Source organism: Aquimarina aggregata, from assembly GCF_001632745.1.
GTDB classification, from domain to species: domain Bacteria; phylum Bacteroidota; class Bacteroidia; order Flavobacteriales; family Flavobacteriaceae; genus Aquimarina; species Aquimarina aggregata.
In genome coordinates, this window is sequence record NZ_LQRT01000024.1 from 519,043 (window position 1) to 634,385 (window position 115,343).

Annotated in this window: 121 protein-coding genes (2 of these 121 only partly in view); 46 read left to right on the plus strand and 75 right to left on the minus strand. The window is 32.4% G+C overall.

What is annotated here, in order from left to right; translation table 11 throughout:
- The 4 genes in view from AWE51_RS17430 to AWE51_RS17445 are tightly spaced (at most 10 nt apart) and all read right to left on the minus strand, a layout consistent with a single transcriptional unit that may run on beyond the window.
- Nucleotides 1–119, minus strand: partial view of a DUF3098 domain-containing protein gene (locus tag AWE51_RS17430; protein WP_066315928.1) — the 5' portion only. It extends 148 nt beyond the left edge of the window; only the first 119 of its 267 coding nucleotides appear in the window; it begins with the start codon at nucleotides 117–119; the stop codon falls past the left edge of the window.
- Nucleotides 100–507, minus strand: coding sequence for a hypothetical protein (locus tag AWE51_RS17435; protein WP_099098798.1), 408 nt, complete (start codon nucleotides 505–507; stop codon nucleotides 100–102). Before AWE51_RS17435 ends, AWE51_RS17430 begins: the two co-directional genes overlap by 20 nt.
- 3 nt (nucleotides 508–510) lie before the next feature.
- Complete coding sequence (gene lgt / locus AWE51_RS17440) at nucleotides 511–1,338, minus strand: prolipoprotein diacylglyceryl transferase (protein WP_066315930.1); 828 nt, start codon at nucleotides 1,336–1,338, stop codon at nucleotides 511–513.
- 10 nt (nucleotides 1,339–1,348) lie between these two features.
- Nucleotides 1,349–2,227, minus strand: a complete 879-nt coding sequence (locus tag AWE51_RS17445) for a cell division protein FtsX (protein WP_066315935.1) — start codon at nucleotides 2,225–2,227, stop codon at nucleotides 1,349–1,351.
- 108 nt (nucleotides 2,228–2,335) lie between these two features.
- On the opposite strand from AWE51_RS17445, the gene AWE51_RS17450 reads away from it, so the two are divergent.
- Both AWE51_RS17450 and leuS read left to right on the plus strand, forming a co-directional pair.
- Entirely contained in the window at nucleotides 2,336–3,259 is a 924-nt protein-coding gene (locus AWE51_RS17450) for a 2-dehydropantoate 2-reductase (RefSeq protein WP_066315939.1), read from the plus strand.
- 61 nt (nucleotides 3,260–3,320) lie between these two features.
- Nucleotides 3,321–6,149: a leucine--tRNA ligase gene (leuS, locus tag AWE51_RS17455; RefSeq protein WP_066315944.1), complete on the plus strand. Its 2,829-nt coding sequence runs from the start codon at nucleotides 3,321–3,323 to the stop codon at nucleotides 6,147–6,149.
- Between the two features lie 61 nt (nucleotides 6,150–6,210).
- Here the strand turns inward: leuS and AWE51_RS17460 are convergent, their stop codons facing one another.
- Nucleotides 6,211–6,735 carry a hypothetical protein gene (locus AWE51_RS17460; protein ID WP_066315945.1) on the minus strand — a complete coding sequence of 175 codons (525 nt, stop codon included), beginning with the start codon at nucleotides 6,733–6,735 and terminating at the stop codon, nucleotides 6,211–6,213.
- Between the two features lie 593 nt (nucleotides 6,736–7,328).
- Here AWE51_RS17460 and AWE51_RS26185 point away from each other — a divergent pair.
- The 3 genes from AWE51_RS26185 (at nucleotide 7,329) to AWE51_RS17470 (ending at nucleotide 9,640) form a co-directional block, all read left to right on the plus strand.
- Nucleotides 7,329–7,592: a SemiSWEET family sugar transporter gene (locus tag AWE51_RS26185; RefSeq protein WP_082832498.1), complete on the plus strand. Its 264-nt coding sequence runs from the start codon at nucleotides 7,329–7,331 to the stop codon at nucleotides 7,590–7,592.
- 131 nt (nucleotides 7,593–7,723) lie between these two features.
- Complete coding sequence (gene ald / locus AWE51_RS17465) at nucleotides 7,724–8,839, plus strand: alanine dehydrogenase (protein WP_066315946.1); 1,116 nt, start codon at nucleotides 7,724–7,726, stop codon at nucleotides 8,837–8,839.
- 108 nt (nucleotides 8,840–8,947) lie between these two features.
- Entirely contained in the window at nucleotides 8,948–9,640 is a 693-nt protein-coding gene (locus tag AWE51_RS17470) for a zinc metallopeptidase (RefSeq protein WP_066315953.1), read from the plus strand.
- 53 nt (nucleotides 9,641–9,693) lie between these two features.
- On the opposite strand, the gene AWE51_RS17475 is transcribed toward AWE51_RS17470, so the two are convergent.
- A complete protein-coding gene (locus AWE51_RS17475) occupies nucleotides 9,694–10,164 on the minus strand; it encodes an Lrp/AsnC ligand binding domain-containing protein (RefSeq protein ID WP_066315955.1) in 471 nt (156 codons plus the stop codon).
- 171 nt (nucleotides 10,165–10,335) lie between these two features.
- Here AWE51_RS17475 and AWE51_RS17480 point away from each other — a divergent pair, with 171 nt between their 5' ends.
- Nucleotides 10,336–10,917 (plus strand): hypothetical protein, encoded by a 582-nt coding sequence (locus AWE51_RS17480; RefSeq protein WP_066315957.1) that lies wholly within the window; start codon nucleotides 10,336–10,338, stop codon nucleotides 10,915–10,917.
- A gap of 38 nt (nucleotides 10,918–10,955) precedes the next feature.
- Here AWE51_RS17480 and AWE51_RS17485 read toward each other — a convergent pair whose 3' ends face one another.
- On the minus strand, nucleotides 10,956–12,326 hold the full coding sequence (locus AWE51_RS17485) for a saccharopine dehydrogenase family protein (RefSeq protein ID WP_066315960.1): 1,371 nt from the start codon (nucleotides 12,324–12,326) through the stop codon (nucleotides 10,956–10,958).
- 137 nt (nucleotides 12,327–12,463) lie between these two features.
- On the opposite strand from AWE51_RS17485, the gene AWE51_RS17490 reads away from it, so the two are divergent.
- Together AWE51_RS17490 and pckA are read left to right on the plus strand one after the other, a co-directional pair.
- The gene (locus AWE51_RS17490) at nucleotides 12,464–12,862 is read left to right on the plus strand and encodes a DUF423 domain-containing protein (protein ID WP_066315963.1); all 399 of its coding nucleotides are present in this window, start codon (nucleotides 12,464–12,466) and stop codon (nucleotides 12,860–12,862) included.
- 68 nt (nucleotides 12,863–12,930) lie between these two features.
- The gene (gene pckA, locus AWE51_RS17495; protein ID WP_066315965.1) at nucleotides 12,931–14,547 is read left to right on the plus strand and encodes a phosphoenolpyruvate carboxykinase (ATP); all 1,617 of its coding nucleotides are present in this window, start codon (nucleotides 12,931–12,933) and stop codon (nucleotides 14,545–14,547) included.
- A gap of 92 nt (nucleotides 14,548–14,639) precedes the next feature.
- On the opposite strand, the gene AWE51_RS17500 is transcribed toward pckA, so the two are convergent.
- Both AWE51_RS17500 and AWE51_RS27230 read right to left on the minus strand, forming a co-directional pair.
- Nucleotides 14,640–15,386, minus strand: coding sequence for a uroporphyrinogen-III synthase (locus tag AWE51_RS17500; RefSeq protein ID WP_066315966.1), 747 nt, complete (start codon nucleotides 15,384–15,386; stop codon nucleotides 14,640–14,642).
- Nucleotides 15,387–15,417: 31 nt separating this feature from the next.
- On the minus strand, nucleotides 15,418–16,071 hold the full coding sequence (locus AWE51_RS27230; RefSeq protein ID WP_066315968.1) for a DUF4271 domain-containing protein: 654 nt from the start codon (nucleotides 16,069–16,071) through the stop codon (nucleotides 15,418–15,420).
- Between the two features lie 117 nt (nucleotides 16,072–16,188).
- On the opposite strand from AWE51_RS27230, the gene AWE51_RS17510 reads away from it, so the two are divergent.
- From AWE51_RS17510 to AWE51_RS17520, 3 genes are read left to right on the plus strand one after another with little or no spacing between them, the layout of a single operon-like run.
- On the plus strand, nucleotides 16,189–16,920 hold the full coding sequence (locus AWE51_RS17510) for a polyprenol monophosphomannose synthase (protein WP_066315969.1): 732 nt from the start codon (nucleotides 16,189–16,191) through the stop codon (nucleotides 16,918–16,920).
- On the plus strand, nucleotides 16,917–18,263 hold the full coding sequence (locus AWE51_RS17515; protein WP_066315972.1) for a dihydroorotase: 1,347 nt from the start codon (nucleotides 16,917–16,919) through the stop codon (nucleotides 18,261–18,263). Before AWE51_RS17510 ends, AWE51_RS17515 begins: the two co-directional genes overlap by 4 nt.
- Nucleotides 18,260–18,733 (plus strand): DUF4296 domain-containing protein, encoded by a 474-nt coding sequence (locus AWE51_RS17520; protein ID WP_066315974.1) that lies wholly within the window; start codon nucleotides 18,260–18,262, stop codon nucleotides 18,731–18,733. Before AWE51_RS17515 ends, AWE51_RS17520 begins: the two co-directional genes overlap by 4 nt.
- Nucleotides 18,734–18,742: 9 nt before the next feature.
- Here the strand turns inward: AWE51_RS17520 and AWE51_RS17525 are convergent, their stop codons facing one another.
- Nucleotides 18,743–19,753: an NAD-dependent epimerase/dehydratase family protein gene (locus tag AWE51_RS17525; protein ID WP_066315977.1), complete on the minus strand. Its 1,011-nt coding sequence runs from the start codon at nucleotides 19,751–19,753 to the stop codon at nucleotides 18,743–18,745.
- A gap of 110 nt (nucleotides 19,754–19,863) precedes the next feature.
- Here AWE51_RS17525 and tyrS point away from each other — a divergent pair, with 110 nt between their 5' ends.
- Nucleotides 19,864–21,159, plus strand: a complete 1,296-nt coding sequence (tyrS, locus tag AWE51_RS17530) for a tyrosine--tRNA ligase (protein WP_066315980.1) — start codon at nucleotides 19,864–19,866, stop codon at nucleotides 21,157–21,159.
- A gap of 151 nt (nucleotides 21,160–21,310) precedes the next feature.
- Here tyrS and AWE51_RS17535 read toward each other — a convergent pair whose 3' ends face one another.
- The 3 genes from AWE51_RS17535 to AWE51_RS17545 all read right to left on the minus strand — a co-directional run bounded on the left by AWE51_RS17535 (nucleotide 21,311) and on the right by AWE51_RS17545 (nucleotide 23,373).
- The gene (locus AWE51_RS17535; protein ID WP_066315983.1) at nucleotides 21,311–21,760 is read right to left on the minus strand and encodes a YHS domain-containing (seleno)protein; all 450 of its coding nucleotides are present in this window, start codon (nucleotides 21,758–21,760) and stop codon (nucleotides 21,311–21,313) included.
- Nucleotides 21,761–21,944: 184 nt separating this feature from the next.
- On the minus strand, nucleotides 21,945–22,925 hold the full coding sequence (locus AWE51_RS17540; RefSeq protein ID WP_066315985.1) for a LuxE/PaaK family acyltransferase: 981 nt from the start codon (nucleotides 22,923–22,925) through the stop codon (nucleotides 21,945–21,947).
- 100 nt (nucleotides 22,926–23,025) lie between these two features.
- Nucleotides 23,026–23,373, minus strand: coding sequence for a T9SS type A sorting domain-containing protein (locus AWE51_RS17545; protein ID WP_066315987.1), 348 nt, complete (start codon nucleotides 23,371–23,373; stop codon nucleotides 23,026–23,028).
- Nucleotides 23,374–23,666: 293 nt separating this feature from the next.
- Here AWE51_RS17545 and AWE51_RS17550 point away from each other — a divergent pair, with 293 nt between their 5' ends.
- Nucleotides 23,667–25,073 (plus strand): MATE family efflux transporter, encoded by a 1,407-nt coding sequence (locus tag AWE51_RS17550; protein ID WP_066315989.1) that lies wholly within the window; start codon nucleotides 23,667–23,669, stop codon nucleotides 25,071–25,073.
- Nucleotides 25,074–25,159: 86 nt separating this feature from the next.
- On the opposite strand, the gene AWE51_RS17555 is transcribed toward AWE51_RS17550, so the two are convergent.
- From AWE51_RS17555 to AWE51_RS17580, 6 genes are all read right to left on the minus strand, one after another.
- Nucleotides 25,160–26,290 (minus strand): CARDB domain-containing protein, encoded by a 1,131-nt coding sequence (locus AWE51_RS17555; protein ID WP_066315991.1) that lies wholly within the window; start codon nucleotides 26,288–26,290, stop codon nucleotides 25,160–25,162.
- A gap of 181 nt (nucleotides 26,291–26,471) precedes the next feature.
- Complete coding sequence (locus AWE51_RS26295) at nucleotides 26,472–28,694, minus strand: beta strand repeat-containing protein (RefSeq protein WP_066315994.1); 2,223 nt, start codon at nucleotides 28,692–28,694, stop codon at nucleotides 26,472–26,474.
- Nucleotides 28,695–28,779: 85 nt separating this feature from the next.
- The gene (locus AWE51_RS17565) at nucleotides 28,780–31,620 is read right to left on the minus strand and encodes a TonB-dependent receptor (RefSeq protein ID WP_066315996.1); all 2,841 of its coding nucleotides are present in this window, start codon (nucleotides 31,618–31,620) and stop codon (nucleotides 28,780–28,782) included.
- Between the two features lie 776 nt (nucleotides 31,621–32,396).
- Nucleotides 32,397–33,722, minus strand: coding sequence for a hypothetical protein (locus AWE51_RS17570; protein WP_066315998.1), 1,326 nt, complete (start codon nucleotides 33,720–33,722; stop codon nucleotides 32,397–32,399).
- A gap of 37 nt (nucleotides 33,723–33,759) precedes the next feature.
- Entirely contained in the window at nucleotides 33,760–36,567 is a 2,808-nt protein-coding gene (locus AWE51_RS17575; protein ID WP_066316000.1) for a TonB-dependent receptor, read from the minus strand.
- A 377-nt stretch (nucleotides 36,568–36,944) separates the two neighbouring features.
- Nucleotides 36,945–37,304 carry a toxin-antitoxin system YwqK family antitoxin gene (locus tag AWE51_RS17580; RefSeq protein ID WP_066316002.1) on the minus strand — a complete coding sequence of 120 codons (360 nt, stop codon included), beginning with the start codon at nucleotides 37,302–37,304 and terminating at the stop codon, nucleotides 36,945–36,947.
- A 498-nt stretch (nucleotides 37,305–37,802) separates the two neighbouring features.
- On the opposite strand from AWE51_RS17580, the gene AWE51_RS17585 reads away from it, so the two are divergent.
- The 3 genes from AWE51_RS17585 (at nucleotide 37,803) to AWE51_RS17595 (ending at nucleotide 42,116) form a co-directional block, all read left to right on the plus strand.
- Entirely contained in the window at nucleotides 37,803–40,199 is a 2,397-nt protein-coding gene (locus AWE51_RS17585) for an inorganic phosphate transporter (RefSeq protein ID WP_066316005.1), read from the plus strand.
- A gap of 154 nt (nucleotides 40,200–40,353) precedes the next feature.
- On the plus strand, nucleotides 40,354–41,037 hold the full coding sequence (locus tag AWE51_RS17590) for a response regulator transcription factor (RefSeq protein WP_066316007.1): 684 nt from the start codon (nucleotides 40,354–40,356) through the stop codon (nucleotides 41,035–41,037).
- Entirely contained in the window at nucleotides 41,037–42,116 is a 1,080-nt protein-coding gene (locus AWE51_RS17595) for a sensor histidine kinase (protein ID WP_066316010.1), read from the plus strand. The genes AWE51_RS17590 and AWE51_RS17595 overlap by 1 nt, the downstream gene beginning before the upstream one ends.
- Here AWE51_RS17595 and AWE51_RS17600 read toward each other — a convergent pair.
- Nucleotides 42,054–43,109 (minus strand): glycosyltransferase, encoded by a 1,056-nt coding sequence (locus AWE51_RS17600; RefSeq protein ID WP_066316013.1) that lies wholly within the window; start codon nucleotides 43,107–43,109, stop codon nucleotides 42,054–42,056. The genes AWE51_RS17595 and AWE51_RS17600 overlap by 63 nt on opposite strands.
- A 231-nt stretch (nucleotides 43,110–43,340) precedes the next feature.
- Between AWE51_RS17600 and trmB the strand changes: the two genes are divergently transcribed.
- Genes trmB through AWE51_RS17615 form a run of 3 tightly spaced genes read left to right on the plus strand, consistent with a single transcriptional unit; the run spans nucleotide 43,341 to nucleotide 44,988 of the window.
- Nucleotides 43,341–44,015, plus strand: coding sequence for a tRNA (guanosine(46)-N7)-methyltransferase TrmB (gene trmB / locus AWE51_RS17605; RefSeq protein ID WP_066316015.1), 675 nt, complete (start codon nucleotides 43,341–43,343; stop codon nucleotides 44,013–44,015).
- 14 nt (nucleotides 44,016–44,029) lie between these two features.
- Nucleotides 44,030–44,659, plus strand: coding sequence for a LysE family translocator (locus tag AWE51_RS17610; RefSeq protein ID WP_066316017.1), 630 nt, complete (start codon nucleotides 44,030–44,032; stop codon nucleotides 44,657–44,659).
- The gene (locus AWE51_RS17615) at nucleotides 44,650–44,988 is read left to right on the plus strand and encodes an MGMT family protein (protein ID WP_066316018.1); all 339 of its coding nucleotides are present in this window, start codon (nucleotides 44,650–44,652) and stop codon (nucleotides 44,986–44,988) included. Before AWE51_RS17610 ends, AWE51_RS17615 begins: the two co-directional genes overlap by 10 nt.
- A gap of 29 nt (nucleotides 44,989–45,017) precedes the next feature.
- Here the strand turns inward: AWE51_RS17615 and AWE51_RS17620 are convergent, their stop codons facing one another.
- Entirely contained in the window at nucleotides 45,018–45,866 is an 849-nt protein-coding gene (locus tag AWE51_RS17620; RefSeq protein WP_066316024.1) for a hypothetical protein, read from the minus strand.
- Nucleotides 45,867–46,874: 1,008 nt separating this feature from the next.
- On the opposite strand from AWE51_RS17620, the gene AWE51_RS17625 reads away from it, so the two are divergent.
- The gene (locus tag AWE51_RS17625; protein WP_066316027.1) at nucleotides 46,875–48,269 is read left to right on the plus strand and encodes a BspA family leucine-rich repeat surface protein; all 1,395 of its coding nucleotides are present in this window, start codon (nucleotides 46,875–46,877) and stop codon (nucleotides 48,267–48,269) included.
- A gap of 132 nt (nucleotides 48,270–48,401) precedes the next feature.
- Here AWE51_RS17625 and AWE51_RS17630 read toward each other — a convergent pair whose 3' ends face one another.
- From AWE51_RS17630 to AWE51_RS17645, 4 genes are all read right to left on the minus strand, one after another.
- The gene (locus AWE51_RS17630; protein WP_066316033.1) at nucleotides 48,402–48,794 is read right to left on the minus strand and encodes a DUF5367 family protein; all 393 of its coding nucleotides are present in this window, start codon (nucleotides 48,792–48,794) and stop codon (nucleotides 48,402–48,404) included.
- A 347-nt stretch (nucleotides 48,795–49,141) separates the two neighbouring features.
- Nucleotides 49,142–50,860, minus strand: coding sequence for a carbohydrate-binding protein (locus AWE51_RS17635; protein WP_066316035.1), 1,719 nt, complete (start codon nucleotides 50,858–50,860; stop codon nucleotides 49,142–49,144).
- A 311-nt stretch (nucleotides 50,861–51,171) separates the two neighbouring features.
- Complete coding sequence (locus tag AWE51_RS17640; RefSeq protein ID WP_066316037.1) at nucleotides 51,172–52,080, minus strand: NAD(P)/FAD-dependent oxidoreductase; 909 nt, start codon at nucleotides 52,078–52,080, stop codon at nucleotides 51,172–51,174.
- Nucleotides 52,081–52,168: 88 nt separating this feature from the next.
- Nucleotides 52,169–53,263, minus strand: a complete 1,095-nt coding sequence (locus tag AWE51_RS17645) for an alkene reductase (RefSeq protein ID WP_066316039.1) — start codon at nucleotides 53,261–53,263, stop codon at nucleotides 52,169–52,171.
- A gap of 86 nt (nucleotides 53,264–53,349) precedes the next feature.
- Between AWE51_RS17645 and AWE51_RS17650 the strand changes: the two genes are divergently transcribed.
- Nucleotides 53,350–53,727 (plus strand): Fur family transcriptional regulator, encoded by a 378-nt coding sequence (locus tag AWE51_RS17650; protein ID WP_066316042.1) that lies wholly within the window; start codon nucleotides 53,350–53,352, stop codon nucleotides 53,725–53,727.
- A 72-nt stretch (nucleotides 53,728–53,799) separates the two neighbouring features.
- Here AWE51_RS17650 and AWE51_RS17655 read toward each other — a convergent pair whose 3' ends face one another.
- Both AWE51_RS17655 and AWE51_RS17660 read right to left on the minus strand, forming a co-directional pair.
- The gene (locus AWE51_RS17655) at nucleotides 53,800–54,354 is read right to left on the minus strand and encodes a DUF5946 family protein (protein WP_066316043.1); all 555 of its coding nucleotides are present in this window, start codon (nucleotides 54,352–54,354) and stop codon (nucleotides 53,800–53,802) included.
- Nucleotides 54,355–54,648: 294 nt separating this feature from the next.
- On the minus strand, nucleotides 54,649–55,338 hold the full coding sequence (locus tag AWE51_RS17660; RefSeq protein WP_066316044.1) for a hypothetical protein: 690 nt from the start codon (nucleotides 55,336–55,338) through the stop codon (nucleotides 54,649–54,651).
- Between the two features lie 238 nt (nucleotides 55,339–55,576).
- On the opposite strand from AWE51_RS17660, the gene AWE51_RS17665 reads away from it, so the two are divergent.
- Both AWE51_RS17665 and AWE51_RS17670 read left to right on the plus strand, forming a co-directional pair.
- Entirely contained in the window at nucleotides 55,577–56,716 is a 1,140-nt protein-coding gene (locus AWE51_RS17665) for an Mrp/NBP35 family ATP-binding protein (protein WP_066316045.1), read from the plus strand.
- A 3-nt stretch (nucleotides 56,717–56,719) separates the two neighbouring features.
- On the plus strand, nucleotides 56,720–56,959 hold the full coding sequence (locus AWE51_RS17670) for a NifU family protein (RefSeq protein ID WP_066316052.1): 240 nt from the start codon (nucleotides 56,720–56,722) through the stop codon (nucleotides 56,957–56,959).
- 42 nt (nucleotides 56,960–57,001) lie between these two features.
- Here AWE51_RS17670 and AWE51_RS17675 read toward each other — a convergent pair whose 3' ends face one another.
- From AWE51_RS17675 to AWE51_RS17685, 3 genes are all read right to left on the minus strand, one after another.
- Nucleotides 57,002–58,123, minus strand: coding sequence for an acyltransferase family protein (locus AWE51_RS17675; RefSeq protein ID WP_198403844.1), 1,122 nt, complete (start codon nucleotides 58,121–58,123; stop codon nucleotides 57,002–57,004).
- A 97-nt stretch (nucleotides 58,124–58,220) separates the two neighbouring features.
- Nucleotides 58,221–59,408 (minus strand): helix-turn-helix domain-containing protein, encoded by a 1,188-nt coding sequence (locus AWE51_RS17680; RefSeq protein ID WP_066316059.1) that lies wholly within the window; start codon nucleotides 59,406–59,408, stop codon nucleotides 58,221–58,223.
- Between the two features lie 11 nt (nucleotides 59,409–59,419).
- Nucleotides 59,420–60,316 (minus strand): metallophosphoesterase, encoded by an 897-nt coding sequence (locus AWE51_RS17685; RefSeq protein WP_066316065.1) that lies wholly within the window; start codon nucleotides 60,314–60,316, stop codon nucleotides 59,420–59,422.
- Between the two features lie 115 nt (nucleotides 60,317–60,431).
- On the opposite strand from AWE51_RS17685, the gene AWE51_RS17690 reads away from it, so the two are divergent.
- Nucleotides 60,432–61,256: a carboxylesterase family protein gene (locus AWE51_RS17690; protein WP_066316066.1), complete on the plus strand. Its 825-nt coding sequence runs from the start codon at nucleotides 60,432–60,434 to the stop codon at nucleotides 61,254–61,256.
- A 2-nt stretch (nucleotides 61,257–61,258) separates the two neighbouring features.
- Here AWE51_RS17690 and AWE51_RS17695 read toward each other — a convergent pair whose 3' ends face one another.
- Complete coding sequence (locus AWE51_RS17695; RefSeq protein WP_066316068.1) at nucleotides 61,259–61,444, minus strand: hypothetical protein; 186 nt, start codon at nucleotides 61,442–61,444, stop codon at nucleotides 61,259–61,261.
- Nucleotides 61,445–61,561: 117 nt separating this feature from the next.
- The gene (locus AWE51_RS17700) at nucleotides 61,562–61,831 is read right to left on the minus strand and encodes a heavy-metal-associated domain-containing protein (RefSeq protein ID WP_066316071.1); all 270 of its coding nucleotides are present in this window, start codon (nucleotides 61,829–61,831) and stop codon (nucleotides 61,562–61,564) included.
- Between the two features lie 124 nt (nucleotides 61,832–61,955).
- Here AWE51_RS17700 and AWE51_RS17705 point away from each other — a divergent pair, with 124 nt between their 5' ends.
- Nucleotides 61,956–63,047, plus strand: coding sequence for an adenylate/guanylate cyclase domain-containing protein (locus AWE51_RS17705; RefSeq protein WP_066316073.1), 1,092 nt, complete (start codon nucleotides 61,956–61,958; stop codon nucleotides 63,045–63,047).
- A 112-nt stretch (nucleotides 63,048–63,159) separates the two neighbouring features.
- A complete protein-coding gene (hpf, locus tag AWE51_RS17710; protein ID WP_066316075.1) occupies nucleotides 63,160–63,462 on the plus strand; it encodes a ribosome hibernation-promoting factor, HPF/YfiA family in 303 nt (100 codons plus the stop codon).
- Between the two features lie 186 nt (nucleotides 63,463–63,648).
- Here the strand turns inward: hpf and AWE51_RS17715 are convergent, their stop codons facing one another.
- Nucleotides 63,649–63,918 carry an acylphosphatase gene (locus AWE51_RS17715; protein ID WP_066316080.1) on the minus strand — a complete coding sequence of 90 codons (270 nt, stop codon included), beginning with the start codon at nucleotides 63,916–63,918 and terminating at the stop codon, nucleotides 63,649–63,651.
- Between the two features lie 135 nt (nucleotides 63,919–64,053).
- Between AWE51_RS17715 and AWE51_RS17720 the strand changes: the two genes are divergently transcribed.
- Nucleotides 64,054–64,893, plus strand: coding sequence for a universal stress protein (locus AWE51_RS17720; protein WP_066316082.1), 840 nt, complete (start codon nucleotides 64,054–64,056; stop codon nucleotides 64,891–64,893).
- 351 nt (nucleotides 64,894–65,244) lie between these two features.
- On the opposite strand, the gene AWE51_RS17725 is transcribed toward AWE51_RS17720, so the two are convergent.
- The 8 genes from AWE51_RS17725 to AWE51_RS17765 form a co-directional block, all read right to left on the minus strand.
- Entirely contained in the window at nucleotides 65,245–65,751 is a 507-nt protein-coding gene (locus tag AWE51_RS17725; protein WP_066316084.1) for a hypothetical protein, read from the minus strand.
- A gap of 453 nt (nucleotides 65,752–66,204) precedes the next feature.
- On the minus strand, nucleotides 66,205–66,705 hold the full coding sequence (locus tag AWE51_RS17730) for a hypothetical protein (RefSeq protein ID WP_066316086.1): 501 nt from the start codon (nucleotides 66,703–66,705) through the stop codon (nucleotides 66,205–66,207).
- Between the two features lie 280 nt (nucleotides 66,706–66,985).
- Nucleotides 66,986–68,017, minus strand: a complete 1,032-nt coding sequence (locus AWE51_RS17735) for a hypothetical protein (protein ID WP_157766158.1) — start codon at nucleotides 68,015–68,017, stop codon at nucleotides 66,986–66,988.
- Nucleotides 68,018–68,651: 634 nt separating this feature from the next.
- On the minus strand, nucleotides 68,652–69,845 hold the full coding sequence (locus AWE51_RS17745; RefSeq protein WP_066316092.1) for a hypothetical protein: 1,194 nt from the start codon (nucleotides 69,843–69,845) through the stop codon (nucleotides 68,652–68,654).
- Between the two features lie 29 nt (nucleotides 69,846–69,874).
- Complete coding sequence (locus AWE51_RS17750) at nucleotides 69,875–70,486, minus strand: hypothetical protein (RefSeq protein ID WP_066316094.1); 612 nt, start codon at nucleotides 70,484–70,486, stop codon at nucleotides 69,875–69,877.
- A gap of 592 nt (nucleotides 70,487–71,078) precedes the next feature.
- Complete coding sequence (locus tag AWE51_RS26670) at nucleotides 71,079–71,255, minus strand: hypothetical protein (protein WP_157766159.1); 177 nt, start codon at nucleotides 71,253–71,255, stop codon at nucleotides 71,079–71,081.
- A gap of 31 nt (nucleotides 71,256–71,286) precedes the next feature.
- A complete protein-coding gene (locus AWE51_RS17760) occupies nucleotides 71,287–71,484 on the minus strand; it encodes a hypothetical protein (RefSeq protein ID WP_157766160.1) in 198 nt (65 codons plus the stop codon).
- A 129-nt stretch (nucleotides 71,485–71,613) separates the two neighbouring features.
- Nucleotides 71,614–71,892 (minus strand): hypothetical protein, encoded by a 279-nt coding sequence (locus AWE51_RS17765; protein WP_066316113.1) that lies wholly within the window; start codon nucleotides 71,890–71,892, stop codon nucleotides 71,614–71,616.
- A 153-nt stretch (nucleotides 71,893–72,045) separates the two neighbouring features.
- Here AWE51_RS17765 and AWE51_RS17770 point away from each other — a divergent pair, with 153 nt between their 5' ends.
- Nucleotides 72,046–72,477 (plus strand): hypothetical protein, encoded by a 432-nt coding sequence (locus AWE51_RS17770; protein WP_157766161.1) that lies wholly within the window; start codon nucleotides 72,046–72,048, stop codon nucleotides 72,475–72,477.
- Nucleotides 72,478–72,489: 12 nt separating this feature from the next.
- Here AWE51_RS17770 and AWE51_RS17775 read toward each other — a convergent pair whose 3' ends face one another.
- From AWE51_RS17775 to AWE51_RS17825, 12 genes are all read right to left on the minus strand, one after another.
- Nucleotides 72,490–72,702 carry a hypothetical protein gene (locus AWE51_RS17775; protein WP_066316124.1) on the minus strand — a complete coding sequence of 71 codons (213 nt, stop codon included), beginning with the start codon at nucleotides 72,700–72,702 and terminating at the stop codon, nucleotides 72,490–72,492.
- Complete coding sequence (locus AWE51_RS17780; RefSeq protein ID WP_066316125.1) at nucleotides 72,702–73,346, minus strand: hypothetical protein; 645 nt, start codon at nucleotides 73,344–73,346, stop codon at nucleotides 72,702–72,704. The genes AWE51_RS17775 and AWE51_RS17780 overlap by 1 nt, the downstream gene beginning before the upstream one ends.
- Nucleotides 73,276–73,449, minus strand: coding sequence for a hypothetical protein (locus tag AWE51_RS26905; protein WP_198403845.1), 174 nt, complete (start codon nucleotides 73,447–73,449; stop codon nucleotides 73,276–73,278). The genes AWE51_RS17780 and AWE51_RS26905 overlap by 71 nt, the downstream gene beginning before the upstream one ends.
- Before the next feature lie 700 nt (nucleotides 73,450–74,149).
- Nucleotides 74,150–74,602, minus strand: coding sequence for a hypothetical protein (locus tag AWE51_RS17785; protein ID WP_066316127.1), 453 nt, complete (start codon nucleotides 74,600–74,602; stop codon nucleotides 74,150–74,152).
- 469 nt (nucleotides 74,603–75,071) lie between these two features.
- Nucleotides 75,072–77,231, minus strand: coding sequence for an antiviral reverse transcriptase Drt3b (drt3b, locus tag AWE51_RS17790; RefSeq protein WP_066316128.1), 2,160 nt, complete (start codon nucleotides 77,229–77,231; stop codon nucleotides 75,072–75,074).
- Nucleotides 77,231–78,712 (minus strand): antiviral reverse transcriptase Drt3a, encoded by a 1,482-nt coding sequence (drt3a, locus tag AWE51_RS17795; protein ID WP_066316131.1) that lies wholly within the window; start codon nucleotides 78,710–78,712, stop codon nucleotides 77,231–77,233. The genes drt3b and drt3a overlap by 1 nt, the downstream gene beginning before the upstream one ends.
- Nucleotides 78,713–79,053: 341 nt before the next feature.
- A complete protein-coding gene (gene deoC, locus AWE51_RS17800; RefSeq protein ID WP_066316133.1) occupies nucleotides 79,054–79,695 on the minus strand; it encodes a deoxyribose-phosphate aldolase in 642 nt (213 codons plus the stop codon).
- A gap of 1 nt (nucleotide 79,696) precedes the next feature.
- Complete coding sequence (gene trxA, locus AWE51_RS17805) at nucleotides 79,697–79,996, minus strand: thioredoxin (protein WP_066316138.1); 300 nt, start codon at nucleotides 79,994–79,996, stop codon at nucleotides 79,697–79,699.
- Nucleotides 79,997–80,211: 215 nt separating this feature from the next.
- Nucleotides 80,212–81,102 (minus strand): RsiV family protein, encoded by an 891-nt coding sequence (locus AWE51_RS17810; protein ID WP_082832499.1) that lies wholly within the window; start codon nucleotides 81,100–81,102, stop codon nucleotides 80,212–80,214.
- Between the two features lie 40 nt (nucleotides 81,103–81,142).
- Nucleotides 81,143–81,640, minus strand: a complete 498-nt coding sequence (locus AWE51_RS17815; protein ID WP_066316384.1) for a ClbS/DfsB family four-helix bundle protein — start codon at nucleotides 81,638–81,640, stop codon at nucleotides 81,143–81,145.
- Between the two features lie 244 nt (nucleotides 81,641–81,884).
- The gene (locus AWE51_RS17820) at nucleotides 81,885–82,169 is read right to left on the minus strand and encodes a hypothetical protein (protein ID WP_066316149.1); all 285 of its coding nucleotides are present in this window, start codon (nucleotides 82,167–82,169) and stop codon (nucleotides 81,885–81,887) included.
- 63 nt (nucleotides 82,170–82,232) lie between these two features.
- Nucleotides 82,233–82,637 (minus strand): hypothetical protein, encoded by a 405-nt coding sequence (locus AWE51_RS17825; RefSeq protein WP_066316151.1) that lies wholly within the window; start codon nucleotides 82,635–82,637, stop codon nucleotides 82,233–82,235.
- Between the two features lie 284 nt (nucleotides 82,638–82,921).
- Here AWE51_RS17825 and AWE51_RS17830 point away from each other — a divergent pair, with 284 nt between their 5' ends.
- Entirely contained in the window at nucleotides 82,922–83,761 is an 840-nt protein-coding gene (locus AWE51_RS17830; RefSeq protein ID WP_317041838.1) for a universal stress protein, read from the plus strand.
- A 31-nt stretch (nucleotides 83,762–83,792) separates the two neighbouring features.
- Complete coding sequence (hemN, locus tag AWE51_RS17835) at nucleotides 83,793–85,157, plus strand: oxygen-independent coproporphyrinogen III oxidase (RefSeq protein ID WP_066316154.1); 1,365 nt, start codon at nucleotides 83,793–83,795, stop codon at nucleotides 85,155–85,157.
- 8 nt (nucleotides 85,158–85,165) lie between these two features.
- Here hemN and AWE51_RS17840 read toward each other — a convergent pair whose 3' ends face one another.
- From AWE51_RS17840 to ccoS, 7 genes are read right to left on the minus strand one after another with little or no spacing between them, the layout of a single operon-like run.
- Nucleotides 85,166–85,867 (minus strand): sulfite exporter TauE/SafE family protein, encoded by a 702-nt coding sequence (locus AWE51_RS17840; protein ID WP_066316156.1) that lies wholly within the window; start codon nucleotides 85,865–85,867, stop codon nucleotides 85,166–85,168.
- Between the two features lie 2 nt (nucleotides 85,868–85,869).
- The gene (locus AWE51_RS17845) at nucleotides 85,870–86,316 is read right to left on the minus strand and encodes a FixH family protein (RefSeq protein WP_066316159.1); all 447 of its coding nucleotides are present in this window, start codon (nucleotides 86,314–86,316) and stop codon (nucleotides 85,870–85,872) included.
- Between the two features lie 10 nt (nucleotides 86,317–86,326).
- Entirely contained in the window at nucleotides 86,327–87,748 is a 1,422-nt protein-coding gene (gene ccoG, locus AWE51_RS17850) for a cytochrome c oxidase accessory protein CcoG (protein WP_066316161.1), read from the minus strand.
- 30 nt (nucleotides 87,749–87,778) lie between these two features.
- Complete coding sequence (locus tag AWE51_RS17855; protein WP_066316166.1) at nucleotides 87,779–88,732, minus strand: cbb3-type cytochrome c oxidase N-terminal domain-containing protein; 954 nt, start codon at nucleotides 88,730–88,732, stop codon at nucleotides 87,779–87,781.
- A complete protein-coding gene (locus AWE51_RS17860; protein WP_066316167.1) occupies nucleotides 88,729–88,914 on the minus strand; it encodes a cytochrome C oxidase subunit IV in 186 nt (61 codons plus the stop codon). Before AWE51_RS17860 ends, AWE51_RS17855 begins: the two co-directional genes overlap by 4 nt.
- A 5-nt stretch (nucleotides 88,915–88,919) precedes the next feature.
- Nucleotides 88,920–91,121 (minus strand): cytochrome-c oxidase, cbb3-type subunit I, encoded by a 2,202-nt coding sequence (gene ccoN / locus AWE51_RS17865; RefSeq protein ID WP_066316168.1) that lies wholly within the window; start codon nucleotides 91,119–91,121, stop codon nucleotides 88,920–88,922.
- Nucleotide 91,122: 1 nt separating this feature from the next.
- Entirely contained in the window at nucleotides 91,123–91,317 is a 195-nt protein-coding gene (gene ccoS, locus AWE51_RS17870) for a cbb3-type cytochrome oxidase assembly protein CcoS (protein WP_066316171.1), read from the minus strand.
- Nucleotides 91,318–91,445: 128 nt separating this feature from the next.
- Between ccoS and AWE51_RS17875 the strand changes: the two genes are divergently transcribed.
- Nucleotides 91,446–91,655 (plus strand): YgaP family membrane protein, encoded by a 210-nt coding sequence (locus AWE51_RS17875; protein WP_066316174.1) that lies wholly within the window; start codon nucleotides 91,446–91,448, stop codon nucleotides 91,653–91,655.
- Here AWE51_RS17875 and pdxH read toward each other — a convergent pair.
- Together pdxH and AWE51_RS17885 are read right to left on the minus strand one after the other, a co-directional pair.
- The gene (gene pdxH, locus AWE51_RS17880) at nucleotides 91,652–92,257 is read right to left on the minus strand and encodes a pyridoxamine 5'-phosphate oxidase (RefSeq protein ID WP_066316176.1); all 606 of its coding nucleotides are present in this window, start codon (nucleotides 92,255–92,257) and stop codon (nucleotides 91,652–91,654) included. The two genes, AWE51_RS17875 and pdxH, sit on opposite strands and share 4 nt — an antisense overlap.
- On the minus strand, nucleotides 92,257–94,644 hold the full coding sequence (locus AWE51_RS17885; RefSeq protein ID WP_066316178.1) for a heavy metal translocating P-type ATPase: 2,388 nt from the start codon (nucleotides 94,642–94,644) through the stop codon (nucleotides 92,257–92,259). The genes pdxH and AWE51_RS17885 overlap by 1 nt, the downstream gene beginning before the upstream one ends.
- A gap of 140 nt (nucleotides 94,645–94,784) precedes the next feature.
- Between AWE51_RS17885 and AWE51_RS17890 the strand changes: the two genes are divergently transcribed.
- From AWE51_RS17890 to AWE51_RS17950, 13 genes are all read left to right on the plus strand, one after another.
- Complete coding sequence (locus tag AWE51_RS17890; protein WP_066316181.1) at nucleotides 94,785–95,630, plus strand: universal stress protein; 846 nt, start codon at nucleotides 94,785–94,787, stop codon at nucleotides 95,628–95,630.
- Between the two features lie 28 nt (nucleotides 95,631–95,658).
- Nucleotides 95,659–96,510, plus strand: a complete 852-nt coding sequence (locus AWE51_RS17895) for a universal stress protein (RefSeq protein ID WP_066316184.1) — start codon at nucleotides 95,659–95,661, stop codon at nucleotides 96,508–96,510.
- Between the two features lie 23 nt (nucleotides 96,511–96,533).
- A complete protein-coding gene (locus AWE51_RS17900) occupies nucleotides 96,534–97,382 on the plus strand; it encodes a universal stress protein (protein WP_066316192.1) in 849 nt (282 codons plus the stop codon).
- Nucleotides 97,383–97,447: 65 nt separating this feature from the next.
- Nucleotides 97,448–97,924: a universal stress protein gene (locus AWE51_RS17905; protein ID WP_066316193.1), complete on the plus strand. Its 477-nt coding sequence runs from the start codon at nucleotides 97,448–97,450 to the stop codon at nucleotides 97,922–97,924.
- Between the two features lie 102 nt (nucleotides 97,925–98,026).
- Nucleotides 98,027–98,875, plus strand: coding sequence for a universal stress protein (locus AWE51_RS17910; protein ID WP_066316195.1), 849 nt, complete (start codon nucleotides 98,027–98,029; stop codon nucleotides 98,873–98,875).
- Between the two features lie 67 nt (nucleotides 98,876–98,942).
- Nucleotides 98,943–99,794: a universal stress protein gene (locus tag AWE51_RS17915; protein ID WP_066316198.1), complete on the plus strand. Its 852-nt coding sequence runs from the start codon at nucleotides 98,943–98,945 to the stop codon at nucleotides 99,792–99,794.
- Between the two features lie 11 nt (nucleotides 99,795–99,805).
- Nucleotides 99,806–100,225, plus strand: a complete 420-nt coding sequence (locus AWE51_RS17920) for a hypothetical protein (protein WP_066316206.1) — start codon at nucleotides 99,806–99,808, stop codon at nucleotides 100,223–100,225.
- 96 nt (nucleotides 100,226–100,321) lie between these two features.
- Nucleotides 100,322–100,741: a hypothetical protein gene (locus AWE51_RS17925; protein WP_066316208.1), complete on the plus strand. Its 420-nt coding sequence runs from the start codon at nucleotides 100,322–100,324 to the stop codon at nucleotides 100,739–100,741.
- Nucleotides 100,742–100,834: 93 nt separating this feature from the next.
- Complete coding sequence (locus AWE51_RS17930; protein ID WP_066316209.1) at nucleotides 100,835–101,278, plus strand: Hsp20/alpha crystallin family protein; 444 nt, start codon at nucleotides 100,835–100,837, stop codon at nucleotides 101,276–101,278.
- A 97-nt stretch (nucleotides 101,279–101,375) separates the two neighbouring features.
- On the plus strand, nucleotides 101,376–101,819 hold the full coding sequence (locus tag AWE51_RS17935; RefSeq protein ID WP_066316211.1) for a hypothetical protein: 444 nt from the start codon (nucleotides 101,376–101,378) through the stop codon (nucleotides 101,817–101,819).
- A 7-nt stretch (nucleotides 101,820–101,826) separates the two neighbouring features.
- Nucleotides 101,827–102,327 carry a hypothetical protein gene (locus AWE51_RS17940; RefSeq protein WP_066316213.1) on the plus strand — a complete coding sequence of 167 codons (501 nt, stop codon included), beginning with the start codon at nucleotides 101,827–101,829 and terminating at the stop codon, nucleotides 102,325–102,327.
- A 38-nt stretch (nucleotides 102,328–102,365) separates the two neighbouring features.
- Nucleotides 102,366–103,004: a hypothetical protein gene (locus AWE51_RS17945; protein WP_232517405.1), complete on the plus strand. Its 639-nt coding sequence runs from the start codon at nucleotides 102,366–102,368 to the stop codon at nucleotides 103,002–103,004.
- Nucleotides 102,985–103,989 carry an NAD(P)-dependent oxidoreductase gene (locus AWE51_RS17950; protein WP_066316219.1) on the plus strand — a complete coding sequence of 335 codons (1,005 nt, stop codon included), beginning with the start codon at nucleotides 102,985–102,987 and terminating at the stop codon, nucleotides 103,987–103,989. Before AWE51_RS17945 ends, AWE51_RS17950 begins: the two co-directional genes overlap by 20 nt.
- Here AWE51_RS17950 and AWE51_RS17955 read toward each other — a convergent pair.
- The 5 genes from AWE51_RS17955 to AWE51_RS17975 all read right to left on the minus strand — a co-directional run bounded on the left by AWE51_RS17955 (nucleotide 103,978) and on the right by AWE51_RS17975 (nucleotide 108,152).
- Nucleotides 103,978–104,391, minus strand: coding sequence for a DUF6691 family protein (locus AWE51_RS17955; protein WP_066316223.1), 414 nt, complete (start codon nucleotides 104,389–104,391; stop codon nucleotides 103,978–103,980). The two genes, AWE51_RS17950 and AWE51_RS17955, sit on opposite strands and share 12 nt — an antisense overlap.
- Before the next feature lie 4 nt (nucleotides 104,392–104,395).
- A complete protein-coding gene (locus tag AWE51_RS17960; RefSeq protein ID WP_066316226.1) occupies nucleotides 104,396–104,953 on the minus strand; it encodes a YeeE/YedE family protein in 558 nt (185 codons plus the stop codon).
- Nucleotides 104,954–105,063: 110 nt separating this feature from the next.
- Nucleotides 105,064–105,837, minus strand: coding sequence for a patatin-like phospholipase family protein (locus tag AWE51_RS17965; RefSeq protein WP_066316228.1), 774 nt, complete (start codon nucleotides 105,835–105,837; stop codon nucleotides 105,064–105,066).
- 22 nt (nucleotides 105,838–105,859) lie between these two features.
- The gene (cls, locus tag AWE51_RS17970) at nucleotides 105,860–107,281 is read right to left on the minus strand and encodes a cardiolipin synthase (RefSeq protein WP_066316230.1); all 1,422 of its coding nucleotides are present in this window, start codon (nucleotides 107,279–107,281) and stop codon (nucleotides 105,860–105,862) included.
- Between the two features lie 31 nt (nucleotides 107,282–107,312).
- Nucleotides 107,313–108,152, minus strand: a complete 840-nt coding sequence (locus AWE51_RS17975) for a universal stress protein (RefSeq protein ID WP_066316232.1) — start codon at nucleotides 108,150–108,152, stop codon at nucleotides 107,313–107,315.
- Nucleotides 108,153–108,359: 207 nt separating this feature from the next.
- Here AWE51_RS17975 and AWE51_RS17980 point away from each other — a divergent pair, with 207 nt between their 5' ends.
- Both AWE51_RS17980 and AWE51_RS17985 read left to right on the plus strand, forming a co-directional pair.
- Nucleotides 108,360–109,298, plus strand: coding sequence for a hypothetical protein (locus AWE51_RS17980; protein WP_157766162.1), 939 nt, complete (start codon nucleotides 108,360–108,362; stop codon nucleotides 109,296–109,298).
- Nucleotides 109,295–110,254 (plus strand): glycogen-binding domain-containing protein, encoded by a 960-nt coding sequence (locus tag AWE51_RS17985; protein WP_066316236.1) that lies wholly within the window; start codon nucleotides 109,295–109,297, stop codon nucleotides 110,252–110,254. The genes AWE51_RS17980 and AWE51_RS17985 overlap by 4 nt, the downstream gene beginning before the upstream one ends.
- Before the next feature lie 18 nt (nucleotides 110,255–110,272).
- Here AWE51_RS17985 and AWE51_RS17990 read toward each other — a convergent pair whose 3' ends face one another.
- The 8 genes from AWE51_RS17990 to AWE51_RS18025 form a co-directional block, all read right to left on the minus strand.
- Entirely contained in the window at nucleotides 110,273–110,740 is a 468-nt protein-coding gene (locus tag AWE51_RS17990) for an MORN repeat-containing protein (RefSeq protein WP_066316238.1), read from the minus strand.
- 92 nt (nucleotides 110,741–110,832) lie between these two features.
- On the minus strand, nucleotides 110,833–111,885 hold the full coding sequence (gene moaA, locus AWE51_RS17995; RefSeq protein ID WP_082832500.1) for a GTP 3',8-cyclase MoaA: 1,053 nt from the start codon (nucleotides 111,883–111,885) through the stop codon (nucleotides 110,833–110,835).
- On the minus strand, nucleotides 111,878–112,789 hold the full coding sequence (gene moaCB, locus AWE51_RS18000) for a bifunctional molybdenum cofactor biosynthesis protein MoaC/MoaB (RefSeq protein WP_066316242.1): 912 nt from the start codon (nucleotides 112,787–112,789) through the stop codon (nucleotides 111,878–111,880). Before moaCB ends, moaA begins: the two co-directional genes overlap by 8 nt.
- Nucleotides 112,790–112,841: 52 nt before the next feature.
- Nucleotides 112,842–113,285, minus strand: a complete 444-nt coding sequence (locus tag AWE51_RS18005) for a molybdenum cofactor biosynthesis protein MoaE (RefSeq protein WP_066316245.1) — start codon at nucleotides 113,283–113,285, stop codon at nucleotides 112,842–112,844.
- 7 nt (nucleotides 113,286–113,292) lie between these two features.
- On the minus strand, nucleotides 113,293–114,387 hold the full coding sequence (moeB, locus tag AWE51_RS18010) for a molybdopterin-synthase adenylyltransferase MoeB (protein WP_066316247.1): 1,095 nt from the start codon (nucleotides 114,385–114,387) through the stop codon (nucleotides 113,293–113,295).
- A gap of 28 nt (nucleotides 114,388–114,415) precedes the next feature.
- The gene (locus AWE51_RS18015; RefSeq protein ID WP_066316249.1) at nucleotides 114,416–114,652 is read right to left on the minus strand and encodes a MoaD/ThiS family protein; all 237 of its coding nucleotides are present in this window, start codon (nucleotides 114,650–114,652) and stop codon (nucleotides 114,416–114,418) included.
- A complete protein-coding gene (mobA, locus tag AWE51_RS18020; RefSeq protein ID WP_066316251.1) occupies nucleotides 114,636–115,220 on the minus strand; it encodes a molybdenum cofactor guanylyltransferase in 585 nt (194 codons plus the stop codon). The genes AWE51_RS18015 and mobA overlap by 17 nt, the downstream gene beginning before the upstream one ends.
- A gap of 15 nt (nucleotides 115,221–115,235) precedes the next feature.
- Nucleotides 115,236–115,343 carry the 3' portion of a winged helix-turn-helix domain-containing protein gene (locus AWE51_RS18025; protein ID WP_066316257.1) on the minus strand. 228 nt of this gene lie beyond the right edge of the window, so only the last 108 of its 336 coding nucleotides appear in the window; its start codon lies off the right edge, out of view — the gene reads right to left on this strand; the stop codon is at nucleotides 115,236–115,238.

Here is a 115,343-nt window from a genome sequence, read left to right on the forward strand (position 1 = left end):
GCCATAAGGATAAAGCCAAGAGCAATAACAGCTATTCCTATAGCCATTACAATGTAGTTTTTCTTTCCAAAAACATAATCATGTTTATGTTGTACGTTCTTAGTTTTTTGTTTGCTCATGGATATCGTTTTTTATTTCATTATAAATGACCTTACCATCAATAATTAATTTAGAAACATGTCCCATGTTTCCATCGCGGGTAAAGATAGTCCATCTTTTAATAGTATACAAAGTCACACTTTTATTTAAGATAGTATTGTTAAGCTGGTCGATAGTTAAATTTTGTGTTAACCCACGATTGATATAGTAATAATGTTGATCATTTTTTAGAGTGATCGCAATATCAAAACCTGGAGCTTCGGCAATTTGAGTTACTACACCCTGGACTTGCATTACGTCGTCAGGTTGTACATTACGTATGGGTCTAAATGTTTGAATAACAACTGCCATAAATCCTATAAAAATTACCAAAACAATACAAAACCAGATTTTTGCTATTTTTCCCATTTTTTAAACTGTTTCGATTTGGTTTTTTATGCTACTAACTATGATTAATACAATTCCTATGATGATAAATGGAATACTTAATATTTGCCCCATATTTAATAACATACCCTCTTCAAATGCTACTTGATCCTCTTTAAAAATTTCTAAAAATAATCGCGCAGAAAATAAGGTAGTAAGTAAAAGGCCAAATATAAATCCTTTACGTTTTTTTAAGTTTGTTTTTTTGTAGACATACCATAATAATCCAAAAATAATAAGATAAGAAAAGGCTTCGTACAATTGTGTTGGGTGTCTAGGGATCATATCATCTTTCATAAAAATTACTCCGTAGTCTCCTCCTGTTGGTTTGCCATAGATTTCAGAATTCATAAAATTTCCAAAACGTATAAAGGCGGCTGTTATGGGCGTACCTATGGCTACAAGATCTAATATCTTAAGTAAGGAAGCTCTAGTTTTGTAATAGTACAATAGAATAGCCAAAATTACACCAATGGTGCCACCATGGCTTGCTAACCCTGCAAATCCTGTAAAATGCCAGTTGCCATTTGTAATTTGAAAAGGAAGAAAAATTTCTAAAGGATGTTTAGAAAAATAAGCAAAATCATAAAAAAGACAATGCCCGATTCGTGCACCTGCTAATATCCCTATGAATAAATAGGTAGAAAGTTTTTCGAGATTTTCAACAGGAATTTTCTCAAATATATAAACTCTTTTAACAATTAAATATCCTAATACTAGTCCGGTAACAAAAAGTAACCCATAGTATTTTAAAGGAAATGTACCAAATAGCCTTACAATTTCAGGATCAACATTCCATTCTATAACTCCCATAAAAATTGGATTAATAATACAATTCGTCTGTCCTTAAATTTAAGAAACGTTGCGTAGCAAAAAAGGTGCTAATCCAAGTGATAAGTACTCCTAGCCCAAATACTCCTGCAAACAGAATGGTAAGCAAGATTTCATCATCAAGTAGTGCTAGTTCGGGAAAAGTTTTGTTAATGTAATATAGTACAACACCTACACCAATAAGAGCGACTATAGCGCCGATCATACCAAGGCGTACACTTTTCCAAACAAATGGCTTACGAATGAACTTTTTAGTTGCCCCGACCATTTGCATGGTTTTAATAATAAATCTTTTTGAATATACCGATAACCGAATCGAACTATTAATTAAGAGGACGGCAATGAATGTAAAAATACCACTGATAAGCAGTACCCAAAAACTAATTCGTTTAATATTGTCATTTAATAGTGAGATAAGAGGTTTATCATAAATAACCTCGTCGACAAAATTCTTTTTCGTAATAGATGCAGAGATGTCTTCAATTTTTGCAGCATCTACAAAATCTGCCTTTAGAAATACATCTATAGAGTTTTGAAGCGGGTTGTAACCCAAAAAATCCATAAAATTCTCACCTATATCCTTACTATGCTCCTCTGCTGCTTCATCTTTAGAAATAAAAGTAGTAGACTTTGTGTATTCTGCAAGGGCAAGGGTTTTTTCGAGCTGCTTAATTTCTACATCTTTTGCAGAATCTTTCATATATATCGTTAGAGCAATCTTTTCTTTAAAATGATCAGCAACTTTTTTGGTGTTTAAGACTAACAACCCTAATAAACCTAATAAAAATAACACTAACGAAATACTAATAACTACAGAAAAATAAGAAGAAATTAGTCGTCGTTTTTGGTATTTTTCAAAAGAAGAGCTCATAAATAATTCGATTTTGCAGTAAAAATAATAAAGAATAGTTAATTAACTTTGGTTTATAAAGGAATAACGTATACTTGAAAACAATCTTATTTACGAAATAATTTAATTATGCATACAGTAATTATTGGTATAGGAGGTGTTGGAGGATATTTTGGAGGAAAAATTATTGATTCTGGTCAAAAGGTGACTTTGGTAGCAAGAGGAAAACATTTAGAAGCTATTCGCAAAGATGGACTACAAGTCAAAAGTATTGCAGGTGACTTTATAACTCACCCATTTATGGTTACTGATTCGATTGATAAGGTTGAAAAGGCTGATTTGATATTAATTTGCACAAAATCTTGGCAAGTCAAAGAGGCTGGGGCGCTAATCAAACCAATTTTAAAAGAAGATACTGTTGTTATTCCATTACAAAATGGCGCTGATAATGCAGAAAAGTTAGTATCTGTAGTGGATAAGGAACATGTTTTGGGTGGATTATGTAGGATTTATAGTAAAATTGAAAGTCCTGGTGTTATTTCGCATTTTGGACATACACCCGAAGTTGTTTTTGGAGAATTGGATAGGAAAAAAACAGATCGTTTACATAAGGTAAAGGAAATATTTGATAAAGCTGGATTTAAGAATACAATCTCAGAAGATATTGAGGTGGCTATTTGGACCAAATTTATGTTCATTGCTACAGTTAGTGGTTTAGGCGCATTAACTAGAGCATCTATCGGAGAAATGTATGAGGCTTCAGATGTCAAAAAGCTTTTAGAGCAAACAGCGACCGAAATTTATAAGGTTGGTATTGCCAAAGGTGTGGCGTTACCGTCAACCATTGTAGATAGTATTATGAATTTTATTGGTAAACAACCTTTTGATTCAACAGCTTCTACGCAAAGAGATATTTTAGAGGGAAGACCTTCAGAACTTGAAAATTTTAATGGATACATTGTGAATGAAGGGAAAAGACTAGGTGTTTCTACACCGGTAAACACCTTTGTTTATAGCTGTTTAGCGCCAATGGAAATAAAAGCACGTAAATAAAGCTCGAAGGTTTCCAAAACCTTTGGGGTTTTAGTAAATTTGCGGTCTTAAATTTAGATCGATGAGTTACGATTTTAATACTATTGAAGCCAAGTGGCAAAAGTACTGGGCAGAACAGCAAACATTCAAAGCTGAGAATAACAGTTCAAAACCAAAATATTATGTTTTGGATATGTTTCCATACCCATCAGGAGCTGGATTACATGTTGGACATCCATTAGGGTATATTGCTAGTGATATTTATGCCCGCTATAAACGTCACAAAGGATTTAATGTATTACACCCACAGGGGTATGATTCTTTTGGGTTACCTGCAGAGCAATATGCTATACAAACAGGACAACATCCAGCAATTACGACCAAAGAAAATATAGCTCGCTATCGTGAGCAATTAGATAAAATCGGATTCTCTTTTGACTGGAGTCGCGAAGTAAAAACCAGTGATCCTAAATTTTATAAATGGACACAATGGATTTTTATAGAGCTTTTTAACTCTTGGTACGATATTAATGAAGATAAAGCAAGAGCTATAGATGATCTTGAAACCATTTTTGCTGCAGAAGGAAATGCTACGATTAATGCAGTTTGCGATGAAGATATAGTATCGTTTACCGATGCTGAATGGAATACATTTTCTTCAAAAGAAAAACAAGCGGTATTACTAAAATATAGATTAACCTATTTAGCAGAGACCGAAGTAAATTGGTGCCCGCAATTAGGAACCGTATTGGCAAATGATGAGATTGTAAATGGTGTATCAGAACGAGGGGGCTATCCTGTTGTTCGAAAAAAAATGACCCAATGGAGTATGCGTATTTCGGCGTATGCGCAGCGATTATTAGATGGTCTTGCAACGATCGATTGGCCGCAACCACTAAAAGATTCTCAAACCAATTGGATAGGACGTTCTGTAGGAGCAAGTGTGACTTTTAATGTAAAAGATCATAATGCTACCATAGAAGTATTTACAACTCGACCTGACACCATTTTTGGGGCGACTTTTATGACTTTGGCTCCAGAACATGATTTGGTAACTCAAATTACAACTCCTGATCAAAAAAATGAAGTAGACGCTTATATAGAAGCTACTGCTAAACGTAGTGAACGTGAACGTATGGCCGATGTAAAAACCATTAGTGGTGTGTTTACAGGTGCCTATGCAGAACATCCGTTTACTAAGGAACCTGTACCTATTTGGATTGGGGATTATGTATTAGCAGGCTACGGTACAGGAGCTGTTATGGCCGTACCATGTGGGGATCAACGTGATTATGATTTTGCAAACTACTTTGCAGATAAAGCTGGTATGCCAGCAATCGTGAATATTTTTGAAGGCGTAGATATTTCTGAGGAAGCTTTTGCTGATAAAGAAAAAACGATCATCACCAACTCTGATTTTTTAAATGGATTATCTTATAAAAAAGCTGTGAAAACAGCGATTTACGAATTAGAAAAATTAGGTCAGGGTCAAGGTAAAACCAATTATAGATTACGTGACGCAGTATTTAGTCGTCAACGATATTGGGGAGAACCATTTCCTGTATATTATGTAGATGGAATGCCACAAATGATTGATGTAGAGCACTTGCCAATCGAGCTACCAGAAGTTGAAAAATATCTACCTACAGAAACCGGTGAGCCACCATTGGGTAGAGCTACTGTTTGGGCATGGGATACCGAAAACAATAAAGTAGTAGCAAATGATCTTATTAATAATGCTACTGTTTTTCCTTTAGAATTAAATACAATGCCAGGTTGGGCAGGAAGTTCATATTACTTCAATAGATATATGGACCCTCATAATGAGGATGAGGTATTCTCTAATGAAGCTATACAGTATTGGAAAGAAGTTGACCTTTATATTGGCGGTAGCGAACATGCTACAGGTCATTTGTTATATGCACGTTTCTGGCAAAAGTTTTTGTTCGATAGAGGCTATATTCCTGTTGATGAATTTGCGAAAAAATTGATTAACCAGGGTATGATTTTAGGAACTAGTGCATTAGTGTATAGGATTAGTGGAACCAATCAATATGTGTCAAAAGGTCTTAAAGATGAATATGACGTTGAAGAACTTAGAGTTGATGTAAATATGATTAATGCTTCAGATGAATTAGATCCAGAAGTATTGAAGAAATGGCAACCTCAATTTGAGGAAGCTGAATTTATTTTAGAAAATGGAAAGTATATTGTTGGTCGCGAGGTTGAAAAAATGTCAAAGCGATGGTATAATGTAGTAAACCCAGATGGGATCTGTGATCAGTATGGTGCAGATAGTTTGCGACTGTATGAGATGTTTTTGGGACCATTAGAGCAAGCAAAACCATGGAATACTGCTGGAATTACCGGAGTACATGGTTTTTTAAAGAAACTTTGGAAATTATATCATAATAATGAGGAGTTTGCTGTTACAGATGTAGTACCTACAAAAGATGCTTTAAAAACACTGCATAAAACAATCAAAAAAGTAGAAGAAGATATCGAGGCATTTTCGTTTAATACCTCTGTAAGTACCTTTATGATTGCAGTAAACGAATTAACAGCTCAAAAATGTACGTCAAGAGCGATATTAGAGCCCTTGGCTGTTTTAATTTCTCCTTATGCACCCCATATTGCAGAAGAATTATGGCAAAAACTAGGAAACAATGAATCTATAGCAACTGCCACTTTCCCAGTTTTTGATGCTGCACATTTAGTAGAAAGCACAAAAGAGTATCCTATTTCATTTAATGGTAAAATGCGTTTTAAGATAGAATTGCCAATGGATATGAGTAAAGAAGATATAGAAGCCGCTGTTATGGCTCATGAAAAAACGCAACAACAACTAGATGGGCGAACACCTAAAAAAGTGATCGTTGTACCTGGTAAAATTGTAAATGTTGTTGGTTAGTACCTTAATATGTTAAACAAATTAATCCGCTTGTTTATGCGAACAAGCGGATTTTTTTTGATTAAAAGCCAATACCAAAGTGTAATGCGGCGGTGAAAGAAACTTCTTGGTCATTACCAAATCGTACAGGTAAAACTAATTCTGCAAAAACATTGGCTTTTCCCAAAGTGAAACCTCTGTTTAAGAGTGGTGTGAATCCATAACGACCGCTACCAAGCTCAAATGCAAGTCGATTTCCAAAGGTAAGTTTGTTACCTATGCCCCAAAGTAGTCCGGGGTGAACCAATAGCTCACGAACGGCACTAACATTTTCACCTGCACCATTTTCTGCAGAGGCTATAAAAGGAACAAATTCTGCATCAAATGCAAATTTTTCACTTTTTCTAACCGTTATACCTATAGGAAATCCAATGGCATGAGGATCAAATCCATCAATGGTTTCTCCGTCTTGAAAGGTGATTATAGGTTGTACAACTCCAAAGTGTCCGCCAATAGTGTTTTGAGCTTTCACACTAGCAGTAGTTAAACTAATAAATAGTAAGCCTGTAATAAAAAAGATACCAGAAAATTTTTGTTTGTAATTCATAATCATTTGTGTGTAATATTTATAATAAACTTATGTTGGTTCTTAAATGAAGGTATAGTCGATTATCATCAACTATAGAATCTATACGGAGTATTAACTCGTATAAGAGAAATATTAAAAATATATGCAATGTGCATAGTGCTGTTTCTTGTATACAGCTACTTGACTATAAATAAATGTGTCTTAAAATAGTAATAAGTGTGCGATGTTATCTAGGTCATAAAATACCTATGATGTTTTTAATACAACAGCATTAAGATTGTGCGTGCGGTATATTTTATAATAAAATACACATGGTATACTGTTTGTAAGAAAAATAGGGGTAATACACTACTTAAGAACGAGAGGTGTTTTGAAAAAACTGTTAAGCAAATTCAAAATAAGAATAAATGTTACTTTTTAAAAATACCGAAGTGTAGAACGAATTTTTCATGGGATATAGATTTTAAGTTGGTATTTCAAAATAAATAACTTAATACATAAAAAAGTGTTAGCTAGCTAACACTTTTTTATAGTAAATTAACAGTTATTATATCAATGCTTGTCTATAGAAGAAATATTTTTATACCCTATTTTAATATACCTTTATAGTAATGATAGACTCTATAGAAATTCTTGGGTTAGTAGCTGCTGTATTAACCACATCTTCATTTTTGCCTCAGGTGTATAAAACCTGGAAAACGAAATCCACCGAGAGTTTATCAATGACCATGCTATTGATTTTTGTAACTGGCGTACTTTGTTGGTTGGTCTACGGGTTTTTGATAAGTAGTTTGCCCATAGTTTTGGCTAATTTTATTACGGCAATTTCAGGATTTCTATTATTGTACTTTAAATATCGATATAAAAACCGATAGAAAATATACAGTTCTTCTGTTTTTTAACATTTTGTCGTGTAATTCAATAAAATTATTGATTGATCATTTTTTGGATATGTTTTATTGTTTTATTTCATAAAAACATCTATTTTCGACAAAAAATTAAGAATATGATAATTGGTGTTCCTAAGGAGATCAAGAATAACGAGAATAGAGTGGGTGTAACACCTGCTGGAACGATGGAGCTCGTTAAAAATGGTCATACGGTTTTTGTTCAGCAAAATGCTGGTTTACAAAGTGGTTTTAGTGATGAAGAATATGTAAATGCAGGAGGTAAAATATTGCCTACAATTGAAGAGGTATATGAAACTGCTGAAATGATTATTAAGGTAAAAGAACCTATAGAACCTGAATATAAATTGATTAAGAAAGATCAATTGGTATTTACCTATTTTCATTTTGCATCAAGTGAACCGCTTACAAATGCAATGATAGACAGCGGGGCTGTGTGTGTTTCTTATGAAACAGTAGAAGATCCTGATCGAAGTTTACCGTTATTAACGCCAATGAGTGAGGTTGCCGGAAGAATGTCTATACAACAGGGAGCTAAATATTTAGAAAAGCCATTAAAAGGAAGAGGTATTCTTCTTGGTGGTGTGCCAGGAGTAGCCCCAGCCAGAGTATTGATTCTTGGAGGAGGAGTTGTAGGTACACAAGCTGCAAAAATGGCAGCTGGTATGGGAGCAAGTGTAACGATACTTGATATTAGTGTAAAACGTATGCGTTATCTTGATGATGTGATGCCTGCAAATGTAAATACCGAATTCTCTAACGAACATAATATTCGCAAACATATAAAAACGTCGGATTTGATTATTGGTGGAGTATTGATCCCGGGAGCTAAGGCGCCGAAATTGATCACTCGAGATATGCTACAAGAAATGCGTCCGGGGACTGTATTAGTAGATGTGGCGGTAGATCAAGGAGGTTGTTTTGAAACTACAAAACCAACAACGCATCAAGATCCGGTATATATAATTGATGATGTAGTGCACTATTCTGTAGCTAATATGCCAGGAGCAGTGCCATATACATCAACTATGGCATTAACTAATGTCACTTTGCCATATGCAATACAATTGGCAAATAAAGGGTGGAAAACAGCATGTTTAGAAAATGAACCCCTTAAAAAAGGACTAAATGTAGTGCAGGGAGATGTTGTGTATCCCGCAATTTCAGAAGCTTTTGATCTTCCTTTAAAGGATGTGAATGGATATTTAAAGTAAACTCGATTTATTGGCTAACTCAAGTTTATTTAAACAAAGACCTCGCTATTATGGCGAGGTTTTTGTATTTTATATTGTAAATTTAACAAACATTAAAAGTTTATAATTATGATGGGATATTATATTATTGCGGGAATTATATTTTTAGTGAGCTCCTATGTGAGTAATCAACTAAAAAGGAAATTCAAGAAATATTCTAATCTGCATTTACAAAATGGAATGAGTGGTGCAGAGATTGCGACCAAAATGTTGAAAGATAATAGTATTCATGATGTTCAAGTGATTTCAACACCTGGAATGCTTACAGATCACTATAATCCATTAAAAAAGACGGTAAATCTTAGTGAAGGAGTGTATAATCAACGAAATGCCGCTGCCGCTGCTGTAGCTGCTCATGAATGTGGTCATGCTGTACAACATGCTACAGCATATAGTTGGTTAACTATGAGGTCTAAGATAGTTCCTGCTGTTGGGATTTCTAGTAAATTGTCAAATATCGTAATTATGGCAGGTTTAGTTTTATCTGCTTCGGGTATGGTTTTTGGAAATATGGTGTTCCTAATCGGAATATTACTATTTGCTGTAACTACATTTTTTAGTATGATTACCTTGCCAGTAGAGTATGATGCCAGTAACAGAGCATTGGCGTGGTTAGAAAATACAAATATGCTTACAAGTGAAGAACATGCCGGAGCGAAAGATGCTTTAAAATGGGCAGCTCGTACGTATTTAGTTGCTGCTTTAGGTTCATTGGCAACACTGCTATATTTTATTTCGATATTTCTAGGAAGAAGAGATTAAAAAATTGAAAGTAAAGTCAAATCACGAGAGATTGATGATTTCGTGATTTGATTTTATACATTGATTTGTCTATCAATTTGTTGATCAAGAGATATGAAAGTTTCAGTTCTGGAAACACCTTCAATGGCCTGGATATTCTTGTTTAATACATTCATTAAATGCTCATTATCTCGACATAAGATTTTAATAAAAATAGACCAATTTCCGGTAGTATAATGGCATTCTATTACCTCTGGTATTTCTTCTAGTTGTTTTACTGCTTTTGGGTTACTTACTGCTTTATCTAAAAAAACACCAACAAAAGCCATTGTTTTATAACCTAGTACTTTAGGATCGATAACAAATTTAGATCCGGCAATAAGACCAGAAGATTCAAGCTTTCTAAGCCTTTGGTGAATAGCCGCTCCTGAGATGCCAACCTTTCTTGCGATTTTTAAGATAGGAGTTCTTGCATCGCTCATAAGGTTTCTAAGGATTTCTTTATCGATACCATCGATTTTTAAGTTGTTATTTTGTCCTTTCATAGTGCTATAAGTTTCAATTATAAATCAAAAATACGATTAATGCTTTATAGTTGTAATAGTTTTAAAAGTATCTAATTAAGCTTTAACTGTTTTTTTGATAAAATTATCATATCCTATATTTAATCGCGTTTGTATTTATAGTACTTTAGAAACTAAAACAAATATTTCGCAATGCGTACAGGTTTAAAAATACTACTGCTTTTAGGGTTGATATTGTTTGTTTCATGCAGCGATTCTGATGATAATCCTAATCCAATCATTGGTGGTACGACAAATTCTTTATGGATGTTAGGTGATTTTGAATATACTGGTGGAGATGCATCAACAAATATTTCAAGTGTTACTAATACAGGTGTAATTGCAGTTAGCACTTTGGGTCAGGATAATGCAAATGGTAATTATGCCGGATCTTCTTTGAGTGTTACTTACTCATTAAATGGTGGCGGAACTTATACTGTGGTTACTGCCCAAGAATTGGTAACGATATTAGATGCAGATCCAGCTGCCAAACTTGTCGTAATTTCTTGTACGGCAGGAACTCAAAGAGTTGATCCTTTGGCAAGTTCTAAATTTGATTCAGATAGTGCTTCGCGTGATACAGTAATTGTTACTGTTGATAATGAAGGGAAATATCATTTTTCAACACGATCATCAATTATACTAAATAAAACTATAGATATAGGAACAGGAATACCGAATGCTCCAAACGTGATAGATTTTTCTATGGATGACGTATTTGATTTTTTGAAGTAATGTCAAAAATCACTGATAGTTAGGTGAATATAGATATTTTACCCTTTTACGCCATCAGGGTTGTATCCTAAATACTCTTTTTCTTCTTCTTTAAAAATGATTCCATATTCTTCAAGTTCTTTTAGTATAGGGGTGTATACTTCTTCTGCAATGGGAATTTGAACTCCTGGAGTTGTAATTTTCTTGTTTAAAATTCGTAAAGCGGCCATAGCAACCGGTAGGCCTACAGTTCTGGCCATTGCGGTATATGTTTGATCATCTCCTATGCTAACCATTGTTGCATCTATTTGTTTGCGTTCTCCATTGAGTTCATAACCAAATTTATGATACATTACAATCATATCTTTTTCATCCTCTGCAAGTAACCATTCATCCATTAGGATTTTTTGAAGTATTTGTGCAGGCGTAGCATTTGCAATTTGAACTTTTTTATTAGGATTAAATAAATCAAGTTCTAAGAGTTTATCCCACATAATATCATCTTGGTCAATTTTTAGATAATGACGTAGTTTTAATTCTACAGAGTCTGTTGGGGAGTATGCTAAAAAAGAGTTTGTAAAGTCACGATAACTCATATGTTCTGAGTTAGCTATGGTGTAATCATCTGCTGTCATTCCTAATTGAACAAAGGTGTTCCATGCTCTAGAAAAACCAACTCGTCTAATAGTACCACGATACAAAGTTAGAATATCATCTAATCCGTAAATTTTCTGGTATTTTAAAGAGTTGCGATTGGCATATGCTTCAAAACGACCGTATCCTTCAACTTCCAGAAATTCTGTGCGTCTAAATAATTTATGATAAGGAATGTATTTATAAGTGCCTTCTTGCAGGAACTCTGCAGCACCACCTTGACCAGCAACTACAACATTACGAGGGTTCCAAGTGAATTTGTAGTTCCAGAGATTGGTGTCACTTTCTGGGGCCACCAAACCTCCTGTAAAAGATTCAAATAAAATTAATTTCCCACCCTGATTTCTGATGCGATCAATAACTTGCATAGCACTCATATGGTCAATTCCGGGATCAACACCAATCTCATTCATAAAGATTAGTCCTTTTTTGCGAACTTCGGAATCAAGTTCTTGCATCTCTGGGCTTACGTATGAGGCGGTTACCATGGATTTATTGTATGATAAGCAGTCTTTGGCTACTTCGATATGGAATCTCGCAGGCAACATGGATACTATAATATCTGCATTTTTGATTGCTTCTTTTCTAGAATCAGTATCAAAAACATCTAATCTAATAGCTACGGTATTAGGGTGCTTATTCGCTAATTTTTTAGCATTTTCAAGAGAAATGTCCCCAATAGTAATATGAAGATTCTCTAAAACCGATTTGTCTTGGAAATATTTAATTAAAACAGCAGTAGATTTTCCTGCGCCAATAACTAGAATTTTTCTCATAGGTGTTGATATTTTGATAACTTTGATACGAAAGTAGTAAATACTGTAAAAAGTAAGTTCTCTATAGTATTGTATTAATTAGGTTTCTTTAAAATATGTGTTTAAAACACAAAAAATCTTATCAATAATAATCAGTTATGAATAAAACCAAAGTAAATAAAATAATTTTGATTACTGGAGCTACATTGGCTTTAATATCCGTCAGTTTAGGTGCATTTGGAGCACACGGTTTAGAAAAACTGGTAGATTCTGATGGTATTGATTCTTTTACAACGGGGGTGCGTTATCAAATGTATCATGCAATTGCTTGTATCATATTAGGTAATATGACAATTCTTGAAGATGTATCACGAAAGAAGATCTTTTACTTGTTTCTGGGGGGAATCACCCTTTTTTCAGGGTCAATATACCTTTTGGTAATTGATGAGGTTTTAGGATTTTCTTTGTCAAGTATTGGTTTTGTTACACCTTTAGGAGGTTTTTTGTTAATTTTTGGATGGATTTTCTTTATTATTTCACTTGTTAAGATTAAATGATTTTTTATCGCTTAGTGTGATTATTATTTATAATTTTGCACGTACATAACATAACACAACATATTTTTATGGAACCACTGTATCCAATTACGAAAACGTTTTCGTTAAAGCATTACGGTATTGAAAATGCTACAATGCGTTACCAACTATCTCCTGAAGAACTTCAGGATGAAGTAGTGCAAAAAGGTCAAGGACAAATTACATCATCTGGCACCTTGGCGGTGAACACAGGTGAGTTTACGGGTCGTTCGCCTATGGATCGCTTTATTGTTAAAGATCAAGTCACCGAAGATAAGATATGGTGGGGAGATATTAACATTCCTTTTGGTGCAGATGCATTTGATGCGCTTTATGAAAAGGTTACTAAATATCTTTCTGGAAAAGAGATTTTTGTACGAGATAGCTATGCTTGTGCAGATCCAGAGTATAAGTTAAACATAAGAGTGATCAATGAGTATCCTTGGTCTAATATGTTTGCTTATAATATGTTTCTAAGGCCAACTAATGAAGAGTTAAAAGATTTTGAACCGGAATGGACAGTAGTAAATGCTCCTGGTTTTATGGCTGATGCGGCTACAGATGGTACGCGTCAACATAATTTTGCAATTCTGAATTTTACTAAGAAAATTGCTCTTATTGGAGGAACGGGTTATACCGGAGAAATAAAAAAAGGTATTTTCTCTGCCTTAAATTTTATTTTACCCGTATATAAAGAAACGTTGCCAATGCATTGTTCTGCAAATGTTGGAGAAGACGGAGATACAGCCATATTTTTTGGGCTTTCGGGAACTGGAAAAACAACTTTATCCACAGATCCAAATCGCAAGTTAATCGGAGATGATGAACATGGGTGGACAAAAGAAAATACTATATTTAATTTTGAAGGCGGTTGCTATGCAAAGGTAATTGATTTGTCGGCAGAGAAAGAGCCCGAGATTTATAAAGCTATTAAGAAAGGAGCAATTCTTGAAAATGTAATTATAGATGATAAAGGCGAAGTAGATTATGCAAATACTTCAATTACTCAAAATACAAGAGTAAGCTACCCTATACATCATATTGAGAATATTCAAGAACCATCAATAGGTAAAAACCCAAAAAATATATTCTTTTTAACAGCCGATGCTTTTGGTGTTATTCCTCCAATTTCTAAACTTACTCCTAGTCAGGCAGCATATCATTTTATATCAGGATATACGGCTAAAGTGGCTGGAACAGAAGCTGGAGTTGTAGAGCCTACACCTTCTTTTTCTGCTTGTTTTGGAGCACCATTTATGCCATTACATCCAGCAGAATATGCAGAAATGTTAGTTAAGAAAATGAAAGAAACTGGGGTAAATGTATGGTTGGTTAATACGGGTTGGACCGGTGGGCCTTATGGTGTAGGGACACGAATTAAGCTAAAATATACTCGTGCTATGATTCAAGCAGTGCTTAATGGTGATTTAGGGTTGTATTCCTATGATAAATACCATATTCATTCGGTATTTGGAGTTGCGCAACCTAGACAATGTCCTGGTGTTCCGGATAGTGTTTTGAGTCCTAGAGCAACATGGAATGATGATGAGTCCTATTATACAACTGCTTTTAAGCTTACAAACGCTTTTAGAGAAAACTTTAAAAAGTTTGAAGCTTATGCCAATGAAGAAATTAGACGTGGAGGGCCACAACGATATTCTTTCTAAGAATAGCTAGTATAATAAATCTATAATAAAAAAGTCTGGAAATTAATTTCCAGACTTTTTTATTTACGTTATATCAATAATAGTTTGATATATTACTTCTTGTTTGCTTCTTTGATATATTTTTGAAGCGCCATGGTCATAGACGGCGTCTCTGGTGTTGGAGCTTGAATATCTACTGTTAAATCATGCTCTTCGGCTGCCTTGACAGTCGAGTTTCCGAAAACAGCAATTCGAGTGTCGTTTTGCTTAAAATCAGGAAAATTCTCGAATAATGATTGTATCCCAGAAGGACTGAAAAACACTAAAATATCGTAAAATACATCTCTTAAGTCAGATAAATCACTAACTACAGTTTTGTAAAAAACGCCCTGTTTCCAATCCACTTTAAGGTTATCCAAAGTATCAGGGATTAGAGGTTTTAGTTTGTCTGAAGAAGGAAGTAAAAACTTTTCATTCTTGTACTTCTTAATTAACGGAGCAAGTTCTTGGAAAGTACGCTTTCCAACATAAATTTTTCTTTTACGGTAAACTACATATTTTTGAAGATAGTAAGCTACAGCTTCACTTTGACAAAAATATTTTAAAGAATCGGGAACCTTAAATCGCATTTCTTCAGCAATTCTGAAAAAATGATCAACAGAGTTGCGACTGGTAAGAATAATAGCAGTATACTGTGATAAATCCACTTTTTGTAACCTTACTTCTTTGGCATCAACTCCCTCTACATGAATGAAGGGGATAAAGTCAATTTTAACTTTTTCCTTTTCCTCTAAATCAAAATAAGGTGAATTTTCTACTTTAGGCTCAGGTTGAGAGACCAAAATTGTTTTCACTTTCATAAATATTCTTTTCTTACGTTCCTAACTTATCTTATTTAATAAGCTTATATAGTATAAAATAGGGTGCAATTTCAAGTGCGCAAAGATACAAAATAAAATAAAACAAGTGCTTTAAAATTGTATTTTCATTTTTTTTATAAAAAGAGATGAGAACAATTGCATTTATGATAAATAGTAGGGCTAATACTGCGATAAATACATTTCTGGTGGGGAGAAAAGCATAGATAAATATAATGTTTATAGGTAGTAATAATACGCCAATAAAATTGCGATAAGATACCTTATGGAATAAGTATTCATCTACGATAGAATCAATTGAGAAAATTGTGGCAACTATTTTTTCTACTAATAATTTACAAATTACAATTACAGTATAAAGAATTATGATCTTAAAAAATAAGTTAATTTGTATAGGTAAAACTTCAAATTCGAATACTTCAAAACCTGAATATAAAAATAATGAAACAGAGATAATCTGTAAAATAAGTAAGATTGTATTAAAAGGTGAAGATAGAGTACTGGTTTTTTGAGATGATATGATATACTTAGTGCTAGTAAAGAGCGTCATGAAATCGGCAAACTTAAGAGCGTCTAATTTTTTCGCAATAGCAAGTAATGCAAGGCATAAAACTAGTAAGATAGTTAGCCAATTATTCGATGTTATTTCTCTTGTGATAAATTCCATATCCTATTGCGGGATAAAATTACGATCAATTAATGTATAAAAGCAAAAAAACATCTAGTTATTTCATTGTTCAATGGGTCTAATTATTTAGTTATATTTGCGTGAAAAATAGTATCGATGGCAGAGGCTTTAGTCATTATTCCTACCTATAATGAAATTGAAAATGTAGAACGAATTATTAAGAATGTGTTTTCACTTCAGCGTGATTTTCATATTCTTATTGTAGATGATAGTTCTCCTGATTTAACTGCTGCAAAAGTTAAAGAGTTACAGCAAGAATATCCGGATATTCTATTTTTGGTCGAACGAAAAGATAAACTGGGTTTAGGTACTGCTTATATAACTGGATTTAAATGGGGATTAGAAAGGTCTTACAACTATATATTCGAAATGGATGCAGACTTTTCTCATAACCCAAATGATTTGATACGATTGTATAATGCCTGTTCTAAGGGAACTGCCGATGTTGCTATCGGTTCTAGGTATGTTACTGGGGTAAATGTTGTAAACTGGCCGATGAGTAGAGTTTTACTCTCGTGGGGAGCATCAAAATATGTTCGTTTTATCACAGGAATGGATATTCATGACACAACTGCGGGATTTATCTGTTATAAAAGAGAGGTTCTTGAGAAAATAAATTTAGATAAGATAAAATTTGTTGGATATGCTTTTCAGATAGAGATGAAATTTAAAGCATATTTACTAAAATTTAAAATAAAAGAGGTTCCTGTAATTTTTACAGATAGGACTAGGGGTAATTCAAAAATGAGCAAAGGGATTATATCTGAAGCCGTTTTTGGAGTAATAAAAATGAAATTTAATAGCTTGTTTAATCGTTACGAGATATGAAAGTAAACTCAGTACTTATAAAGAATGTACATATAGTAAATGAAGGTCAAATTTTTGCAGGAGATGTCTATATAGAAAATGGAGTCTTTAAAGAAATAGCTGATCAGATAAGTGCAAAATCTTCTGATGTTAAAATTATTGATGCTGAAGGAAAATACTTATTACCTGGAGTAATTGATGATCAAGTACATTTTAGAGAACCTGGATTAACACATAAAGCAACTATAGAAACAGAATCCAGAGCAGCCGTAGCTGGTGGGATAACATCTTTTATTGAAATGCCTAATACGGTACCACAATCTACAACTATTGAAAAGTTAGAAGAGAAATTCGAGATAGCTTCAAAAACAAGTTATGCCAATTACTCTTTTATGTTTGGTGGGACTAATGATAATTTAGAGGAGATATTAAAAGTTGATCCTAAAAAAGTGGCAGCTCTTAAATTGTTTTTAGGATCATCTACAGGAAATATGTTGGTAGATAACCCCGAGATATTAGAAAAAATATTTTCGTCTACAGATTTACTAATTGCTGTGCATTGCGAAGATGAGCAAACAATTAAAGACAACACAGCTCGTTATAAAGAAACGTATGGAGATGATATTCCTATTGAATTTCATCCAGTAATACGTAGTGAAGAAGCTTGCTATTTATCATCGTCAAATGCCGTAGCTTTGGCAAAGAAAACAGGTGCAAGATTGCATGTTTTTCATCTTTCCACAGCAAAAGAACTTGAATTGTTTACAAATAAAATTCCTCTTAAAGATAAAAAGATTACTGCAGAAGTATGTATTCATCATTTATGGTTTTCGGATGCGGATTATGCTACAAAAGGAACTTTAATCAAGTGGAATCCAGCGGTTAAAACAGCTAAAGACAGAGATGCCTTGTTTACTGCTTTGTTAGAAGATAAATTAGATGTGATTGCAACAGATCATGCACCACATACTTCTGAAGAAAAAGATAATGTGTATACCAAAGCACCTTCTGGAGGCCCATTAGTTCAACATGCGCTTCCCGCAATGTTGGAATTTTATCATCAGGATAAGATAAGCTTAGAAAAGATTGTAGAAAAAATGTGTCATAACCCCGCAATCTTATTTCAGATTGAAAATAGAGGATATGTAAAAGAAGGGTATAGTGCAGATGCGGTATTAGTTGATTTGAATGCACCATGGACTGTAAATAAAGAAAATATAGCTTATAAATGTGGTTGGTCTCCTTTTGAAGGAACAACATTTAAATCACGTATCACCCACACTTTTATAAATGGAAATTTGGCATACGAAAATTTCAAGTTTTATGAAGAAAAGCATGGGCAAAGACTAACTTTTGATAGATGATTAAAAAAAGACACATATGCTTTGTGGTGATTCTAGTTGCGCTAGCTTGTCAAAGTATAGATAAAATAGAGCAGCCTAAAATATTACTAGGAGAAGATCAAATGGTTGAGGTTCTTACAGATATTGCTTTTGTAAAAGCAGCAAAAGGCTCTTATAAGAGATTTTTGGAAGAGAATAAAATGAATCCAGAGACTTATATTTTGCAAAAACACAATATTGATAGTATTGTTTTTGAAGAAAATAATATATGGTATTCAGGACAATTGGATACATATGAGAAGATATTTACGCGAGTAAAAGCTAATCTTGAAGAATCAAAGAATAAATATGAAAAGATTAGAAAAGAAGAAGATTCTATAAAAAAGATACAAGACTCTATTAATAAAGTAAAAGATACATTAACTGATAAAAAGGAGCTTCTAAAAGATGATGAAAGTATGCATCAAGAACTAATGCAGCTTGATCACTAGAAGTAGGGTTTAAATTTTGTTCAAAAAATGTTGTGCAGTCTCTTTTACAGCTTTTTCTATTGGAATAAAAGTGTAATCCAACTCTTTTTTAACGGCATCGTTTTTATATATAGGACTAGAAAAAGCACTCTGAATTGATGATTTAAAAATTGAGCGTTTTGTTCTAAAAAGGATATGACTTAGATATTGCAAATAGAATGCGATTTTCATTAAAACAGGAGTAGCTTTTTTAGTAGGTACGGGTTTATTTAACGCATTTGCAATTAATGTAAATGCAGTCTTGAAACCTAAATTTTCTCCAATCACAATATACCTTTTATTAGTACATGCACCATTCATGAGTTGGTACATGATATTCGTAACATCATCTATTGCAACATATCCTGTAGACCCTGAAGTATAGTATTTCATACCCGCATTAATTCTTTTGAATAGATATCCACTACCACCTTCATAAAACCCTGGCCCAATAATAATTCCAGGATTTACGATTACAACATCTAAATGTTCTTGTGCTCCCCGCCAAACTTCCATTTCGGCGCCATACTTTGTAATGGCATATACAGATTTTGAGATTTCAGGATTCCATTCTGATGATTCATCGATAAAAGGAACATTAGGTTCTTCGTCTAAAGTAGCAATAGAACTAACATAACAAAGTTTTTGGATGTTGTTAATTAAGCATAGATTTACTATGTTGGCGGTTCCTTCAATATTAATTTTGCGTAATTTTTTGTAATGTTTAGGATTAAATGTGATCCAAGCGGCACAATGATATACATGAGTAATTTCATGAAAAGCATCACTTAAATCCGGGATGTTCGTAATGTCTGTTTTTACCCAATCTATAGTGTTAAAAAGTGTATCTGCTTGATCTGGTAAGTAATACGAGAATATTTTTTTAGCATGTTCTCTTTTGGTTTCGGATCTATAAAGTGCGCGCACTTTATGTTTTTCTTTTACGATTTTCATCAATAAATGAGTGCCTACCAATCCTGTTGCTCCTGTAACTAAAATCATGAATAAATATTCTAAAGACTAAAATAATCATATTTAGGATTCCTTATATATTCATAGCTAAATATTATCCATATTTTTATCTTTGTCGATCTTAATCGAATTATAGTATAATGACCAAGAATTTTATAGAAGAGCTAAAGTGGCGAGGTATGTTGCATGATGCCATGCCAGGAACTGAAGAATATCTAATGGAACAAATGAGGGCGGCATACGTAGGATTTGACCCTACAGCAGACTCATTGCATATAGGTAATCTTGTACCTATTATGTTGTTGGCGCATTATCAAAGAGCAGGTCATAAGCCTTTTGCTTTAGTGGGCGGAGCTACAGGAATGATAGGTGATCCCTCTGGTAAATCTGCAGAACGTAATTTGTTGGATGAAAAAACACTGCGTCATAACCAAGAAGCGATCAAAGCACAATTAGCAAGGTTCTTAGATTTTGAAAGTAATGAAGCCAATGCAGCTGTATTAGTAAATAACTATGATTGGATGAAAAACTTTTCATTTCTTGAATTTATTAGAGATGTAGGTAAACATATCACTGTAAATTACATGATGGCTAAAGATTCTGTGAAGAATCGAATTTCTTCAGAATCATCAGACGGAATGTCTTTTACAGAATTTACATATCAATTAGTACAGGGGTATGATTTTTTGCATCTTTATAAAGAACATGATTGCACTTTACAAATGGGTGGTAGTGATCAATGGGGTAATATTACTACAGGAACAGAATTGATCAGGAGAATTGGAGGCGGTAAAGGATATGCCTTAACGTGCCCATTAATTACTAAATCTGATGGTTCTAAATTTGGAAAATCCGAAGGGGGTAATGTTTGGTTAGATGCTAAGAGAACCTCTCCGTACAAGTTTTACCAATATTGGTTAAATACCAGTGATGAGGATGCAGAAAAATATATTAAGATTTTCACTTTTTTAACAAAAGAAGAAATAGAATCATTAATACTGGAGCACAAAGAAGCCCCACATCTACGGATTTTACAGAAGAAACTGGCTGATGAGGTTACTGTAATAGTGCATTCTCAAGAGGATCTAGATAATGCAATTAAGGCTTCGGCAATTCTTTTTGGGAAATCAACATCTGCAGACCTTAAGGATTTGGATGAAGCTACATTTTTAGATGTTTTTGATGGTGTACCGCAATCTGAGTTGCCCAGAGAAATTCTAACAGAGGGACTTAATATTATAGGAGCTTTGGCAGAAAAAACGGGATTCTTAAAATCTAATGGTGAGGCTAGAAGAGCTTTGAAAGAAAACTCCATATCTGTAAATAAAGAAAAGGTTACTGATAGTTACGCTATATCTGAAAGTGACTTAATTAATGATCAATTTGTGCTCTTACAAAGAGGAAAGAAAAACTATTTTGTTATTAGAGCAGTATAGTTAGTGCTTTAAACTCAAAACATCTAATTTGGTTTGACAAGAAAACAATAAAAAACAAAGCCTACCAGAATCTCTTCTTAGTAGGCTTTGTCAACTAACCAATCAATTATTGAAAAAAACTTAACATTCAATACAGTTCGATGCAACTGTATTATTTCTTTATTTTAATTCCTTGCCAATTTGCGTCTGCTTTAGCTTGCAATTGTTTAGGATTTTCTGCTGACCATTTTTCTAGGGTATTTACTCCCCACGAGTTGTAAAATAAATACAATTTACTATCTCGTATTTCAAAAGTCTTAGGATTAATATCAACCTTATCATTGTTTACAGCTACTGCATATGCACAATATCCGCCATACTGTGGTATGAATTTATCTGGATTACTTTTGAACTTATTTAAGTTATCTTGAGTAGCAAATGCATATTTTACATTATCATGAGTAGCTGTAATTTTGCTATCTCCTTTGATTGCCTTATTGTTAAAATACTCTGTTACATCATATCCCTCTGCAACAAAACTTTTTTTTGTATTATAATCTATTTGTTGCGCACTTGCTATAATTATAAAAAAGCTAAACAGTAAAGTGAGATAAGTTTTCATTTGTTTGTTTTCAAGTAACTTCCCCAATTCAGTCGAGTTTTTTTTTAATCATTACAACTTTAACATAATTATAAGACTTTGTTTATGAATATTTTTCTGTTAGTGTAGTGTAGGAAGGCACTTTACTCTGCTTTTATGCTTAAAATAATTTTCGAATTATATATGTATACAATAACCGAAAAGTTTAGAGAGCCATTAGGTTGCATCCTCTAATATCGCTATGGTCAAATCGACCTATTATTTCAAAACTATTTTTTTCGTGAAGTTTACCCAAATCTTGAGTTGCAATAAAAGAGCAAGAATCAATATTGGCCAAATCAATAATATTGATTCCTCCTGTTCTGCCTTTTTCTAATATTGTTAATGGGTCTTCTGGATTGCGTATAGATACTCTCATCCATGGTGGCGGATAAAAAAGTCCATCTCCGTATGAATAAGCTTGCGATAGTAGTTCGGTCATGCCATATTCACTATGGATTTTAGAAATACCAAATCCTTTTTTAAGCAATAGATGTAATTCTTCACGTATAAGTTCTTTTCTTCGTCCTTTCATTCCGCCTGTTTCCATTACGATCGTATCTGGAGGCAAACGGAGGCTATATTCTTCGACTAAATCCAATAGCGCAAATGATACACCTAATAGAAGTATTTTTTTGTTTTCGGAGATTAATTGTTTGATAACTCCTACCAATTTTTTAATATCATATAGATAAAATCCACTTAGGGTTTGATTACTGTCTTGTATGAGTTTTTCGGCCATGTATACTAGTGAAGACCCTTCTCTTTCTAGGTAAGAGGGTAGTAATGCTAATATAGTATACTCTTCAATCTCTCCATAGAAGTGTTTAAAGCCTAATCTAAAACTTTGTTCATAAATAGAAAGATTGTTTACATAGTGTTTACTGGTTGTGCTACCAGTAGTTCCGCTACTTGTAAAAATTTTAGCAACGGGAGCAGTTGTACTTACTATTTTTTTCTGTTTAAAGAAATCAATAGGTAGGTACGGGATGTCTTCTAATAAGTGAACTGATGTTTTGGTTATGCCAAGTAAATTACAAAACCTTTGATACGTATTATTGTTGGTGTACTGATGCTTAAAGACTTTTAATGCTGTTTCCTTAAACTCTATGTCATCTTGAATAGAAAAAATGGTTTCAGCTAGCATACGGTGTTATCGATAATTATATGCTACAAAGATATAAAGTCTCTTTAAGATAAATTACTTAAAATGGATCAAAAAAAATGGACTAATGGTGAAATAATAGTTATTCGATGATGAGCTTTCTTGTGGCTTCTCTCTGTCCTTCGGTAATTTTAATTACATATACCCCTTCATTTAAATCACTAATATCTAATTCTTTTCCGATTAGTACTTTAAATACAGCTTGTTTACCGAGAACCGTATAGATTTTAACTGTTTTGGTTAACTGTTTGTCAGAAGTTATATATATAACATCACCAGTTGCAGGATTAGGAAATATACGAAGTCCTGGTATCTTGTCTAGGTTTTTGGAGGCTGGATTTTGAGGTTGGTTAGCCTGTGCTTGGATTCCCGTGGTAAAGGAAAAGCATAGTAAGGCAACGAATATGATTAGTAAGTAGATTTTTTTCATAAAAACTTATTTTGGGGCAATAAAGATACAATTTAAAATTAAAAACTATCTAAGATAGCCCGATACTTTTCTGTTAAATCTTGATTTTAGGGCACTTCGGTAGTAAAACTACGGTTTTTCCATCGAAATATTTTTGTATTTCAAAAATAATGCCGCATCTTTGTTTCATTATGAAGCTGTAAAAAAATTATGTACATTTTTGTACGCATTAGGACCTCATTTATTTAGGAGCTAGAAATATCTTCACTAGTCTTCTGTTTTGTTTTATTTCTAATTATATAATTTTTCATATTATGGCTGAAAGTAAAGTCAATATTTCCCGTTTTATATCATATTTCAAAATTGCAATTTCAGGTAAGGAGCAAGAGTTTACCTCAGGCAGTATTCGCAGAGCAGTTTTTATGTTGTCTGTACCAATGGTTCTTGAGATGATGATGGAGTCTGTATTTTTCTTAGTAGATGCATACTATGTTTCTAGTTTAGGAGCCAATGCTATTGCGACAGTAGGACTAACAGAATCGGTACTTACATTGGTTTATGCAGTAGCCATTGGATTAAGTATGGGAGTTACTGCGATAGTGGCACGTAGAGTTGGTGAAAAGGATATCAATGGAGCGTCGCAAACGGCTATCCAAGCTATTTTTTTAGGAATAGGAATTGCTGCATTGATAAGTTTAATAGGAATATTTTTTCCTAAAGAGATTCTTGGTCTAATGGGAGCAGAACCTGATCTTATTGCAGAAGGTTATGGTTATACACGAGTACTTCTAGGAGGAAATGTAACTATCATGCTCCTATTTTTAATCAATGCTGTTTTTAGAGGAGCAGGAGATGCATCTGTGGCAATGAGAGTTCTTATATTTTCAAATGTCTTAAATATTATTCTAGATCCCATGTTTATTTTTGGGTTTGGACCTATACCTGCCTTTGGGGTAGAAGGTGCTGCAATAGCAACAACTATAGGAAGAGGTAGTGCTGTAATTTTTCAATTACTAATCTTATTTTACGGGTGGAGTAAGATTAAAGTAACTTTTAAAGATATTGTTTTTAGAGCTCAAATTATGATTGATCTTATCAAAGTATCTCTTGGAGGTATTGGGCAGTTTATTATTGGGACCTCGAGTTGGGTTTTCTTAATGAAAATCATGGCTGAATTTGGTAGTGAAGTTTTAGCAGGGTATACAATAGCGATACGCGTGTTAATGTTTACGCTAATGCCTTCTTGGGGGATGAGTAATGCTGCCGCTACTTTAGTAGGGCAAAACTTAGGGGCATCTAAGCCGGATAGAGCAGAGCAATCTGTGTGGAAAACCGGTAAATACAATGCTGTTTTTATGCTATTTGTATCTGTTTTTTATTTACTCTTTGCAGAGATAATTATAAAGATTTTTAGTACCGAAACACTTATCGTAGAATATGGCGCTTTAAGTTTACGAGTTATTGCAGCAGGGTATGTGTTTTATGCATACGGAATGGTAGTTATTCAATCATTTAATGGTGCTGGTGATACTAAAACACCGACTATTATTAATTTCTTTTGTTTCTGGGTATTTCAATTACCGTTTGCTTATCTGGCTGCTCTAGTTTTTGATTGGGGAGCAATTGGAGTGTTTTTATCAATAACTTTTGCCGAAGTGTTAATTGCTGTAATAGGTATTATTTGGTTTAAAAAAGGAAATTGGAAAACGGTTAAGGTGTAATTTTAAGTATTAAAATATATTTTGAATGGTAAAAAAACCGGAAATCAATATTTGATTTCCGGTTATAAAATTACAATAGGTAAGCTTTATTCTTTTACTATTTTATAAGTTTCTATACCGTTCTTAACGATATAAAATCCTTTGGGTAGACTATTAATAAATTTATCTTCCTCATCTTTTGTAGCTACGGTTTTTTGATTTATGAGAGTTCCGTAAATAGTGAATACAGATACTTCATGAGAGTTAAGATTAGATTTATCTAAAATGTTAACTAGTCCTGACCTTGAAGATGATGAATAAACAAACTGTAATTGGTTTATATTGTCATTTTCATTGGATTCATCAACTTTTCCTTTTCCATCGATATCAAAACTTAATGTATATCCATTTCCATTAGATAATGTTGGAGAAGAACCAATGGTATTACTTACAAATACATTAAAGGTTTTTGTAATAGAGTTACTGGCACTGATACTTCCAATATTACTATCTGTAGTAACATTAAATACTCTTGCCCTTGGATCCGGGTATAAAATACTACTTGTGTTAATTAACATGTCTAAGGAGACTGGATTTGCTTGAGTTGAACCAGATACGTTGTTTTCTACTTCAATACTAAAGTCATATCGATTATTCTTTTTTAGTGTTGGAGTATTCGTATTGCCATTGGGAAAGTTAAAAATGAGCGTGTTAGTTGTCGTATTTTTAACTTTAAGACTTTTTAATTTTAAGTTTGGTTTCTTAAGTACAGGACAACCATTGTTAGAAGCTGGACCAGCAACATTAGGGCAATTATCAGAGTCGTTAGGAACACCATCGCCATCATTATCAGGTTGAGATATTGGATATACTAATTTTTTAACTTGATTATTGTATTTAACGACAAGAATGAATTTTTTTCCAGGAATTGTAACACGTCTATCTAAAAAACTATTAAACCAAGTGTTTTTAGTAGTAAAAGATGGAAAATTTAATGGGTTGTCTCTGTCTCTATTCCAATAAATTAGGCCTAAAAGATTTGAGGAAGATTCGCTTTGGAAGTAAACAAATAGATCTAAAGAATGATAGGTACCTTGAACATCAAATTTGAAATCGAACCTGTCACCTTTTTCAATGGTTAAATTTGGGTTGGAAGTTACTTTAAAATTCTTAATGTTAATTTGAGAATTAACAGTAATTGTGATGAATAGTAATACTAAAAAAGTCAATTGTTTCATAATAAAAAGGTTTTAAAAGTTTAGGTTAAAATGTATACCCTTTAATGCCTACCGACTTAAAAATGTTACCCTTTATTCTGTGTAATTAATGATTCCTTAATATGGGTAATATAGGGATAAGATTACAAGAAAAAGGGCTACCATAATGGTAGCCCTTTTAGACACTATATATTCTTTATTTTTAGAAACCAATTGCCCAACCATTAGCCCAGTCAGGAGCAGCAGCTCCATTACCTGCACCAGTATTATCACCTACAGTGATGAACGTTTGGTTAACTCCTGTATAGTTTGTTTGATTAAAAGGAGTAGCAGGACTATCAAATTGCATTGGGTTGATAGAAAGATTATTTGCTTCAAGTCTTACTGCGGCTTGAGCATCAGTATCTTTTACATTTACACCAAGATCCACATTACTTGTAAAGAAGTTCGTGATTGTAAAGTTACCACCACCTTCTTTGAAGAACAGCGCACCTTCAGTAACAGGACCAACAACTGTAATGTTAGAAAGTGTAGTTGTAGTAACAGGCATAGCATCACCATCATCACCATTATTTGATCCTTCAATACCAGCTTTAGCACCTTTAGAAATATACCAGTTAGATCCATTTCCAGCCCATCCATCGGCAAAGTCAATAGAATCATCACCACTACCAATAGATACAAGGTTGTTACCAGTTACAGTTCCACCAAAAAATTCGATACCATCATCACCTCCTTTAAGAGATTGTACGAATTCGAAAGTAGTTCCAGAACCAACACCAAAAAGAGATACCCCATTAAATTCTTTATCGTTAGAGAAAGTAGCACCAGTGTACTCAACTCTTAAGTAACGAATAGATCCCGAGTTATCCGTTGCATTAGTTCCACCATAGATAAGGTCTGCAACTTCAGAAGTTACATTATTTCCTTTATTTGTAGGAGCATCACCGCAAATAACTAATCCACCCCAGTCGCCAGGATTAGGACTAGCAGCACCAGAGGTCATTACAACTGGAGAAGCAGCAGTACCGTTAACAAATATCTGTCCACCTCTGGCTACGGCGATATAAGCAGCCGTTCCACCAGTTGCTTTTATTGTTGTTCCAGCAGGAATAGTTAATGACCCTCCGTCTTTTACAACAAAAGCACTTGTAAGGTTATACTCAACAGTTGCGCTTAATGTAACAGTTCCGTTAACTTCACCAGCTAAGTTCTCAGAGCTTGCAGGACCACTATTGTCAAGACCTACAGTCCATCCAGCTGCCCAAGCAGGAGAAGCAGCACCGTTTCCTGCACCAGTAGCAATACCTTCGGTAAAGAATGTTTGGTTCGTTCCTGTATAGTTAGTAGCATCAAGTCCAGTTGGAGCATTAGCAAACTGAATATCTGTAATTGTTAAATCACCGTTTTCAATTCTAACAGCGGCTTGTGCATCGGTATCTTTAACATTAATACCAAGGTCAACATTACTTGTGTAGAAGTTCGTAATTGTAAAGTTACCACCACCTTCTTTAAAGAAAAGTGCACCTTCGGTAACAGGTCCAACCACTGTAATGTTAGAAAGTGTAGTAGTTGTTACAGGTGTAGCATCACCATCGTCTCCGTTGTTAGATCCTTCGATTCCAGCTTTAGCACCACCAGCAATATACCAGTTTTCACCTGTACCGGCCCATCCGTCTGCAAAATCAATAGAATCATCACCACTATTAGTAGATACTAAATTTTCACCAGCAACGGTTCCTCCAAAAAATTCGATTCCATCATCTCCACCATTATGAGACTGTACAAATTCGAAAGTAGTTCCAGAACCAACACCGAAAAGCGATACCCCATTAAATTCTTTATCGTTTGAGAAAGTAGCACCTGTATATTCAACTCTTAAGTATCGAACAGATCCAGAATTATCTGTTGCATTAGTTCCACCATACGTAAGATCTGCAACTTCAGAAGTTACATTGCTTCCTTTGTTAGTAGGAGCATCACCACAAATAACTAATCCACCCCAATCACCAGGAGCTGGATTAGCAGCGCCGGAAGTCATAACAACGGGAGAAGCAGAAGTTCCGTTTACGAATATTTGAGCACCACGTTCTACAGCAATATAAGCAGCGGTTCCGCCAACAGCTTTAATTACTGTTCCTGCAGGAATTGTTAAAGTAGATCCAGATTTAACAACATAAGCACCTGTAAGTTGGTACTCTATAGTAGCATCTAGAGTTGTGTTTTCAGTTACGTCACCAGTTAATTCACTGTTTGCAGTACAAGGATTACATGAACCACCACAATCTACGCCAGTTTCATTTCCGTTTTGAACACCATCGCTACAAGTTGAAGAACTCCCAGGAGTATCATCATCACCGTTACAAGATACGACAAACGCTCCTGTAGCAAAGGTTAACATTAATGTAAAAAGAATCTTTCTCATTGTTTTCGAAGTTTAATAATTATAAATAAAAATTGTTCGTTTTTAACTAAGGTTTTAAGAGTTTCTATTTTATTATTTGGTTTTATTAAAATTTGTAAGCAAGAGATAATTTTACATCATATCCCTTTTTATAGGATAATATGGTTATCTCTCTTTGTTGAAAATTTAAGTTTAATGTTGGGTCATCATTTGTGTCCCCATCTACTGCTTCTTGAAATCGTTCGATACTTGGATTGAATAAATTTTTGGCAGATAAACCAATTGTAATATTTTCGGTTAATTGAGTCTTTGCTACAAAATCAACTGTAGGAACTCCTTTTTCGATAATATTTCCCTTTCCGAAGTTACCTATCGCAAAAATTCGATCAGAGAAATAGTTCGCAGCTAGTGTTAACTGAATATTTTTGTCTTTTGAAAAATCTTTATAGTAACTTAGGTCGGCATTAGCTACCAAGTCTGAAGCTCCAGAAATACCTGTATCTGTATATGTTGGTATAAAACTTAAGCCAGCTTCATCTAATACTTTTTGCCCGTCTAACTCTTGGTTAGTGATCATGTAAGCTGCATTTATACCTGCAGTCAAACTATTTTTTAAGCTAACATCAACTTGGTCTGCTTCATGTTCAAATAATACTTTTCTAACTTCTAACTCTGCCCCAAAAGCAGTGGCTTGATCTCCTGTGTTGGCCCAAGTAATATCATTGGATGCCGATTGGATTGTGATAGCATTAATAGGGTTTTCTATTAATTTACCAAACACACCTACAGAGATAATTTCGTTAGATTTAGGAAAAGACTCCCATTTTAAATCTATATTGTAATTGGTAGAAAGGTCTAAATTTTCGTTTCCGAAATAATCCTGATTTACCTCTTGAAATAGGAAAGGAGCTCTTTCTTTATATTGAGGAAGTGTATAGGTTTTGCTTGAAGCAAACTTTATATTCTGCTTTTCGTCTATCTCATATTTTAAGGATAGTGCTGGTAAAATCTCAAAAGTATCGAGCTCACTTTCATCTCCTTGTGGTTCTAGTGACGTAGACCAAGCAATGGTTTGATTAATTTGTTCTCCTCTAACTCCTGCGAGTAAAGTGAATTTTTGGGAAAAAGCATATTCAAAGTTTATAAATCCAGAGTTAATCGTTTGATCACCTTCATAAAATTGAGGGTCTAAAGCATTAGGTGTATCTATTGTACCTCTAAAAGTTCTTATTCTGTATAAGCCACTATTTAAATTCTGTTGATTAAAGTAAGCATCAACATCATAAATTTCTGTAGTGGGTTGTGCAATATTATTAAAGACTTGGAAGTTAAACTGTGTTGCTTCAAAATCTACATTTTTAAATCGCGCGCTATATCCTACGGTTACTTTACCATCATACTCGTCTTCTTCATTTTTTTTGAATTTGTATGTTGCCTTTAGGTTTCCAGCAATCTCTTCTTCAAGTAATTCAGAATAGAACCTGTGGTTATCAGATGCGGCAGATACTAAACGAAAAGATCTAGGTCCATCAGGTTGATTAGGAACTTCAGGAACTAAAGTAACTTGTCTTCTGTTTGGTTCAGAACCTTCTAGGAAGTTATATGACCCTCCCCAATTAATCTCAAAGTTTTCACCAATTTCATGGTCACCTAATAATTGATGAGTGATAAGTGTGGTTCTTTGAAACACGGCTCTTTGAATAAATCCACCTCCATTAGGAGCATCATCTTCTACGTCTATGATTCCAAAAAATTCTTTTTGCTGTTCACTAGAGTTGTTTAGAAAAAGCGCATTGTAGCTTATTTTATTTTGGCCATGTTTAATACCAATATTACCCATTAAAGTTGTATTGGTATTATATGCATAATTAAAGAAATCAAAATCACTATTTGCAACCGAATTTACGGTTACTCCACCTCTAGAAATACCTTCTCTATAGCTATAGTTGTTACTAAAAGATCCAACTCCAAAAACACTTAGTTTTGTATCTCCTCCGAATATGTTGTATGAATCTCCTAATTTTAACGAGATATTTGAATTCACAGGTGCAGAAGTCTTTTGTCTATCCCAACTTGTTTCAAAATTATAGTTGCTAAGTGGGAATGCAGGAATGTCGATATCATAAAAACCACTTCTATTTGGACCATCTGTTAAGAAAAAATCATCTGCTCCCGTAGTTTCTGTATTTATACCGCTTGAAAATCCAATTTCTATAAACCCTTTACCTTTGTAATCCTTAGACGAAATATCAATGTTAGCGCCTCCAAAATCTCCAAAATTTTCTGGGTTGTAAGTTTTGTCAATTCCTATTGCCTCTACTATACTTGTGTTAAAAATTCCTAGTTGGATGTTCTTTTTTGACGGATCATTTGATGGTAGTGGTAATCCATTAAGTGTTGTGATATTATATCGATCTCCTAGTCCTCTTACAAATATATTTCCGGAACCTTCTTGTTTTGAAATCCCCGTTACTTTAGTAACAGCAGTTCCTACGTCGCCTACTCCTTTTTTTGCAAGTTCTTGTGCTCCAATAGAAGTTTTAAGTGTTACAGCGGCTTTTTGTTCTAGTAATAAGGCTTCTTCTCGCTCTCGACTTGTTACAACTTTAATTACAACTGCTTCTAATTCAGCAGCAGAAGCTCCTAGGGTTGCATCTACGACTGCTATTTTGTTCGCTTCTACTAAAACATTTGGGACTTCTACAGTTTGATATCCGGTAAACCTAAACTCTAACGTATAAGTACCTACTGGTACATCTGGAATTTCAAATAACCCATCAAAATCTGTTGATGCTCCTTTTGCAGTTCCTTGAACGACTACATTGGCAAATGGTAAGGGTTGATTGTTAGCTTCTTTGTCTAATAATTTTCCAGCAATAGTACCTGTTTCTTGTGCAAAAGTTATCCCTAGACAGCATAGGGCGATAGTTGTAAGTATTTTTCTCATTTTCTAGTTTCAAAATCTGATACAAATAAATACGGTTTTACAGTAATAGGTTTTATGACACTATTATGCTTAGTTTAAGGGATTGTGATGTAGGAAAAAAGACGGAATAAATAAATGAGATAGGATTTTAGTAATCCTTTTATTCTAAATAATATTACTAGATAAAAATGTAAAATATTGATTGTTAGAAGTTTAAATGGGTTTTACTGTTTTTGGTATTTAGAAAAACTTTATGATGCTTATAGGTAGTATTTGGATGCTGAGGAGTTTTTCAAAATATCACAGAATTGTTTCTTTAACGTTAAAATGAGTAAATACATTATACAAGTCTTAACAGTGAGATAAAGTTGAAGATGGAGTGAATGAATTTTTGTAGTATTTTTCTGTTATCTTTTTTATAGAAATAGTTTATTACTATTAACCTTAGTTCGATTGTTAATTGTTTGATTTTAAATGATTATTCTTTTTCTCTGTCACCTCGAGCGTAGTCGAGATGCTGTTTTTAGTCAAGCCTAAGGGTCTAGACTACGCTCGACCAGACAGATATAGATAACAAATGGATCATTGGTAGAGTATAAATCGAACTCAGGTTATTAAATCAATGGATGTCATTTTATAAAAATTTAAACAATCAAATACTTATGAGTTTTTAAATAAAAAACGAGTTAGATCGAACTTTTGTGATAGACTAGAAGTTTATTTGAGATGATAGTAAAACGAAAAAAAGCCTAGTTATATAAACTAGGCTTAAGTTCATTAATTTTATAAATATCGTTTTACAAACGAGTCCAATTAGATGTCCAAGTATCTCCTTCTTGTAATGCGCCTGCATAGTTAGCAGCATCAAAGAAAGTTCCTATCGTAGATGGGTCAAAATTATCGCTTCCGTCTATTGCAGTTGTGTATTCATATGTTCCTCTAAAACCATTGATTTCAAAATCAGTAGGAATTGCGGATCCCATATTATCAAAAGGAGCTTTAGAACCGTCTAAAGTAAAATTACCAAAGGTTGCAAAATCAGCAAGGTCTACAGTAGCACCTCCGTGATCTAAATCAAAAGAGTTTACATTATCGATAATTGAGTTTCTAACGATAACTTCATTATTGTTTAAGTTGATTAGTGTTTGATCATCATCTACTTCAATTCCTTTACCAGGGAAAGCTTTGATAATTGTGTTGTACATGGTTACTTTAGTTCCTGCTCTAAATTCGATTCCTTTGTTTTCACCATCACCATCTTCGGCACCAATTAAAGTAATGTTAGATAGCGTTGGGTTAGAAAAAGGAGCTGCATCTGGAGTAGAAGATAGGTTATCAGCTTCGATACCTTTATCACCAGCGGCAGAAGTTTGTTGTGCAATCCAGAATTGTCCATTTCCGATCCATCCATCTGTCCAATCAAAAGAATCATCTCCAGCACCAGTTACTACGGCGTACTTTAAGTTTACAGTTCCTCCAAAAAATTCAATACCATCATCATTACCATTAAAAGCTTGTATGAACTCTAGTGTAGTTCCGTTTCCGACACCATATAGAGAAAGTCCGTTATACTCGGCATCATCATTAATTTTACCACCAGTATATTCTAAACGAACATAACGTAAAATCCCTGAGTTATCTGCAGGATCTGTACCACCGTATGTTAGGTTAGCTACTTCTGTTGTTGCTGTAGTTCCTCTATTAATAGGGGCTTTACCGGCTAATAATAATCCTCCCCAATCTCCAGGGTTTGGTGTTGATTTATTAGATGTAAATACAATAGGTTGGGCAGCGGTACCTTCGGCTATGATTCGTGCACCTTGTTCTATGGCCATGTATGAGAATACACCACCAACATCACCAGCTATAATTCTAGTACCTGCCTCGATAGTCAATGTTACCCCATCAACTACAGATACACCACCTCTTAATTCATATACTTCATCAGATGTTAATGTACGATCTGCAGTAATTTGGCCTTCAAGGATTACACTTCCATTAGCGTTTCCGCCTCCTCCTTGGTTGATTGTAATATCACCAATATTATCTTCTTGTACAGTACATGCGTTAAATAAAACTGCAGTACCTAATACTATTCCCGTAAGTAAATTTTTAGTTTTCATTAGTATAAATGCTTAATTGTGTTGTTGTTTAATTTTGTTATAATTTAAATGTTATCCCAAGACTAAAATTGATCCCATCATCGAATTTGTAAGTAGTAAATTCTTGATTAAGATCTTCTTGATCTTGGTAGCGCTCTACAGAAGGGTTTAATAAGTTTTTTGCTTTAAAACTTAGTACGATATGATCTCCTATTTCATCTTTAAAATTGAAGTTTAATACACCAAAACCTTTTTCAAAAATATCACCTACGCCGTTTCCTCCAGCAGAGTATACTCGATCTCCAAAAATATTAAAGTCCAGCGCCGATGTAATTTTATGTGTTTTGAATTCTTTGTTGTAGGCAATATCTGCGTTCACTAAGAAAGGAGATGCTCCCTGTAGTTGTCTCTCGATATTTGTAGGTGCTATATTTGATCCATTAAATGTTGTAATTGCCGGATCAATTTTAACTTTAGAATACATAACTGTAGCATTAAAGCCAAAATTCAAGTTATTCCAAGTTGTTTCTTCAACTTTAAAAAGGTTACCCAGATTCTTTCTGTATTCTAATTCTGCTCCAAAAATAACAGCATTGTCAGAATTAATAAACGTATTTACATTGGATGCCGAGGCTACAAATACTTTTTCTATGGGGTTTTCAAGGTATTTCCCAAATACGGTAGCGGCAACTAATTCTCCTGATTGTTCTGGAAAATATTCCCATTTAAGATCAACATTGTAATTATCAGAATTTTTTAGAATTGGGTTACCTAAAGTAGATTCGGTAACATCTTCATCTAGGAAAGGTGCTACTTCTGTAAATTTAGGCAAGGTTACTGTTTTACTAGCTGCAAATCTAAGGTTTGACTGCTCGTTAACCTCATACTTTAAACTAATACTTGGTAGTATAAATGTTTCGTCGATCTTTTGTTGTCTAAAAGGAGAAGTTTCTAAATCTTGTTGTTCTCTATAAAATACGTTTTGTTCAAATAATTCTGTACGAATACCTCCATTAAAAGTTAATTTATCTGTTAATGCATATTGTAAGTTAGCATACCCAGCAAGTGTTAATAGATCTGCTTCGTAAATTCGAGTCGTATTTAGGTTTTCTAAAACTACATATTCACCAGCAAGAAAGTTAGCTTCGTTTAATAATGCGTCAGGATTATTAAAATCTACATTGGTACTTCTAAAATTATTTAGATTGTAGTTTAATTGGTTTGATTCAAAATCTCTGTCTTTTGATCTAGTTGCTATACCAACAGTTAATTTGTTTTTAAAATTATCGTCTTCGTCTTTTGCAAAATTTATATCAAAATCTAATTTTCCTGAATAATCATTTTCATTTAATTCCTGATAAAACCTTTGATTGTTTGCTAAATCTGGACTTGTACGGTTTCCTAAGACAAGGTTACCATTTTGTAGTTCTGTAAATACTAGCTGGCGTCTGTCTGGGATTAATCCTTGCGCTTTGTTGTATGCCATTCCCCAACCTAGTTGATATTTACCTTCTTCAAATTTATGTTCTCCTGTAAGTTGTTGGGTAAATAAGTTGTTTTGCTCGTATGTTCCTCTTCTTAAACGTATACCAACATCGGTATCTTCACTACTTACACCATCTGTAAATTCTCTAAGTTCATCTGAGGTATCGTTAACAAATAAAGTAGTAGCAAGAATTTTGTTGTTACTATTCCATCTATATCCAACACTTCCTAAAAGTGTAGTGTTAGTAAAGTATTCATAACGATCAACATTTTTAAAGTTTCCAAGTCCCGTTATACTTTCTCCTTGAGAGTTAAAAGCTGCTTGGTTACCTCCTAGAGATGTTCTGTGGTTTTGACTAAATGAGCCAGTAAACAAAACATCTAATTTTTTTTCATCACTTATAGCAAAACTTTTTCCACCGGTAACACTTGCTCCTCCATCAGGAGCATTAAATCGTTTTTCAGGATTAAAAGAAGTATCAAAAGGGAAATAATCAATTTCTGTACTATTGTAATTGTAGTTTGGGATATCTAAAAATACAGGTACTCTTCTAGATCCATCATCTAATCCCCAGTCATCATATTTTCCTCCGTTTAGTAAAAAGAAATCATTTGCTACTGCATTCGAGTTTACGCCAGAGCTAAAGCCAAATTCTAAAAAACCTTTACCAGGGCGATCTTTAGTATCTATATTAACACTTGCTCCAGCAAAATCACCGTAAATATCAGGGGAGTAGGTTTTGTAAATCCCTAAATTCTCAACGATATCAGTAGGAAAAATTCCTAAATCAATCAGTTTTAACTTTGGATTTAAAGAGGGAATAGGTAAACCGTTTAAGTAAGCATTATTATAACGATCTCCTAAACCACGTACATATAGTTTATCACTTTGTTTAGAAATACCTGTTGCCTTAGTCAATCCAGTAGCAACATCACTAACTCCTTTTTTAGAAAGTTCTTGTGCACCAATTTTTTGTTGAATAGTAACTGCATTTTTTTGTTCTAATAAAATGGCAGCCTCAGATTCTTTTTTTGTAGTTGTTTTTATAATCACTTCGTCTAATGCAGCTGCACTTGCTCCTATAGAAGCATTTGCGGTTACAGTTTGACCAGCAATTACTACAACTTCTTTATCTAAAGTTTCATATCCTATAAAACTAAATTCTAGAATATATGTACCAGGCTCTAAATTATCAATACTATATAAACCATCAAAATCTGTAGTCGTTCCTTTTGTAGTGTTTTTGATTAACACATTAGCAAAAGGTAACGGTTGATTGTTAGATTCTTTGTCTAACAACGTACCGGTAATTGTACCGGTTTCCTGCGCAAAGAGTATTCCAACAAAAAATAGCGCAAGTAAAGTGAAAATTTTTCTCATTTAATTTGTTCTCAAATTCGGGGCAAAGAACGAGAGAAGGTGTTAAATAAGTGTTATACAAAAATTAACTATGTATGATTATAATGTTAGATAATTGTTACCTAGGCTTGTTTATAAAATGTTTACTTAACATTAAGAATGTATTACGTCTTTTATAAGTGATTGATATAAGATCAATAAAACCTATTACAACGTTTTCTTTGGTATAATTTTTTTGTTACCCAAAGATTAAGTGAAGGGTTAGTGTAAAAAAAAGTTTAAGTAGGTTTTTATAGTAAAAGTTAAACTTAATGCGAGGGTTTGATATTTTTTATGCTTTAAAAGCAAAAAACGCTCCAGAAACCTGAAGCGTTTTTTTATATTTTAAGACAAATATCTTAATTGTCATAATTTACAACAACATTATCTTTGTTTGACCAAGTAGTTACATCTGCTATCTGATTATCGTCGTAATTTACTTCTGATAACTTTTCGGTAGACCAAAAAAACCACTTTCCTGTCTTTACACCATTATTGTATTGACCCATTGCAATTTTCTTTCCAGTAGCATCGTATGATTTCCATTCTCCATGAAGTTTTCCTTCTTTATTATAGAAACCTTGTTGCTTTATGGTTCCATCTGCATGAAAAAAAGTACCTTTAATTTGGTCTCCTTGTTTTTCAAAAGTAGGTTTTACTTCCTGAGCAAATATAGTCGCCGAAAACACCAGTGCTATAAACATTACTAAATTTCTCATATATTATATATTTTAATTGGGGTTCTTAATAATTACATTACAAATGTAACATTAATTTTACTTTTAAACAACAATTGCGTAACATTAAATTAACAATAGATCTATATTTAATTGATAAACAAGTATTTATATTTTGTAAATCTATTGATATAGGTAAGATCAATCTTTACTATTATGGTTGGTTAAGGGATAAAATAGGCTATTCGTTTTTATACAAGCTAGTTTTTTTTGCTAGTGGTTTACTTTTTTTTGAGCCTCGAATATTTGATAAATAGGGTATTTATGGGTGTTTGATGTTTCTTTATGAATTTTCTTTTAGTCGGGGAGTGTAGTAAGAAGGTCTATAAAATCTAAATAGTATGCAGTTATTAGATACGTTTGTATCTAGTCGATAGCTATGTCTAGTAGTATAAAAAAGCTATGAAAAGATAACATTTCAATAACATATGACTTGAATTTTAGTAACATTTTTGTGATCTATAAGTACGTTAGGAATATATGAGTGATATTTACATATTGATGATTGTTGCTTTGGCTGTCTTAGCCGTTGCAGATCTTATTGTAGGAGTAAGTAATGATGCCGTTAATTTTTTAAATTCTGCAATTGGTTCTAAGGCTGTTTCGTTTAGAACGATAATGATTGTAGCTAGCTTAGGTATTGCAGCAGGTGCAATTTTTTCTAGCGGTTTGATGGAAGTTGCACGTAAGGGTATATTTGTTCCAGGTGAATTTTATTTTGATGAAATCATGATCATTTTTATGGCGGTTATGATTACTGATATTTTGTTACTCGATTTCTTTAATACATTAGGAATGCCAACGTCTACTACGGTTTCTATTGTATTTGAATTATTAGGAGCAGCTGTATGTGTTGCCTTAATAAAAATTTCGGCCGATGCTAATCTTTCTGTAGCTGATTTAGGAGATTATATAAACACCAAAAAGGCTGGAGAAATTATTGCAGGTATTTTATTATCGGTAGTAGTAGCTTTTTCTGTTGGAGCCTTAGTTCAATATATTTCTAGACTCTTGTTATCTTTTAATTTTGAAAAGAAAGCAAAGTGGGTAGGTGCATTATTTGGTGGTGTTGCTTTAACTGCAATACTATATTTTATCTTTATTAAAGGAATCAAAGGAACGAATTATGCCAAAACAATTGTAGAGGTTCTTTATGAAGGAGGAGCTGAAGGACTATTAGATTGGGCAAACACATATTTTAATGCTTCATTTGAGACGGTTAAAGATTTAGTAGATGCTAAAAAAGACCTTTTTAAGATTAACCCGAATACAGGTACAGTAGCATTAACATTAAGAGGTTTTTTAGAAACTAATGTGCCGTTGATTGTATCGGTAGGATTTGTGATATTATCTTTAGTATCATTTACGATAATACAAGTTTTTAAAACGAATATTTATAGATTAATTATCGTGGTAGGTACATTTGCTCTCGCATTAGCTTTTGCTGGTAATGATCTTGTAAATTTTATTGGTGTACCTATTGCAGCTTTAAAAGCGTATGAAGCGTGGAGTGCTTCTGGAGAATTACCACATGAATTTTCGATGGCTGTTTTGGGAGGTAAAGCTGAAACACCTACATTACTTTTACTCGCGGCAGGAATTATCATGGTGTTGACTTTATGGTTTTCTTCTAAAGCTAGAAACGTAGTGAAAACATCAATAGATCTTTCGCGACAAGGAGAAGGAGACGAAAAGTTTCAACCAAATTTTTTATCCCGAGGAGTAGTACGAAGCACCGTATTTTTATCAGAGATAATTTCATCGATAACACCACAATCTTTCAAGAAAGTTTCAGATAAGCAATTTGATCAGGAATCTATAGAGGTAAATGCTTTTACAGCTAAACAAGAAGACTTACCGGCTTTTGATATGGTAAGAGCTGCTGTAAATCTTATGGTAGCGGGGGTTTTAATATCGATAGCAACATCAATGAAATTACCTTTGTCTACAACTTATGTTACTTTTATGGTAGCAATGGGTACGTCTTTGGCCGATAGAGCTTGGGGAACAGAAAGTGCGGTATACCGTGTAGCCGGAGTACTAAATGTTATTGGTGGCTGGTTTTTTACCGCAATAAGTGCATTTCTAGCAGCTGCTACAATTGCTTTTTTACTTCATTTACATCTCCCATCAATGCTAGCTATTTTATTAGCACTAGCAATTTTCCTTTTGGCAAGAAATACAATTAAGTATCGCAATAAGACAAGAGCAGAAAGAGCAGAAGATCGACTTAAAAAATCAGAAAGTAGCTCTATAAAAGGTGTTATTGAAGAAAGTGCAGATAATATTAAATCCTTTGTTAATAGAGGAAATAAAATTTATGGGCAAACCATAGATAGTCTAGCAAAATATGATTTAACTGCGTTAAAAAAGAGTAGGAAAGGAATAGCTAAATTAGAAACAGAAGTAGAAGAATTAAGAGATAGTATATTTTATTTCATTAAAAATCTAGACGAATCTAGTGTTGGGGCCAGTAATTTTTATATTTCGATTTTAGGTTATCTCGAAGATATTACGCAATCTCTAGAATATATAGCAAAAGTTAGTCACAAACATGTGAATAATAATCACAAGAAACTTCGATTTAATCAAATCAAAGATTTAAAAGAGATAGAAGATCACTTAGATGATTTTTACAAAAATATTAAGTCTGTTTTCGATAATCGAGAGTTTGCCACTTTAAATGATATAATAGCAGAAAAACAAGAGTTATTTACTATTGTAAGTGATAAAATTAATAAACAAGTAGCAAGAACTAGAACAGAAGAAAGTAGTCCTAAAAATACTACTTTATACTTTGGTTTATTAACAGAAACAAAGGATCTTATTACTGCAACAATGAATCTCTTAATAACCTATAGAGATCATCAGGATTAAAGTATATCTATCTCTAAGACCACTTTTCTTACGTTAAGTAATTGTTATCCTTATGATGTTTTTATGTTAGATTATTGTTTCCTAGCTTTATAGTTGTCAAAACTTCAGTTTAACATAGTATATTTACTTGTCGTGATATAATTTATAGGAAAACATGAATAAAAAAGATATTACCATACTACTAGTAGATGACGAGCCAGACATTTTAGAAATCGTCGGATATAATCTTACAGCAGAAGGCTACCATGTTGTTACTGCAGAAAACGGTGTTGAAGCTGTAAAACTAGCTAAGAAGAAAAAACCACAATTGATTATTTTGGATGTGATGATGCCAGAGATGGATGGTATCGAAGCTTGTGAACAAATCCGCAAATTACCAGATTTACAGAATACAATCATAACTTTCTTGACTGCAAGAGGTGAGGACTACTCTCAAGTAGCAGGTTTTGATGCCGGAGCAGATGATTATATAACAAAACCAATTCGCCCCAAAGTATTGGTAAGTAAAGTAAAAGCTTTACTTCGTAGGCTTAAAGAAGATGATTCTTCTGATAATGTTGTAAAAATTGGAAACTTGGTAATTAATCGTGATGAATATAAAATCATCAAAGACAAAAAAGAGATCGTTTTACCAAGAAAAGAGTTTGAATTATTATCTTTATTGGCCTCTAAACCAGGTAAGGTTTTTAAACGAGAAGATATCCTTGATAAGGTTTGGGGTAACGAAGTTATTGTTGGTGGTCGTACTATAGATGTTCATATCAGAAAACTTAGAGAAAAGATCGGCGATAATAGTTTCAAAACTATCAAAGGAGTCGGATATAAGTTCGTAGTTTAATGGCAGAAAATTTTAAAAAGTCGTATAGGTTTGCATACTTGTCTTCTTTATATATAACTATAATTTTAACGCTCGTATTGAGCGTTTTTTTGTATACTCAATCAATAGTTAATCCTATATTTATAGTAGGTTTTTCACTAGTATGTTACGCTATATGTTTTTTGATTGTGCAATACCGTGTAGAGAAATTCATTTATCGTAGAGTTCGAAAAATATATGATGATATCGAGATGCTCGATGTTGATAATATCGGTGATACTCCTGTAACCACAGATATGAGAACTCTTATTAAAGAAGTAGAGAAGTTTGCCCAGCAAAGAAAAACAGAGATCGAAACCTTAAAAATTAGGGAAGATTATCGTAAAGAATTTATGGGTAATGTATCTCATGAGCTTAAAACACCTTTATTTACGGTTCAAGGATATATACTTACGTTGTTAGATGGAGCAATGCATGACCCTGCAATTTTGGATAAATATCTTAATAGAGCTAATAAAGGAGTAGAGCGTTTGATTTATATTGTTAATGATTTAGATATGATCACCAAGCTAGAAGTAGGTGATTTAAATCTTAATTATACAAATTTTGATATTGTAGAATTGGTTCAAAGTGTGTTTGATCTTTTTGAAATGAAAGCGTCAAAAAAGAATATCGCTCTTACTTTTGATATGAACTATTCTGAACCCATAATTGTTCATGCGGATAGAGAACGAATACAACAAGTGTTATCAAATCTAATTGTAAACTCTATTAAATACGGAAAAGAAGATGGTACGACAGAGGTAAGTATCGAAGATCTTATTCGTAACAAAACAATAGTTAGAGTTACGGATAATGGTGAAGGTATAGCCCAAGCTCATATTCCAAGACTTTTTGAACGCTTCTACAGAGTAGATAAAAGTGGCTCTCGTCGAGAAGGGGGATCTGGACTTGGTTTAGCAATAGTAAAGCATATTATCGAAGCCCACCATGAACGTATCTATGTAGAAAGTGATTATCGAGTAGGAAGTGAATTTTCATTTACTCTGGAAAAAGTGAAAAAGTTCCCTGTAGTCGATGTCGGTACTAAAACTACTTAATCCTCTATAGGCATTTAAATCCCTTAATTTTGTTAATGTAAATTCACTTTGGTTACAGCTTGGTACTAACTTATTTAATGTTAAACGTTCTGCAAGATATTCTTGCTCAAACTGTCCTGGAGTAGGTATAAAAAAAGCTTTTTTCTTTAATTTAGCCAAATCCATTACGGTGGTGTAACCAGATCTTGAAATAATTAGATTGCTACTATTTATAGTATCCTCAAGGTTTTTTCCAGTAAGATAATTATGAATAGTAATATTATTCTTAACATAAGTTTCTTGAGTTTCCTGAATAAGCCCTCTAACAAAAACAATTTTTTTATCACTTTGTTCAAATTCTTGAAAGAGCTTTTGCTCTAGTAGTGTTCGTTGTGGTTCTGGACCAGAAAGTAATACCATAATATCATACTTTTTGGGAACAATTTGATATTCAAACCGACTTAAAGGACCAAGATATGTAACAGGAATATTACTTTTTTTAGGATGACCTAATTCGCCACTTAAGTTTGGATCATCAGCCATATCTGGAACCCAACATACATCAAATTTTTTGATATATTTATTGTGAATCTTTGTACTAAACGAAGTAGTTTTTCCACTCAATACAGTTAGTTGGTGCGTTATAAATACAGAGGGAATACTTTTGTGTCGAACTCCCATACGATTGTCGGATATAATACCACAAAAATTATCTTCTTCGATTATTTTTTTAATCATTTTTCGTTCTGCACTAATAGCATGGGCAATCTTTGGGCTATTTAAAAGCATTTTGAATTTAAAATTACTTCCCTTTTTAGAATATTCAATATTGTAAGAAGGCAGTTCTTTTGTTTGTAGTTCAGGGAATTCCTTTTTTAATAAAGAAAGCGCTACACCATCTGATGCAATTACAGGTTCGATACCTTCATGAATTAAGGCATTGATAATAGGAATACATCGAGTTGCATGACCTAATCCCCAGTTAAGAGGTGCTACAAGTACTTTTTTGTCCAAATGTTCTATTTTTTAAGTTGTTAGAGCAATTTATCATTTCAGTATAATAATAAAGTTAATCCTATTTCGGTATCCGTATATTTCCTTAATTTTACCAAAAAATTAAATTTAGAGATTCTGTAATTAGAAGTGTTACAGGATGAGAGCTCTTTTTTTAAGGTATGATTTTCTTTAGTTAATGTAACATAACAGACATTCTAAAGACTAGTAAATAAGTAATAAAAAGAATCGGTGGGAAGTAAGAATAAATTAAAACGATTTAATGAAAATAAAACCTTTCAGAATGTGGTAGAACCCACAAGAGATGAGGTACTTAATAATAGCCTAGGATATAAAGGGAAATGGAATGAGAAATTCTTTAAAAACGAAAATCCTATAGTGTTAGAATTAGGATGTGGTAAAGGAGAATATACTGTTGGTCTTGCTCAAAAATATCCAGATAAAAATTTTATAGGTATTGATATTAAAGGTGCTCGTTTTTGGAGAGGTGCTAAAACGGCTATCGAAGAAGATTTAAACAATGTTGGGTTTATTCGAACACAAATTGAACTTGTAGCTCATATTTTTGAAGAAGGAGAAGTCGATGAGATTTGGATTACTTTTCCCGATCCACAAATCAAGTATAAGCGTACAAAACATAGAATGACCAATACTGCATTCTTACAACGATATAAAAAGATATTAAAACCAGATGGGATTATGCATCTTAAAACCGATAGTGAATTTATGCATGGATATACTTTAGGGTTATTGCATGGTGAAGGTCATGAGGTGCTATATGCAAATCATAATGTTTATCATCAAGAGGGGTCACCAGAGGTGGTAACTTCGATTCAAACTTTTTATGAAAAACAATATTTAGAAAAAAATAAACCTATAACTTACATCCAGTTTAGGATCGTGTAATTGGCATCGTCATTTTGGAAACTACCAAACTATTTTTAGTCACGTTTTTTGCATCACTAGTTGGAGTAATCCCTCCAGGATTAGTCAATATGACTGTGGCTAGAACCTGTCTAGAGAGAGGTAAGAACAATGGTATTTTGGTAGCTATAGGCGCTTCAGTTGTTGTTTTATTTCAGGCATTAATCGCAATACTTCTGGCAAAGTATATTTTCTTTAATCCATTTGTTAGAAATATTTTACTACGTACTGGAGCAGTTATCTTTTTTTTAATGGCCATTTATTTTTTTGCAAAAGCAAAACAAAAAAGCGCAAAAATTAAGGTATATAAAAAAGCAAGTACTCGAAGTTTTTTTAAAGGTGCAATGATGTCTGCTTTAAATGTTCTGCCGATACCCTATTTTTGTGCAATTGCGGCAGGTATGAGTGTAAGTGGTAAAATTGAATATGATGCAGTTCGTATAACAGCTTTTACTATAGCAGCTGGAACAGGAACCTTTGTAACGCTATATTTTTATGTACTTTCATTTTTAAAGATAGAAAAGAAAACAGCTTCAATAACTAAGTACACTAACTATTTTATGGCGGCCTTAATGTTAGTTTTAGTAATTATTACATTGGCAAGAATTATTTATACATGGGAGTAAAAAAAGAGGAAACTAATTTTTTTGAAAGAGTCTATGAGGTGGCTAAACAAATACCTTATGGTAGAGTAACCTCATATGGGGCTATTGCTAAATCTTTAGGAGCGGCAAAAAGTGCTCGTATGGTTGGTTGGGCAATGAATGCTTGTGATGGCCGTGAAGATGTACCTGCGCATCGTGTAGTAAACAGAAAAGGAATCTTGACAGGAAAACACCATTTTCAAGGTACTAATCTAATGCAACAATTACTAGAAAGTGAAGGTGTAGAAGTTATCGAAAGTCAGATTCAAGATTTTGATAAGATCTTCTGGGATCCTATGACCGAATTATGATAGTACATTTTTTAGATGATGCTCGTTATCTAGAAAGAAACTCCCATTCCGCCGGAGAAGGTTGATAAATCAAGACTACCAATTCTAAGGTGTTCATACCCTCCAGAAAATTTAAGACGTTTATAATGATAGTTTAGCAATGCAGAAAGTCTATTTACAGGTCTTTGATTAATGTATGCTCCATAAAAATTGGTTTCTATACTTAGTGGTTTCGCAAAAAACAATTCTGCCCCAACACCATATGCAAATCCAAACTCATCAACTTCTCCTCCAACATAGGTAGTTCCAACTCCCCACCAGGCATTAAACTTTTCTGTACGTACTCTATGGTATTTTGCCATTGCAGTAAATATGGCTAATGTATTGGCACCAAAATTAGTATTGTCTTCCCATAGTTGTAGGTAATCAGCTTCGAATCCAATTCTCTCCAGAAATCGCAGATCTGCATTTAGATGATTTCCATATAGTTTTTGATTTTCGATGATATATCTATTACTTATTGTGGCTCTAAATTGTGTAGTGTTTTCACCGCTATCATATGCATAATTCCCGATCTTAGAATTAAGATAAGGATATTTCGTGATACGAGCCCCAGTTGCTCTATGTTCTGCTTCCATAGGAGTTTCTATTGCCGTAAAATATGTAGCATATAAAAAAGCTTCGGCGGCAAACAAGCCTAATTCTGCAACGATAAACATATCTCCCCAATCTGTTGACTCATAGTTGTCATCTGATCCAGATCTAGAATCATTTCTACTAGTATTGTTACTTTCTCTTTTACTTAAACTCTTCTCGGCGATGTCAAGCTTACCTTGACTATAACCAGAGTTTGTTATTCCAAAACTAAGCAGTACTAGTATAAGTGTAATTTTTTTCATAATCGATGGGTCTATAAAATTTAAATACTTATGCACATAAATTATACCAGAGTGTGTTATTCTTAATTTGATTGCTATAGTTTATATGTCACTATTAAGGTGCTTATCTATAAACAATTGACTAGAGAAAAACCCTACTTTAAAAAGAATGAGGTCCTATTAAAGAACTGCTATTAGCAGATTTTCAAACCGTACTTTTTAAGGAGGTTTAACAATGGAAGTAACATAGTTGTAAAAATTTTATAGAGCTCATAAAAGTCAATTATTAATTTAAAATTATTACCTAGGTTTTGAAGGTAGTTTTTTTAATCTTGATAGTTGTTTTGCACTTAATCCAACTGCAAACAGAATCCTAGCTCGTACCTATTTGATTGAGGCTTACAGGTAAAAAACAATGATCATTTTGAAGTAAGCCTTGGTGTTTCTGTAAATATTAAAACTGATATCAAAAACGTTGATATTGATGAAAATACCCTAAAAGAAGTATTCGTTTTGTCAGATGTTACAATAGGATACAGGAATTCCGATAGTGCGGATTTGTAATCCGTGCCTTCGACAAAACTAGAATATACTTAAGACGATGATTTACTATAATAGATCATGATAGTTTTGTTTTTTGACACTGAATTTTCTTAAGTATAAAAACGATCACTACTAATGTGACCGTTTTTTATTTGTACTCGCTATGACGACACGGATTGCAAATCCGCGTGATCGGGTTTAGGATATAGCTTTTAGCCTTATCAATTAGTTATGTTTGAGATATTCACTATATATTGTAATCCGTGCTATCGTTTCTGAGCGATTGGATCATTAACGAATCTATGCTTATGCTGCCTTTTCGTAACTAATAGCATTAACCAATAAACTTTAATAAAAAACAAACGGTATTCTAACCATTTGTTTTCCTCTTTCAAGCTTATTTTTTCCTTTTGGCGTATCTTATTTTGGTTTCATAATTTTCCCAACCTTTATTTGCGGCATCAAATCATTCAGAAATATAAAAAAATGAAAACACTACCTATTTACATTTGCCTCTTCTTACTATTCATATCATGTTCTAATGATGATGACGATCGAGTATTAAGTGACTTTAATGAGATTACTTCATTTAGTATTAATGAGCAACAGGGCGCTATAGACAATAAGATTATTACCCTTGAGTTAGCTGCAGGAACAGATATTACAGCTTTGACTCCCGTTATTGAACATACTGGAGAAAGTATAGCTCCTGAAAACGGTTCGACACAAGATTTTACAAGCCCCGTAGTGTATACTGTCGTTGCTGAAAATGGAGATACTCAAGAATTTACGGTTATTGTGACTATAACAGAATCAGAACCAAGTGATCTTAATGAGATTACTTCATTTAGTATTAATGAGGAACAGGGCACTATAGATAATAACACGATTACGCTTGAGTTTGATACGGGGACAGATATTACAGCGTTAATTCCCGTTATTGAGCATACAGGATTAACTATAGTTCCAGCAGTTGGTTTAGCACAAGATTTTACAAATCCTTTAGTGTATACTGTCGTTGCCGAAAACGGAGATACTCAAGAGTTTACGGTAAATGTTACTGTTCGTTTGGGAACAGCATCAGGAATAGAATTTATAACGACCTGGTCTGCTAAAGAAATTACGATTCCCACAAATCCAGCATTAACGTATAACTATAATGTAGATTGGGATAATGATGGGGTAGTAGATGAATCTGGAATCAATGGGGATATCACGCATAGTTTTGATGTTGATAAAGAGCATACCATACGTATAACGGGTACTTTTCCTTCAATACAATTTGACAATGCTACAAATACTGGGGACGATGGGGCTAAAAAGATTATCTCTGTGGATCAATGGGGAACGGGGACGTGGTTATCTATGGAAAAATCATTTGCAGAATGCACTAATCTTAAAGTGCCTGCAACCGATGTACCTGATTTGTCAAACGTGAGCAGTCTAGGCTTCATGTTTATTGGTGCATCCATTGCAAATCCAGATGTAAGTAATTGGGATATTAGCAATGTAACTAATCTAGTGGGTATGTTTAGTAGTGCAAGGTTGGCGAACCCCGATGTTAGTAAATGGGATACTTCTAATGTAACGGAAATGTTTGGGATGTTTTTATTTGCTTCATCGGCAAACCCCGATATTAGTAACTGGAATATTTCTAACGTTACTGATGCTGGTAGTATGTTTAGTAGTTCAGCATTTTCAACAGAAAACTATGACAAACTACTCATTAGTTTTGCAAATCAAACACGACAAAATGATGTTGATTTTGCCGTATCTAGAACCACTTTTTGTTCTGATGAAGCAGCTGTCGCAAGAGCTACGTTGATTAGTGAAAGTAATTGGGATATTAGAGATGGTGGTCGTGATCCTCAATGTGAATAATCTTGCTAATTTGTATAAGAAGTGTAAAAAAACCGATAGCGCAGATTACAAATCTGCGCTATCGGTCTATCTAATTTGTAATTAGTGTTATCATCTCTGAGCTATCAGAGAACACTAAAAACACAATGGTTTTTATTTTTTTATGTTTTGTGTGAGATGTTTTCCGAAGTATACTACGATAAAGTAAAACTCAACAATGATGGTATAAAACATCGGATCTCCAAAAAACGTTGAGTAGCTACCACCTTCAGGAATTACAAATATAGGAACGGTTATTAATGCATCTAATACCGCAGCAGTTATTACAAAGATAAGTGCTAGATGGGTCGGTTTCATTTGTCCTTTTTTATAGAATAAATAGGTTCCAAGACAGGCGCTAGGAATAATAGCTAAGGCTACTATAATGTTGGCTTGTCGCTCTAGGTTGTCTAATATTGTAATGTAAAACGATGCGAGGTAAAAACTAACACCTAAAACCCATACTAATATGGCACATACAATACTAAGTAATCGATTGGTCATCATAATCTTTGATTTTGAAATTATGATACAAATCTATAATTATGCTATATCAGTAATTTATTCTAAAAGAAGTATGATTTGTTTGAAAAGAATTTTACACTTGAACTCGCCTTCGTAAGTAAAACAATAACTAGGGGATTAATTATACATAATGTTGTACAGTTTTATCTTATGAGACACTAGAAACAATAATTAATCTTCTTAGAATTATGTATATAGGCATAGTTAAATAACTATGTTTGTTAGATATATTTTTAGTTATTAGTTTTATTCCAGAGCATCATGTTTGAGACAAAGACGATATCCGTCTAATTTATACGCTTTTGATTTTCTCTTATATGCAAAAAAGGTTATGGTTTTGCAACAAATTCTAGATAGTCGAGGTTAATACACCAACGACTTGTAGAGAAAAACTTAACGCGCAACACGTGTTCTCCAGGTTCTAATTTTGCGTTAACAGAATATTCTGCCCAATCCGAAAACCAATCGCTCGACGGTGTCACATTAATTTTATTGGCTAAAGCTTTTCCATCCAAAAAAATATGTAATCCCTTTTGTTCTGCAACATCATTGCGTGCAGTAGCCATTGCTTTAATCACATACTCACCCGCATTTTTTACTTGTATGGTGTATTCTAGCCATTCATTATCTCTTGTCCAACTTATAATATGTCCGTTTGATTGATTTGGTTTTGCTTCAATCTCAACATCTAAATTTTGCCCACTCCGATAATTAGTTTCCGATTTTTTGTTGGTATTAACTTCGTGAAAAGCAATGCCTTCTCCTCCTGTGTCAAAATCCTCAGCTTCAATTCGCCCAGGAATGGTATGAACTTCTTTAAAGGGTTTTTGCGTGTTCTCAGAATTGCTTCCAGAAGGTAGGTTATGCACCATTGCCTGGCCAATATAAATAGATGTTCCTTCGGGTAATTTCGTTACTTTGAGTTGTGCTGTATGTTGTCCAACCTCTTGTTGTTGGGCATAAAAGAATTTTGAGAAATATACATTTCCTGAGCTTTGTCCAAAAGTAAAGGTCTCAGGTGCACCGTCATCAATAGTAATTTCAACTTCCATGCCTTCGCCTTGAGGAATAGTTGTGAAGCAAATTAAATCTCCTTCCCAATTAAACCTTAGGGTTTCGTTCACCTTTGAACATTTAAGCGCATCGCTTAACATACTGCTAGTTCTGTATTGGTCACTATTATATACAGCATCGGTATTTACATTCACACTTTGCCAGCCCGAACTTTTAGTGGCATTGTTGACTGATAACAATGAGCTGTTTGAAAAATGATTAAATACAATAGGTTTAGGGATTTTGTGTGGTCGATCTTCACCTATGTCATGCATGGTCATAATAGATCGAACGACTATATCACTGTATATTTTATGACCATCAGCATTTGGGTGTACACCATCTTTAGAAAATACTACTTTGCCCTTAACTGGACTAGAGTTTTTAAAGACGAGTTGGTCGGCTTTTAATTGTTTTACTATTTCAACACCTAAATCAATTGAAGGGATGCCATATGTATTGGCCATTTCTTCTATAATGATACCAAAACCGTATTGTTTACCCACCATTAATCTATCTAACATCCACTCTCCTACGGTATACACAAAACAGATATCAATATTTGGGTCTGTTTCCCATATCTGCCGAACCAAACCTTCGATTGCACGTGCTTCATATCCACCTCCACCGTTTACACGATATTCAATAAAAACCACATCGGGTTTATGAACAAGTAAATCATTCTTTACGCGACTAGCAGCAAAATCAGCTCCTGTACCTGGAACTGCTGCATTTATCTCAGTAAATCTAATATCCTTATATTGATTTTGAAACCAGGAAAATACATTATCGCTCCAGCCGGTTTGTCGAGTAATACTACCTCCTATATAGCCTATAGTAATGTTTTTTTTAGTGTTTAATTTTTCGAATAGATTCGGTATCCCATTCCTCATACGAAGTTCTTCTGATGTATTGGGATCGTAAGATTGGGATACTGCAGCATAAGTAAGGAAATGAAAGAACAACGTGGTGGTAATCCAAAAAAACTTGCTCATTATTTAAACTTTAATGTTAAATTTTATCTATGCTTTTGCTGTTTGATTACTCAAACCTTGATCAAAGATACTAAAAGGTTTGAACGTAAGTTACAGGTAGACTTAAGTTTGAACCTTGTAATTACGTTTTCTTAAATATTGCTATTGGTAGTTTTTATTCTGTTATATTTAGTTTAATTGGATTTGGACTTTCAAGAAAGACAATTTAATGTATCATTATAAAAGTATATATCATAAAATTCTCGAGCATTAACCTTTTAATAAAATACGATCTCCTATTTTTTATATACTTTGTTACTTATCATTGTTCATTAGAAATTATCATTAATTAATTCCATATTTGTCATTGCTCCTGCAATATTTCCGCTAGCTACGGCATTGGCTACTGAGCGCATCCTAGTTGAATTATCTCCGCAAGCATAAATTCCTTCAATACTAGTTTTTTGAAAATCATCCACTTCAATATGCCCTTGTTCTGTTAGTTTACAGCCTAAAGAAGCAGGAATATTAGAATGCTGTACAAATGGAATAGCTGCATAAACCGCATCGAAATTAATCTTTTTCTCGTTTTTGAAAACAACATTGTTAATATTCCCGTTGTTATGTTCAATTTCTGAAATTTCTGTCTCGATAATTTCGATGTTATTCTTTTTAAGTTTCTCGGTTTGTTCAGTGATGAAATTACTTTTTCCAGAAGTCAAAATTGAAATTTTATCGGTTAGATTATTCACCAATGAAGCAACATGAAATGCTGTATTTCCATTGGCTATGATTCCTGTTTTTTGTCCTTTGAATTCAAAACCGTGGCAATACGGACAATGAATAACAGAAATTCCCCAACAATCTGAGAAACCTTTAATCTCAGGCATTGTATCTTTTATACCGGTGGAAAAAATCAACTTTTTAGACTTGATTTTCTTTCCATTTTCTGTAATTATTTCAAAACTATTTTTAGTTTTTTGTCCTCTAATTGCAAAATCATTCAAGAATTTTATAGTGTCATAATTTAATACTTCTTCTTTTGCTTTTTGAGCGATTACACTGGGTTTAATTCCATCTTGTGTAATGAAATTGTGAGAGTAAGGAGTTTGTCTATTGCATGGTTTGCCGTTATCAATGATTAAAACATTTCGTAACGATCGCCCAAGAGCCATAGCAGCAGAAAGCCCAGCGTAACTTCCTCCAACAATAATTACATCAAAAGTTTTATTATCTATCATAAAATTGAATTTTGAAAATGAGGCGAATGGAATCGATAAACTAGTTAACATGATTAACTTTAGATGTTCCCTTCTTGTCAATTTAGTATTAAATAGTGCTTTCTAAAAATGGATAATCTATGTAGCCTTTTTCTCCTGTCGAATAGAAGGTACTTTGATCTGCTTTTTGCAATTTTGTATTAAGCTCAAAACGTTTCACCAAATCAGGGTTACTAATAAAAAGTTCTCCAAACGAAATTAGATCTGCTACATTTTGCTCAATGGCATCATCGGCTAATTCTTTAGTGAAGCCTCTATTTATAATGTACGAACCCTTGTATAGTTTGCGATAGTGTTTTGCAGTCTCTAGAATACTTTGAGTTGGATTATGATCATCTGCTTCTACATACCCTCCAATATGAAGGTAAGCCAAACTATAGGTATTTAGCTTTGTGATGATATACTCGAACAATTGCTTTGTTTCATCATCTGTTTGAATACCAAACCAAGTCTTGAAATCAGGAGAAAGTCGAATGCCTATTTTCGATGAAGGAATTTTTTGTAGAATTGTATCTAAAGTTTCAAACAAAATTCGCGCTCTATTTTCTATGTTCCCGCCATATTGATCTGTTCGTGTATTGGCACATTTGGCAAAAAACTGATGAAATAAATAACCATTTGCGGCGTGTATTTCTATACCATCGAAATCTGCCTTCATAGCATTCTCAGCCGCTACTAGAAAATCTAAAACCGTATTTTTTATTTCTTGATCAGTCATTGCTTTAGGAATAACCGTTGATTTAAAACCCGAATAGGTGTAGCATTCTGAATTTGGATTAATTTCAGAAGGAGCTAAAGGCAAATTTCCATCAAGTAAATCTGGATGAGAAATTCTTCCAACGTGCCACAGCTGAGCAAATATTTTCCCTCCTTTTTGATGCACTTTTTCAGTGACATTTTTCCAAGAAGTTGTTTGTTCTACACTATATATCCCTGGGATGTTTATGTATCCAATAGCTTGTTTGCTTACACTAATTCCTTCCGAAATAATTAGCCCGGCTGTAGCTCTTTGTTCGTAGTACTGGGCTATTAGGTCAGTTGCCAATCCTTTTTTGTTGGTAGCTCTACTTCTTGTCATTGGAGCCATTACAACCCTATTTTTCAAGGTTAAATTTTGTGTTACATATTTGTCTAAGACAGTCATTTTATCTTGAATTTTTGACAAAACTAAGTAAATTTATTATTATTGCAAATGAATCGCATTAGTTATTGCAAAATAATCGCATTAATATGAAAAGACGAAATACTCAAACTAAAGAAGCTGTATTAGACTTGCTTAGAGAGTCGGGAAAGGCAATGAGTCGAGATGCTATTGAGCAGAAAATCGAACAGGATATTAATCGCGCAACAATTTATCGGGTTTTAAATCGATTTTGTGAAGACGGCATTCTACATCGTGTCGTGGCAGAAGATGGTAAACAGTATTTTGCCGTTTGTGTAAACTGTGATAATAAAATCCTTTCAGGTCCTCATTTTCATTTTAGATGTATTAAATGTGATACAATTGAATGTTTGGCTGTGGCGGTTGATTTTTCGGTACCAAATGGTTATCAAGTAAATGACGTAAATTGTGTTTTATCAGGGACTTGTAAGGATTGTTCTTGTTGATTTTTGATTACCCATAACGTTTAGTTATACCTAGCGCGAGAATTAAATTTAATTAATTTGATTGTTAATCAGTTAGTTAGGTGGGTAAAACGCTTTATTCCGTTTTAAAAATCCTTTGGCGATATCATCTACAATATCCTGGTGGGTACTCCATTTTTCATATACCTCTAATGCCCATTTCTTTATCAAATCTTTACAATTAAATTCATTAGTGGACTTCTCTTTAATATCAATTGTCGTAATATTCCCTCTTTTTAGAATTTCAGGTGGATTTAAATATTCATTATGCTTATGAACCTTATATTCATTTAAATAATCACTAAGTTTTGGTGAATGCGCATATGTCCATTTTATATCATACTTAAAAATTAAATGAAGTCTTGACAAGTGAAAGTGATTGTTCCATCTACCATGAATTTCAGGGTGTTGTAAAGTGTGTGCGTCTACAATCAGAAATCTATATATGTGATTTGCCCGATTTGAAAAATCAATCTCTTGAAATCCAAGATTAAAGATTTCTACGCATTCATGAATTCCTCTTTTCGTGTTTGCACCACAAAATTGACACTGTCCACTATCTAATAGTGCCACTCCATTCTTTTTTGCTACATCGATATAGTTTTGCATTGTCTTTTTGCTTGTTGATAAGGTTTCAGATATGTGTTGTAGCGGGTTAAAATGTTACTAAGTCATCAGGATTATCTGTGGATTGATTGTTAACTTTTCTCTATTGCCCCTAGTATTTCACTAGTGTTTCATATAAAGCTATGCCAACATATTAAAAAACAACTATAAGTTACAAAACCTATAGCGATTTGTTACACTATTGTACTCTTGCCAATTAGTCTCAAGGCCACTAGTCGTAGATTAGCGATAGTGGGCCTCTCAAAAAACGAGATGCACAGCTCATATATGTATTACTTAAACCATACCCGTTATTGCAGCAATAAAGCCGATCACAAGAATTAACAAAAATAAGCCAAACCCTATAGCATATATCACTAGTACTTCTTGATTTGTAGAGCTGTTACGACTAAAATATTTATGTAAGAAGGGTATCCCCAAAACGGTCCCAAATATGAGCAGTAGCGTAAAAGGAATAGCAGATATAAAAGTAGCAGATTCGCCACTTCGTTTTACCATTACGGCCCGTGCAGCATAATGGCAAACTATAGGATAGGCAATCATGATACCACCAAAATTTATAAACTCACGAGATGCATAGATTAGGCTTAGGTATTCATCCCAGCTGCTATTTTTTAAATAGGTTTCAAGTAGTGAGGTTACAAGATTAAAAAGAATGAATATCCATAAAACAATAAATGCAATTTGAAACCATTTTCTGGACAATCTAATTTCTGTTTGTTGCACAGCATAGACTGCACTGCGTAACCAGAGAAGCCATAGTAGTATAAAAAGACCAAAAAAAATAGCAATACCCCCTAACAGTAACGTAACTGTAATTTGAGAGGTAGGTGGGTTTTGAGATATGGTTTTAAAGCTAATTGTTACAATCGTATAGGCTAAAAACAGCACCAAAGGACCTAGGATTAGATATACAGCTAACTTTTTGGGAGAAAGGTCGAAAATGTAATCTGCTATTTTTTGCATATTCAATTTTATAATGATGAATATAAATTAATTTTCCATCATTTTAGTACAGAAACTCAAATAGAAAATTAAAAAGTTTTAGGTAGTAAACGAGTTACAGTACATAACGATTATAAACCCAATATATAAGCCTATAAATCATTTCGATTTATAGGCTTTATAATCTTAACTTTTCGACCTATCTTTGCCCTTAGAATGAATCTAGATAGATTTGTTCTCTGGAAAAAGAAAAATACGCATGAAGCTAGAAAAATCAGATATACTAAAAGCATTAGAAAGCATTACCGTAGCTGGAGAAGGAAAGAATATGGTAGAGAGTGGTGCCGTAAAAAATGTCATCACTTTTGGAGATGAAGTTGTAGTTGATTTAGTCTTAACTACTCCTGCATTGCACATTCGCAAACGAGCAGAGGTTGATGTCATGAAAGTGATTCATGAAAAAGTATATGAAAAGGCTAAAATAAAAGTAAATATCAAAGTCGAAGCACCCGCCGAGCAACCTCAAAAAAATGAGATCAAAGGAAAAACTATTCCAGGGATCACAAATATTATAGCCGTTGCTTCTGGTAAAGGAGGCGTTGGTAAATCTACAGTGACTTCTAATATTGCTGTGACTTTGGCAAAAATGGGCTTTAAAGTTGGACTTTTGGACGCAGATATTTATGGACCATCAGCACCCATAATGTTTGATGTAGAAAGAGAACGACCATTATCTGTAAAAGTAGGTGATAAATCTAAGATGAAACCTATAGAAAATTACGGAGTAAAAATATTATCGATAGGATTTTTTACACAACCTAACCAAGCAGTAGTTTGGAGAGGCCCTATGGCAGCAAAGGCATTAAATCAGATGATTTTTGATGCCGCTTGGGGAGAACTTGATTTTTTATTGCTGGATTTACCACCAGGTACAGGTGATATTCATTTATCGATCATGCAGTCTTTACCTATTACAGGTGCTGTTGTTGTAAGTACACCACAAAATGTGGCTTTGGCAGATGCCAGAAAAGGAGTTGCGATGTTCCAACAGGATAGTATTAACGTTCCGGTATTGGGAATTATAGAGAATATGGCGTATTTTACACCAGAAGAGCTTCCTAACAATAAATATTATATATTTGGAAAAGAAGGTGCTAAACATCTGGCAGAAGATATTGATGTTCCTTTCTTGGGAGAACTTCCATTAGTACAAAGTATTCGTGAAGCGGGAGATGTAGGTAGACCAGCAGCATTACAAACTGCTACTCCTATAGAAAAAGCGTTCGAAGAACTGACTAAAAACGTAGTGCAGGAAGTAGTAAACAGAAATGAAAGTTTACCACCTACCGAAGCAATTAAAATAACAACAATGGCAGGTTGTTCTGCCGTAAAAAAATAGACTATGACTTCTGAAGAATTAAGAAAGAATGTAGAAAAAGCCCTAGATGAGATCAGGCCTTTTTTAGAAAGTGATGGGGGTAATATTTCTTTAGTTTCTATAGAGGATGATAAGAGAGTTAAAGTGCAATTAGAAGGCGCTTGTGTTGGATGTAGCGTAAATCAAATGACATTAAAGTCAGGTGTAGAAATGACCATCAAAAAATATGCACCTCAGATCGAAGAAGTATTAAATATTGCATAAGTTCTTGTCATAAACCACACCTTAATAAGTTACAAACTTGATTTATGGCTTTTTGAGTCCAAATAACGGATGCAAAATGGTAATTCTCAAAATGATGAGGTCATAAATCAACCAACTTATGATAAAAGTTCCTAGACTTAATACCATAAATTTAGGTACAAAGCCCCAATCCAAATTCATGATATAGTATCCAATTGCTATGGTAACGGTTTGATGTAGAATATAGAAGGGGTACACCGCGCGATTACAATATGCTAACAGCTTACTTTTTTTGTTGAGATAGGTTGCTGCATATCCAAAAATAACCAAAATCCAAGACCACAAGTTAGTTACTTTTATGAATGCTTCTGTAAAGTGTATATAGGTGCTGTCTTTTCCTATTATCCATATTATTAACTGCACTCCAAAAGCTATTATGCCTATACCTAATGCTTTATTTTTTATACTAGCTAGGCTTTTCCAAAATATAGGCCCAGTAGCAATTAAAACAAATCCATAAAAGAATAAAATGATATAATTTAGTACCGTAAACCAATCATCGATTAATGCATGAGTAACAGGAAAAAAAGGTTCTACTAATGCCTCTGTAAAGTACAAGGGTATAATAAACAGGTATAGCCCATAAGGTTTTTCGATCTTCTTTTTGATCCAGTCTACTACTGTCGAGTTTTTTCGTTTTAAGTATCCAAAAACAGGGGATAGTACAAGCGAAAAAAGAAATAGATACACTAAAAACCAAAGGTGATGCCAACTTATATTTCCTTCAGGATATACCCCAATAAAAGCTTCGGTTGTAAAATAATCATAATACGATTTTGAAAAATGCCCTGAAGCTAATCGTTCAAAATACACCTGGGGCGGAACGATACATAACATTCCAAAAAGTAACGGAATTAATAGTCGTTTACAACGCTCGATATTAAATTGCCAAAGGGTTCTATGAGATAAAGCATAATAAGTTCCCATTCCCGAAATCACAAACAAAATAGGTAAACGCCATTGATTCAAGAAAAGCATCGGCCAACGCATCCATTCGATAATATTATTGTTTTTAATATGCCATCCCCAAGGCACAAAAAACATTCCTACGTGATAAAAAATTAACAAGCCAAAGACTAATACACGTAGCCAATCTAAGTCGTATCGACGAATTTTTTGTTGCATGATATTCTAATTTTGTTTTGCCAAAAGTGGAATATTTTGCTTGTAACTGGCAATAAAATAGGTGGTTCTATGTCTAGAATTGTAATTTTAGACGTTTTTAATTCTGGGTTTTGGTTTTTTGAAGTTTTATATATTCTTTAGGTGATACGGCAACGTGTTTTTTAAAAGCGTTGTAAAATGTGGCTTTTGATGTAAAACCTACAGAGTTACCAATGGCTTCTATGGTAAGGTGGCTATATTTTTGATCTAATAGTCTTTTTTTGGATTCGGCAATTCTATATTGATTTATAAAATCATTAAAATTTAAATTGGTAGATGTATTTATAATCTGCGAAATATAATTGGGGTTAGAACCTAATAGTGTTGCCAAATCTTTTAACGATATTGATTTGTTCAAGTAATATTTTTCGTTTTCAACGTATGCTTTAATCTCTTTTATCGTATTGGTATCGGTATTTATTTTAGACGTTTCATACTTATCAGCGATCCATAAAGATGAAAAGAAACGAGATTCTGATAGCAGCACAAAGGCTGTGATTGTTACTAAACAAGTGTGAAATATAAATATATAATGATCCCCATTGTCGTCTTCAAAATTTAAAAAAACTAAGAATACTAAAATAAAAAATGCTAATAACCCAATGATCGTATTACGAGAAAAATTGTATTTGTTTACACTTATATTACCTGCATTTTTGGTTTTTTTAGTATACACATTTTTGACGATAAGTCTGCTAGATAGTAAAATATAGACAGTAAAACTTAACAAAATTAGCCATCTAAATTCATCTTTAATCATAAGATAGCTATAATCAAGATCATTAGGAACAGCTACTGTTTTCATATCTGGGAAATACGCTCCTAAATAGGCATTTATTTTTACAGCCTTGGGTTGTATATAAAATTGTAGTTGAGTAAAGGAATATAAAACCGAAGGGAGTATGTGGATCCAATGTTTTTTTAAGGTGACCGTTTCTTTTTCTAAGAGGGAGTATACAAATACATATATCGAGGGAGCAAGTAGTAACACCAGAGGTTCTGTACTATCATTTAAATGAGGTACATACTTCATAAGCCCGGTATAGCATAAAAAAACATCACCAGCAATAATAGATTGAAGTAATAAAGACCAACCAAATATTTTAAAAGCAGTGTTTTTATAAGAAGCCCTAATAAGAATAACGAAACTGATCAATATTCCTATAAATACACCCAGAAAAATAAAGTAAGAGACCAGATTATGGCGTATAGGGATATGATCGATGATATATTGGCTAGTTTCCATAAATTATCGTGCTACTCGATATTAAAATCGACTAGTTTTTGCGGTCCTTCTAGCGGTACTCTAATAATCTTAAGAACTCCATCTTCTGTAGTAGAAATTTGCCATTTGATCAATGTGATTGTACCATTTTCTATTTCGATTCCTGTAATGCATCTGGGATGAACACAACTACCATCATTAAATAGCGGTAATTGACCCGCTTCGGGAAATCGAGGGCGATGCGTATGCCCTATAATAGTAAATAGGTTCTTATTATCGGCTATCCATTTTTTGATTCTACGTTCTACTCTTATAGATTCTTTATAATTTTTTGCTGGACTTGTAGGGTCAGAAATACCGATTATTTGCAAAGGTTTCCATAAAACGCGTACCAAAAACCGATTAATACGCCACCCGTTATAATTCATATAATCGGCTTGATGCCCATGAAGTAGAAAAATTTCTTGATTTGTATCTTGATGTTTTAAAATAATAGATTCATGATACGTTATATCAGGAAAAAGAGGAACCTCTTTGTTGGTTTTACGATCAAGATAAGAACTAAGATGTTTTTTTACATATTTTGGATTTCTATACACCATATCATGGTTCCCCCAAATCATAGCAAGTCTGTTGTCATTATAAAACAATTGCAGCAGTTCATAGACGTTTTTATGAGAGCGAAAAACAACATCAAAATTAAGATTCTCCCATAACTCATCTCCATCACCTAATTCACAATAGGTAAAACCTTCATTGTAATAATGTTTTAGTGCATGAAAGTAAATATTCCTATTGTTTGCAAATTCATCTGCAAAACTATTATCTCCTCGATGGCAATCACTAAATAATACAAATTTAGAGGTATCATCAAAAGCAATTACTTTTGCATTTTTATAAGCGCGATCCAGACGCGATTGGGAGGACATAGTCAAATGTTTTTAGTAAATATACAATACAATATATAGTATTTCTGAAAGTGAATATAAATAATGTCTTGAATTTATAATTATATTTATAGTGTATCCAGAAGACATAATACTTATGAGAGCACTTCTTAATATTGTAATGATAACCATGTTTTTAAATACGAGTACTACTTTTTCTCAAGATGATCATACAGACTTAGAATCTTTACCCAAAGATAGTGGCGGCATACATAAAGCAAATGCTTTAGGCGTAACAGATGCCGTTTACGGGCATTATATTTATACGCCAAGTGGCTATAGCAAAGATTCTCCAAAGTACCCGTTGCTTGTTTTTTTGCATGGATCTGGAGAAAGAGGCAATAGTAAAAAAAGTCCTGATAAATTAAAAAAAGTAATCATTCATGGACCACCAAAACTTATCGAAAATAAAACGTGGTCTCCAAAATATCCTATGATTGTTGCCTCACCACAATTACCATCGGGCAATTGGAAACCAGAAGATATTCATGACTTTATTACCTATTTAATATCCAATTATCATATAAACACCAAGCGTATTTATGTTACAGGATTAAGCTTAGGAGGCTATGGTAGTTTTAACTATATCTCTAAATATAGTTCAAGTAGTTATGCAGCAGCAATTGTTCCAGTAGCAGGAGGAGGAGATGTTAACTCGGGAGATAAATTTACTAAAGTACCAGTATGGGCATTTCATGGGGATAGTGATAAAGTAGTACCCCAAAAGCAATCTATTGATATGATTACTGCAATCAATCAGGCTAATCCAAATACTAAGGCTAAACTGACAATATATCCGGATATTGGTCATGATTCATGGACAAAAACATATAATGCCAAAGGAATGGGGAGTGAAAGTAAGAGCTATGATGCTTTTGATATGAATATTTATGATTGGATGTTTATGTTCAAAAAACAATAGTTTTATGATACTCCAATAAATTTAAAAACTTCATACACTAATATAGCTGGCCAAACAATAGCTTTTAGCACGCCCAAAACGCCCATCCAAAAACTTGTAGCGTGACTAATAAAGTAAATTATTGCTCCTATACATCCTATACCATAAATTGTATTTGAGGAAGCACTTTTTTTTGCTGTTTCTTTCATGGTGTTACTTGATAACATATATTTAAATATTCCGAGACTTGCCTTGAAATCAAAATGTTTTTTCTATTACATGCCTCGTAAATTTGTCTTGAGGCGGTTTACTATTTTTGAATACGATTATTTAGTAAGTCTACCAATGGCGCAACTCACATATGATTTTGCTTTTGTACTTAAGTTGTTTTTATCTCCAACAGATGGATATCCTAATTTTGAGAGTTCGTTTTGAACGGTGTTTAAGCCGTCTTCGGTTTTATAGTTAAATGATACAGTACAGTTTTCGGTATTTACAGAAATATTATATATGCCTTGTACCATATGAAGTTTTTTTGCAATGGTACTCTCACAGCCTGCACATTTTAAATTTTGAATTGCCACAGTAGTTTTCATGTTTTTAGAATTAAAAAGTGTTAAAAGATCAAAACTACTTAAGCCGCTTAAATTGTACTATGATAAATATCAGTAGCAAATATGACCCTATTACCTCTTTTATATTTTATATATTTATAAAGCCATGTCAAATGCAAAATATAAACGGTATTTAAAACAATCAATCCCTTTTGGTATCATCTGGCTTGTTTTTGCGGTGGTGTACACATTTTTAGAATTCGGCATCCTAGGGGATTCAAAGTATTATCCTTCTACAGGAAACCTATATGATTTTAAAAGTTCCTTTATACATTCTTGTATAGCGGGCTTTCTTTCTGGTTTTATTCAAGGTTGGATCGAATTAGTGTGGCTTCGTAAACTATTTATCAATAGAGCTTTATGGGTTAAAGTAGTGGTCAAAAGCATATTTTATGTATCCTTTATTTTAATCGTGTTGATTATATTTAGTTTGTTAGCCAATAGTAGACTGCTTAAACTTGGTTTATTCGACCCTTTAGTGATTAGGAGTTTATATGTCTTTATGCAAGAGTTTTCATTTTGGAGTGTAGTCATCTATTTGGGATTAATATCCTTTGTAGCATTGCTTTTTTCTGAGATTAGAGAATATGTAGGTATGGGGGTGTTATATAATTTTTTATTAGGAAAGTATCATAAGCCAAAGCAAGAAATTAGAATATTTATGTTTTTGGATATGAAAGCATCTACCACTATTGCAGAAAGTATCGGGCATAAGCAATATTTTAAATTGATTAAGAAGTATTATGCCGATATGACCGATGCTATTTTAGAAACTGAAGGAGAAATATATCAATATGTAGGAGATGAGATTGTAGTTTCCTGGCCCGAGAGAAAAGGAATACAACATAATAATTGCATACGGTGTTTTAAAAAGATCAAAGATGCTTTTGAGAAAAACAAGCAAGAATATATTCTCGAGTTTGGGATTGCTCCAGATTTTAAAGCAGGATATCATATTGGAGAAGTGACTATAGGAGAGATCGGAAATATTAAAAAAGATATCATTTATACAGGAGATATTTTAAATACCACCGCCAGAATTCAAGCAACATGCAACACCTATAAAACCAAAGTTTTAATTTCAGAAAAACTACTTCTTAAATTATCAAAAGAAAAAGATTTTACGCACACTAAAATTGGAGAATTAGAGCTGCGTGGAAAAAAAGAATTGGTACAACTACATAGTATTTCTTTTTAATCCTTTCACACTCAAATTAATTTAGATTGGTGTATACTACCAAGGATGACTTTTGTCATATTTAGAATTTAGGTTTACCACTACTTTTGGATAAAAGTTAAATGCGAAACCTATGAAAGTAACTATTCAATTTGTACAAATGCCAACTAGTGAAGCTATGGAGAATTATGTACATGAAAAGCTTGATAAATTTTATAAAAAATATGATTGGGTAATTAAGTCTGATGTCTTTTTTAAGAAAGAAAATGATCCCAAAGGAAAAGGGAAAATTTGTGATATAGAGCTTAGCTTACCAGGTCCTAAAATTCATGCAACCTCGAATGAAAAGAGTTTTGAACTAGCCTTTAAAGAGACCTTAGGCGATGTAGAGACACAGATTAAAAAACGAAAAGGTACTATGAAACCTTATCTTTAAAATAGAAAAACTCAAAACTGATATTTATCATAATTTAAAACAAGTGATAAGATTATCTTAGTACTGTAGTCAAAATAGTTTTTGATTTTTGCTGGTGCAATGCAACAAAAATCAAGCGAAGAAATTTATTTCTTCAAAAGAAACAGGTAGACCCTCATCTACCTGTTTCTGTTTTTATGTAGTTGATTATAAAATTTCAAAACCATCAAAAGCTTGTGCAGGAACTTTTGTAAAAGTAACAGCATCAACTCTTGCGTATTCAGGTCCAACTTTACACCATTCTATAAGTTCTTCGAGTTGATTTTTAGTTCCTTTAGCTTCGATATATACACTGCCGTCGGGTTGATTTTTTACAAATCCAATAAGACCTATTTCTACAGCTTTCTCTAGTGTGCTTTTTCGATACCAGACACCTTGTACTTTACCTTTTACAATGATGTTATATTGTTGTGACATTTTTTTAAAATATAGATGATTGAATTGAGATGAAAGATACTGTAAAAAGTAAAAGAAGTTTACTTTATGATATGATAAATGTCATTTTTAATACTACATATATCCTCTAATTTTGAAAGTATAAAACTATGTATTATGAAAAAAATTCTTGTACCCGTAGACTTTTCAAAGTATTCAGAATATGCATTAGAAGCAGCTGCTGTATTTGCTAAGCAACACGATGCCGAAATTATAGTGTTACATATGCTTGGATTATCAGAAGCAGTATTAACTAAAAATGAAGGACAGGAGGTAGCAGAAGCTGTGTACTATATGAAACTTGCTGAAAAGAGATTCGAAACATTTTTAGACAAAGAGTACCTGAAAGGGATAAAAGTCACCGAGACGGTACAGAATTATAAAATATTTAGCGAAATCAATGAAGTAGCTCACGAAAATAATGCAGACCTTATTGTTATGGGATCTCATGGTGTTAGTGGCCTTAGAGAAGAAGTTTTTGTAGGGTCAAATACCGAAAAAGTAGTGCGTACTGCTGATGTGCCAGTATTTGTTGTAAAAAACAGTGTAGGAGATTTTAAGATCAAAGAGGTCGTATTTGCATGTGACTTTAAAATAGAAAACCTTAGACCTTATCATAATGCAATGCGATTGTTTAATGCGCTGGGAGCTAATGTGCATTTGCTGTATGTAAATCTACCAGGAGAGAAGTTCAAAAACTCTACTCAAATGGAAGAAAAAGTAAAAGAATTTCTTTTTAAAGCCGATGCTGGTAATTTAGATATGCATGATCATGTAGTGTATTATAGTGATTACTCTGTAGAAAGCGGAGTATTTAATTATAGTAAAAAGATAGATGCAGATATTATTGCTATTCCAACACATGGAAGACGGGGTATAGCGCACTTTTTTAGTGGAAGTATAGGAGAAGATATCGCAAACCACTCGGATAAACCAGTGCTAACATTTAAGATTTAATCCACATTGTGGAGTTTAATTTCACAAGGCTTGCCTATAGGTAGTCGATTAGAAAGCGATTTTTCATGAATAAGAAGACCTGTTAGGTATTAAAAAACGTAATGGGTCTTTTTTATGACTTTTTCTACAGCCTCTTACTTATACAGATACTATCAGTTATTTAATTTTTGCTTTTCTTTATTTATAAATAATTAAGGTTTTAAGTTAACAAACGTCCCTTTCAAACATCCTCTGATTATATCAATACTAGGATAACTAAGCAACGCTGTATTTAATGAAGGTTGTACAATACCTTCTGAACTCGCTCTGACGACACGGATTGCAAATCCTTGTGATCGAGCAGGTATTTTATTACAGTGTTTTTAATTCTATTGTTGTTTTTTTACTGCTATACGAGGAAACCGAAATTTTTAAAGAATCTTTTTCAAAATTTATACTCGAAGCTGCATCGCAATATTTTTTTACATCTTTTGTCTTATAATTTGCTTCAGTGGGGCTTTTAGAATAAGGAGGTTCTATTCTAACTGTAATTTGTGTTGGCTCACCAAAATCAGCTACTAGTGCGTCAAATAAATCTCTCGTTATTGTTTTCTCTAAGTTAAATCGAACAGATTTTATAATATGATTTGAGTCGGTTATAATATTTGTGTATCCCATTTTTCTATTGTACCAAGTGTAATCATAATAATATTTATAAAATAAAACCTTATCGTTATTTAGTCGTTGAATTCCATTTTGTGCTTTATGAAACACACCTATAGCTTCGATAGGCTCTCCAATTATATTTTTATAATCAAATTTTTTCTGACCAAAAGTACTTACTGATAACAGCAACGCGATTATAGGTATAAATTTCATGGTTTGTCTTAGTATTTAGAAATTGTGATATGAGTTTTTACCTTTTCATTTACTTGTTCTACAGTTGTTTCAGTAGATTCTAAACTAATAATTTCTATGGTGTGTTTTGATTTACCTTCATTCTTTATGTTATGATAAATTTCAGGAGAAACAAATTTATCTGTTTTATATAGCTTGGTTTCTAAATGAGTTGCTTCACCATAAGATCCAACAATGATATAATAGTAAGATTTTAAAAACTTATGTTCTTCACGATACGTTACATATTCATGTGTTTCGATTTTAAATGTTTTAAGGAAATAGCCATCATTAAAGTCATAGGTTTCTATAGCGTCATGGGTTAAATACGTTAGCGCATATTTTAATTCTTCTTTGTTATTTCATAAGCATTTCCTGTTTTTTGAGCATAAACAGAAAAAACTAAAATGGAAAATAAAAAGGTTAATAGATTTTTCATTTTTGGATTATTACAAAGTTTAATACATTAAACATTTCTGAAACTTGTATCTTGTATTTATCAGATTCAAAATTCATAAGATACACCTTGTCGCTAAACTCCTGAACTTCTTGATCTGCTATATCCACTAGATTAGCGTTAGGAGGAACAGGTTCTTCTTTGTTTCTCTCGTACATGTTTTTAGGTTTCCCGAAATTCTTAACAAGGGCTTTATGCAAGTTTGATCCTATTCGGTCATTTACTTCTAAATAAAAACCGGTTATAATGCTTTTACTATTAGTTATATAATGCTTACTTCGAACAAATTGACCTAAATAAGTATTGTGTATCATGCGCCAATGTAAAAACTGTCCGTTTGCATCTGTTCTAACTTTTTCAAAAGTTGTTGTTTTTACGTCTTCTAGTTTTTTACCTATGTTTTCTAAAAAAATTGATTGGTCTTGACTGTAAAAATTTAGACTTATAAAAAGTACTAGGATTAAGGATATTTTATTCATTATTGTTGGTTTTAATTTGTCGCACAATGTTAGGCAATATATGCCCATGACAACAGGGGAGTTGACCCCTTTTATTGAGAAATATTCTATTAGTAAAAAGGTTTTGAAATAACTAGTCTTTTCATTTTTTATCTACTACAATACTAAAGTTTGTTAGTTTTATTTTCTGACACTGAACTTTTGTAAGTAAAAAAAACGATCACTACTAATGTGATCGTTTTTTATTTGTACTCGCTATGACAACACGGATTACAAATCCGGTGATCGGGTTAGTGTTAAATTATTTAAACGGGGTACTTTCTAGTGTTTTTTCAAAATCAAGAGCGTATCCTTTGACAGTGGATTTACCCTTTTTAGTATAGTTTATACGGATACCATCTTTATACCAATAAATAAAATAGGGATCATATTTATAGTCATTTATTTCTACAAAACCTTTTTCAAATTGTTCCTTTTTAAATAAAATATTTTGTTCTGGAATTTTTTTAAAGGCTTCAATATCGTAAAGACCTAAATAAATATACATTCTTGGTTTTCCATATTTTGAAGTTAGTATATTAAATATTTTCTCATTAAACTCACCTAAAAAAGATAGAGACGTTTCTGTTATAACATTTGATTTTGTAGTAAATAAACGTAAACCATGACTTTCTTTGTTTAAAAAATAAAAAGGTGTATCTTCAATACTATAACTATTACTTTTTTTCCAAAAACTTTCATAAATATTGACGTAATCATTTTTAGGAATACTATCATAATTTTTATTTAAAAAAGAAGCAGGGTCAATAGGGATTAATTTTTTAATCCACACATATATTGAAGGTGGTTTAAAAAGATTATCGTGAGAGCAGCTAAGACTTATCGAGTATTTTTCTTTTACAAAATTTAAAGATAACTGCTTTCCTTTAGCGCCACAATTTTTGTGTTTGTTATCCTTGTCTTGAATTATGTGGTCATTAGCCGTAAAATCAAAAACATCTAAAATCCAACTAGAATCGCTAACGTCTTTTTTTGAAAAATTAAACTTTTTAGTAAACTCATTGTAAAACTCTTGCGAAAAAGTTTTATCTAGTGTAAAAGAAAACTCAAGTATTTTACCTTTTTTGTCGGTTATAATTTGTAAAGAATCATGTGCAATGTTTAAGAATTGGAAAGAGCCTTTTGCCTTGTAGTAATCTGATATAGGAATTTCTAATTCTTTGTTAATCGACATGTTTATAGAGGCTATAGGTTTTCCTAACAATTCTAAATAGTTTACCTCTTTTTGTGAAAAACATAAAATAGGTAAAAGCAATACTATTATATATTTCATACCATTAGTCATTGTGACTTTTAAAGTTAACATCGTGAAAATCTTTTATATAACCATGTATGTTTCTAAGCCAGATAAAAGCTTTTACGATAATATAAACTTTAGTAATAGTCCAAAGAACACTAATCAAAACAATTAAGGGTTTAAAGGTAAAAATTAGCTTTCCAATAATTTCTTCGAAAAAATTATTCATAGTGTGTTAGTATATTTTGATGATTAATGTTTCTTGTACAATGTTAGGCAATATATGCCTATGGTAACAGGGGAGTTGACCCCTTCTTGTCAAGAAATAATCTATGATTAAAAAGGTTTTGAAATAACCAGTTTTTCATTTTTTCTCTATTGCAATACTAAAGTTTGTTAGTTTCATTTTTCGTTACTGATGTTTTTAATGCGATGATGAAACGTTAAATACATACGGAGGTGTTCATGGTTTAGTGACCAATAGTTCTAATGTATCGATATCTTACTGGGCACTCGAAAGGATTCGAGCGCTAGCGAGGTAATAAACTGCATGAAATCCCATAATAATTTTGAGTTTTGTTAAACAAACACCTCTTTGTGTTTATAATCATCTTTAATTGCTAATGTTAATATTAAAAATTCAAAGAGGTGTTTTCTATTTATTTGTTATTTAATCTCTTAGACAATCTCTAGCATTAAACCATACGGTTTCATGTTGGGTAATTTCTATACCCATTGAAGGCTGAGAAAAACCAGATGCACTAGCAGGATTAATACTTCCGCGTTGTATACCAAATTGTCTGCGAAGCTCTTTATACACCATTGCAACAATTTCTCTAGGCGTTAAAACAAAATTTGGAGGTAATTTTTTTAACTCGTGTTCTACCTCCAAAAAAGCCATATCTATAGCCTGTGAAGCTTTTACAGAAGCAAAACCATCTTCTACGTAATCTGGCATTGTCATGTACATAGGATTAAGAGTCATAGTCCTGTGATAAGAAAATAAATTTGGGTTTCCAATAGTATTTATAGAAAAACTATGTCTAATCTTATCCATAGCAGACACTTTAACATCACCAATTTTTTTCCACTTAAAATTTTTACAATTAGTACCTTGTTGAGTCATTCCTTCATTAGTAAGAACTGGGTTTTGACCATCGCCAGAGCCACCGCCACCATCACCAGTATTGCCATTGCCACCGCCAGAGCCGCCAGAGCCATCACCGCTTCCGCCACCACCACAAACTTGAGTTGTGTATAAAAAGTTAGATTCACAAGAACCATCACTATAACAAGTAGTTTCAAAGACATAGTAAGTGGTGCAACCTTTTACCGTCTGAAGGTTTTGTGTTGTGTCGTCTCCATTGTTTGTAAATGAAACAAGTCTATTATCTTTTTTTATATTGTTATAGGATACCATTTCACTTACAATATCACTTTTTGGAAAAGAATATTCAATATTTGCTAATGACTTTATATTAGAACTATCTAATAAATCCTCTTTGTCTTTAGAAAAAACAACAACTAAAGATTCCTCGTATGTCGTTCCATCATTTGTTAAGACGTAATAAGGTCTAGAATAAGTGGATGCTTTTACGTTGCTATTTATTTGTTTGTTTGAAACATTTTTTCTGTCTTTTAGTATTGGAAAATAGGTCTTATTTTGAATAACAAAATGATTATCCCAATCGGGCACGCCATTAAAACTTGTATTTTCATTCATTGTTAAATTATGGTTTTCTTTATACCACAACTTAGCGTTTTTAGCTATTTCACTTTGATAATCAGTTGTTTCTTCTTTCTCACAACTGTGCAAAATAAGGCATAGCAATGCCAGTGTAATTGTTTTAATTACATTTTTCATAAATTAAAATTTAAAAATTAATATTTAGATTAGTGTGCGGAAGCGTTACGAAAAGTTAATTTGTATTTAGATAATATTACCTTTTTACCATTCATGTAATAAGATGTGGATTCTTTGTCCTCATAAAGTAGTATTTCTTTATTTTTATAATTCCATAGTATTAATGTTGGATTTTCATTAATCTCACATTCTTGATATTCTATTTCGTATGAATCAATAGTAGCATATACGTCATTCTCGGTCTTAATCTTTTTTCTTGATTTAATTTTTTTAATAACACTAGGGACTCCATATAAATCTATAATCTGTTTGTAAAAGTCTATGGTAAAAGGGTTTGTAAAAAATAAATCTATGTTTTCAATCCTGTTGTCTTTTGAGGTATTTATGCAATACTTATCAATAGAATTGTTTAAAAACTTATAATTAGTTTCCCGAAGTATATAAAAATTATAGTTGAAATTTTCATTAAAATAAAATTGTTCATAACTAAGATTTCGTATAGAGTCAGTAATTATAGTATTGACTTCTTTGTCAATAAACAACGTAGGATCAATATTGTTTTTATCAAGTAACTCTAAATAATTAGTTTCTTTTTGTGAAAAACACAATATAGGTAAAAGCAATACTATTATATATTTCATAATATTTTTTATTGGGTTATAAGAAAGTTTAATAAGTATAACGCATCTAATTAATTATTATAATTTTTAAAGTTAACACTATGAAAATCTTTTAAATACCCATGTATATTTCTAAGCCATATAAAGGCTTTTACAATAATATAAACTTTAGTTATAGTCCAAAGAAAACCTATCACAATAATTAAAGGTTTAAAGGTGAAAATTAGCTTTCCAATAATTTCATCGAAAAAATTATTCATAGTGTGTCAATATACTTTGATGGTTAATAATTCTTATACAATATTAAGTAATATATCTCAATGTCTGCAGGGGATTTGTCCCCCCTTATCGAGAAAAAAACGTTAATAAAAGCATAAAAAAGTCTGTTTTAAAAGATGTTGAAATACAATCATATTGTCATTTTTAGCTATTGTACTTGTAATCATTTTCTAGTTATTTTCATTTTTTTCTTATTGCAATAATAAAGCCACTCAGTTTCACTTTTCGAAACTGTGATTTTTTATTATGTTATTAAAAAGTTAAAAAGCATAAGTAGGTATTCATGATTTGGGAGCATTAGGGGGATACTCAACATCAACTCACTATCGTATTATCATTCTATTTTTGGGTTATACATATGATATTGCTTATATATCCATATATACATCATGATTTCATGGGGGTGATCATTTAACAAACGGTACATAAATTCGCTAATATCTATTTTAAGTATTCTTAGTACGCCATATAAAATTTCTGGCGGTAGATCGTTTATATCGTCGGGTAGCATAGTCGATTTTCTTTATTTTTTAATTACCAAGCTAAATGCTCCCAAATTTTTTGATCAACTTATATAATCCTTTAATGTGATTGTCATTGATTTTTTTACCATATTTAATAAATTTCTGAATGACACCTTTAGATACATTTATTTCACGTTCTAAGGCGTTTTTATTTATCAAATGTCCGTAAGTCGTCAACCATTTTTCTACACGTTGACGAATATTAGATGCACTCATATCATTCTTTAACATATTATGTACAGCGCTTATATAGGGGTGGGATACGCTGTGGGTTTTACTTGATATGACAATTGTATATAATGTTAAGTTTAAATGGTGTTTATGGTATTGCTAGAAAACTAGTATTTATCTAGTAATATTTGTTTTTGAACAGGACTCGATGTACCCAACTACTCCTGATTTAATAATGTTTTTTACAACAATCTCGATAGCTATATTTTTATCAAAACATTCTTTTATCCAACTTCTTAATAAAATGGCATAGGATGTGTTATTTTGTATACAGGTATCAAAAAGTCTAGCGTTTATACTTAAAAGTCTAAAAATTGCTCTTTCATAAATTAGAATCGTAGTTTGATTACATAATACTACTCCATTTTTATTGTGTATTCTTTTTCTTAGCATAGTCCTTTGCTTAAATTTGTTATAAATCCTGTTAAAAACGAAACGCCGGTTACGGCTTAACCGTATTAATTTGTATATTTGAACATATTATTTCGTTTACACAATTCAAATGTATACAATTTATTTTGTATATTCAAATAAATTAAGCAAAAAATGTCGTCTATTAAAAAACGCATACTAGAATTTATCTCAACTATGGAAATTAGTAAGTATAAATTCTATCAAGAAACGGGTATTACTAGAGGTGTTTTAGATAGCGATAGTGGTATTACCGAAGACAACATTATAAAGTTTGTAAATCGGTATCCAGAAATAGACCTTAATTGGTTAATTAGAGGAGAAGGAACTGAGCCTTTGCCAACAAGTAAAAAGGAAGTCAAAAGTTTAAAACGAGAAACAAACGAAGATTTAAAAGACGAAATAATTCGGTTACTTACTGTTGATGAAGATATACAAAAAGCATTTAAATATATTATAGGTAAAGAAATCAATACGTTTACCTCTCAAAAACTATTGACCTTAGTAAACGATAAGAGTTTTTTTGAAGCGATGTCCTCTTACCTTAATGAGTCCAAAGGGAAATAGTACAGTATTAATTTATTTCTTTTTTTTACTTGATTTACTGATACGTTCTTCAGAAAGTTTTGTTAGTTTTTTAAGTTCCTCGTATCCCATCTCTCCTTTTGCAGTTAATCTCTTTATTTCAACTTCAATAAACCATTGAAGCGTTTCAGATTCTTCATATTCACTTTGCAATTTTTTGAGAAGTTCTTCTCTAGAAAGCTTATTTAGATTATCCTTACTCGCCATTAATTCAAATCTTTTTTAATTTCTGTAATAGTTTCTTTTAAATTATCACCTGTAACATCTACCATTGCCTTGTAGGTCACCATATCCTCATTATCATCCGGCATTATCTTAGCAATATCATTTACCGTTTTAATACGATCATCAAGATTGGGGATATTATTAGATATTTTAGATAATCTATTTGTACTAGTCGAAATATATTTAAGAAACTTGTTTGAAAAATAACCAAATGAGCAAGCTATTATAATTATCATACTATAATAGGCGATCGGGTTAAAGTCACCCTTAGCCCAAAATATCCATATTAAATAATAAGAAGCTACCGAAAGAAAGATAAAGGCAATATTTCTAACAGTATGGTAGACTGTTTTAATTCCAATGAAATTGGAAACATATGATAAAATAATCGAGCTTATAAAAAGTGTTACTGGAACTCCAATTGCATAAAAGAACATTCTAGCATTACGAAATCCAAACATTTCTACTTTAGATTCTCTTGAACAAAATATATGTAAAAAAGGTGCAATAGCAGCAACTATTGCACCAAATGTTAGTATAAGTACTACTATTTTATTACCCTCGGTCTTCTGGGTGTTGTATTTCCTCTTTGTCGATTTTGTATGTGTCGAATGTTTCTTGCTCATCAACTCCTATTTCTTCATGTACAGATTCAGATTCGCAACTCGCTAGAACCGCGATGGATAAAAATAGGAAAATAGCTTTTAAATAAAATGGGATAGTTCTCATAATGTTAAATTTTTTTAAAACAATTAGGGTTTGATTTATATTTTCAACGCTTGCAAGGCATTGATTTACAGGCTAAAATAAATGAATCTTTTTGAAAACAGATTACAGCATTTCTACTAATTTAAATGTATTTTTGCCACCTTTTTTATACCAAAAATGCGGAAAAAACCACCTTTTTTGATTGATTTTTAGGTGTAAAACGTCAGATTTACAATTTTAGCACTATCATTTTATTAAAAACCAGAAATAAATAGCTGTAAATCAATACGGTAATCCTCAATACATCTAAGGTTTTGCCGTAAAAAAATAGTATTATCATCTTATATGGTGATCTCTAGCAAATACACTCATTTATAATACTCCGCGACCTATACATTTGTACTAGTTTTATATGCTATTTTTTTAAATCCTTTTTGAAAATGCAGTTTATCAATGTTTCTCGAATATTCGCAGTGTATCAAAACACTCGAAATCCAGCAAAAAACATTCAGATTTGAGTAAAAAACACTCGGTTTTGAACCAAAAACACTCAAAATCGAGTGACAAATATTCAAATTTGAGTCAAAAACACTCGAATTCGAGTATAAAAGACTGGTTTATCAGTATAAAATACTCAAGATTGCATATTTTTTACTCAAAAAGAAACCCTAATGATTCTTTACAGAACCATTAGGGTTAAAATTCAAAAGGATAAATACTGTTATTTTCTAGAGAAGCGTTGTTTTAAATCCTCATAAATAGGCTTAGCACTGTTTACTCCTTTTTTGTTCGCTTCATTTACTTGTCCGTAATACAGTAATGCGGCTTGTAAAGCTTCACTACCGGCTAATAATCGAGTATCGTCTACATCAGAAAATAATTGCTCTAATAGATTTGCAATAGGCGTTAATTGTGAAACCACCGCTTCGTCTTTTAAAAACTCTGCATTATCCATATATGCGGGTACAAACTCTGGGTTGGTTTCTACATACGATTTAATTTTTTGTACGGTAGGTAAAGACTTATCTCCCATTTTAAATAGTCCCGAACGATCACTTGCTGTTAGCGCTTGCAAATATGGCGTAAGCTCTTGTCTGCATTCTTGTAATTTGGTCATAATGCTAGTGATGATATCTTCTGGAATCACTATGCTAATTTGATTTTCTTGTGCCATGGGCTTGTTTTTATGAATTAATATTACACAAGGGTACAAGATGCTAGTTTCGTTTTTCGTTACTGAAGCTTTTAATATAGTGATGAAACGTTAAATACATAAGTAGGTGTTTATAGTATACTCTTACTGGGTCCGTTTCTGCCGCCAGTATTTTACTAGTATACTTCATAAAGCTATGCCAACGTATCAGATAGCACGGATTACAAATCCGCCTGATCAGGTTTTATGGTTAGTACAAGAACTAAAAGTAGTAAACTTTCGGTTTAGCACAAACGCCCTATGTTTTTTATACATTGTTGGCCGTAGGTGTTTTTGTTCATTCTTCTAAATATTAAAAAGGTAGCGAAATCTCCAGCTACCTTTTCGTTATTGTCCTCTATTACCGAGTATTGCCTCTGCAAGTGTGTGAAAATAATTATATCTAACATAAATGCTTAATATAACCTGGAGATTGGCATTGGCATTATTGTTAAGAGTAAACTTCTTGACTCTTTTTGTTTTCTAATTCTTTAGCTAAGTTAAACCTTTCCCATTTAGTAAACCAATATTTGTGCTTTTTATGAAATAGGATTAATTTTTTAGTTTCAGCTAGAGCACTATTATAATCAGCTAAATTTTTACCGTCTCGATATAAATACAAAATTTTAGCTTTAATTCTTAAACCTAAAAATGGGCAAGCAAATAAGTCCAACATTAAATGAGCTATTTCAGATGATTTACCTCTCTTTTCACGTGGGTAATTTTTTATATATTTATAAGTATAATCAATTAAAGCATCTTTTATTAGAGGAAATTTCTCTGAATATCCTATGTAATAAAACAAGACAACAATTGAAAAATAGTTTAATGTATTGTCATTAATGATGATTTTATCTACACCTTTTTCTTGTGAAGCATTTAGGAATTTTATTAATATTTCTTCTGGTAGTCTATACTCTTTACCTAAATCTCTTAATAGAGTAAGTAAATAAAGAGATTCTACTTGTGCATATTCATTCAAGGAGTTTTTCTTTAAAATAAAACTTGATTCATCAAGTATTTTTTTGAATACGCGTTCTCTATTATTTTGACTAATAATATATTCTTTTGACACTTTGTCTTTTTCTTTAAACAGTTTAATTATTTTAGAAAGAATAAGACTCACTTTAATTGTTGAATTTACTCTTGGTGATACTGAATAAATGAAGAAAGTAAAATCTATAATTCCTTCGATGTGAGAAGTAAACAAACTTTCTGTTTTTCTAAGTTTTAACAAATCAGATTTAGAGAACGCTTCTCTATTATTTTCTTCAAGATATTTAAAGTATATTTTTTCAAAAGAAATCAAGTTTTTTTCAATTTTACTCGAAAGAAGGGCTAAGCTGTAATTCAAAACATCTTTATAATCAACGTGAGATTCTTTTATGATTATTTTGTAACGTGTTGCTAACTTATTAGGATTGAAGGATAATTCAAATTTGTGATTTAGTAAAGAAACTTCATCATCGTCATCTTTATTGTCTACTTCCTTTTCTTCTATTTCCGTTATTTTAAATTTAGGATTTTCAGAGAATAAATCAATAATTTTATTTTTAGCAATTGTTATTTCAGTTATAATTGGTTTGTTATATTCTTCTGTTTTAGAATTATTAATTGATAATTTATATTTTTTTAATTCGTGCTTAAGTAATTTTAATATTTCGTCTTTTAAAACGCTATCATCACAGAACAAGAAATAATCATCAACATAACGATACATTTCATAGTCTACTTTAAGTAAATAATTATTTTCTTTTAACTTTTTCTCTATTGTTATATCTATTTTTTGTAAAATAATTTCAGCAAATATTCTAGAAAATTCTGGACCTATCAAGATACCATTGGTTTCTCCGTAATTCGCATATTGTATAAATTTATCGAATTTTCCTGTAAAGGTGTTTTTAGAACTATTTACGTTTTCTTTTACAACATCTAAACCTAATACAGCCCAAGTAATTGAATGAGTATAGATACTGTCAAAGCACTTAGAAATATCAAATTTAAATAAATGATTGAATTTCTTTTCTGCTCTTTGATACCTATAATTTTCGAAAAATTGATAGATGTTAGTGTATTTGCTATAAGAAAAAAAAGTTTTTAAGTTTTCATATTCTTTCCCGCTTAGTTCTAAAAAATCAGAAACGTCACCTTTATTTGTTTGATGAAGTTTGTCATTAAAGAAAGTAAACTTAGCTACATTGTCAGGTTTTCTTATACTATAATTACTTAAAGAACAAGAATAAATAATGGATTCTTTATATTTTTCGTAAAACTCTATCAACTCTAATTGGTTAATTGGGTGAACTAATGCAAGTTCTCTAAAGTCTTTTTCTTTATGACTTATTCTGTAAGTAAATGGAATTTTTCTAGTATTCGGGTTTGAAATATTTGTAGAAAATAATATTTTTAAAATTATTTTAAAAGCATCAAAGTAATCATCCTTAAAATTTGTTTTATACTTAATAGTACTATTTTTAAATTCTAATTCATTATTGACTAGGAAACGATACAAATATCTGTTTGAAAATGTAATTGGAACCTCATATGGTAGTACGTCAGAAATAATAGCTCTCTCTTTGGTGTATTTTATATGTTTTTTCTTTTTGCTCATTACTTCCAAATAGATTTAATCACTTCAAACTTGTTCGTTGCTCTTTTGAATTTTTTAAAATAAAAACTTGTTTCTCTTGGGTTTAGTTTAAAAGAATAAAAGTTTTTTTCTTTATTAATGAATCCTTTTTGGAAACTATATTTCTGCATTAAGAAAAGTTTCAATTTTATTTTATCAATTCCAATTTTAGGAGGTGGATTTAAATCACATAATGCTATAGATAGTTTTCTGTCTAATATTTTTAAACTTTCATAGGTAACCTTATTTAGTTTCAGCATTTGATTAGAGTAATAGACGCCTGACTTTACATTTCTTTTATTATTGTTAAGATGGAAATTTCCAGTGAGGAATTTTAATCTTGCGATTAAAATATTTCTAGCTTCTTTTTCATTATATTTTGAATTTTTATTATAGTTTGCGACTGATTTTTTTAATCTCTCGCTATACCTTTCAATTTTGTTATCTGAAATTTCAAGAAGTAACAGAAAGTTTGATTTATTATCTGTTGTTTCAGTTCTTTTTAAATTAAAACAATAGCGTAAGTAGTTGAAGGATTTATTATAGTTACCTTTTTTTGGTAAGTTGATTATTTTTGTTTTAGAAGCTTCTCCATCACTACCATCTTTAAGAGTAAGATTGTTTTTAACGCAAATTATATTTTTTATTTCGTATAAATAATCTCTTTTTGTTGATTCTGTTTTAGGGCAAATAATTACAATTATATCATCAACATAGCGTGCGTAATAAATTACATCTTCTAATGCTTTAATCTCATTATCTATGTCTCGCATATATAATTCAGATAAATATGCGCTAATGCCAATTCCTCTTGGCACACCTTTTCCTAATGGAATTTTAGTTTTGTCTTTTTTATCCTCAAATTCATAAAAAAGTCTTTTTATTAATTTTTTTGAAAATGGAGAAAGTAAAGTGTTGTTCTCTATTTTTTTTAAAAGCTTATCTTGAGGAATAGACTCGTAAAATGATTTTATATCAGTCTTTATAATTATTTTAGGAAATCCATCGGAAGCAATATTAAAAATTTGCTTTATAATTTTATTTCTATCCGCTTGTATAACTTTAAAAGTCTTATATATATTTCGTTGGAGTTGTTTTACAGCATAGTATGAAGCAGGGTCATTTTCGACAGTATAAACTTCTTTTGTTGAATTATATACTATTTTGAATTGAAAAGGAGTGTTTTGGTTATTAATTATATTAGAATAATCTTCAAAGATAGTTAGTCTAATTTCTTCTTTTTCATTATTAATTTTCTCTAACCTTTCAGCGAAATTATCTAATTCTTCTTTAGTTAGTATTCTGGTTTTCTTTAGATTTAACTTTTCTCCTACAGTATTTTTAAACTCTTGATGTTTATTTAAATATTCTTGAGTGAAGTGAGATTTATCAAAATTACCTTTTCTGTTTTCTTTTAAAAAGAATTTATTAAAATTACTACTTGAAAAGGATTGGTCTAACATTGTTTTTCCTAATTATTTTTTTGATTTCTAATTGTTCTCTTCACTTACTGCCAACAATATTGTATAGTTACCTTAGTAACTCTATATCTTAATTATTAAAAATAGGATTACGTATTTCAGTACTCCTTTTCGACTCATAAAACTATACTTATCTTTTAAGATACCATTACGGTAATCCACATAGTGTATTAAAAAGTTTTATTTATAGCTTGTCAAAATTTAGGAATAGGTAGGCAAACCCCAGTAAAGAGTTTTATAAAACAATATGTTGCAAAAAGTAAGACAATACGCAGCTACATTCAAAACACCATAGTATACTACAAGTGTTGTTAGTATATGCGCTAAGAAGAAACAATAGCTATACCCGATGAGGTTCCTATTCTGGAAACCCCCAGGTCAATGTATTGTTGGGCTGTTTTGGTATCTCTAATACCACCAGAAGCTTTTATAAGGACTTGATTTCCGACTTCGTTTTTCATTAGTTTTACATCTGCTAGTGTAGCACCTCCGTTGCCAAATCCAGTAGATGTTTTTATAAAATCAGCGCCAGCATGTACTGCCAGTTTACAAGCCATTTTCTTTTCGTCATTGGTTAAATAGCAATTCTCAAAAATGACTTTTAAGGTGTGATCTCCAATTGTTTTTTTGATGGCTTTAATTTCATCTTCGACAATCTTATAATAGTTAGATTTTAGTAATCCAATATTTAAAACCATATCGATTTCTTGTGCACCATTATCGATACAATATTGCGCTTCGGATATTTTGGCGTTGCTGATACTCGCACCCAAAGGAAAACCTACAACCGAGGCAATTTTAATAGGGGTATTTCTTAATTCGCTATGCGCCAATGCTACATAATAACTGTTAACGCAAACCGCATAAAAATCATATGCTTTTGCTTCTGAGCACAGTTGCTTAATAGCATCTACGGTAGCATCAGCTTTTAATAGGGTATGATCTATGTACGCATTAAGTAACATCTTATTGGTGTGTTTTGATGATCCCGATAAGGTCATTTTTTTGTAATACTCCCGATTGGCGCCAAACTTGTTTACCTTCTTTAAACAGTATCATAGTAGGTACCCCTCTAACTTGGTATTTTGAAGCCAAAGGCTGGTTTTTATCTACATCAATCTTAACCACTTTAATAGTTTCTCCTAGTTCATCTTTTACCTCTTTAAGTATAGGCGCTAGCATTTTACAAGGGCCACACCAATCTGCAAAAAAATCAACTAATACAGGTGTTTTTGAATCGATGATATTATTAAAACTACTTTTCATAAAGCTATAGATATCTAAAATTTAAAAAACAAATTTACAACGAAGTATGCTAAATAACCTCAGTTCGATTTATATTCTATAGATCATCCATCTATATCTGGCTGGTCGAGCGCAGTCGAGATCCTTGGATTTGATTAAAAATAACCTCTCAACTGTGCTCGAGATGACAGAGAAAAAGAACATTTTATCCCAGTAAATTCAAAGGATAAATGGTATTACCCCATCTTAGGTGGCGCATTGTATTTTTTTATAAGATGCATTATTGCAGTGATCGGGATTTCTATAGAATAGGTACCTGTGTATGAGGGGCAAATAACACAATCATCAAAATAGTATTCTAAAACATCATCATTCATGACAAAATTGTTTTTATAGGCGTTAAAATCACCTTTAGACAATTCCCAACAATCATAATACAATTCTCCTGATGCAATGCTCTCTTTTATAATGTTATTTATAATTACAAAAACAGCATCTTCAGAACCTTTGGTAAAGAAGTCATTAAAATAAACAAAGTCATATTTTTCGAGATCAAAATTGATACAATCAAATAAATACGTAGAATATCGCATCCCCGAATAATAGTTCTCCTTGTATAGTACCACACTAATAAAGTTGCTTTTTACAGTATAGATCTTATAATCAATACTTCTTTTATCTCTAAAACGATTTATTTTTAGGGTATCACAAAGCAACTCTTTGTCTTCAAGGATTTGATTTTCTGTTTTTTCGATATTTAGGTAATTTTCTGTGATGAAGTTATTAAAAACAGCATAAGATGGATCAATTTCTTCATTTAGATATGGGTATTGATAATCTAAAATATAAAGGTCTTCTTTTTTTAAAAAGCGTTTAGAAATCACTAATTCTTGCAACTTAGCTCTATCGTCTTTGGCTTTGATCAATTTATCTCTTTTTAGAGCTTTTGTTTTTTCATGGTCCAGTGCTATAGCTTCTCCAGAAAGCGGTAGCACAGAATCTTTGATCTTTTGATCAGTATTGTGTTTAATTTCGACATCCTTAGATGTTGAGGTTTTCTGAAGCGAAGTTTCATGCTTACAAGCCATAAAACTTAGGATAATAAGGCAAATGATTAGATTTTTCATACGGTTGATTTTTGTTTTTAAGATGAAATAGCTCTAGGTATTATTTCATACATTTCTTTATGAATTTATATGCCCAATCATAGTGACTTGACGTAGCAGAAATAAGATAGGAGGCTAGTGAGGTAGTGCCTGTCCATTTAAATCTTCGTTTTTCAAAAAGTTCTTCTTCGGTATGGTCGTTAATTATTTTTTGTAGCTGATCAAACGATGTTTTTAATAATTTTTTTACTTCGGTTAACTCAACATCTTGATATTTTTTCCAAATTACTTTGTTAAGATCCGGAGTGGTTTTCCAGGTATATCCTTTTGCCGGCATATCTGGCTTGTTTCCTGTCATTCCTATTGTATACCAATCTAACATCATGATATGCCAATGATGAAGATGCGCTAGAATATCCCTAATATTTCTATTAAGATAACGTTTGGGGAACTCACGGTTTACTTGTTCTTTAGGCAAAGAATTAACAAAATCAAGTAGCTTAGTATAGTTCTTATGACTTAGATCTAGTAATGCTGCTTTGGTTTTTGGTCTAGGCATAGCTTCATCAGTTTTATATAATAAACTCATTTTGGGTAATGCTTTTACCTACAAAATTTACATTTTGCACGCTAGCTTTGCTACAAAAGCCAAACTTTTCGGTTGAAAATCACTATTCAAGATGAGTTCAATAAATGTAATCGAGATTATCGTATAAAAATATGATATTGATCACCTTATAGGCGAAACAAAAAAAGGCGAGCTTAACATAAAACTCGCCTTTTGTAAATAGCATTAATATTGATTAAAAAAGCCCGTTTCCGATAAGTAGCATTGTATTAACTACAATACTTATAATTAAAAGATCTAAAACTAGTTTAGGTTTTTGAACCGTTAGTATAGCCGCATTATGAGCACTACAAACAACAACGCTTAAAAAGACCATAAACATCTGTAAAGGATCATTTCCGTTTAATAATGTTGTCATAATTGCTATTGAACCTAAACAAGTTGATGCGATGATAGCCAAAGCAGAATACCCAATATAATTTTGAGAAAAATCGGCATTTATTTTTGCATATAGTGTCATAATAGTACGTTTTTAAGTTGAAGTAAAATTAATTACGCAACCCCTATTAAAATATGATATAAATCAGTTTTCAAAAATCAATTTTAATCTACCCAGCATCATTAGCTCTGATTTGTTCTTACCAGAAAAAGCACCAGCAATAGCATTTGCTGTTTCCCATATTAATGTTTTTATCTCGGTATTAAAACGAGATTTGTGTTCTTCGTAAAAAGTTTGAAATTCTTTAAAGCAAGTATCTGCATTTGGAGTTTCATAATCCATCCAATCAAAAACAATTTCGATTTGAAAAGCTGCATCCACACCAAACTCATCTGTAATATCATCAACAGCTAACCACTTTGATTTTACAATTTGTTTTAAAGACTCGTATTCTGATTTACGAACAATTTTATCTGAAGCTGCAATCGCATAAAAGAGTTTACCAAGATTTTGATAAAAAGTAACCGCAATATTATCTGTAGTGTTCATAGTAGTACTATTTGTTTAACCTGCTTTATATAATAGATTTTCTAATACATAAAGCGGGTTTAGTTAATAGGATAAACTTAAGGAGTTATCACAAGGTTTTTTATGATATAAATCAGTTCTCATTGCTATTTTCTTATCATGTTTTTAGTGATACAGTAGGTATTTGTATTTGACTTATTTTTTTGAATAACTTCTGCTTAGCATAGTATAATTATCGATAAACTGATTTTTGTCATTCTTTTGATCATAGCATCCCAATACATTTGTTGTTTTAGAAAGTAATTATGATGAAGAACATCCTGATTCCCACAGATTTTTCTGACAATTCATGGAATGCCATTGTGTATGCATTATCGTTTTTTAGAAAAGTGAAGTGCAATTTTTTTCTTTTGCATGTATCACCTTACGAAGAAATGATGGGAGGAACTACTTTTTATGATACCACAAATTCGGTTGTTGAAAACACGACGCATAGTCACAAAGAACAAATGCGATTGTTACAGAAAAAAATCGAAAAATTGCCATTAAATACAAAGCATCAGTTTTTTTGGATAAACGAATACATCTTCTTTATTGATGCTATCAGAAAACAAATAGAGCATAAACATATTGATTTTATTGTGATGGGGACCAAAGGTGCCTCTGGTCTCAAAGAAAAAACTATAGGAAGTAATACAGGTGATGTTATTACAAAAGTAAAATGCCCTGTTTTGGTAGTTCCCGAAAAAGCAACTTATACAAGACCTAGAGAAATAGCTTTTCCTACAGACTATAATATATCATATAAGAATAGGGTACTGCATACTATTGCAGAAATTTTGGACGTACATAATACATGTTTGAGAATTTTGCATGTCACTAAGAAAAATCAAAAGTTAAGTGGGTTACAAGAAAAGAATAAAGATTTTTTGGATGATGCATTAGAAGATATAGAGCATAGTTTTCATTTTTTATCAAACCCTAATATTGAAGAAGCAGTACAATGTTTTGTAGAAAGTAGAGATATTACAATGATTACAATGATTGCAAAGAACCTTAATTTTTTTCAACGCATTTTATTTCATCCTACCGTAGAAAAAATAAGCTATCATACCACTATTCCCTTTTTGGTATTACATGAATAAATAGTAGTAATTCTAATCGAAAATAATAATAATGAGCACAAATTTGATTAATAAGTATAACATTCCAGGACCAAGATATACAAGTTATCCAACGGTTCCGTATTGGGATATTGATACATTTTCATTGTCCAAATGGAAGAAATCTGTAAAACGATCTTTTTCTGAAAGTAATACTACCGAGGGGATAAGCCTGTATATTCACTTACCCTTTTGTGAACGTATGTGCACATTTTGTGGTTGTAATAAAAGAATTACAAAACGACATGACGTAGAGTTACCGTATATACATGCGTTACTTAAAGAATGGAGTTTATACCTTAATTTATTAGAAACCAAACCAAAAATAAAAGAATTACATCTAGGTGGTGGCACACCTACTTTTTTTTCTCCAAAGAATTTAGAGTATTTAATTAGTTCTTTATTTAAAGGAGTAGACCGTGCTAAAGATTGTGAGTTTAGTTTTGAAGGTCATCCTAATAATACGACCAAAGAACATTTACAGGCCTTGTTTGATGTAGGTTTTAGAAGAGTAAGTTTTGGTGTACAAGATTATGACGAGAATGTTCAAAAAGCAATTCATCGTATACAACCTTTTGAAAATGTAAAATATGTCACCGAGATGGCTCGAGAGATTGGGTATACCTCTGTGGGGCATGATATTATTTTTGGTTTACCTTTTCAGACTCAAGAAGCCGTGATTAATACGATTTTAAAAACCAAAGCGCTATTACCAGATAGACTAGCATTTTATAGTTATGCGCATGTGCCTTGGCAAAAAGGAAATGGGCAACGCGGGTTTAAAGATGTTGACCTGCCTTCTGCAGAGCAAAAAAGAATGCAATACGAAATGGGTAAAAAACTACTAAAAAAAGTAGGCTATGTAGAAATCGGAATGGATCATTTTGGTTTGCAAAATGACTCGCTATACAAAGCAATGGAAGATCAAAAGTTACATCGTAATTTTATGGGATATACAGCATCAAAAACACAAATGATGATTGGGTTAGGCGTCTCTGCTATTAGTGATAGCTGGTATGGTTTTGCTCAAAATGTAAAGAATATAGAAGAATATCAGCACTTGGTAAATGAAAATATCATTCCGGTGTATCGCGGACATATATTAAACAAAGAAGATGAGATTATTAGACAACACATTCTTAACCTAATGTGTCATTTTGAAACCAACTGGAAAGAGGATGACTTATACTTTAAAGAATTGCCAGAAGTGTTGCAAAATCTAAAAGAGCTTGAAATTGATGGGCTATTAGAAATATCTAGAAATACAGTAAAAGTTACCGAAAAAGGTCGTCCGTTTGTGCGTAATATATGTATGGCTTTTGACTTAAGATTACAACGCAGTATTCCTGAAACTACATTATTTTCGATGACTATTTAATCTGTGATTTAGTGACACTCAAAATTAGTAGAAACTATTTCTGTAACAGGCTTGGGAGAAATATAAGGAATCCCAAGCCCTAATCCTCGTATTATAAACAATAACCCGATAAGTACTACAAATACCGGAATGGCTTTCTGGATATGTTGTCGTACTTTTTTGGTTAAAAAGTTACTTAAGTAGACCGCTGTAGTCATTAAAGGAATAGTTCCTAATCCAAAAAGGATCATATATAGACTGCTTTCAAAAATATCACCAGATGCAATGGCGCCAAATACAGCCATGTATACGAGACCGCAAGGTAAAAAACCGTTTAAAAAACCAATGGTTAAAAAAGTATCCGAAGTTTTCTTTTTAAGTGCAGCTCCGAGATTGTTTTTTATTTTGGACACCAGCTTATAGATAGGTTTAGAAAAATTGTATTGATTAAAATGGTGATGCGGTACTACGATAATTAAAATCATTAATACGCCAACAATAATAGATAATGTCTGTTGCATCCCGAAAAGATGTAAACTCTTACCTAGAGCCCCAAAAAACAATCCAATAATGGCGTAAGCCAACAATCTACCAAGGTGATATAAAAATATCTGAAATAGCTTCTGGGTGTTATTCTTCCTGTTTACGGGTAACATAAATGCAATAGGTCCACACATGCCAATACAGTGAAAACTTCCTAATAAACCTAATATGACAGCTGATAGTAACATGTTTAATACATAAATGATTTTTTAAATAAATATGGAGTGTGGTCGAACTCCCAATCAATAGTAATATTCCATCTGCCTTCTATCAGGTTTTTATCTGGTATAAGCATTTGAGCATTTGAGAGTGAAATAGGAACTTCAAAATCTAATTTTTTATTTGATGGCCTATAAAAAGATAGTGTGCCAGAGATATCCTCAGAATTTGTGTGCTTTGGAAATAAAATCAATAGACCGCTATCAGTTTTTTTAATTTGAATAGTACCTTCCAAAGTTTTTGCGTTTTTTTCGGCATTGATTTCCTTTTGAAAAGCTAACTCTTCCTTATAATACTCTTCTGTAACAAGATCATGAGTAAACTTTTGCTCGGTATTCATTCGAACTACGAAGTATAGTATAAAAGAAATAAATCCTATAAAAACTAATACGATTGCTGTTCCCCAGTTTATTTTCATGATAGTTGTTTTATTTATAACTTCTTGGGCCTAGAAATGCCGTTGTCGTTGTTTCTATTAATTCAGTTTTACTGTATACGCCAATTTTTATTCTGTCCTTATCTCCACTTAGCGCGGCACTGTTGATTTCTATAAACAAAGTTCCTTCAGCTAACCCTTGTTCTGGGACGTTAAAATTTTTATGCGTTACGAGTTCTATTTTTCCATTATGTGATAGCAATTCAAAATGAACATCCTCTATTTCTGAAGTGGTTTTATTGACCAATTTATAGGTATAGACGTTACTAATAATATGATCTGCCTTTCGCTCATATAATTGTCCTGGTAATCTTAGAATTGTTGCTTCTACATCATTGCGCAAGAACGACATCCCTAATAAAACACCTGTAAGGATGACCAGTACGGCACTATATCCTTTTAATCTTGGACCAAATTTGAATTTTGCTTTTTTGGCAATGTTATCTTCACTGGCATATCGTATTAATCCTTTAGGCAGGTGTACACTTTCCATCATATGATCACAAGCATCAATACAAGCAGTACAGTTGATGCATTCTAGTTGTGTTCCATTTCTAATATCTATTCCCGTGGGACATACATGAACGCATTGAAAACAATCAATACAGTCACCTTTTCCTGTAGTAGGGCGGTCTTCATTTTTTCTGAATTTAGCTCTCCCAGTTTCTTTTTCTCCTCGCTTATAGTCATAAGCGACAACAATAGATTTAGAATCCAATAATACTCCTTGTAATCTTCCGTAAGGGCAGGCGATTATGCAAACCTGTTCTCTAAACCAGGCAAATACAAAATAAAATACAGCTGTAAAAATAAGAAGAGAGATAAGTGTACTTATATGTTTAGAGGGGCCATCGATAATGTATTTTAATAATTGATCACTACCTATTAAGTAGGCCAAAAAAACATTGGCAATTAGAAAAGAAATAACAAAAAATATGAACCATTTAAGAGTACGTTTTTTGATTTTTTCTGCATCCCATTTTTGTTTGTCTAGACGTATTTGTTTGCCGCGATCTCCCTCGATCCAGTATTCGATTCTTCGAAAAACCAGTTCCATAAAGATCGTTTGTGGGCATACCCATCCGCAGAATAGTCTACCAAATGCCACTGTAAATAAAGTCACAAAAATGACTCCTATAATCATCGAGATTACAAATAAGTGAAAATCTTGTGGCCAAAATGGGGCTCCGAAAATATTAAAACGACGTTCTAGAACATTAAAAAGAAGAAATTGGTTTCCATTAATTTTAATAAAAGGAGCAGAAAACAAGAATAGTAATAAACCATAACTTACCCATTTACGGTAGTCATAATAAACGCCCTTAGGTTTTTTGGGATACACCCAGGCACGTTTACCCTCTTCGTTAATCGTGCCTATAGAATCTCTGAAATTTTCATTATTTGGTGTTTCCAATGGGATACTGGTTTTAAATGTTTTCTAGAGTTATTTACTTACTACAGCAGTTGAATCTGAGATAGTTTCAGGAATTTCATCCTGCGGGATTTCTTCTTTTGAAGCTTCAGGATCAACCCATAACTCTCCTTGTGCTTCTTTAGGATCTAAAGGTGTTGAACCTTGTAGCGTAAGTATGTAGCTCGCAACTTGAGCCATTTCTGCGGGTTTCAGAGTTTGTTTCCAGGCTACCATCCCTTTTCCATCACGACCACCTTCAGAAACTGTTCTAAAAATGTTCTTAATACCGCCTCCTAATATCCAATATTGATCGGTAAGATTGGGACCAATACCTCCTCCGCCGTCGGCTTTGTGACATGCAGCACAATTTGCAGAAAAAATAGATTTCCCAGCACTAATATCAGAAGCTTCTGTAAGTACGGTAACGGTATTGATATCAACAAGATCTTTGGCCGTTTTCTTATACTCTTCGATAGCCAATTTAGCTTCAGCAACTTCTGTTTCGTATTCTTCTGCTTGTGTATAATCGTTAAATGCATGAAACCTTATAAGGTATATTACACCAAATATAATTGTAGCATAAAAACTGTATACCCACCATGGTGGTAAATTATTGTCTAGTTCCTGAATGCCATCATAATTATGATCAAGAATGATTTCTCCTTCTTCTTCTACAGGTTTACTATCTAATAGTCTTAAATATGTAGCTTTAAACCATCTAAATTGATTTTCTTTCTTCTTTTTTTGTGCTAGAAGATATCGCTCTTGTTCTTCTGGTTTTAGTGATTGAAATAAGACATTGTTTAGTGCTGCTACACATATTTCTATAGCCACAGCAAATAACAAAACAAGTCCTAATGCTATCCAGGTTAAGGGTTGTGTTAAAAATGCAGATTGCTCTGGAGATTCAACAGTTAATTCTATCAATATATATGCGATGCCTAAAAAGGCAAGCACTCTCAAATATGATGATGTACTTCTCATAATTGTGTTTCGTTTTCAGTTTCTAATGGAATTTGACTTACTTCTTTGATATGTTCTTTTTTGGCGGTAAATACCCACCAGAATAACAATGCGAAAAAGACGAAAAATATAAGTAGCGAAATGATAGGATAGATAGCTATACCTTCAATACTTTCCATATGACCTTTTACAAATTTTAGCATAATATCTATTCTTTGGTTTGTACTAAATCTTCTTTGGTTTTTACTTTAATATCGGTTCCTAATCTTTGGATGTAAGCAATTAGAGCTACGACTTCTCGATTTCTCATTTCAACAAAATCTAACCCGTTGTCTTTGGCGTATTTTTTATCTGCTTCATAGGTTTTGGCAAAGTCAGGATCGCTATACAAGTTCTTCTCAATAGTTGTAGCCTGCTCGTCCATCCATTGTTGTGCCCTTGTAATTTCTTCAGGAGTGTATGGCACACCAAGAGTGACCATTGCTTTCATTTTTGTTTCAGTATTGGATCTGTCCAGTTTATTTTTGATCAGCCATTTATAACTTGGCATAATGGATCCGGATGAGGTCGTTTGGGGATCATAAAAATGGTTTAGATGCCAATTGTCAGAGTATTTCCCACCAATTCTCATGAGATCAGGACCTGTACGTTTACTACCCCAAAGAAATGGGTGATCATAAACATATTCTCCTGCTTTAGAATACTCCCCGTATCGTTCGACCTCACTTCGAAATGGTCTTATCATTTGTGAATGACATGAAACGCAACTTTCTCGTATATAAATATCCCTTCCTTCTAATTCGAGTGGAGTGTATGGTTTTACACTTGTAATCGTAGGGATGTTAGATTTTACCATTAATGTAGGTACTATTTGTACAATACCACCGATAAGAATAGCAATGGTAGCAAAGATGGTTAGCTTAACAGGTCTTCTTTCTAACCAGGTATGGTACCCTTCTTTAGCAGTTCTTTTTTTAGTAACTTTTTGCAGCGCAGCAGCTTCTGCAAGCTCGTCGGTTACTGCACTACCACTTCGTATAGTTTTAACAATGTTATATAGCATTACAAAGGTTCCGAGAATATATAAACTACCACCAATAGCTCTCATCCAATACATAGGGATGATCTCGTTAACAGTCTCTAAGAAATTACCATAAGTTAAGGTACCGTCGGGGTTAAATTGTTTCCACATAGATGCTTGCACAAATCCCGCTACGTACATTGGTAACGCATACATGATAATCCCTAAAGTTCCTATCCAGAAATGTGCATTTGCTAATCCTGTAGACCATAATTTTGTTTTGGTAAGTTTTGGAACTAACCAATAGACCATACCAAAGGTTAAAAACCCGTTCCATGCTAAAGCACCGACATGAACGTGTGCTATAATCCAATCACTAAAGTGAGCAATAGCATTTACATTTTTAAGAGATAACATTGGCCCTTCAAAAGTAGCCATACCATATCCAGTGATCGCCACAACCATAAACTTTAAAACGGGATCGGTACGCACTTTATCCCAAGCCCCACGTAAGGTTAATAAACCATTAATCATACCTCCCCAAGAAGGAGCGATCAACATCACCGAAAATGCAACACCTAAATTTTGCGCCCAGTCTGGTAAAGAAGAATATAATAGGTGGTGTGGCCCTGCCCAGATATATATAAATATTAGAGACCAGAAATGAACAATAGATAATCTATATGAGTAAATGGGTCTATTAGCCGCCTTTGGAATAAAATAGTACATTAACCCCAAGAACGGAGTCGTAAGAAAGAAAGCTACGGCGTTGTGACCATACCACCATTGAACCAGAGCATCTTGAACACCAGCGTATACAGAATAACTTTTAAAAGCACTAACGGGTAACTCAAGGCTATTAAAAATATGAAGTACGGCAACCGTGACAAAGGTGGCTAGATAAAACCAGATCGCTACATACATATGGCGTTGTCTCCTTTTTAATATAGTGCCAATAAGATTCCAACCAAAAACTACCCATATAATAGCTATTGCAATATCAAAAGGCCATTCTAGTTCTGCATATTCTTTGGATGTAGTATATCCCAGTGGTAAAGTAATAGCAGCTCCTACTATAATTAATTGCCAAACCCAGAAGTTAATATTACTTAATGTATCATTAAACATTCGTGTTTTTAATAAACGCTGAGTAGAGTAATATACTCCTGCAAAAATGGCGTTTCCAACAAATGCAAAAATTACTGCGTTGGTATGAAGTGGCCTTAGTCTTCCAAAGCTTAACCATGAGATACCATCGGTAAGATTTGGAAAAAGAAACATAAAGGCTAACAATAATCCTACAGACATTCCTACGATGCCCCAAAGCATAGTAGCATATAAGAATTTTTTTACGATTTTGTTATCGTAGTAGAACTTTTCTATTTCCATATTAAGATTGTTTAGTTTTAGTAGTTTTTGAAGGTTTTGCGTTTTGGTCTTTAACAATTTCATCATCAAAGAGCATTCTAACAGAAGGAGTATATACATCATCGTATTGCCCATTTTTAACAGCTATAATAAAACTGATAAAAAAGACGATCGCTACGATTATACTAATCGTTAGAAGTATATAAATCACACCCATGTTTTACGTTTATGCCTCAAAAGTATGTGTGAAGCTTTTCTTAAAAAATGACATTTGTCAGGTTTTTCTGAGGATTTCTTTAGCAACTTTGTGAAAACTGATTTTTAACGCTCTAAAGATTTTTTGTTATGAAGAAAAATATAGGAAAGATAGATGCGGTTCTTAGAATTTTAATAGGCATTGTGTTAGCCTATTTATTCTATGAAAATTACGTTTCGAATACCTTAGGAATCTTTTTATTGACCATATCAGGAATAGTAATACTTACGGGTTTTGCAAGATGGTGCCCTTTGTATAAGGTGCTAAATATTACTACTTACAAGACTAATGAACATTAGTGATTATGATCGTATTTTCTATGTTTAGACCAGCTATAATCTGCATTAAGTGTGTATAATGTGATATCACTATATTCTTTGGCAGTAGTATATTCTTTAAATTCAAGATAGTTAGGTTTGATTATATATCCACCCCAATATTCTGGTCTTGGAATATCCTGATTTGTAAACAAATTTTGGTAATATCTAAAACGAGTATCCAGTATTTCTCGGGATAAAATTATATCACTTTGATACGATGCCCATGTAGCTATTTTACTTCCTTGGGGTCTAGAGTCAAAATACCCATCTGATAAATTGGAAGCAATTTTATGTGCTTTACCCAAAATAAGTACATTACGTTTTGCATTAGACCAGTTAAAATGAAGAGAAACATTATGGTTTGCGGCTATAGCTTTTCCTTTTTCACTATTATAATTTGTAAAGAATACAAAACCTTCCCATGTAAATCGTTTTAATAAAACAACCCTACTTTTTGGATAACCATCTAATCCTATTGTAGATAATAGCATGATATTAGTTTCGTCTTCGGGATAAGCTTTATCTACTTCGTGAAACCATTTTTGAAAATGCGCTATTGGATTATGATCATTCAATGTCATTATGTCGACTTAGATATTTTTTTACATGAAATATTTGTGAGTAGTGTAACATATAATACTACAGAAATAGAACTTAACGGCATTAATATAGCTGCAATTATTGGAGATAATTGCCCTGTAACAGCAAAAAATAGTCCGATTATGTTATAGATAAAAGATAACACAAAACTTGACTTTATAATTCGAATTCCATTTTTTGAGACGGTTAAATACGTAGAGATTTGATCAAATTTAGAGGCATCTAAAATGGCATCGCAAGCGGGCGAAAATACATTTACATTTTCAGAAATGGCAATACCCACATTACTTTGTTTAAGAGCTCCTGCATCGTTAAGTCCATCACCAACCATAACAACTTTTTGGTTTTTTTGCTGCAGGGATTTTATGTAGTTAAGTTTGTTATTAGGTTTTTGGTTAAAAAGCAAGGTAGTTTCTTCTGGAAGAAACTTTGTGAGATACTCTTTTTCACCATCATTATCACCTGATAAAATTGTTAATTCATAATCTTTGGATAAAGCTTCAAATATAGACTGTACACCATTTCTATATTGATTATGAAAACTATAATGCCCTTTATACGTATTGTTTGCACTAATATGTACACTCGTATTCAATTTTTCTGTAATTGTAGTACCCCCAACAAAATCCGACGATCCTATTTTTATATGGTCTTGATCCAATGTTCCTGAAATACCTTTTCCTAAATACTCTTGATAATCATCTAAGGTCATGATATCATATTGATCAAGTATGGCATATAGTTTTCGGCTTAAAGGATGGTTAGAGGCTCTTAAGGTATTTTTAAGCAAAGATTCTTCTTCAGGAGTCAGTGGCATACCGTGATATTGAATAGCTCCTGATGTAGCGGTAGTTATGGTACCGGTCTTATCAAAAATAATACTATCGATTTGTGCTAATTGCTCAATAACGTCCGTGTTTTTGAGATAGAATTTATGTTTTCCAAAAATGCGTAGGATATTACCTAAAGCAAAAGGTCTTGCCAACGCCAATGCACAAGGACAAGCAATAATTAATACAGCTGTAAATACATGTATTGCTTTTGTAGCATCAACAATAATCCAAAATGTAGTTGCCAATATTGCAATAGATAAAATGACTATTGTAAAATATTTACTTATGGTATCTGTAAGATTTGTAAAGGAAACTGATGCCTTACTTGTAAAGATATCGTTACTCCATAATTGCGTTAGATAACTTTGTTCTACAGATTTTATCGCTTCAATCTCTATTGCTGCGTTCATTTGCTTTCCTCCGGCAAAAAGTTTATCACCAGATTGCTTAACCACAGGTTCTCTTTCGCCTGTTACAAAACTATAATCGATTTGTGCATCACCCTTTATTAAAATGCAATCTACAGGTATGAGTTCTCTATTTCGGATTAATAACCGATCACCTTTCTTAATATCATATACCTGAATACTCTTTTCTTTTTTGTTGTCTTTACTTATTCTAGTGACGGCAATTGGAAAATAGGATTTATAATCTCTTTCGAAGGATAAAAATGAATACGTTCTTTGTTGAAAAAATTTACCTAACAATAAAAAGAAAACAAGTCCGGTAAGACTGTCAAAAAAACCAGTACCCCAATCAAAAATAATTTCGATAGTACTTCGCATAAAAAGAGCTAGAATACCTAATGCAATTGGAATATCGATATTTAGTATTCTGGAGCGTAAACCTTTGTAAGCCGAAATAAAATATTCTTGAGCTGCATAAAATACGACAGGAATTGAGAAGGCAAACATCAACCAACGAAAAGTATGTTTGTAACGCTCTAACCAAAATTCAGAAACTTCAAAATACTCAGGAAACGATAGAAACATTACGTTTCCAAAGGCAAATCCTGCAATACCTAATTTATAAATCAAACTACGATTTATTTGTTGTGCACCAGTCGAATAATCTTCTAAACTAATATAGGGTTCATAACCGATAGTGCTTAATAAAGAAACAACCTCTTTAAGTGAAATGCTTTTATTATTAAAAGTGATGCGTACTGTTTTTTTTGGAAAGTTAACTTGAGATACAGATATTTCAGGCTGAAGTTTATGCAGGTTTTCTAAAATCCAAATACACGAGCTACAATGTATATGAGGGATGTACAAAGTGATTATTTGAGTATTGTCATCGTCAAACTCAATTAGTTTTTCAGCAATAGCAGGAGTATCGAGATAATCGTATTTTCCCTCAATTTCTTTAGGAATGGCTCCAGGAGCTGATTGTAAATCATAATAACAGGATAAATCATGATTTGAAAAAATATCATATACAGTCTTACACCCATTACAACAGAATGTTTTTTGATCATAGTTAATACTGTTTTTATCGCAATCATTTCCACAATGGAAACATGTGGATTCTACCATAATCGTCTCATTAATTTTTGCAAAGTTGTTAAAACACTTTTGGATATAATATGATTAATATCATACTTTCTTGACTGATAAAAATCATAGTTTCTGCATTTGTGTTTATCTAGTTTTATGATATTCTAAAACAGATAAGAATGAGAAAAATAGTTATTCCTACAGATTTTTCAGAAAATGCTATGAATGCTTTACAGTATGCTGTAGCGCTGTTTAAATATGAGCGTTGCGACTTTTTTATACTACATGCGTATGCAGATGAGGTATATGATCATAATAGATTAGTTTCTCCAGATGTTTTTGAAGAAGTAAAGGAAAGCGTTGGTCAAAATTCTGATAAAGAACTTGCTAAGGTTCTTACAAGGTTACATCAAATCTCACCTAATCCCAAGCATAACTACCAGACGATGTCGGTTTTTGGGACTTTAATAGATGAGGTTAATAGTATTGTAGAGCATGAAAATATAGATATCCTAATCATGGGAACCAGAGGAAAAACAAATGATCGAAATTTGACCTTTGGCAGTAACACATTACAAGTGCTTAAATATGTAAAATGCCCAGTATTAGGAATACCTGATAGTTGTATATATACGCAACCAAAAAATGTGCTATTACCTACAGATTATCAACTGCCTTTTAAGAGAAGAGAACTAAAGTTATTGAATACATTCACCAAGAGCTTTAGGTCTAAAATTCACTTTTTATATGTTTCGAATTTTGATAAACTCTCTTTACGCCAAGAAGAGAACAAAGCTTTTCTTTTGGCTTCACTTTCAGAAATTGAACATGATGCCTATAGAATACTAGCAAAAGATATTACAACTGCTATCAATCAATTTGTAAAAGAAAATCGAATTGATTTTTTAGTAATGATAAATTCGAGAAGATCATATCTAGAAAGTCTGCTATACCAATCAACAATAGATAAAATAGGATTACATATTAAAATCCCTTTTTTGGTGCTTCAAAATATAGAACGATAAAAAATAATCATGAAATAAATCTAATAAGATGAAACGTATTTTATTACCCACAGATTTTTCAGAAAATGCATTTAATGCCATTCGATATGCGATGCAATTGTTTAGAGATGATGATACTACTTTTTATCTGTTAAACACATTTACTCCCGTTTCGTATAATGTGGGATACTTGGTTGAAACCCCAGTACCCTATGATTTTGAGAATATTGCCTTGATGAATTCTAAAAAACAAATAGAAGAAACTGAAAAAAGAATTAAAAAGGAATTCAAAAACCCTAGACATAATTTCATTCAATTATCAGCTCTTAATACTTTGGTCGGAGAAATTAAAGAAGTAGTAGATAAATACATGATCGACTGCATCATAATGGGAACAAAAGGGGCAACAGGAGCAAAAGAAATATTTATAGGAACACATACAATGTACACTATAAAAAATGCTAAATGTCCTGTTATAGCGGTTCCTGATGGCTTTGAATACGAAAAACCTAAAGATGTTTTATTTGCTACAGATTATAAAGTTAAACAGGACAATGCTTTTTTACCTTTTTTAAAAGAAATCTGTGATCGACACCTATGTAGAATGAATATATTAAATGCATATTACGGAGTTGCATTAGAAGAACATCAACAAGAAACCAAACAGTTTTTAGATGAGTACTTTAAAAGCAATGCGCATGTATTTCATTTGGCAGAAGGTGTTGATGTGTTAGAAGCAATAGAAGACTTTCAGGTAAAGTATAAAATCAATTTACTGGTCATGATTCATAACAAACATTCCTTTTTTGAAAACTTACTTTTTAAACCAGTTATTCACCAAATAGCATATCATACTAATGTGCCATTTTTAGTGATTCCTTCAAAAAAAAGGATGGAATAATCGATGATTAAAACTAAGAGCTCATGAAAAGGATATTAATTCCTACTGATTTTTCTGATAATTCGTGGAATACAGTGTTGTATGCTATGCAATTGTATAAAGGCACTACTTGTACGTTTTACGTATTACATGCTTATGACCTTAGTTCTGTACAATTAGCAACAACAATAAGTTCGCAAAGGATAGGATATTTATATGATTCTGTTAGAGTACAATCTCAAGAAGGACTAAAAACAGTCCTTGAAGATATTAAAAATTCTAGGACGGATGCAGCACATAGTTTTGTTACTATTTCTAAACCAGGTTCTTTGGCACATGCGATTCAAGAAGTAATTACTAAAGATTACTTTGATATGATCGTAATAGGTACAAAAGGTGCTACAGGAGCTAAAGAGATTTTTCTAGGAAGCAATACTCATAATGTTATCAAGAACGTTAATAATTGTCCGATTTTGGTAATTCCTGAAATGTATACTTTTAAAGGGATTTCTGAAATAGGTTTTGCAACAGATTTTAAAAGAATATATCATAGATCAGAAATAGCTCCTATACTACACTTATCAAAATCATATGATGCTACTATAAGAATGATACATATATATGACCAACCAGAATTAGGTAGTATTCAAAGTTATAATTCAAGTTCACTAGAGCATTTTTTTAAGAGTGTGAAATATGATTTTCATGTTATTCCGGATTTCTCTACACTTGAGAATGCGGTTGATTTGTTTATAAGTGATTTAAAAATTGATATACTTGTGATGATCAATTATGAACATAGTTTTATAAAACGATTATTAAGAGAAGAGGTTATAAAGAAAATAACTTTTCATACTACAATTCCCTTTTTGATTATTCCTGCCGATACATGATAATTATCATAGCATTTTAAACGATTTGCTCATAGTTTTATAATTCAATATTTAAAACTAAGACTATGAAAAAGATACTAGTACCTACCGATTTTTCGGATAATGCTTATAATGCATTATACTATGCAACGCGCTTATTTAAAAATGAACCGTGCCTGTTTTATATTTTGAATACTTTAGATACCGACAAAAGTACTTTACTGGGTAAACAAGGTGAACAGTTAGTAAACGAATCAAAAGAAAAATTGATAGAAGTATTTCATTCAATTACGAGAGATACCGAGGATTATAAACATTCTTTTGATATTATTTCTACCTCTCAAAAACTAATAACTACAATAGAAAGTATCGTTGCAGAAAAGCAAATCAATCTAATTGTAATGGGAACCAAAGGAGCTACCGGTGCAAAGGGCTTTTTTATCGGAAGCAATACATCAAACATAATTCAAAAGATTAAATGTTGTCCAGTTCTTGCTGTACCCGAAACTTTTAATTTTGAAAGTACAGAAGCCTTTTTTTCTACAAAAAATATGGTGGTTTAAAACTGTTTAAAACGCTCTAATTAATTTAAATGAGAATCGTCATAAGGTTCTTGATAGCTAGTAATTAGCTTCTTTCCATATAGGATATAAAATAAGTAAATAATGAAACGAATATTAGTACCTACCGATTTTTCAAATAATGCATATAGTGCACTTTTTTATGCTACTCAATTATTTCAAGATGAAGCTTGTCATTTTTTTATTCTAAACACTTTTGATGTTGAAACTCCTGTTTTAACAAGTAGACTAGATAAAACCAAGGGAGAGTTATTATACAAGCGACTTAGTAAAGAATCTAATGAGAAACTAATTGCTGTAAAACATGCAATTGTGAGAGATACAGAGGACTTTAATCATCATTTTGAGACTATATCTGTATCAAAAAAATTAACAGAAACTGTAAATAAAACAATCAAAAATAAAGATATTGATCTTGTGGTTATGGGTACCAAAGGAGCTAGCGGGTTAAAAGAAGTTTTTATAGGAAGTAATACAGTTAAAGTGATTCAAAAAATTAAAGACTGTCCTGTGTTAATGATTCCGGTAAATTTTGATTTTCAAAAACCTACAGATATAGCCTTTGCAACAGGTTTTAAAACAATCGATAATAAAGCACTGCAACCACTATTAGAAATAACCAAATTGTTTGACGCTACAATTAGGGTCATACATATTCATGAAAATGAAAAATTAAACCAAGAGCAAGAAGAAAATTTTAAGATTTTGAAAGGATATCTCAACAATCATAAATATAGCATGCATTGGGTATCCAACTTCACAAAAAAATCCGAAATCATAAATGAATTTATTGATAAAATGAATGTTAATATGTTAGTGATGTTAAAGCACAGACATGGTTTAATAGAAAGTGTTACCCGTGAAGCAGTAGTTAAAAAAATAGGCTTTAAAGCTACGATTCCATTTTTAGTAATTCCTGCGGTAATGAGCTGATAATTATCATAGTTTTCTCTAGCGGATACATTTATTTTTATATAAATCAATTTAAAAAACCATACAGATGAGAAAGAAAATTTTATTACCTACAGATTTTTCCAGAAATGCTTGGAATGCTATTACATATGCAATAGAACTTTATAAAAATGAAGATTGTGATTTTTATGTTTTAAATACCTTTAGTGTTACCGGATATGGTTTAGAAAGTATGATGGTGCCAGAACCAGGTGAAAAATTATATGAAGAGGCAAAAGAAAAATCAGAAAAAGGATTAGGCAAAATTCTAGAAAGACTAACATTTAGAGATGATAATCCAAATCATAAATTTTATATGGTTTCTCAATTTAGCTTATTACTAGACGCTATCTTGGATTTGGTCGAAAAAAGAGATATCGAGATGGTTATCATGGGGACCAAAGGTAATACAGATGCAGCAACCATAGTATATGGTAGCAATACTGTTCTTATCATGGAAAAAGTAAGAAACTGTCCTGTAATGGCAATACCTCAAGATACATTATATCAGGAACCTAAAGAAATTGTATTTCCCACAGATTATAAAACAAGTTTTAAAAGAAGAGAGTTACAGCATGTTATAGAAATAGCAAAAATTAGCAATGCAGCAATACGGGTATTATATGTTTCAGATGGAGAACCATTGACCCAAGAACAAGAAAATAACAAGAAATTGTTAGAAGAAAACTTTGATACCATACAACACACTTTTCATGTACTACATAATGTTGATGTAAAAGGAGGATTAAGTGCTTTTGTAGAGAGTAGAGAGAGTGATATGATCACTTTTGTAAACAGAAAGCATAGTTTTTTTGGAAGTATATTTTCAAAACCGATGGTTAAGAATTTAGGATACCACTCTAAAGTTCCCGTTTTAGCATTACATGATATCAAAAACTAAAATATAAAAAGATGAAGAATATAGGAATTTGGATAGATAAAGAAAAAGCTCATGTTATCAAAGTAACCGATAACCAAGAAGAAATGATAACAATACTGTCAGAGATTGATACTTTCAAAATTTCTGGAGGATCCGGAACTCGTTTTAAAGGCGGTCCACAAGATGTTGTTCATGATAGTAAGTATTTAGAAAGAGAGAAAAAACAACATAAAGAGTACTTTAAAAAAATAGCACAGCTACTAAAAGAAGCAGATAAAGTTGTGATTTTTGGACCTGCAGAAACAGGGCAAAAATTTAATAAAGAACTTAAAGAACACTATGCAGATATTAGTAAAAAAGTAAAAGATGTACTTAGGGCAGATAGTATGACTGATAACCAAACAAAAGCCCTTATACGAGAGTATTTTAATACAAATAATACGTTTGCCTGATCTAGTTGTCAAAAGGATCTTAGTTTGGTAATCTCACTAGTATCGCATTTTGAATGTTAATTCACATAATTTTTCTTCAGTTTAAAACTAATACTAATGAAATCAACAGCGATTGCATCTCAAAAAGAACTTAAAAACCTTCATCTTGATAATCTGGATTGGAAATCAAATCTAGAGTTTATAGAATCCGAAGTAAAGTTTATCAATCAATTATTAAACTCGTATGTATTTGAGCCTACTACTCCTAATCTTTTTGAACGGTTACAAGAGTATAAGATTACTATGAAAACACTAGAAAAAGATATTTCAAAGTTACATCAAGAGATACGAAAACATGAAAGCGAATTAGGAGGGATGCTAGAATGTGATACTATTTCTTGTGATAATTATTATTATAAAGATCACCTGATATTACAACAAGATTTTGATGAGTTTTATCAAAGGTTTAAAAAATTGAAATCTGAAGTTTTTAATTATGCTGGCGGTATACTCAAAAAAAATAAGAAAGACTGTTAGAGGGCAATAAACTGATATTTATCATTTTAAGAAAGCTGTTGTATGTCTAACTTTAATACTCAAAATAATCAATAACATTAAAAACGTAAAAACATGTCACTAATTAAATTTAACAAGAACAGATTTCCTTGGTTTAATGACCGAGCATCTAACTGGTTGGGTACCGATGATTTTTTTGCAGATGATTTTTTTGTAAGAGATAGAAGTCTACCTGCAATGAACCTAAAAGAAAACGAAGATGCCTTTGAAATCGAACTCGCAGTTCCTGGTTTTTCTAAAAATGATATTGAAGTAACCATGGAAGACGACGTATTGCATATTTGTGCAAAAAATAGTAATGAGGAAATAGAAGAAGATAACGGTTATAAGCGTAGAGAGTTTAGCTATAATGAATTTGATCGTAAGTTACAATTACCTACTAGTATAAACCGAAATGAGGATGTAAAAGCTAAGTATACCAATGGTATTCTTACTGTAAAACTTTTAAAAACAGAAGAGGCCAAAGAACAACCTAAAAAAATTATAGAGATTAATTAATTTTAATAGGTAAGACAGAGGATAAAAAGGGGCATCATTATCCTCTGTCTTTATGAAATTGGATGTCTTGTGATTGTAAAACTAAAATCTAAAACCGATGAAAACGCAAGCACCAAACACAAAATATGTAGCATGGAAAAGTCCAGAAGAATTATATGAAACCTCTTTGCATTGGATATCAGAATTAAAGTTTATCAAGGATGAGCAGCAATTTTTAACTAAACTTGTTGAAGAGCATACACTACACCTTATTTCTAAAGAAAATTATAGAAAAAGTAAAGTCATCATACAAGAACTAGCATATAAACAAAAGATGATAACTCCTTTACTAAAGAAAATAATTAATCACCATAATGAACTTTTAATACTTGTTGATGATCTAGATGAACTTGTAAAGGAAAAAGAATACAAGCAACATCATCGAGTACTATTACAAGAGGTTAATGTATATTTTAATCATTATAAAGAACTAAAAAGAACAATTTTTAATTTGATCAAAACGATCATGAAAGAGAATAAACAAAAGCGATTATTAAGTTGATTTTTTAATGAAAAGAACAGCCATAATAGTAGTCTTTTTAGTTTCAATGAGTTTTATAGGCATTTGGATTTGGTATGCGTATAAATATGAGATGGATACTGTAATACCAATTAAGGTAAAGGATTCAAGTCTAACTACTAAAGTGTTAATAGCCTCGCAGGGTAGTAGTTTTAAAGATTCTTTGGTACTAGGTATGCTAAGGCATTATCAAAATGAGGATATCTATTTTAAAGTGATAGATGCCTACACATTTTTTACTGTAGATATTGATAAATGGGATGCTATAGTAATTATTAATTCTTGGGAATATAATCGTCCTCCATTTAATCTCAGGAAATTTATTAAAAACCACCCTGATCAGTTAGATAAACTAATTGTTGTTTCAACTGTAGGTAGCAGTAATATAGTGTTAAAAGATGTTGATGTGATATCAGGAGAATCTATAATAACCAAAGCCCCAAAATATACTACCATACTGGTAGAACGATTAAACAAAATAATAAAGTAAATAGGGATACTATGAATAAGCGATATATATATCTTTTCATGATCATCGGACTTTTTTATAGCTGCTCATCTAGTGAGTTAGTCGAAAATTGGAAAAATCCAGAAATAGATACTTTTGAAGCACAAAAAGTGCTGGTCATTGGCATATCATCAAACGATAGTAACCGAAAAGTATTTGAAAAGAAACTTGTAACAGAACTAGGTAAGAATGGAGTTAACGCAGTAAGAAGCCTTGATTTTTTTGAAGAAACCTTTACGAGTACTCCTAGAACAGAAGAGGATATACTTGCTTTAGAGTCACAATTAGTCGAAAAAGAATTTGATGCGATATTACTTTCCAAAGTAGTAAGAATAGAAGATAAAGTCAGTACGGTACAAGCATATAGAAATTTAGATAAAACATTTAATAATTTTAGAGATGATTATTATGAAAATCAAGAAATCTATTATAACGATGGGTATTACGAAGAATACCAGGTTTTTCATGCAGAGTCGTCTCTCTATTGCATTTGTTCTGATAAAGACAAAGAATTAATATGGAAAGGATCAATAGACATCACCGAACCCGAAAATATTAAAAAGGCAGTTGGTGATTATATAAAAGTATTGGTTTGGGCTTTAAAAGGACAGCGATTATTAATCATTGAAGATTTTGAAGATGAAGATATTGACTTATAGTAGTAAAGATTTTGAAATTCCTTTTCTCGAAAAATCGAATAATGAGGTACATCATGTAAAATATATACCAGATCACCTTACATCAAAAACGGCAGCACTAGCTATGGGGTTTGATGCTATTTGTATTTCCCCCGCAGATGATGGGTCAACTATGGTGTTAGAACGATTAAAAGACTTTAATATAAAATATATTGTTCTTCGATCTACTGGGTATGACAATATCAACTTGACTACTGCCCAAAAACTAAATATTAAAGTAGCTAATGCTGCGGGATATTCACCGATTACCATTGCAGAACATGGGATTGCGCTATTATTAGCAATTAAACGTAAGCTGATCCAAGCTAACCAACAAGTAAATGCGTATAACTTTTCTCTAAGTAACTTGGTTGGGACCAATCTAAATCAAAAAACGGTAGGAGTCATTGGTACGGGTAGAATAGGCAAAGCATTAACCAAAATACTATATGGCTTTGGTTGCACTATTGTGGGGCACGACATTCAAGAGGATAAAGAGTTAGTCGAGCAATATGATATGAAGTATATGGATCTTGAAAACATATGCAGACAATCCGACATTATTTTTTTGAGCACGCCTTTAAATACCCAAACATATCACCTTATTAATAAGAGCTGTATGGATCTTATGAAAAAAGAAGTTATAATTGTCAATATTGCACGTGGTGCAATAGTAGATATAAAAGATATTATCACCGCTTTGATATCAAAAAAAATAGCAGCTTATGCCGCAGATGTGTATGAGTATGAACAAGGGGTTTTCTTCTATGATCGTTCTAAAAACAAACCAGATGATACAGTATTAAAACAACTTATCGATTTACCTAATGTATTGCTCACAGCACATCAGGCTTTTGCTACTAAAGAAGCATTGACTACTATTGCAGATACGACCTTTTGTACCATTAACTGTTGGGCTCAAAACAAACCGAGTATGCATGAACTTATTCCTGCATTAGTGGGGTAACTTATGTTTTATAATACCATATAAAAAAGTACCTAAAATAGAAGAAATAATAACAATTAGGATAGGTAAATATCCTGCGCCTAATAATACAAACATAGGGCCAGGACATGCACCTGCAAGTGCCCAACCTAATCCAAAAATGATCCCACCGAACATATATCTTTTAAAACTTCTGTTTTTTGGTTGAATTTTTATACCCTCCCCGTCAAGCGATTTTATATTCAATTTTTTGATGAGCTGAATTACGATAATACCAAGACCCACTGCAGAACCGATGATGCCGTACATGTGAAAAGATTTAAACTGGAACATCTCATAAATTCTAAACCACGAAGCTGCTTCGGACTTAAATAATACAATCCCAAAAAAAATCCCGATGAATAAATATATAATTGAACGCATATGGTTAAAAAATTAAAGGAAAAATAAAATGAATCATGAGTAGGCCTCCGATAAAAAAGCCAATAACTGCAATTAGTGATGGTATTTGCAAATTACTTAATCCAGAAATGGCATGGCCAGAGGTACAACCACCAGCATAACGAGCCCCGAAACCTACTAGTAATCCACCAATAATTAGAAAAATTAACTGTGATGGATCTGAGAAAATTGCATTGGCAAATAATTCATTGGGTAAATACGCTTCTCCTGCGCTTTTAAAACCTTGGTTTTGCAGTTTACTAATCACTTCTGGATGCAAATCAACAGCAGCATCTTTGGTTAAAAAATTAGCGCCAATGTATCCACCTATTATAGTCCCTATTGCTACAATTAAATTCCAACGTTGTGCTTTCCAGTCAAATCTAAAAAAATCTGCTGCTTTACCGGCGCCACACATAGTACACATGGTTCTTAAATTTGAAGACATTCCAAATTGTTTCCCAGTAATTAGTAATGCAAACATTACCAAAACAATTAATGGCCCAGAGATATACCATGGCCATGGATCAAAAATCCAATTCATTCTATAAAATTTAGGTACAAATTAACCTGAATAAAAGTAAATTGTATGTGACTTATGTTACATAACCATAATTTTGCAACCTTTTATCATATAAATATTGACTTTGCTATTTAGGTAGCATTAAAGTATTTGTCTAATTGTAGTTTAGCTTCTTGATATCCTAAATCAAGAACCTTATCAAGATTACTACTGCTAAAAATCCCATGATTAACGAGCTTTTTAGGTTGTATTACGATATCACAATGTTTAAATTTCATTTCGGCATTAGGCATAGCTCTAAGATAATACGCACGCTGCATTACGTTATAGGAATGCTTAAAATCAGAAATTTTGGGTTTTTTTATGGGGGAGACGTCTACACCAATAATCATATCACATTTTTGAAGAAGAGGATCTATAGGAAAGTTGTCTAAAATTCCGCCATCGGCATACAATTCTTCTTCGATCATGATAGGTGTAAAAACTCCAGGAAATGCCGCCGATGCTAAAATCGGTTTGATCAATTGTCCTTTGCTAAAAACTTTTACGGTACCCTCGATAAGATTTGTTGCGGTGATAAAGAGTTTCTTATCCAGGGCTTCAAAAGAATTATCAGGAAAGAAGTTTTCGAGATCGTCCTGAAATTTTTCAGAATCTAGAAACCCCGCTTTTTTTCGGGTAAATCGATTAAAATTAAATATGGATGTTTTTGTGAAGAATTTTTTGATTTCATCAGGAGAATATGCCCCTGCATATAAAGCTCCTGCAATTGCTCCTGCACTAGTGCCAGAGACAAAATTGGGGATAATACCAGCTTCTTCAAGAGCACGTATCACACCTATGTGAGCAACGCCTTTAAATCCGCCTCCTGATAGTACTAGTCCTATGTTTTTCGGTATTTCCATATGTATTAAAACATTACAAATATTATAAAACAGGGCTAAAAACTTTAGCAATACCTTCTTTTAATTTGTGATGCCACGGTCTTTTTACAAAGGTATCATAGTTTAACTGAATACTTTTATGACAGTCATTCAAAAAATCGTTTTTAAGTGAAATCGCAAAAGAATCATCATAAATTACAGCATTTACCTCATAGTTTTGTTCAAAACTTCTTATATCTAGATTCGTCGTTCCTACAGATGATATCGTATCATCAGATACTATAGTTTTACTATGTACAAATCCTTCAGGGAACAAATAAATTTTTACTCCAGCCTGTAATAATCTTTCAAAATAAGAACGAACACACCACTTAACAATTGCATTATCTGATTTTTTGGATAGTAATAATCGTATATCAACGCCGCTCATAGATGCGACTTTTAGTGCATCTAATATAGATTCTCCAGGAATAATATATGGATTGGTAATGTATACATAATCCTGAGCTTCATTAATTATAGAAAAATACATATGTTGTGTTGCCGAGAAATCAGAATCTGGACCACTGTGCACTATTTGTGCTGTGGATCCTATTGCATTTTTATGAGGATAAAAATAAGAAGTTTTTAAAATGTTGTCATCAGAACTTACTAAATACCAATCCATAGCAAAAATAGCTTGTAAGCTATGTACAATAGGGCCCTCTAGTTGAAGATGCATATCATGCCAGGCACCTAGATTGGGATCTCCTTGTACATATTTATCCGATACATTAATACCACCGGTAAATGCAATCTGATCGTCAATAACGATAATTTTGCGATGATTTCTATAGTTTATCGATGATAAGAATTTTCCAAACCTAATCGGTAAAAACTTATAAATTTCTACTCCTATTTCTTTAAGTTTATTGATATACACTTTGTTTAAGGATATGCTTCCGATACCATCATAAAGAATGCGTATGGCGACACCTTTCTTTATTTTTCTTTCGAAGAGTTCAAAAAGACCTTGAGATAATTTCCCTTCTTCAAAAATATAATACTCTAAATGTATAAAATGCTTTGCTTTTTCAAGGGCTTCAAATATTGCTTGAAAGGTTGCGTTTCCATTTTTTAAAAGTCTTAAAGAATTTCCGGTAGAAGGTGGAAAAGATGAATTCTTAGTGATAAGAGACATTATTTTTTGATGCTCTTTTCGTTCTTGATCGGTAATAAATTCATGATACTTTTGTACCTCTTTGATATATGAGTTTATTTCAGAAGTATGTTTGAGACGAAATAATTTATTTTTCCTTCTATTTCTGCCTAACATTAAGTAAAGAAACATTCCACCCACAGGAATCGTAAAAATAGTTAGTAACCAGGCCAAAGTTTTTGTTGGGCGCATGCCATTTAATAGTAACCTAATAACAATACTAACTCCTATAAGGATGTAAAAAGAGAAGGCAATATAAAATAACATCTAACTATTTTTAGTTGGCCATCTAAAGATATTAATTTGTATGCATAATAAGAAGAGGAACTCTTGTGCCATAACTTATTTTTGACGTTTCTGAACCATTAAAGAAACGATCTAGAAACGTTTCTCGTTGTATAAACATAGCAGTCATATCAACATTCATGATTTGTATAAAACTAGCAATAGCTAAAGCTGTTGGAACGTTGATAATAGAATGAAAAGTATGATTGATACCTTTAAAAAACTCTTTCATATGTTTTTTGTCATCAAAATCGGCAATGGTTACCGTCTCATCTTCCTTAATTTTAAGAATGCGTAATGAGGCTTTATGTTTTTGAACAGTATCTAATAAAGGTTCGATACCATCTTGGTTAAAATAATCATTATAATCTATCGTATACAAAACTGTTTTAAGTTCTTTAAACTGATATCCTTGAGGGATTGCAATTACAGGGCAATCTATTTTGCGAATTACATTAAGTGTATTACTACCAAAAACTATTTCATTAGCTCCAGTAGCACCATTTGTTCCCATCATGATAAGGTCAATGTTTTTAGAACGAACCGCTTGTTTTATTGCATCGGTGAAGGTATCATAATCGGTAATACTTTTAAAAGTATAGTTTTCTTGGGGATGCTGTTCTTGTAGTTTTTTGATTAAGATATCAAGTTTCTTTTTTGCATCGCTAATAACCGATTGATGTATTGACGTATTTGCAGGAGCAACCATTAAATCATCCGACGTGTAATGAGATGCTTTTTGTACGTTAAGAATATAGAAAGTACACAATTCATGTTTAAAAAAATGCATAGCATAGTCGATAGCATTTTTTGCGTTTTCAGAAAAATCTGTGGGTAATAAGATATTTTTCATAGTCCTCGATTTTAGTATTCTTAAAAATAAATAAGAAAGGTTATGATTACTATGATATTTATCATTCTGATCATTTATAGCCCAAAATCTTATGGTTATATTCGACTTAAGCAATTACTGGTATAAAAATGTAACAAAAGGACATGTTTTGGAGTCTTACATTATATGTCAAAGAGTATACTCCATATCATTTTTTGCTTTTTTGCGGTGAGTAGCCTTGCATTTAATAATGGACATAGTTTTTATTTGGATAATGAAACTATTGTTTTTTCTAAAGCTGAAATTTTAAATGAGTATACCGCTAGAATTCCTTTTAAACTCGTAGATAATTTAATTGTTGTAGAGGCAGAAATTCTTGATAAAAAAGGAGATTTTATAATTGATACGGGGTCTGAAGTACTTATCCTTAACGAGGTTCATTTTCCATTACAATACCAACACCCTTCAAGAAAAAAAGAAGCCTCTGGAGTGATTTCGATTACTGATAATACATTTGAGCAGCAAGTCAAGGAATTTATTCTTCAAAATTTTAATTTAAAGAATAAGATGTATAATACGGTAAACTTATCGCATATTGAAAAAAGCAAGAAAATACGATTATTAGGGGTTATTGGATATAGTATTTTAAAAGATTATGAAGTATTTATAGATACTTACCTTAATCAAATTACACTAACTAAAGTAGATAAGTTTGGTCAAAAATTAGATGAAAATGTATATGCTGAAAAAATTACAGATAGTATTGACTTTAAGTTGAAAAATCACACCATCGTGCTCAATGGTTTTGTAGGGAATCAAGAAGTTAAGTTTGGTTTGGATAGCGCAGCAGAATTTAATCAGATTAATAAAAAAGTAGGTAGAAAAGTATTGAAATACTTTTATCCGAAGAAGCGATTGATTTTATCTGGAGCTAGTACTGATCAAATTGAAGTAATGGCAGGAAAATTGTTTCGAGTAAAATTAAGTAAAACAATTTATTTTGGACCCATGAATACTGTTTTGACTAATTTAAATAGAATGAACGAGGCCTTTGGAACCAAACTAGATGGTGTTCTAGGATTTGAGTTTTTTCAACAAAAAAGAACTATCATTAATTATCAGAAAGAAAAGCTTTATTTTGTAGACTACCCAATATTGAGATATTGAAAAAGAATATTTTACATAGCATTTTGTTAATTCTTGTTTGTACGAGCGAACTCTTATATGCCCAAAAAGATCCTTTTAAAGGGTACAAGATCGAAGGCGATATGTTGGTATTTGTTTTTGATAAAAGAGATTATGAAAAAGCTACAGGAGCTAGCCAAAAGATTAAAATAGAAAATCTAGATATTAAAAATGTAGTTGTAGCAGGAGAATTTAATGGCTGGTCTAAAGATAAATGGGAGATGATTAAGATTGATGCCAATAGATATGAACTTAGAAAAAAACTAAGTGATTTTACAGATGAATTTTCTTGGGAGTTTAAATTTGTAATTAATAATGCTTACTGGGCAGAACCTTCACGTAAAGACAAAAATATAACGAGAGCATTCGAAAACGGTTATGCACTACCCGCATATAACTTAAAAATGTATATAGCGTATCCGGATAAAAATGGTAATGCAACTTTTACGCTTAATGGATTTAATAATGCAAGAGAGGTTATTTTAAGCGGTAGTTTTAATAAATGGGATGAAGATATGTTTAGTATGATCAAAAATGAAGAATGCTGGATATTAACTCTAAATATAAGACCAGGAACGTATCAATATAAATTTATAGTCGACGGTAAATGGATGGAAGACCCTGAGAATCCTAAAAAGGTAATTAATGAATTTAACGGATACAATTCTGTGTTGGATATTCAAGGTTCTTCTAACTTTTTGCTTAATGGATTTCAAAATGCTAAAAAAGTAATTCTGTCTGGTTCATTTAACGAATGGTCAGAAAACACTTGTGAAATGAACAAGACAGAAGAAGGGTGGAGGCAAACATTAATGTTATCTGCTGGCAAATATCATTATAAATTTATAGTCGATGATAAATGGATACTTGATCCAGATAATCCCGTAAGAGAATATGACTATAACGGAAATATTAATTCTGTTTGTATTGTAAAATAATACACTTTAAGAGATTAGTTATTTTTTACTATTATCAACATAAAGATCTTCTTGCCAGACACCTTGTTTTACAATAGCTCCTGCAGTATCAAATAACTTTCCTTTACCGTTTTGCTTATCGTTTTTCCACTTTCCAGTGTATTTTGTTCCGTCTGCCCAATGCATAGTTCCTTTACCATGACGTTGATTGTTTTTAAATGCACCTTCATAATAGTCGCCATTTGGCCATGTGTACGTTCCTTTTCCTGATATTTTATTGTTTACAAAACTACCAGAGTATTTTGCAGTGTCAAACCAGATAACAATACCTTTGGATAAGGATCCGTTTAAGACCTCTACGTCAAAAATTGCCCCTTGAGATTTAAACTTATACCATCCGTTGGTTAATTTGGCAATATGTCGAGTCGGAACGTCATTAAGGCTTTGAGCGGTACTATAAAAAATGGTTCCAAGAACAAAAATTAGTAAAAAAATATTTTTTTTCATGTTTTTCCTTTTCTTATTATTGTCGCATTAAGTAAAGGAATACTTACAATAGTTAAGAAAATAAGATTAAAAACGCGTAAAAATGTAGTGGTTTAACCGCCAATAGTAATCATGCTACGATTATTTAGATGTGCATCACTTTCTTTAAATTTATCAAGAGTATCCATGCCATTACGTATTTTTAATTTAGACTTAATAGCTTGCTGGATTATAGTGTGAATAGGTTTCCCTTCTCTTAAAGGTGTTAATAAGTCGGATTCTTTAGAAGAAAACAGGCAATTTTTTATTTGCCCATTAGCTGTAAGACGAATTCTGTTGCAACCATCACAAAATGGATTAGTAACCGAGCTAATAATTGCAAAAGTCCCTTTATGATTTTTTATTTGATAACTTTTGGTAGTATCGTTAACAGCGTCTTTTAACTTAATAATATTTTCTGCTTTGAAATTTGAATTTACTTGTGAAAGAACCTCTTCTAGGGAAACTAGTTTGTCCATATTCCATCGATTACCATCAAAAGGCATAAACTCTATAAAACGAACCTGAATGGGTAGGTCTTTAGTTATAGTAACAAAATCAATAATTTCATTATCATTAAACCCCTTCATAAGGACACAATTTACTTTTACATAAAACCCTTCTTTAACTAATAAAAGAATATTTTGATATACTTTTTCAAAATAAGATCTTCTTGTAATGTCTTTGTTTTTTTGAGCATTTAAAGAGTCTAAACTTACATTTAAAGTCTTAATACCACATTTCTTAAAATGATCAATAAATTTATCTACAATAACACCATTTGTAGTTAAGGTGAGCGAAACAGGAAGTGAGGCTAATTTTTCCATGATTAAGGCTGCATCTTTACGAACTAAAGGTTCCCCACCAGTTAAGCGTATTTTTGTAACTCCTCTGTCTACAAATTCTTTAGCTATTGTATAGATCTCTTCATAGGTCATGATGTGGTCCTTAGGAGATAATTGAATTCCTTCTGCAGGCATGCAATAGGTACAACGAAGATTACAACGTTCGGTAAGAGAGATACGCAGATAGTTGTGTTTTCTGCCAAAGGTATCGGTTAATATGTCTCCTGTTATAGATTCTAAAGGTTTTGAAAACCTTTGTGAACCTGTATTTGATTTAGTCATGTCGTGCTCCTTTCAAAATTCTAAATACATGAAGTATTTCTGGAAAAATAGCATCCATAGATTCTTTTGCACCATTGGTAGAACCTGGTAAAGCTAGGACTAAAGTGTCCTTAATGGTTCCAGCAACACTTCTTGAAAGCATAGCATAAGGCATACGATCTTGTCCATATTTCCGTATAGCTTCTTCGACTCCAGGAATAGTTCTATCTAAAAGGGGGCGTAGTGCCTCTGGAGTTACATCACGTCCAGATAAACCGGTACCTCCTGTGTAGATGATAAGATCTGCTCCCAGTTGTTGATATGTTCTTGCCTTTTCTTGAATGATTTCAACTTCATCAGGAATAATTATATAATCTTGAATTTCTACTTCACAAGATTCTAATTTTGCTATGATTGCTTTACCCGCTTTATCTTCTTTTTTACCAGCCGAAATTGTATCAGAACATACGATAACTGCAGCTTTTAAATCTCTTCTAAATTTGTCTTTGTAATCAGACTTACCTCCTTTTTTAGTAAGAAGTTTAATATGATGAATTTCTACACCTTTATCTATCGGTTTAAGCATATCATACATATTTAAGGCTACAACACTAGCCCCGTGCATTGCTTCAACTTCTACGCCTGTTTTATAGATGGTCTTTATAGTTACTAATATCGTAATTTCAAGATTTTCTATCGAGTAGTCAATGCCAGTATATTCTATGGGTAATGGGTGGCAATCAGGTAATAAATCTGGAGTTTTTTTTACTCCTAATAAGCCAGCAGCTTTACTCATGGCAAAAACATCACCTTTAGGAACAGTACCATTTTTAATAGCTTTGATAGTCTCAGGTTTGCTAACCTTTACAATGGCTTGGGCTGTTGCAATTCTTAATGTTGATGTTTTTTGTGTGATGTCTACCATCTTATTTATGTTTCAATTTTATACTGTGATTAGATAGTTGTTGTATCAATTTTTAAGTGTTTTGTTTCCACTGATGTGTTTGATCTTCGAAAATTTCTTTTCCAAACACGGGTACATCTGCTTTGATCGCTTCAACAACATATTCTAAAGCTTTAAAAACAACTTTTCTTCTTGGTGAAGAGACAAAAACAAAAAGACAAATTTCTCCGACTTCTACTTTACCAAGGCTATGATAGATGTGCATACAAGTAAGGTCAAATTTCTCAAATGTAGCTTCACGAATTTCATGAAATTTTTGATTGGCCATTTCTTCGTAAGCCGTATAATCTATAGCAGTTACCATTTTACCTTCAATCTCATCTGCGCGAACCTGCCCTAAAAAAATATTATGAGCACCAATACTTGTTTTAGATTGATGTTTTGCAATAGAAGTACCTATAAAATCTGATGATATAGGCCCTTGTTTAAATACGTTTTTGAACTTCTTTGTTTCCATATGTCTTTTATACTTCTTTTACTGCTTGATACTCAGAAAGTGCAATTGCTCCTCCTTTGATATGTGCTATGTTATTGAACCCGTTGTCTAGTAATAATTCTGCGGCTTTTTTGCTTCGAATTCCTGATTGACAAAAGAGTATAGTTTCTTTTTCTTTTGAAATATTTTGAATCTCTTCTAGAAGTTTGCCAAGTGGGATATAAATAGGTGCTAGATCTTCAATTTTGGGTTGTTCATGAGGCTCTCTTACATCAATATATTGTACATTATTTTTAGAGAATGCTGCTTCTGCATCAATTTCTACGACCTGAATAATTCCACAAAAAGTATCATAATTCATGGTTTCAAAATCATTCTGTAAAGCTTTAGTTTTCGAAATTTGTAATTCAGATCTATGAATTTTGAAAGCTGAAGATTGCATAGTTAAGCAATCAAATTGCAATAATTTTCCGTTAAGAATGTCTCCTAAATCAAGTACAATTTTTAGTACTTCATTAGCTTGCATACTACCAATAATACCAGGTAGAACACCTAACACTCCGATTTCTGAACATGAAGGAACGCTACCTGCTTTAGGTGGTTCGGGAAATAAACATCTATAGGTAGGACCGTTTTTATAGTTAAAAACGGCAACCTGCCCTTCAAATTTAAAAATAGCCCCATATACCAGTGGTTTATTCATTAATATACAGGCATCATTAACTAAATACCTTGTCGAGAAATTATCGCTTCCGTCCACAATAATATCATACTTAGAAAAAAGTGAGCACGCATTTTTTGTAGTTAGCTTCTCGGGATAAGCAGTAATGGTAACCTCAGAATTTAAATCGGTAAGTCGTTGCTTTGCAGCAATTGCTTTGTTAATACCTAAAGAGCTGGCACCATACAATATCTGTCGATGTAAATTTGAAGATTCTACAACGTCAAAATCAATAATACCAATAGAACCAATACCAGCAGCTGTAAGATACTGAAGTATAGGGCACCCTAATCCACCAGCACCAATGACCAATACCTTAGCATTATCTAATTTTTCCTGACCGGAAACACCAATTTCTGGAAGGATAATTTGTCTGTGATATCTAGAATTAAATGAGCTCATTATTTATCTTTTGTACTTTTGTTTTTATTCATCCTCCTGCAAAAGGAGGCAATAATGCTATTTCAGTTTCTGTAGTTATTGCATAATCATGAGCAACAAGCTCTTGATTAACGGCTACTTTAAAATCTTTATTACTAAGTTTTGGGTGCTGCTTTTTTAAGCTAATTAATAACTCAGCTACAGAACAGGTATCTATTTGTAATTGTTCTTCAGAAATTGATGTGGCTTCGGCCAACATTCCAAAATATTTAATGGTTAACTGCATTTTTAATTACTTTAAAATCATCAACGGTATTTATATTGGCTACCAAAACACGTTCTTTTTCAAGAATTGAAATCGTTTTTACTTCTAAAGCTGAAACAAGTTTTCGTAAGCGTTTTTCATTGGCATCTAATAATTCGATACATTTTTTGGCACATCGCTTTTTATATAAAGCAATCAACGGAATTGTTTTTCCGTTATCTTCAAATTGAACAACGTCATATATTTCTTTATCTTGAAGAGATAGCTTTTCTAATAACAATCTATTAATTAATGGTACATCGCAACTCACTACAAAATTTGAAGGAGTATTTGAATGTGTTAATCCAGTATGTATTCCTGCAATAGGGCCAGAGTCTGGAATAATATCTTCTACCCTTTTGTGTGCAAATTGATCATAATCTTTAGTATTGCTTACAATGATTATTTCAGATACCAACGGTTGCATTGCTTCGATGATATGTTCAACAAATGTTTTATTATTATAGACTAGCAGGCCTTTATCACTTCCCATTCGAGAGCTTTTGCCTCCTGCAAGTATAATTCCTGTAATGTTTTCTTCATTATTCATCGTATCATGAGCACTTTATATAGAAACTTGTTTTAGTTCTTTATCAAGAAACTCCCAACACCTTTTATTAATAGATTCGAATGTGTCGATGACCTTTTCTCCGTACCCAGTTAACTTAGCCCC

Excerpts from the sequence above, each read along its gene's own strand:
- AWE51_RS17435 (WP_099098798.1), bottom strand. The coding sequence starts at position 507 with ATGGGAAAAATAGCAAAAATCTGGTTTTGTATTGTTTTGGTAATTTTT.
- lgt (WP_066315930.1), bottom strand. The coding sequence starts at position 1,338 with ATGGGAGTTATAGAATGGAATGTTGATCCTGAAATTGTAAGGCTATTT.
- AWE51_RS17445 (WP_066315935.1), bottom strand. The coding sequence starts at position 2,227 with ATGAGCTCTTCTTTTGAAAAATACCAAAAACGACGACTAATTTCTTCT.
- AWE51_RS17450 (WP_066315939.1), top strand. The coding sequence starts at position 2,336 with ATGCATACAGTAATTATTGGTATAGGAGGTGTTGGAGGATATTTTGGA.
- leuS (WP_066315944.1), top strand. The coding sequence starts at position 3,321 with ATGAGTTACGATTTTAATACTATTGAAGCCAAGTGGCAAAAGTACTGG.
- AWE51_RS17460 (WP_066315945.1), bottom strand. The coding sequence starts at position 6,735 with ATGAATTACAAACAAAAATTTTCTGGTATCTTTTTTATTACAGGCTTA.
- AWE51_RS26185 (WP_082832498.1), top strand. The coding sequence starts at position 7,329 with ATGATAGACTCTATAGAAATTCTTGGGTTAGTAGCTGCTGTATTAACC.
- ald (WP_066315946.1), top strand. The coding sequence starts at position 7,724 with ATGATAATTGGTGTTCCTAAGGAGATCAAGAATAACGAGAATAGAGTG.
- AWE51_RS17470 (WP_066315953.1), top strand. The coding sequence starts at position 8,948 with ATGATGGGATATTATATTATTGCGGGAATTATATTTTTAGTGAGCTCC.
- AWE51_RS17475 (WP_066315955.1), bottom strand. The coding sequence starts at position 10,164 with ATGAAAGGACAAAATAACAACTTAAAAATCGATGGTATCGATAAAGAA.
- AWE51_RS17480 (WP_066315957.1), top strand. The coding sequence starts at position 10,336 with ATGCGTACAGGTTTAAAAATACTACTGCTTTTAGGGTTGATATTGTTT.
- AWE51_RS17485 (WP_066315960.1), bottom strand. The coding sequence starts at position 12,326 with ATGAGAAAAATTCTAGTTATTGGCGCAGGAAAATCTACTGCTGTTTTA.
- AWE51_RS17490 (WP_066315963.1), top strand. The coding sequence starts at position 12,464 with ATGAATAAAACCAAAGTAAATAAAATAATTTTGATTACTGGAGCTACA.
- pckA (WP_066315965.1), top strand. The coding sequence starts at position 12,931 with ATGGAACCACTGTATCCAATTACGAAAACGTTTTCGTTAAAGCATTAC.
- AWE51_RS17500 (WP_066315966.1), bottom strand. The coding sequence starts at position 15,386 with ATGAAAGTGAAAACAATTTTGGTCTCTCAACCTGAGCCTAAAGTAGAA.
- AWE51_RS27230 (WP_066315968.1), bottom strand. The coding sequence starts at position 16,071 with ATGGAATTTATCACAAGAGAAATAACATCGAATAATTGGCTAACTATC.
- AWE51_RS17510 (WP_066315969.1), top strand. The coding sequence starts at position 16,189 with ATGGCAGAGGCTTTAGTCATTATTCCTACCTATAATGAAATTGAAAAT.
- AWE51_RS17515 (WP_066315972.1), top strand. The coding sequence starts at position 16,917 with ATGAAAGTAAACTCAGTACTTATAAAGAATGTACATATAGTAAATGAA.
- AWE51_RS17520 (WP_066315974.1), top strand. The coding sequence starts at position 18,260 with ATGATTAAAAAAAGACACATATGCTTTGTGGTGATTCTAGTTGCGCTA.
- AWE51_RS17525 (WP_066315977.1), bottom strand. The coding sequence starts at position 19,753 with ATGATTTTAGTTACAGGAGCAACAGGATTGGTAGGCACTCATTTATTG.
- tyrS (WP_066315980.1), top strand. The coding sequence starts at position 19,864 with ATGACCAAGAATTTTATAGAAGAGCTAAAGTGGCGAGGTATGTTGCAT.
- AWE51_RS17535 (WP_066315983.1), bottom strand. The coding sequence starts at position 21,760 with ATGAAAACTTATCTCACTTTACTGTTTAGCTTTTTTATAATTATAGCA.
- AWE51_RS17540 (WP_066315985.1), bottom strand. The coding sequence starts at position 22,925 with ATGCTAGCTGAAACCATTTTTTCTATTCAAGATGACATAGAGTTTAAG.
- AWE51_RS17545 (WP_066315987.1), bottom strand. The coding sequence starts at position 23,373 with ATGAAAAAAATCTACTTACTAATCATATTCGTTGCCTTACTATGCTTT.
- AWE51_RS17550 (WP_066315989.1), top strand. The coding sequence starts at position 23,667 with ATGGCTGAAAGTAAAGTCAATATTTCCCGTTTTATATCATATTTCAAA.
- AWE51_RS17555 (WP_066315991.1), bottom strand. The coding sequence starts at position 26,290 with ATGAAACAATTGACTTTTTTAGTATTACTATTCATCACAATTACTGTT.
- AWE51_RS26295 (WP_066315994.1), bottom strand. The coding sequence starts at position 28,694 with ATGAGAAAGATTCTTTTTACATTAATGTTAACCTTTGCTACAGGAGCG.
- AWE51_RS17565 (WP_066315996.1), bottom strand. The coding sequence starts at position 31,620 with ATGAGAAAAATACTTACAACTATCGCCCTATGCTGTCTAGGGATAACT.
- AWE51_RS17570 (WP_066315998.1), bottom strand. The coding sequence starts at position 33,722 with ATGAAAACTAAAAATTTACTTACGGGAATAGTATTAGGTACTGCAGTT.
- AWE51_RS17575 (WP_066316000.1), bottom strand. The coding sequence starts at position 36,567 with ATGAGAAAAATTTTCACTTTACTTGCGCTATTTTTTGTTGGAATACTC.
- AWE51_RS17580 (WP_066316002.1), bottom strand. The coding sequence starts at position 37,304 with ATGAGAAATTTAGTAATGTTTATAGCACTGGTGTTTTCGGCGACTATA.
- AWE51_RS17585 (WP_066316005.1), top strand. The coding sequence starts at position 37,803 with ATGAGTGATATTTACATATTGATGATTGTTGCTTTGGCTGTCTTAGCC.
- AWE51_RS17590 (WP_066316007.1), top strand. The coding sequence starts at position 40,354 with ATGAATAAAAAAGATATTACCATACTACTAGTAGATGACGAGCCAGAC.
- AWE51_RS17595 (WP_066316010.1), top strand. The coding sequence starts at position 41,037 with ATGGCAGAAAATTTTAAAAAGTCGTATAGGTTTGCATACTTGTCTTCT.
- AWE51_RS17615 (WP_066316018.1), top strand. The coding sequence starts at position 44,650 with ATGGGAGTAAAAAAAGAGGAAACTAATTTTTTTGAAAGAGTCTATGAG.
- AWE51_RS17620 (WP_066316024.1), bottom strand. The coding sequence starts at position 45,866 with ATGAAAAAAATTACACTTATACTAGTACTGCTTAGTTTTGGAATAACA.
- AWE51_RS17625 (WP_066316027.1), top strand. The coding sequence starts at position 46,875 with ATGAAAACACTACCTATTTACATTTGCCTCTTCTTACTATTCATATCA.
- AWE51_RS17630 (WP_066316033.1), bottom strand. The coding sequence starts at position 48,794 with ATGATGACCAATCGATTACTTAGTATTGTATGTGCCATATTAGTATGG.
- AWE51_RS17635 (WP_066316035.1), bottom strand. The coding sequence starts at position 50,860 with ATGAGCAAGTTTTTTTGGATTACCACCACGTTGTTCTTTCATTTCCTT.
- AWE51_RS17640 (WP_066316037.1), bottom strand. The coding sequence starts at position 52,080 with ATGATAGATAATAAAACTTTTGATGTAATTATTGTTGGAGGAAGTTAC.
- AWE51_RS17645 (WP_066316039.1), bottom strand. The coding sequence starts at position 53,263 with ATGACTGTCTTAGACAAATATGTAACACAAAATTTAACCTTGAAAAAT.
- AWE51_RS17650 (WP_066316042.1), top strand. The coding sequence starts at position 53,350 with ATGAAAAGACGAAATACTCAAACTAAAGAAGCTGTATTAGACTTGCTT.
- AWE51_RS17655 (WP_066316043.1), bottom strand. The coding sequence starts at position 54,354 with ATGCAAAACTATATCGATGTAGCAAAAAAGAATGGAGTGGCACTATTA.
- AWE51_RS17660 (WP_066316044.1), bottom strand. The coding sequence starts at position 55,338 with ATGCAAAAAATAGCAGATTACATTTTCGACCTTTCTCCCAAAAAGTTA.
- AWE51_RS17665 (WP_066316045.1), top strand. The coding sequence starts at position 55,577 with ATGAAGCTAGAAAAATCAGATATACTAAAAGCATTAGAAAGCATTACC.
- AWE51_RS17670 (WP_066316052.1), top strand. The coding sequence starts at position 56,720 with ATGACTTCTGAAGAATTAAGAAAGAATGTAGAAAAAGCCCTAGATGAG.
- AWE51_RS17675 (WP_198403844.1), bottom strand. The coding sequence starts at position 58,123 with ATGCAACAAAAAATTCGTCGATACGACTTAGATTGGCTACGTGTATTA.
- AWE51_RS17680 (WP_066316059.1), bottom strand. The coding sequence starts at position 59,408 with ATGGAAACTAGCCAATATATCATCGATCATATCCCTATACGCCATAAT.
- AWE51_RS17685 (WP_066316065.1), bottom strand. The coding sequence starts at position 60,316 with ATGTCCTCCCAATCGCGTCTGGATCGCGCTTATAAAAATGCAAAAGTA.
- AWE51_RS17690 (WP_066316066.1), top strand. The coding sequence starts at position 60,432 with ATGAGAGCACTTCTTAATATTGTAATGATAACCATGTTTTTAAATACG.
- AWE51_RS17695 (WP_066316068.1), bottom strand. The coding sequence starts at position 61,444 with ATGAAAGAAACAGCAAAAAAAAGTGCTTCCTCAAATACAATTTATGGT.
- AWE51_RS17700 (WP_066316071.1), bottom strand. The coding sequence starts at position 61,831 with ATGAAAACTACTGTGGCAATTCAAAATTTAAAATGTGCAGGCTGTGAG.
- AWE51_RS17705 (WP_066316073.1), top strand. The coding sequence starts at position 61,956 with ATGTCAAATGCAAAATATAAACGGTATTTAAAACAATCAATCCCTTTT.
- hpf (WP_066316075.1), top strand. The coding sequence starts at position 63,160 with ATGAAAGTAACTATTCAATTTGTACAAATGCCAACTAGTGAAGCTATG.
- AWE51_RS17715 (WP_066316080.1), bottom strand. The coding sequence starts at position 63,918 with ATGTCACAACAATATAACATCATTGTAAAAGGTAAAGTACAAGGTGTC.
- AWE51_RS17720 (WP_066316082.1), top strand. The coding sequence starts at position 64,054 with ATGAAAAAAATTCTTGTACCCGTAGACTTTTCAAAGTATTCAGAATAT.
- AWE51_RS17725 (WP_066316084.1), bottom strand. The coding sequence starts at position 65,751 with ATGAAATTTATACCTATAATCGCGTTGCTGTTATCAGTAAGTACTTTT.
- AWE51_RS17730 (WP_066316086.1), bottom strand. The coding sequence starts at position 66,705 with ATGAATAAAATATCCTTAATCCTAGTACTTTTTATAAGTCTAAATTTT.
- AWE51_RS17735 (WP_157766158.1), bottom strand. The coding sequence starts at position 68,017 with ATGAAATATATAATAGTATTGCTTTTACCTATTTTATGTTTTTCACAA.
- AWE51_RS17745 (WP_066316092.1), bottom strand. The coding sequence starts at position 69,845 with ATGAAAAATGTAATTAAAACAATTACACTGGCATTGCTATGCCTTATT.
- AWE51_RS17750 (WP_066316094.1), bottom strand. The coding sequence starts at position 70,486 with ATGAAATATATAATAGTATTGCTTTTACCTATATTGTGTTTTTCACAA.
- AWE51_RS26670 (WP_157766159.1), bottom strand. The coding sequence starts at position 71,255 with ATGCTACCCGACGATATAAACGATCTACCGCCAGAAATTTTATATGGC.
- AWE51_RS17760 (WP_157766160.1), bottom strand. The coding sequence starts at position 71,484 with ATGAGTGCATCTAATATTCGTCAACGTGTAGAAAAATGGTTGACGACT.
- AWE51_RS17765 (WP_066316113.1), bottom strand. The coding sequence starts at position 71,892 with ATGCTAAGAAAAAGAATACACAATAAAAATGGAGTAGTATTATGTAAT.
- AWE51_RS17770 (WP_157766161.1), top strand. The coding sequence starts at position 72,046 with ATGTCGTCTATTAAAAAACGCATACTAGAATTTATCTCAACTATGGAA.
- AWE51_RS17775 (WP_066316124.1), bottom strand. The coding sequence starts at position 72,702 with ATGGCGAGTAAGGATAATCTAAATAAGCTTTCTAGAGAAGAACTTCTC.
- AWE51_RS17780 (WP_066316125.1), bottom strand. The coding sequence starts at position 73,346 with ATGAGCAAGAAACATTCGACACATACAAAATCGACAAAGAGGAAATAC.
- AWE51_RS26905 (WP_198403845.1), bottom strand. The coding sequence starts at position 73,449 with ATGAGAACTATCCCATTTTATTTAAAAGCTATTTTCCTATTTTTATCC.
- AWE51_RS17785 (WP_066316127.1), bottom strand. The coding sequence starts at position 74,602 with ATGGCACAAGAAAATCAAATTAGCATAGTGATTCCAGAAGATATCATC.
- drt3b (WP_066316128.1), bottom strand. The coding sequence starts at position 77,231 with ATGAGCAAAAAGAAAAAACATATAAAATACACCAAAGAGAGAGCTATT.
- drt3a (WP_066316131.1), bottom strand. The coding sequence starts at position 78,712 with ATGTTAGACCAATCCTTTTCAAGTAGTAATTTTAATAAATTCTTTTTA.
- deoC (WP_066316133.1), bottom strand. The coding sequence starts at position 79,695 with ATGTTACTTAATGCGTACATAGATCATACCCTATTAAAAGCTGATGCT.
- trxA (WP_066316138.1), bottom strand. The coding sequence starts at position 79,996 with ATGAAAAGTAGTTTTAATAATATCATCGATTCAAAAACACCTGTATTA.
- AWE51_RS17810 (WP_082832499.1), bottom strand. The coding sequence starts at position 81,102 with ATGAAAAATCTAATCATTTGCCTTATTATCCTAAGTTTTATGGCTTGT.
- AWE51_RS17815 (WP_066316384.1), bottom strand. The coding sequence starts at position 81,640 with ATGCCTAGACCAAAAACCAAAGCAGCATTACTAGATCTAAGTCATAAG.
- AWE51_RS17820 (WP_066316149.1), bottom strand. The coding sequence starts at position 82,169 with ATGACACTATATGCAAAAATAAATGCCGATTTTTCTCAAAATTATATT.
- AWE51_RS17825 (WP_066316151.1), bottom strand. The coding sequence starts at position 82,637 with ATGAACACTACAGATAATATTGCGGTTACTTTTTATCAAAATCTTGGT.
- AWE51_RS17830 (WP_317041838.1), top strand. The coding sequence starts at position 82,922 with ATGATGAAGAACATCCTGATTCCCACAGATTTTTCTGACAATTCATGG.
- hemN (WP_066316154.1), top strand. The coding sequence starts at position 83,793 with ATGAGCACAAATTTGATTAATAAGTATAACATTCCAGGACCAAGATAT.
- AWE51_RS17840 (WP_066316156.1), bottom strand. The coding sequence starts at position 85,867 with ATGTTACTATCAGCTGTCATATTAGGTTTATTAGGAAGTTTTCACTGT.
- AWE51_RS17845 (WP_066316159.1), bottom strand. The coding sequence starts at position 86,316 with ATGAAAATAAACTGGGGAACAGCAATCGTATTAGTTTTTATAGGATTT.
- AWE51_RS17855 (WP_066316166.1), bottom strand. The coding sequence starts at position 88,732 with ATGAGAAGTACATCATCATATTTGAGAGTGCTTGCCTTTTTAGGCATC.
- AWE51_RS17860 (WP_066316167.1), bottom strand. The coding sequence starts at position 88,914 with ATGCTAAAATTTGTAAAAGGTCATATGGAAAGTATTGAAGGTATAGCT.
- ccoN (WP_066316168.1), bottom strand. The coding sequence starts at position 91,121 with ATGGAAATAGAAAAGTTCTACTACGATAACAAAATCGTAAAAAAATTC.
- ccoS (WP_066316171.1), bottom strand. The coding sequence starts at position 91,317 with ATGGGTGTGATTTATATACTTCTAACGATTAGTATAATCGTAGCGATC.
- AWE51_RS17875 (WP_066316174.1), top strand. The coding sequence starts at position 91,446 with ATGAAGAAAAATATAGGAAAGATAGATGCGGTTCTTAGAATTTTAATA.
- pdxH (WP_066316176.1), bottom strand. The coding sequence starts at position 92,257 with ATGACATTGAATGATCATAATCCAATAGCGCATTTTCAAAAATGGTTT.
- AWE51_RS17885 (WP_066316178.1), bottom strand. The coding sequence starts at position 94,644 with ATGGTAGAATCCACATGTTTCCATTGTGGAAATGATTGCGATAAAAAC.
- AWE51_RS17890 (WP_066316181.1), top strand. The coding sequence starts at position 94,785 with ATGAGAAAAATAGTTATTCCTACAGATTTTTCAGAAAATGCTATGAAT.
- AWE51_RS17895 (WP_066316184.1), top strand. The coding sequence starts at position 95,659 with ATGAAACGTATTTTATTACCCACAGATTTTTCAGAAAATGCATTTAAT.
- AWE51_RS17900 (WP_066316192.1), top strand. The coding sequence starts at position 96,534 with ATGAAAAGGATATTAATTCCTACTGATTTTTCTGATAATTCGTGGAAT.
- AWE51_RS17905 (WP_066316193.1), top strand. The coding sequence starts at position 97,448 with ATGAAAAAGATACTAGTACCTACCGATTTTTCGGATAATGCTTATAAT.
- AWE51_RS17910 (WP_066316195.1), top strand. The coding sequence starts at position 98,027 with ATGAAACGAATATTAGTACCTACCGATTTTTCAAATAATGCATATAGT.
- AWE51_RS17915 (WP_066316198.1), top strand. The coding sequence starts at position 98,943 with ATGAGAAAGAAAATTTTATTACCTACAGATTTTTCCAGAAATGCTTGG.
- AWE51_RS17920 (WP_066316206.1), top strand. The coding sequence starts at position 99,806 with ATGAAGAATATAGGAATTTGGATAGATAAAGAAAAAGCTCATGTTATC.
- AWE51_RS17925 (WP_066316208.1), top strand. The coding sequence starts at position 100,322 with ATGAAATCAACAGCGATTGCATCTCAAAAAGAACTTAAAAACCTTCAT.
- AWE51_RS17930 (WP_066316209.1), top strand. The coding sequence starts at position 100,835 with ATGTCACTAATTAAATTTAACAAGAACAGATTTCCTTGGTTTAATGAC.
- AWE51_RS17935 (WP_066316211.1), top strand. The coding sequence starts at position 101,376 with ATGAAAACGCAAGCACCAAACACAAAATATGTAGCATGGAAAAGTCCA.
- AWE51_RS17940 (WP_066316213.1), top strand. The coding sequence starts at position 101,827 with ATGAAAAGAACAGCCATAATAGTAGTCTTTTTAGTTTCAATGAGTTTT.
- AWE51_RS17945 (WP_232517405.1), top strand. The coding sequence starts at position 102,366 with ATGATCATCGGACTTTTTTATAGCTGCTCATCTAGTGAGTTAGTCGAA.
- AWE51_RS17950 (WP_066316219.1), top strand. The coding sequence starts at position 102,985 with ATGAAGATATTGACTTATAGTAGTAAAGATTTTGAAATTCCTTTTCTC.
- AWE51_RS17955 (WP_066316223.1), bottom strand. The coding sequence starts at position 104,391 with ATGCGTTCAATTATATATTTATTCATCGGGATTTTTTTTGGGATTGTA.
- AWE51_RS17960 (WP_066316226.1), bottom strand. The coding sequence starts at position 104,953 with ATGAATTGGATTTTTGATCCATGGCCATGGTATATCTCTGGGCCATTA.
- AWE51_RS17965 (WP_066316228.1), bottom strand. The coding sequence starts at position 105,837 with ATGGAAATACCGAAAAACATAGGACTAGTACTATCAGGAGGCGGATTT.
- cls (WP_066316230.1), bottom strand. The coding sequence starts at position 107,281 with ATGTTATTTTATATTGCCTTCTCTTTTTACATCCTTATAGGAGTTAGT.
- AWE51_RS17975 (WP_066316232.1), bottom strand. The coding sequence starts at position 108,152 with ATGAAAAATATCTTATTACCCACAGATTTTTCTGAAAACGCAAAAAAT.
- AWE51_RS17990 (WP_066316238.1), bottom strand. The coding sequence starts at position 110,740 with ATGAAAAAAAATATTTTTTTACTAATTTTTGTTCTTGGAACCATTTTT.
- moaA (WP_082832500.1), bottom strand. The coding sequence starts at position 111,885 with ATGACTAAATCAAATACAGGTTCACAAAGGTTTTCAAAACCTTTAGAA.
- moaCB (WP_066316242.1), bottom strand. The coding sequence starts at position 112,789 with ATGGTAGACATCACACAAAAAACATCAACATTAAGAATTGCAACAGCC.
- AWE51_RS18005 (WP_066316245.1), bottom strand. The coding sequence starts at position 113,285 with ATGGAAACAAAGAAGTTCAAAAACGTATTTAAACAAGGGCCTATATCA.
- moeB (WP_066316247.1), bottom strand. The coding sequence starts at position 114,387 with ATGAGCTCATTTAATTCTAGATATCACAGACAAATTATCCTTCCAGAA.
- AWE51_RS18015 (WP_066316249.1), bottom strand. The coding sequence starts at position 114,652 with ATGCAGTTAACCATTAAATATTTTGGAATGTTGGCCGAAGCCACATCA.
- mobA (WP_066316251.1), bottom strand. The coding sequence starts at position 115,220 with ATGAATAATGAAGAAAACATTACAGGAATTATACTTGCAGGAGGCAAA.